Source organism: Bacillus sp. FSL P2-0099, assembly GCF_038007445.1.
In the GTDB taxonomy this organism is placed as follows: Bacteria; Bacillota; Bacilli; order Bacillales; family Bacillaceae_G; genus Bacillus_A; species Bacillus_A mycoides.
In genome coordinates this window covers 147,197-252,500 of sequence record NZ_JBBOXE010000001.1, presented here as the reverse complement: position 1 = coordinate 252,500, position 105,304 = coordinate 147,197, and the positions used below count along the sequence as shown (strand labels likewise).

The following is a 105,304-nucleotide window of genomic DNA, read 5'->3' as shown; positions in this document are numbered from 1 at the left end:
CTCTTCTTTTCCATATACTTCGTAATATCGATAATTCAATTCTATATTATGATTCTTCAATAGATAGCGCCCACCAGTTGTACGTAACCTACTATTAAACATCGCTTTATGTAAAAACGGCATTCCAAAGCATTGTAACGATACCTCTTCCACTAACCGCTGAATTTCTTGCTCATCCATTCTCATTCCTCCTAAACTAAAAAATATTTCCACACTTTTCTCCCTTCTTATACATATAGTAAATAGTACATATACCCATCCTCATTCAAGAAGCGTGATTTCTAAAAATGCAGCATTGCTAGAAATCCACTCACCAACCTCTCATCAAAGTTACTTTAACTAAAAGGAGCTACTTTTTTTGAGAGCAGGATTAAACAAGGAGGGATTCCTATGCCCACGTGGCTAAAGAAACAAATGCAACGTGCATATTTCGAGAAAAACCGGTATCAAATCAAGTTACTAAATGAATGCTGGTTTTATTATAGTAAAATACATCAAAGCTCATAATCAATTAAACTTTCCAGTTCATAAAAAGAGAGCAGTTTCATCTGCTCTCTTTTCTTACTATTCAATCGGTAACATTGATAATGCAACACGACCTTTTTTCGTATCAATATCATCTACCCATACCTTTACAATTTGTCCCACGGATACAATATCTAATGGATGCTTTACAAATTGTTTGCTTAGTTTAGAAATATGTACTAAACCATCTTGCTTCACACCAATATCAACAAAGGCACCGAAATCAACAACATTGCGGATCGTTCCCTCTAATTCCATACCACGCTTTAAATCTTCTAATTTTAAAATCCCCTTTTTCAAAAGTGGCTTTGGCAACTCATCCCTCATATCTCGCTCCGGGCTAATTAAAGCATCCATAATATCAACTAATGTCGGCTCACCAATCTCCGTCTCTTGAGATAATTTAGAAATATCTACTCCTTCGAAACTCTTTTGCAAGTTTGGTTTCCCCACATCATTCTTTGATAACCCTAAGCTCTTCAATAGCAATTCAACATTTTTATATTGTTCTGGATGAATCCCTGTGCGATCTAACGGATTCGCTCCTTCTAATATACGTAAAAACCCGATACATTGTTCATATGTTTTTGCACCTAAACGTGGGATTTTCTTTAATTCAGTACGCTTCGTGAATTTCCCATCTTCCTCACGCTTAGCTACAATGTTTTTCGCAACTGTTTTTGATAATCCCGAAACATATTGCAACAATGCAACTGAAGCTGTATTTACATTAACACCAACTCGGTTAACTGCTGTCTCTACTACAAATGTTAATGATTCATTTAATCTCTTTTGAGATACATCATGTTGATATTGTCCCACCCCAACAGATTTAGGGTCAATTTTCACAAGTTCTGCAAGTGGATCTTGTAGACGTCTCCCAATTGAAACAGCACTTCTTTCTTCAACCTGTAAATTTGGAAACTCCTCGCGAGCTACATCAGATGCTGAGTACACACTAGCACCCGCTTCATTTACAATAATGTAAAATACATCTCGCTCTACATTTTGTAATACATCTACTATAAATTCTTCCGTTTCCCTCGAAGCTGTACCATTTCCAATCGCTATCATTTCAACTTCATATTTATCTATAATTGAAATGATTTTCGTTTTTGCATCCTCATATTTACGAGCAGGCGGATGCGGATAAATAACATCTATGTGAAGAACTTTTCCTGTATCATCTACTACAGCTAATTTACAACCGGTTCTATATGCTGGATCTACCGCTAACACAACTTTCCCTTTCATCGGAGGTTGTAATAATAAATTACGTAAATTCTCAGAGAAAATATGAATCGCTTGTTCTTCGGCCGTTTCCATTAATTCTTTACGAATTTCTCTTTCTATTGAAGGTTGAATTAATCGCTTATATCCATCTTCCATCGCTAATTGTACATAATGCGCACTTTTAGAAGCTTCATCAAGAATCATTTTTTTATGTAAAAACTGAAGAATTTCTTCAATTGGCGTGATAACAGAAATTCTTAATACGTCTTCCTTTTCACCACGATTCATAGCTAGTACACGATGCGGCACTACTTTTTGCAACGGTTCTTCATAGCCATAATACATTTCATATATATTCTTTTCATCTTTTTCTTTATCTTTTACAGATGAAGACATAATCCCTTTTCGGAAAGTAGTATTGCGAATCCAACTACGATATGCCGCATTATCCGAAACAAGTTCCGCAATAATATCTTGCGCACCTTGCAACGCATCTTCTGCAGACGCCACTTCCTTTTCTGCATTAACAAATTCCATAGCCTTCTCTGCTGGATTTTCTTTTTTATATAATAATAGCCACTCAGCTAACGGTTCTAATCCCTTTTCTTTAGCAATTGTAGCTTTCGTTCTTCTTTTTTCTTTATATGGACGATATAAGTCTTCTACTTCTTGAAGTTTTGTTGCAGCAACAATATGACGACGCAACTCTTCGGTTAGTTTACCCTTTTCACCAATAAGACGAAGAACCTCTTCTTTCCTATCTTCTAGTTGCATCATATATTGCCATCTTTCTAAGATTGCACGAATTTGCACCTCATCAAGAGACCCTGTCCATTCTTTTCGGTAACGAGCGATAAATGGAACTGTGTTACCTTCTTCTGTTAATTGAATAACATGACGAACTTGCTTTTCTGTAAAGCCTAATTCTTTCACTAACATTTTCATTAACCCTTGTCGATTATCTACCATTTCCATATCCAACCGTAACCTCCTCTATAATAAAAAAAAGTTGCCCTGTAAAGAGAGCAACTTAAACTGCCGATTTAAAAATCTATTAGTCCTAAACTAATTTGTAACGCTTCATCTACACGACTCATCATCACTTCATCCAAATGAGTGATTTTGTCCGTTAAGCGTTGCTTATCGATTGTTCGAATCTGCTCAAGTAAAATAACAGAATCCCTCTCAAAACCGTACTTTTTCGCATCAATTTCCACATGAGTGGGTAATTTCGCTTTTTGAATCTGTGCAGTAATAGCCGCTACAATCACAGTCGGACTAAAACGATTTCCGATGTCATTTTGAATGACAAGAACCGGACGAACGCCTCCTTGCTCAGAACCAACAACTGGGGAAAGGTCTGCAAAATACACGTCGCCGCGTTTTACAATCAAAATATTACCCCCCGCTAACTAAGCGTTCTACTGTATGAGCTGCTTCATACTCTGCTAAGAAAGCTTCAGATGCAATACCAAGATTAATTTTTCCCATTTCAATGTACCCACGTCGCATTGATTCATGTTGGTAGCGTTTCTTCGTCTTATGTTGACGCAATAACAGTTGTGTTGCCTGGCAAATTAGTTCATGGCGATTCTTATTCTCTTGTTTTCCAATTCCGTCCAATTCCGTTACCATTTGCTTTGGCAACCGAACCACGATTTCAGTAGTTACACTTGATTCGGACACAAAAATACACCTCCACCGTCAACTACACACCCAAATATATATATGACACCTATTGTAATAATACCATTGTATGGAGCCTGTTGCAAAGACTTCCTTATTCCTTGCTTATGTTTTCCAATTCATAAATAAAACATTCATCTTCTTTTACTTTTTATCTCTTTCAAACAAGAAATAAAGCAATCCTTCAGTAATATTTCATTGCAACTTATATTAATAACAAGTATAAAAAGAAGCTCCCCAGCGAAAAAGAGCCTATTCTTTATTAGTGAAACTCCTCCAAATGACGAGGTGCTGAGTAATAATACCTTCTTCTATATATCGTTCAAATAATTGATTACTTCTACAACTTTACCGTGTCGTATAAATATTCTCGGTACACGGAAGCTTATCGTTGCAATAATTTCATAATTAATAGTCCCGGAATATTCAGCAACCTCGGTAGCACTAATATACTCATCACCTTGTCTCCCAATGAGTGTAACTTTCGTACCAAGTGGCACTTCACAAGGAAGATGTATCATGAATTGATCCATTGTCACTCGCCCTACAATCGGTACTCTTTCACCGTTTACAAGTACCTTAAACCCTTGCAATCTTCTAAGCCAGCCATCTGCATACCCAATCGCAACTGTCGCAATCCATTCTTCGGTTCTCGTTCGGTATGTGACATTATAACTAATCCCATCCCCTTTAATCACTTGCTTAATATGAGCAACTTTCGTATGAAGTGACAACGCCGGTTCCAATTTAAACGGTAAAAAAGGACGTATTTCTACAGATGGGGATAGTCCATACATCGCAATACCAATTCGCACTGCATTAAATGTAATCCCTTGAAATCTTAACGTTGCAGCACTATTGGCTGTATGGACAAATTTAGGGTTCACTCCAAATTCTTTCAACCAACGTAACTGCTGCAAGAACGTATTATATTGCTTATCAAAGTAAGAAGTCTCAACCTCATCGGATGTTGCAAAATGTGTATATACTCCTTCTAACTCTAAAAATGGCGCGCCTTCTAAACTCTTTAAGAACCCCTTTAATTCTTTGCGTTCGCGTATTCCAATTCTCCCCATACCACTATCAAAATTAATATGGAATTTCATTATTGATGAACCATCCCAGAGCTTTATCGCGTCTTCTACCCATTCTTTTTGAAAAACAGTTAATACTACATCATTTTCAGCAGCAACATTTACATCACGAGGAGGGGAAGGACCTAATACTAAAATCGGTGCAGTAATACCAGCCCTCCGAAGCACTAAAGCTTCATCTAAAAAAGCAACTGCTAATCTTGTTGCCCCTGCTTCTAATGCGGTTTTAGCCACTGGTACATAATCGTGCCCATATGCATTCGCTTTAACTACAGCAAAAATTTCTACATCACTTGGAATGAACTCTTTAATATGCGTAACATTGTTATAGATCGCATCTAAATCCACTTCCACCCACGTGTCACGGTAAAACGGTGCTTCTTCCATAAATACACTTCCTTATACACGATATGCGAAGCTTATTCTTTTATATGCTTCTTTTATGAAATCCACCTTCAAACTAAGAAAAGACGTGGTGCACATATATCACCACGTCTAAGAAGTTTACTTCACCTGCTTCGCTGTAACCGAACGAGCAACCATCAACAACTCATTCGTCTCTAAACCTTTAGACACGAGCATATATTCTACTCCGTTATGTGACCACGTTACAGAGTCTTTCGTCAATGCACCAATCGTGAAACCAAGATCAACCGGCTCTCCACTTACACTTACCGCCGATGAGGCCTCTGCAACTTTTGACTTTTCTTGTATTAAAGTGAAGGATTTCTTACTTCCAGTGTATGTGAGTATTGCACGCTTGCCACTGTCTGTCTTCAACTCTTCTTCCTCTTTCAAAGTCATACCTTGCGGTGTATCACGTGGATACAAAATAGCAAACGGTTTGTCTTCTTTCGCTGCCGTCTGAACATCCACTTGTGCTCTAGACATATTTTGTTTCGTATCAAATGCACCTTTATCAAACTTTGCATCAAACTTTACTTTAGTGAAATCTACTTTTACAAGGACATTTTGATCATTATCCATCAGTTTCACAGAAACTGGTGTTAAATCACTTTTATTCAGCTTAATTTCTTGTTTCGGCAACATATTTTGATGTTGATAATTTGTTTTTGTTTTAAACACATAATACTTATCTGTTTTCTCGAAAGAGAGATTTTTCTTATCTTGCAAAATATCTCTTACAAGTGATTCATATAAATAAGCCTGGCTACTATTTTGCGGCCAATCACTTTGAAAACGGAAACTCTTATTAAGTGCCGGTGTTAATACAAATACACCTTCATCATTCCTTAAAATAATTTGACTCTGATCCTTTTTCGCATTCTGCAAATTCACACGATAATACGAAGGTTCTTTATGCCAAATTTCTACATTGTACTCTTGAGGTTCATTTCCTGTTTTAATAGATAATTTCGCTTCAGCTTGATAACTCTTCATACTTTTAACTTTCGTTTCTAAATCTCTCACAACATCTTCCTGTTTCTTTTCCATACAACCCGCCAACACAAAAACGGTCAATAAACCGACAAGAACTAAAAACAGACGCCTTTTCATCACTTCAGCCCCTTTGCCCCTATAAATGAATGGAAGATATGCCTTCCTTATCGCTACCTCAAATATATGAGACAAAGATATAAAATATGCAGACTAGCGTGACGAGCTTTCCAAAACAACTTGAGCAACGGCAAATTCTTTACTATGACTAATTGATAAATGAACAATATGCTCTGTATTTGTAATGATAATCGGCTTACCTCTATCATCATTCCTTACTTCAATATCTAAAAAACTCACTTCTTTCCCGATACCGGTCCCTACCGCTTTAGAATACGCCTCTTTTGCTGCAAATCTTCCAGCTACAAATTCTGTAAGACGACTTCCTTTCAGCCCCTCGGCAACACCACGTTCTCTTTCAGTTAAAATACGTTCCATAAATTTAAGCTTTCCATCTAGCATTTTTTCAATTCGATTTAACTCAATAATATCGATTCCAATCCCTACAATCATTTCAAAATCCCCTTCTTCTATTTAGCTTTCTTCATTCATATTGTAAGAATAACAGGAATCTTTCTGATGCAAAAGGAGTGATACTAACAACATGCTAATACCATCCACTCGCATTTCCTTACAACCGATTATCATTTCTTTACTTCTTATACAATTAGTCATGATTATATTGAGCGACTTTTCCCTCTTTCACCTGGCAGCCTACAATGAATATATCGCTAAAGGAGAATGGTGGCGTGTCATAACTTCCTTACTTGTACACGTAGACTTACAACATTTCCTTTCTAATAGTATTTGTTTATTCGTATTTGGTTCTTCCATCGAAAAACAACTAGGACACTTTTCTTTCATCATTATTTTTTTCCTTTCTGGCATTCTCGGGAATATTTCTTCTTATATTATTATGCCTCTTGAATATATTCACGCCGGAGCATCTGGTGGTATTTTCGGATTACTAGGCGCCCAATTATTTTTATTGTATAGTCGATATCGTTCTTCAAAACCAAGAGACATCGCTATTTTTTCAATAATGATACTTATATTACTACTATTTACTTTCTTTAATCCCTCTGCCAATCCTATAAGCCATTTAACAGGACTGATCATCGGCGGCATGTGCACCCCTTTTTTAACAAAAAAAAACGATGGCGCAGAGCTTATTTAATATAGAAGCTCGCACCATCGATAATTTCCACATCTGTTTGTTTACTTAACTCTCTCATTAGTTGAAATAAAGACTCGTCCTTTTTCTTCGCCTCAATCATACAATCAATTCGCGGAACACTCCCCTTTATCTTTTTCAAAAAAGATAAGAAAGTATCTACATCAATAAAATCCGCATGTGCTCTCGGGTTTTTTCCATCTCTAGGACTGGAGATGTGCATTTTAACCGGTAACAAAGACGATTCCCACGTATGTACAACACGCGCCCAATCTTCATGCCAATCTTCCTGGTCATTATTCATCATATGATGGTGCAAATCAAACACGACTGGAATGTCTAATTTCTCACCTAAATACAATGTTTCTTCTAAAGAAAAGGTCGTGTCATCATTTTCTAATATAATCATCTCTTGAATACCTCTTGGAACAGTTGACCAATTTTCTATAAAGCGTTCTAATGCAAGCTCCTTATCTTTATAACCTCCTCCCACATGTAATACACATCGTTGCTTATGTTCAATTCCCATACCCTTTAACAATTTTTTGTGCATCTGCAATGTCTTTACAGATTGTTTGAAAATACTCTCCTCAAGTGAATTTAGTACAACAAAGTGATCTGGATGGAAGTCAATTCGCATATTCATACGAATTGCATATTCACCTAATTCTTTCAGATTTTCTTTTAACGGACGAATATAGTTCCAATCTAACAACTCCTCATGATTCGCTAAAGGAATAAGCTTGGAACTAAGTCGAAAGAAAGATATATCATGCCCTTTATTATGTTTTAATAACCGTAAGCAATTTTCCAAATTCGAATTAGCGATTCTTTCAAGTTTACGAATCGCAGCCTCTCGATCATCAATCCGCTGAAACTGTGCATACGTCATCGTTTGAGATGGAGAAGCATTCTTCAAATGTACACTCATCGCAACATACCCAAGTCTTACAAGCATATAGCACCTCATTCCTATACGAGTTACTATGTAGTATGCACAATTACAGAAATAAAAAAAGAGAATGCCGGCAAAAGGCATTCTCTTTTTTATTAAGCTTGTGGACGGCTATGATGTTTTCTTTCGCCGCGTCCATTTGAAGATCCAGGGCGACCTTCACCTTTACGACCACGGTTGCCATCACGGCTACCAGCATCACGGCTACCGCCATCACGATTACGATCACGGTTACGACCATCGCCACTTCCGCTTCCACGTCCATCACGATTGCGATCACGGTTACGACCATCGCCACCGCCGCGTCCATCACGACTACGATTACGGTTACCATCACGGTATCCACTTCCGTTACCACCGCGTTTTTTAGAACCGCCACCGCCACCTCTTGAAACAACTGGTGGTTCTGATGTTAAAGCGATCGGAGTTGTATCCGGCTCTTTTGTCATCATTTTTAAAGCAGCAGCTACTACTGTTACAGAATCATTCTCTTCTAACATTTCTTCTGCAATACGCTTGTAGTATGATAAGTTATCATTTTCAATTGTGCTTTGAAGTTTTTCAGCGATTAAACGTTGTTGGCCTTCTAACGCCTCGTCAAGTGTCGGTGCGTCCATACGATCAACTTTACGTTTTGTTGTACGCTCGATATTTTTTAATTGTCCTGATTCACGTGGTGTTACAAATAACATTGCAATACCTTTTTTACCGGCACGGCCAGTACGACCGATACGGTGAACGTATGATTCTGGATCTTGTGGGATATCGAAGTTGTATACGTGTGTTACGCCTGAAATATCAAGACCACGTGCAGCAACGTCTGTTGCAACAAGAACTTCAATAGTACCTTCTTTAAATTTACGTAATACAGACATACGCTTCGCTTGTGTTAAGTCACCGTGAATACCTTCTGCTGCATAACCACGTAAGTTTAATGCTTCTGATAATTCATCAACACGACGCTTTGTACGACCGAATATGATTGCAAGCTCTGGAGATTGAATATCTAGTAAGCGTGTTAAAACGTCAAACTTTTTCTTTTCTTGCACTTCTAAATAGAACTGCTGAATGTTTGGCATTGTTACTTCTTTTGCTTTTACTTTAATGTGTTGAGGCTCAGTCATGAAACGCTCAGCAATACGACGGATTGGATCTGGCATTGTCGCTGAGAATAATAATGTTTGATGTGTTTCTGGCACATCTGTTAAAATCGCTTCAATATCTTCAATGAAGCCCATGTTTAACATTTCATCCGCTTCGTCAAGAACAACAGTCTCTACGTTTTGTAAGCGAAGTGTTTTACGGTTGATATGATCTAAAATACGACCCGGCGTACCTACAATAATGTGTGGGTGTTTTTTTAGAGCACGAATTTGGCGGTTAATATCTTGACCACCATAAATTGGTAGAATACGAACACGTTTATGTTTACCAATTTTATATAGCTCTTCTCCAACTTGAATTGCTAATTCACGCGTTGGCGCGATAACAATACCTTGAACTGCTTCTTTATTTGTATCCACTTTATCTAATAGTGGTAATCCGAATGCTGCTGTTTTCCCTGTACCTGTTTGCGCTTGCCCAATAATATCCTTACCTTGCAATGCATGTGGAATTGTTTCAGCTTGAATCGGCGTAGCCTCTTCAAAGCCCATACTTTCAACAGATTGTAGTAAAGACTCACTTAATCCTAGTTCTCGAAATGTTGTCAATGTTACTTCTCCTTTTCTATCCTATACTTATCATTTAAAAAAAGGCGTTTTCCGAACTTGCGGAAAAGCCATTTTCCTGAATACTTACGTATATAACCGGGCGTATATTCTTCACGAAAATACTTCTAAACGTTATTACACTTTATCAATTATAAGTTTTGTAGGTGTAAAAAGCAAACCCCAACTGTTACCTTATTTCATATTCAGAGCTTTTTTCTTTACTTTTATTTTTTTATCGTTTACTGTAAGCGCTTATTATAAGTTTCCACTATTTTCGTGGCTATCATCCCTATTTATATACACCAATTATTTCAACATCGTAATTACTTCTTCTAATTTCATGCCGCGAGATGCTTTTACTAATACAACATCTTTCGTACCGACTACTGCTTGCAACTCTTTTATTAACTCTTCTTTACTATCATACGCTTTTACACGGTCTTTAGGGAAATTAATTTTTGCACCTTCAGCAATTTGAGCCCCTAATTTACCATATGTGAATACATATGCAATTTTTGCCGGATCAATTAATTTACCTACTTCATAATGAAATTGCACTTCTTGATTTCCAAGTTCTAGCATATCACCAAGCACAACAATTTTTTTAGCAAATCCATCTAAACCATTCATTAGGTGGAACGCAGCTTCCATAGCTGTTGGACTAGCATTATAAGCATCATTGATAATTGTTAAACCACTATCTGTTTTTACAATTTCCATACGCATACCTGTCATTTGAAGTGTTACTAAACCTTGTTTCATTTCTTCCCACGTTACACCAAAATGTTTTGCAATTGCCATTGAAGCAAGCGTATTATATACATTATGCTTTCCTAGTACTGGCAAATAGAATGACAAAGTTTCATCCCTGTTCATCTTAAAGTGTGTCCCAGTAGCCTGCAATTTTACAGTAGTTGGATAGTAATCATTTGCTCTCGCATCACCAAATGTAACTGTTTCAGCTGCTAAATTCATTTCTGGAACACGATTCGTTAATAGCGGCTCATCTCCATTATATACGAACACGCCACCCTTTTGTAAACCTGTAACAATTTCTAACTTCGCTTCAGCAATCGCCTCACGAGAGCCTAAATCCATTAAGTGCGCCTCACCAATGTTCGTAATAATAGCTGCATTAGGACGAGCTAACTTAGATAGAAATTCAATTTCTCCGCGGCTTGACATGCCCATTTCTAATACAGCTACTTCTGTATTTTCCTCTAAATTTAAAATAGTAAGAGGTAAACCGATGTGGTTGTTGAAATTACCTTCTGTTTTTTGAACTTTAAATTTAGTCGCAAGAATACTTGTTACAATATCTTTCGTAGATGTTTTACCATTACTACCCGTTACACCAACAACTTTTACATCCAATTGATCACGATAGTTTTTCGCTAACATTTGCAATGCTGCTAGTGTATCTTCTACAAAAATAACCGGAAGATTTTCAGGTGGGTTTTCTACATCTTTCATCCATAATGTAGCAATCGCCCCATTTTCAACAGCTTTGTCTACAAAAGCATGTCCATCGAAACGTTCACCTTGAATTGGAACATATAAATTTCCATTTTCAATTTTCCTCGTATCAATAGACACTCCTTGTATAGTAATTCCCTCATACTGCTCTGCTAATCCAGTACCATTTATCATCTGCTCTACTTGTTTTAACGTTCGATTTATCATGAAAACACTCCTTACATAGAGGAAGCACTATTCCTTCGAATAGTGCTTCCTCCTTTTTTGTTAGATTGTATATTTAATTTTTTGTTTTTCTTCGTGACGCTCAATCGCTAAGCGAATTAGCTCTTCAATTAATTCCGGATACGGTAACCCTGTATGTTGCCATAATAGAGGGAACATACTAAACGGCGTGAATCCTGGCATTGTGTTTACTTCGTTAATATATACTTCTCCATCTTTCGTTAAGAAGAAATCAGCTCGTGTTAAGCCCGAACCATCTAATGATTGGAATGCTATAATTGCATCTCGCTTAATTACATTAGACTCTTCTTCTGTCATTTCAGCTGGAATAATTAACGCTGTATCACCATCGATGTATTTCGATTTATAATCATAAAAATCTTTTTTCGGTACAATTTCACCTACAACTGAACATTTCGGCTCATCATTACCTAATACACCAACTTCTACTTCACGACCTATAATATTTTCTTCTACAATAATTTTACGGTCAAATTGGAATGCCTCTTCGAATGCATTCTCAAGCTCTTCACGATCATTACACTTATTAATACCAACACTTGAACCAAGGTTTGCTGGTTTTACGAAGCAAGGATATCCTAATACTTCTTCTACTTTTTCATACGCTGTTTCACGATCTTTTTCCCATGCGCTACGAATGAAAGATGCATATTTCGCTTGTTTCAATCCAGCTTCTGCAAAGATATTTTTCATAACAACTTTATCCATACCAGCAGATGATGCTAATACACCGTTACCTACATATGGAATGTTTAGTAATTCTAATAACCCTTGTACTGTTCCATCTTCGCCATTCGGTCCATGCAATAATGGGAAAATAACATCAATTGCATCTTCTTGTTTAGAAGTTGCCGTTGGGATAATTTCTGTACTTAATGATACAGGAGAAATTGTATTCTCTTCCCCACTCATTTGTAATGCCTCAACATTTGTTACTTCGCCTTCAATACGCTCTCCACGCATCCATTGGCCTTGTTCTGTAATATAAATTGGATGAATCTCGAATTTATCTTGATTTAATGCTTTAATAGCAGCAAGAGCCGTTTGTAACGAAACTTGATGCTCAGCTGATTTTCCACCGTATAATAAACCTAATTTAATTTTTGTCACTGAAATCACCCTAACCAATTGTTTTCATTTTTCTATTTTAGCACTTTTTATAAAAATAGGTAGTTCCTATTTGAAATAAAATGTAACTTCCACAAATAATTAAAAGACACCACTTATTGGTTTTCTACACTTTTTCCCTTTAATTTCTACACAGCTAAACAAAATTAAACTTTAGAGCAAAATTGCTATCTAATCTAGTTATGTACCTAAAATATGTAGAAATCCACTTTGTGTGTATGTCATCTATATTACCTTACCATTTGTGGAGAATGAAAAAACACTGATTAAAGTTTCATTTTATTAAGAAGACTGTTTTGTAGGCGTATCTTTTTGCCTCTGCTCAACAAGACGATCTAAAGAAACATATACAAAGCCTGCAACTACACACCCTACACTTAAAATTGTAAATAAGTAGTGACCAAGCAAACGATCCAATAAAAAACCACCAAGAAGTGGACCGAATGCACTTCCTGTAATCCACTGCAAACTCGCCGCCCCCATATAGGTTCCTCTCAAATGCTCAGGGGCCAAATTCGCTACAAACGTCATCTGTACAGGCGACATAATCATCTCGCCTAACGTATATATGGCATAAACAAACATTAACGTCATTAAAATAATTGTAGCATTTGTATCATATTCTCCAAACCACTTCGGTAACCATCCTATAAAAAACAAACCAATTCCGAACAGACACGCACCGTATAACATCGTCTTTCCAACAGGTTTATCTGTCGCCCATTTTGAAATTTGAAATTGAAATAAAACAACTAATAGACCATTTAATGCCATTAAATATGGGTATGGATTGTTGACTCCAAAAATATCCTTCATTTCGTTATCAAAGTGAAGCGGTAACATGCCTTCTGTTTGAGAAAACCCCATAGAAATAATGATCCCCGCTAGCAAATAAATCATTAACGCCTTATCTCTCATTAAAATTTTCCAAACTACTCCGGATTCCTGCTCTTTACTTTTTTCCGTCATATCCGTAATTTTTGGCATTGTTTCTTTAATAAGTACTAACACTAGTAGCGCATAGAACAACATAGCGGATGAAGCAATAATAAACACGAGGTTCTTTGATAAAACAACTACTGATGCTCCCATTATCGGTCCAATTGCAGCACCAATATTGTGTCCCATTCGCAATAAACCATATGCTTCTGTTCTTTTTTCTGGCGCCGTCACATCTGCAACCATCGCTGATGCTGCTGGATGAAATAAAGAATTACTTAACCCTAAAAAAATAGATAAAATAGCGTATGGAATAAATCCTTCGATAAATAAAAAACCGAGCATTAATAACGCATTACTCGCCATTGAAAATATCATAATTGGCTTTCTTCCATATATATCAGCTATTCTTCCGCCTATAAGCGAGCCAAAGCTTGCAGCAATTGGAGAAAGCGCCATAATAATCCCAACTTGTAATAAAGAATCTACCTTATCTTTTAAATATAGTGCAAAAAAAGGCATTAACATCATCATCGCAATTCCGTTCAAAGTCTCACCGATAAATCGAATCCATACGTTACGATCCATCTCTCTTAGCTCACGCCATGTATTTTTCACATTTTCCCCCCTTTAGTTCGCCAACAATTATCTTATAATACATTCAGAAAAATGTAAATTTTCAAAATAAAAATCCATCCTAACAGAATTAGAATGGATTTTTCCATTTATAAATTTGCTACATCTTCTTCTTTTTTACTATTATTTAAAACACTACGCTTTCTACTATAGGCGAAATAAACTACTATACCGATAACCATCCAAACACCAAAACTAATCCAAGCTGTCGCTGATAATTGAAGCATCAAATATAAGCAAAAGATAACTGTTAATGCTGGTAAAAATGGTACGAGCGGCGCCTTAAACGCCCTTGGTAAATCAGGATGAGTTCGTCTCATCACAATGACAGCTACAGCTACAAGTGCAAATGCTGACAAAGTTCCCATATTTACAAGATGTGCTAAAACATTTAAATCTATTAATCCTGAAATAAGTGCTGCAATAATACCTGTTGCCCATGTATTTAAAAATGGCGTTTTAAATTTCGGATGAACTTTAGCAAGACGCTTCGGTAACAATCCATCTCTGCTCATTGCATATGAAACACGAACTTGCCCATACATCATAACTAGCATTACAGTTGTAATTCCTGTAATTGCTCCTACTGATATCACTCCCGCCAAACTATCTTGTCCAATAAATTGAAGTGCGAAAGCAACTGGATCTGATATATTCAACTGACCGTATGGAACAATCCCTGTCAAAATAAGTGAAACAACAATGTACAGAACCGTACAAACTAGTAACGATGCAATAATTCCAATCGGCAAATCGCGTTGTGGGCGCTTCACTTCTTCTGCGGCTGTTGATACAGCATCAAATCCAATGAATGCGAAGAAAACTGTAGCTGCTCCAGCCATTACACCATCTAACCCAAATGGCATAAAAGGTGTCCAATTTTCAGGTTTTACATAATTAAATCCAGCGAAGATAAAAATGAGAACAACTGCTAGTTTAATAAATACCATTATATTATTTACACGTGCACTTTCACGAACACCTCTAGATAAAAGAACCGTCATAACTAGAATAATTAGAACTGCAGGTAAATCAATTATTCCACCCTTTCCAGTACCAGGGGCCGAGGAGAGAATGGTCGGAATATGAATCCCAAATCCCTTTAATAACGATTGAAAATACGCTGACCATCCATTGGCTACAGCAGATGTGGCTAATAAATACTCGAGCATTAAATCCCATCCAATTAAGAATGCAAATACTTCTCCCATCGTCGCATACGTGTACGTGTAAACACTCCCTGAGACAGGAACTGAAGAAGCAAATTCAGCGTAACAAAATGCAGCAAAGGCACAAGCTAATGCAGCTATAGCAAATGATAATATAATAGCTGGTCCAGAATGTTTCGCTGCTACAACGCCAGTAAGAACAAAAATACCAGTTCCAACAATTGCTCCGATTCCAAGCATTGTTAAATCAAGTGCCCCTAACGTTCTCGATAATGTCTTTTGTTTACTTTCTTGCAGTAACGTTGAAATCGGCTTCTTTTGAAAAATTTGCTTCATACTGTGCTCCTCCATGATTTTAGTTTTCTGAAAATTTAATTTACTTTCCTCATTTTACCCACGGCATGTTTTTTAGTCAATACTTTTGTCGAAATAAACAGAAAACTATCGAGATACATACTATACTCTTATCATCCTTTCGATAAAAAGATTCAGACAATCATATCTATATATATTTCCATAACTTTTTTGGTATTATTATACATGTCGATTCCATAAAAGAGGCATGCTCCCGTAGTGAGCATGCCTCTTTTTACTTATTTCACAGTATATGAACCCTCTTCAATCCAGCTATACATATATTTTTCATCTTCCGTCTCATGTGCTTGTTTTACAATACGAAGCGGACGGAATGTATCTATCATAACAGCCAGTTCAAGTGTCTCTTTCTTCCCTATACTCGCTTCTGTTTTCCCTGGATGTGGCCCATGCGGGATCCCGCTTGGATGAAGCGTAATAGAACCTTCTTCTACACCTTTTCGGCTCATAAAGTTACCTTCTACATAGTACAGTACTTCATCACTATTCACATTACTATGATAATATGGTGCCGGAATAGATTCTGGATGATAATCGTATAAACGCGGTACGAAAGAGCAAATGACGAAATTATGCCCTTCGAATGTTTGATGTACTGGTGGTGGCTGATGAATACGACCTGTAATTGGCTCAAAATCCTCCACATTAAAGACCCACGGATATAAATAACCATCCCACCCAACAACATCTAACGGATGGTGCCCTAACACATGCTTGTGCATATAACCTCTCGACTTTGTCATTACGACAAACTCACCTTTATCATCATATGTCTCCAATTTTTCCGGGCCACGAATATCCCTTTCACAAAACGGACTATGTTCTAACAATTGCCCATATTCATTGCGATAGCGACTTGGTGTTGTAATTTGGCTATTTGCCTCTACAACAAGAAACTTAGTCTCTCCCTCATCTGGAATAACACGATAAATCGTTCCAATTGGAATTGTTACATAATCACCTTTTCTATAGTGAATCGTTCCAAACATCGTTTCAATTTTTCCTGTTCCATAATGAACAAATAACATTTCATCGCCATCACCATTACGGTAAAAATAATCCATTTTTTCTGTTGGACTCACTACTCCAATTAATAAATCCTCATTCCCAAGCATAAAGTTTCTTCCGCTTACTGCATCACCAGTTTTTTTATTTTCTTTCGTACGGAAGTGGCGATGAGCAAGAAGGGCATCCTCTTCATACTGTAACTGACAAGAATGTGATAATGCCGCGTGCCCTACTTCTGTTGGCATATAATGATGATACAAAATAGACTGGGTACCAGAGAAACCTTTTGTCCCCATTACCTGCTCACGATAAAGCGATCCATCTTTTTTACGAAATTGTACATGTCGTTTATGAGGTAGCTCCCCCATGTGACGATAAAACATGCCCATCACCTGCTTTCATGTCTTTTTTGACCGTATTACGTAACGTACCTAAACCAGTAATCGACAACTCTACAACATCTCCATCTTGTAGCCACTCTTCTGTACCAAGTTCTAAAATACATCCTGTTCCTACTGTCCCAGAACCAATCACATCTCCTGGATATAACGTAACGTCTTCCGAAGCACGTTCAATCATTTCAGCAAATGTATAGTAAATATCTTGGAAGTTTCCCTTTGATAATATCTTTCCATTTACATGAGCAGTCATCTCTAAATCATAACGATCACCGTTACGATAAACGTCTAATTCCTCTTTCGTAACGAGATACGCTCCTAATGAAGTTGCAAAATCTTTTCCTTTCGCTGGACCGAGTCCCACTTTCATTTCTGTTGCTTGTAAGTCCCTTGCACTCCAGTCGTTCATAATACAGTAACCAAAAATATATTCCTCTGCTTGTTCACGAGAAATGTTTCGTCCTTCTTTCCCAATTACGCAAGCAATCTCTAACTCATAATCAAGCTTTTTAGACTTCTTCGGACCAATAACAAAATCATCTGGACCAATAACAGCACGGTGGTTCGTAAAATAAAAAACCGGGATATCATACCATTCAGGTACAACCTCTAGCCCTCTTCGTCCGCGAGCTGTTTTTACATGCTGCTCAAATGCATAAAAATCTCGAATGCTACTCGGATTAGGAATTGCCGCTGCTAATTGAACTTCCTCTAAGGAATATATACCATTTTCAGGATTCTTAATATTACGCAATACTTCTACATACTCATCTGCTTTCTCTAAAAAGGCGAACATAGAAGAAGGTAATTGTCCATTACTCGCAAGATTCATATCGATTACTTTGTCACCTTCAAGCCATCCAGCTCGCATTTCTTTCGATGGGAGACGAAATGTAACAAATTTCATCGTGATTCCTCCCTATGAAAATGAAATTTCCACCAACAAAGGAACTCTTGCTGGTGGATACAAATTTTATAAATTTCCGCGACGCTCTTGTTCTCTTTCAATTGATTCGAATAACGCTTTAAAGTTCCCTTCGCCAAATCCACGAGAACCTTTACGTTGGATGATTTCAATAAATAGAGTTGGACGATCTACAATTGGTTTCGTAAAGATTTGTAATAAATAACCTTCTTCGTCACGGTCTACTAGAATCTTCAATTCTTTTAATCTATCAATTTCTTCATCAATTTTCCCCACTCGTGCAGTTAACTCATCGTAATACGTATCTGGCGTATCTAAAAACTCCACGCCATTCGCACGAAGCACCTCAATTGTTTTTACAATGTCACTTGTTAATAAAGCAAGATGCTGTACACCCGCTCCGTTATAGAACTCTAGATATTCTTGAATTTGTGACTTTCTTTTTCCGTCTGCTGGTTCATTAATTGGAAACTTAATACGGCTTCCATTTGTCATAACTTTTGACATTAATGCCGAATACTCTGTGCTAATATCGTCATCGTCGAAATGGATCATTTGTTTAAAGCCCATAACATTCTCGTAATAACTAACCCACTCTTCCATTTTCTCAACGTTACCAACGACATGGTCTACAGCAATTAAACCAGACTCTTCAAATGGAATATTAAACTCAACCTTTTGGAATCCTGGCATAAATGTTCCTTTATAATTTTTACGCTCTACAAGCGTGTGAATTGTATCACCATACGTACCAATAACCGCTTTTTTCAATGTACCGTCCTCATCTGTTAACTCCTCAGGTGGAGCAATCGCAACAGCGCCACGCTTCACCGCTTCAGAGTAGGCTTTATCAACGTCATCTACAAGTAAAGCCACATCTTTCACTCCATCACCATGAGTCTTTACAAACTCTGCAATACGACTATCGCTACTTAAAGCTCCAGACACAACAAAACGCATATTTTTTTGCACAAGAACATAAGATACCTTTTCACGGTTTCCTGTTTCTAATCCAGAATAAGCTACAATTTTGAATCCAAACGCTCTCGCAAGATAATAACTTGATTGCTTTGCATTCCCTACGTAAAATTCCAAATGGTCTACATCACGTACCGGAAAAAAGTCCTCCATTTGTGCAGCTAGCGTATCCATAGATTTTTGTTTCATAATATCTTCATCCCCCTGTAAATAGATTAAATGGTCCATACTTAAAACCAACCGAAAACGCTTCCAACATCAATTAATAGAAATTAGTTAGCAAGCTAACAAATTCTGACCTTTAAAATTTTCTATCTTTTCTGTCAAATTCCTCTTTTTTTCTTACATATAAAATTCGACTTTTTTCTCTTTAAAATAAAGTGAAACTTTAATCGGTGGGGGTTTCGTTCATTCTCCACTGATTATTAGCCCGACTCCTACCTAACTCCTTTTTTTGAGGTAGGAGTCTTACTGTCCGCAAATAGCGAGATAAGGGGATATTATTAATACTTGAGGGTTTATATGAGAGGAAAATAAAAAAGACCCCGACATATTAACTACTTACTAATATGCTAGAGTCTTTATTTTTTTTGAATGATGGTACGTATGGTGTATAAAGATTTGTTGTCATCAAAATTTATCATACTAATACATTTGTAAGGAATACAATAAACGCTGTTAATACCGCTGCTCCACTTGCCGATCCTAAAATGTCCATTTTTGTTACTTGTAATACTTGTTCCTTGTTCATATTCCTCATTCTCCCTTCTTTTTTTATTACAAAACTTTTATTATACTAATACACTTGAAAGAAATACGATTAATGCTGTTAATACTACCGCTCCGCTTGCTGATCCTAAGAAGTCACCTTTTGTTACGTTTAATACTTGCTCGTTGTTCATAATTTTCATTCTCCCTTCTCTTATTTTTGTTACAAAACTTCTATTATACTAATACGCTTGAAAGAAATACGATTAATGCTGTTAATACTACCGCTCCACTTGCTGATCCTAAGAAGTCACCTTTTGTTACGTTTAATACTTGCTCATTGTTCATAATTTCCATTCTCCCTTCTCTTATTTTTGTTACAAAACTTCTATTATACTAATACGCTTGAAAGAAATACGATTAATGCTGTTAATACTACTGCTCCACTTGCTGATCCTAAGAAGTCACCTTTTGTTACGTTTAATACTTTCTCGTTGTTCATATCATTCATTCTCCTTTTTTATAAGTTATCTATATGTAATTACTAAGAAATGATTAGTTCATAGTTTTCATGTTAACGTTACATTGAAATTAATTACGTAACGTTTGTAACAATAATGTAACATAACTATTATTACGTTGCAATATAATTACGTAAATTTTATTACACTTTTTTTACGTTTTTTTAAATAAACACTCAAAAACCTTGTTTTAATGCGTTTTCTACTACAATCACATTTGTAACACTAGTGTAACATTAAGGTCATAAAGCGAAATATAATATTATTCATCTCTATTTTGTTAAAAACCAAAGTGAAACTTTAATCAACGAGAGTTCCATTCCCTACTAATTATCCCCCTCACCAATCGCACTTTTACTAGAAATTAATGCGGGATAAAATACTATCTTTCCAAGATAAGTTTATATGTTTCCTCTATATAACTATGTATAATGGAAACAAAGAGGTGGTCATTTTGAAATTAATCGCACTAGATATGGATGGTACACTACTATCATCTAATCTTGAAATCTCCAAAGAGAACTTACAAGCTATCCAAACCGCAAAAGAGGCTGGTCATATTGTAATGATTTGTTCTGGCCGCGCGAAAGAGGATGCTTTGAAATTATTGGAAGAATATAAACTATCTCTTCCAGTTGGAGCAAGCAATGGGGCAATTGTTTATGTGGACGGAAAAGTAATTAACTCGCGTTGTTTACAAAATGATAAAGTATACAAGCTTGCAAAATTACTAGAATCTGAAGGTTTTCCATATAAGTTGTACACAAATAAAGGGGTTTATTCTCCTTATACATGGCAAGGTCAAGTTATGCAGGCATTCGAAGAAAATAAACATACACTAGATGTTACACTTGAGGAACTTGAAAGAATTACAGAAAAACAAAAGAAATCTAACTTAATTACCGATTTCCAAAAAATAGAAGATGTCGTAAATAATCCAGAATTAGAAATATCTAAATTCTTCATTTTAACATTTAATGCTGCTCATCGTTCACAGCTATTACAAACTTTACAAGAAGATACGGACATTTCAGTTACGGCATCAGCTCCTACTAATGTAGAAATTATGGATAAGCATGGCCATAAAGGCAATGGTTTGCAAGAAATGGCAGCTTATTTCAATATACCAATTGAAGATACTGTTGCAATCGGTGACAACTTTAATGATGTGCCAATGCTACAAGTAGCCGGCTTATCAGTTGCAATGGGAAATGCTGAAGAAGACGTAAAAAAATTATGTGACGTTGTTACATTAACAAATAATGAAAACGGTGTTGCTCATGCAATTGAGCAATTTGTATTAAAACAAACTTCATCTAGTAAATAAAGTGAAACTTTAATCAGAGGTGGGGTTCCTCTGATTATTAGTTGAACCAATCGGGCTTTTACGGGCAGTTAATGCGGGGTAAAAAAAGGACTCTTTCACATTTTGAAAGAGTCCTTTTCTTTTACACATGATGACAAGCAACAAAATGATCTTCACCCACATTACGGAATTCTGGTACATTCGTTTTACAAATATCTGTAGCAACGGGGCAACGTGTATGAAAACGGCAACCTGATGGTGGATTTGCAGGACTTGGAATATCCCCTTCTAGAATAATCCGTTCTCGCTTAACCGTTGGATCCGGTATTGGCACTGCTGATAACAATGCTTTTGTATATGGATGAAGCGGATTCGCAAATAACTCATCACGTGGTGCTGTTTCCACAATAGTTCCTAAATACATAATTCCAATTTTCGTACATAAGTGCTCCACAACACTTAAATCATGTGAAATGAATAAATAGGATAATCCCCTTTTCTCCTGTAATTCACTAAACAAATTAATGATTTGCGCTTGAATAGATACATCTAATGCCGCAACAGGCTCATCAGCTACAATAAATTCTGGATCTAATACCATCGCCCTTGCAATAACGATACGTTGACGTTGCCCACCGGAAAACTCATGAGGGTACCGGTCAATATGATACGGCGCTAAACCACATAACTCCAATACTTCTATCACCTTTGCACGGACATTTTCTTTCGTCGCTAGTCCGTGAGCCAACATTGGCTCACCAAGCGCTTCTCCAATTCTCATTCTTGGATTTAATGAGCTAAATGGATCTTGAAAGACGAGCTGCATATTAGGACGATGCTTTCTCAGCTCTTCTTTTGATAAAGCATGAACATCTTGACCTTTAAATTTCACTTCACCTTCTGTTTTTTGAACGAGACGGAGAATTGTTTTTCCTATCGTCGTTTTCCCACTTCCAGACTCTCCTACAAGGCCAAACACTTCTCCTTTATCAATTGTAAAGCTTACCCCATCTACCGCTTTCACATGTCCAATCGTTCTACTAAATACGCCGCCCTTAATCGGAAAATACGTTTTTAAGTTCTTCACTTCTAATAATGGTTCACTCATTGCCCAGCACGCTCCTCATATAACCAACAAGCTACTTTATGATCCTCGTCATGCACATTAAGATTTGGCGCTTCATTTTTGCATATTTCCATGCAATGTTCACAGCGACCACTAAAGTAGCAAAACTCATCTAAGCCAACTAAATTCGGAACTTGCCCTGGAATAGAATAAAGTTTATCTGTTCGTTTCCCCATTACTGGTTTTGATTTTAGCAACCCTTGCGTATATGGATGTTTCGGATTTTGAAATATTTCTAGTACCGGTGCCTCTTCAATAACTTTTCCACCATACATAACGACAACATAATCGGCCATTTCCGCTACAACACCTAGATCATGTGTAATTAATAAAATGGACGTTTTAAATTCCTCTTTTACTTGTCTTAGTAAGTCTAATATTTGCGCTTGAATCGTAACGTCTAGAGCTGTTGTCGGTTCATCTGCAATTAATAACTTTGGATTACAACTAAGTGCAATAGCAATCATAATACGTTGTAACATACCACCGCTTAATTCGTGCGGATAAGAATGGACAATTTCATCAGCACGAGCAATACCAACTTTACGAATTAATTCAATTGCTTTTTTGTATGCTTCGTTTTTGCTAAGTAGTTCATGCTCTCTTAACGTCTCAACAATTTGCTCTCCAACAGTAAAGACCGGATTAAGCGATGTCATCGGTTCCTGGAAAATCATCGCGATATCATTTCCTCTTAAACTACGAAGTTCTTTCTCTTTCATTCCTAAAAGACTTTTTCCTTCATAAAGAATATCACCACCAACGATGCCGCCAGATTCAGCAATAAGTCCCATAATAGATAAAGCCGTTACACTTTTCCCGCAACCTGATTCGCCTACTACACAAACTGTTTCACCTTCTCGAACTGAAAAGCTAACATGATTGACAGCCTTTACTGTACCTTCTTCCGTCTGAAAGTGTGTTTGTAAATCCTTTAGCTCTACTACTGCTCTACTCATGCTTTCTCACCTACCGCTTCATCTTTGGATCTAATGCATCACGAAGTGCATCGCCAAGTATATTAATTGATACAACTGTTATAAAGATTGCAAAACCAGGCGGGATCCATAACCACGGACGCTTTTGGAAATCGATTAATGAGTTTGCTGCACTAATCATATTTCCCCACGATGGTGTAGGCGGGACAACGCCAAGTCCTAGGTAACTTAGTGCAGACTCTCCTAAAATAGAACCTGCAACACCTAATGTGGATACAACAATTAATATCGGCAGAACATTTGGGATTAAATGATATACAATTTTCCGGTAATCGTTTATCCCGAGTACATCAGCAGCTTGCATAAACGATTGTTCTCGCAGCGATAAAATTTGACCTCGTACGAGGCGTGCAAGTCCTGGCCAACCTACTAAACTTAAAATGATCATAATGACATAAAGACGATAATCAGATGGTACTTTCCATTCTGATAAAATAGCTCCCATTATAATAAGTAACGGTAATCCTGGCATCGACATTAAAATATCTGCAAGACGCATTATAATATTATCGACGATACCACGGTAGAAACCTGCAATCGCTCCTAATAAAGCACCTAGTATAACGGATAACACCATTGAGGATAAGCCAATTGTTAATGAAATCCGTCCTGCTTGCATAAGCCTCGTTAAAATGTCTCTTCCTAATTGATCTGTGCCAAGCCAATGAGAAAAACTAGGTGGTTTGTTAATTAACGTAACTTGTATTTTTCCTGATGCATACGGTGAAAAGAATGGACCAATAAAACAAAATAAAAACATAAAAACTAATGCGTAAAATCCTATAAGTGCCATTTTATTTTTCTTTATCCTTTTAAAAGCTTGCCTCCACGGCGATGATTCATTCCTTCTTTTCTTTTTTTCTTTTTTTTCCGTAGTTGCTGTAACAGTTTCCATCTCTTTCCCCCCCTTACTTCAACCGAATACGTGGATCAACAACTGCATATACAATATCCGCTAAAAAGTTTGAAACAATTGTCAAACACGAAAGAAACATCGTAAATGCCATTAATACCGTATAATCACGAAAATTTAGTGCTTCTAATTGAATATTACCGATACCTGGCCAGTTGAAAATTTGTTCTATAATAATTGCCCCTGAAAACAACCCTGGTAATTCAAATGCAAGCAATGTAATAGCCGGCAAAATTGCATTTTTTAATGCATGTTTATAAATAACGGTCTTCTCCTTTAAACCTTTTGCTCTAGCCGTTCGAATGTAATCTTGCCGTACAACCTCTAACATACTCGTTCTAAAATAACGAGTTAATGAGCCAACTCCAAGAAGAGTTAAAATAAATACGGGTAAAACCATATGCTTTGCAACTTCTATTCCGTAAGCAAGCCCAGTTGAATTACTCCCAACATCAATCATCCCGCCTATCGGTAACAGCTTAAAGTCAACCGCAAACACTTTAATTAAAAACAAACCGATAAAGAATGAAGGAAATGACATCGCTGCAAATACACCAATTGTTACAAGCTTATCGAATAAAGAATGTTGCTTTGTCGCTGAAAATACACCGATAATAAGTGCAATTAGCCAAATAAAGAACAATGCAATAATCGCAACAATAAACGAATTCCATATAAATTTATTTAATAATGACGTTACAGATTCTTGATATTGAAGAGAAAAACCAAAGTCCCCCTGCAATGCATTACCTAGCCAGTGAAAATATCGCTCAACAATTGGTTTATTCAATCCATACAATTCCCTAAGTTCAGCTGCTCTTTCCGGTGTAATCTTCGGGTTTGAATCAATATAATCTCCTGGAAGAAGTGCGAACAGGAAGAAGATAATAATCGATGTCCCCAACAGTGTAGGAATCATTTGTAACAGCCTACGAATGATATATGTTTTCACCCTTTTTCTCTCCAATCTTATGCTTAAAATAGAAGAACATTTTTTCAAAGCGGCACACTACTTGCCGAATGAAAAAATGTCTTCTACTTATACATTCTTCTCGTTATTTTTCGATAGATAGAGCTGGTAAGTTTGCACTAATACTATTGTATTTTTCAGGGTCAATTCCTTTTATATTCCCGTTATAACCAGTAATTGTTCTACGATAGTTTAATAGAATTACTGGTGGATCATCACTTAATTCTTTATACAGTTCTTTATAGATTGGTTTACGTTTTTCAATATCTACCGTTTCAATACCCTTTTGAATTAACTCATCTACTTTTGCATTTTTATAACCAAGACTCTTCTCATTGACACCCGACAAATATTCACCAGCTGTTTCACTCGGATCACTTGTAATTGGTGTCGAAACAGAAGCTAAATCATAATCACCTTTGTTTACCTTCGAAAGCATAGTATTAAAGTCCATAAATTCAGGGTTAAATTCTACACCTATTTCTTTATAATTCTCTTTTGCAATCGGAATTAATAAATCGCTATCTTTAGCCGAACTTGGGCCGAAATAAGAAAGCTTTAATTTTTGACCATCTTTTTCACGAATTCCATCCGAACCAACTTTCCATCCTGCTTCATCTAATAATTTTTTCGCTTTTTCTTTGTCGTATTCATATTTATTAACTCCTTCTTCCGTATAAGCCCAAGAAGTTGGATGAATTGGTACATTAGCTACCGTACCGTATCCTTTCAATGCTGTATCAACATATTTTTTACGATCTAATCCGTAAATAAGTGCTTGACGAACCTTTTTATCCTTTAAGTACGGCTTATTATTATTCATATAAATATAGCTAAATGACGCTGCTGTTTCGATTTGGATATTTGCAAATTCTAAAGCCTTAGCCTGTTCAAGAACTTCGTCACCAGTACCTAGGCCAGTGTAGTCAACCTCACCTGTTTGGAATAATTGAAGCTTCGTATCACCAGAAGTAATTTTATAAATGAAGTTTGGAATTTTTGGTTTACCCGCATAATAATTTTCATTTGCTACAAATCGCACTTCTTGCCCTGGGATATACTTTTCAAATTTATATGGACCCGCAGCTATCGGTTTTTCATATAACGCTTTTAAGTAATCTAAGCTTGTATTTTGTTTGTAATCTTTTCCATAATAAGCTTTTGATAATACCTCTCCACCTAAGGCTGTTAGTGCCTGTGAATTAACTTTTTCAGTTGTAATTTTAATTGTCTGTGGATCAACAACTTGAATTCCTTCAATAGAAGTTGCTTTTCCTTCTTTATATTCTTTACCACCTTTAACAGCATATTGAGAAATGTCTTTGTCACCCTCATATGCCTTATCATGTAAAAGCGTCAATGTGAACGCTACATCATCTGCTGTTAATGGTGAACCATCGCTAAATTTCAAATCTTTACGTAAATGGAATGTATATGTTAACTGATCAGAGGAAATATCCCACTTCTCAGCTAATTCTGGAGTTGGTTTTCCTTGTTTATCTGTAGATACAAGGGATGCAAAAATAACTGAAGTGACGTTTCCATCCCAACCATTTTGTTGGAAATATGGTAAAAATACGCCTCCTGGTTTACTAATGCCAACTACTAACGTATCTTTTCTATTCTTCGCTTTATCTGGTACTTTCGTCTTATCTGTCGCAGCAATATTTTCAACTTTTATATTTTTTAAATCTTGCTGTTTTACTGGTTCTGTAGAAGCCGTATCCTCCTGTCCCCCACAAGCAGATAACACAAGCGAACTACTCAGTAATACCGAAAATACACCAGCCCATTTTTTTGTCTTTTTCTTCATTGTCCCCACCCTAACTTTTTTTTAATAATTACACCTTATGAACTGCTTGCCTAATGTATGCCTCCCACAGCAACATTTTATAGCCAATCGGAAAAGTCGGTTTTGGTTATAAAAAAATAGTTGTTTTTGAGGGGTAACAATCTTATTCCGACTTTTCCGGTAGACTTTATGGTTATTAGCTTATATCTTTCAGTATATTTTGTCAATTATTTCTATATAAATATTTCGATAATTCCCCAAAAATTATTGAGCAATATTCAATTTAGGTAAACTTAACAAAATACCATTATAATTATCTTCTTGTAATCCTTGAATTCGTGCATTATGTGCAGACACGACTTTACTATTGTTTAAGAAAATAACAGGTGGATCTTCACTTAACTCTTGATATAGTTTTTTATAGATTTCTTTTCGTTTTTCAATATCCAATGTTTCTAATGCCTGCTTAGCTAATTCATCTACTTTCGGATTATGATATCCATCATAATTACGCTTACTTGTCGAAACAAACTCCTCAATTGTTCCGCTCGGATCATCAATCATCGGTGTGGAGACCATCGCTAAATCATAATCTCCTTTAATTACCTTGGAAATCATCGTATTAAAGTCCATGTATTCAGGATTGAAATCTACCCCCATCTTTTTATAATCCTCCTTCATAACGGGGATCATCACATCATTGATTTTACTTGCAGAAGAAGCAAAATAACTTACCTTCAATTTTTGGCCATCTTTTTCACGAATACCATCTGATCCAGCTTTCCACCCAGCTTCATCGAGCAATTTCTTCGCCTTTTCTAAATTATATTCGTATTTATTGATTCCTTCTTCTGTATACGCCCACGAAACTGGTGTAATTGGTACATTAACGAGTGAAGCGTATCCTTGGAAATATGTATCAATGACCTTTTGACGCTCTAATCCATAAATAAACGCTTGGCGTACACGTTTATCTTTAAAGTATGACTTCTTATAATTCATTTTAATGTAACCGTATGAACTTCCCGTATACACATTAACATTAGCAAAGCCTAACTCTTTTAATTGTTCAATCGTCTCCGCATTTGTCGTGAAGCCATCATAATCTACTTCGCCCGCTTGAAATTGTTGCAGCTTCGTATCACCTTTTGTAATTTTATAAATAAAGTGCTCAATCTTCGGTTTACCTTCAAAATAATTTTCATTTGCTACAAAACGAACTTCTTGACCTGGAATATATTTATCTAGTTTATAAGCTCCTGCTCCCATCGGTTTTCCATATAACTCTTTTAAATACTCTAAATTCCCTTGCTTATATTCTTTACCGTAATAAGCTTTTGATATAACTTCTCCACCAATTAACGATAATGTTTGGGCATTTACCTTTTCAGTTGTAATCGTAATTGTTTTCGGATCGATGACTTGAATCCCCTCAATAGATGTAGCCTTTCCTTCTTTATATGCTTGCCCACCCTTTATTGCTGTTTGGCTTATGTCCGTTGCACCACTATAAGTTGGATCATGTAGTAAAGTTAATGTAAATGCTACGTCATCCGCTGTTAACGGTGAACTATCACTAAACTTTAAATCATCTTTCAAATGAAACGTATATGTAAGCTGATCCTCCGAAATATCCCATTTCTTCGCTAGAATTGGAATTGGTTTCCCCTCCTTATCCAATCCAATGAGAGGAGCAAAGATAGCTTGTGTTATATTACCATCCCACCCATTTTCCATAAAATGCGGAAGGAATATCCCGCCAGGGCTCGGCATTCCCACTACAAAGGTATCTTTTCTTTCTTTTGCCTTTGCTGGACTTTTTGCTTTGTCACTCGCTTTAATAAACTCATCTTTTACTTTCGGCATCTTTGTTGCTTCATTTGTACTTGTCTCTTCTTGAGCACATCCTGCTAATAAAACCGATGTACTAAGAAACGTAACAAGTAACCCTTTAAAAACCTTTCGCATAATTCTCACCCTTACTTTCCTGTTTTTTTATTAAGTGGTAACATAACGCCAATTCTGTAACTATCTTTACTTTACCTATAAAAATAGTATGAATTAATTTCAAGATTATTCCTTTTCACTAGTTATGTCAATCCTTGCTAATTGATGTCTTTCAAAAAATAAAAAACACCTTCTATTACCTAATAGTCCCGCATAGAATAATAACAATTAACTACCAAGAAGGGGGCGAAAATATGGACAACCTATTCCAATATGTCCTGCACTATGTATTATTAACAATCATAATAGTCGGGGCCTTATTACTATTCCCTTTCTTCCCAAAGTTCGTCCTCTTTTTAGCTTTTTTTATTATGCTCGGGATCGCTATTATAATTTCAACAAGGGAAGATACCACACAAAAAGAAAGCAGAGTTCAGCGCGTAAAGCTGTAACTCTGCTTTCTTTTTTCAGTCATAACGTATTCTTGTTAAACCAATTACGAAAAATACTCCTGCAAATAAAATGAGTATACCAATATATCCTCCTATATCAGCTAATGTACCTCCCCTTACAATTAACTCAGTAAAGCCACGCACCGCCCACGTTTGCGGAACAAAATTTGCCGCCGCTTGCATCCATGAAGGCTCAATTTCAATTGGCCAATAAAGACCACCAATCATACACGTTGAAATTACAACGATATTCCCTAGTGCGGACTGCTGTTCTGTTGTTTTCACGATACTTGCCAATAATAAAGCTAGACCAATAACCGCTAATAGCAATACTGAAACGAGTGTAATAACCCCTAATAAATTTCCCCACTGCACATCAAATAATGAATGCGTTAATATCATTAAAACACCAAATTGAATCCACCCTATTAAAAAGAAGGAAAGGATATATCCTGCTAGTATTTGAACTTTTGAAACTGGTGCCCCTAATAAACGAGACCAAACACCAAGTTGTCTAGCTTTCAAAATAGTTCCCGTCGCACTTAACATGACAATCATGACGAATAGAATTGAAAAACCTGCCGCTCGCCCTGTAACGTTATTTAATTTTTGATCATCGTGTAAAATCAATTCTTTTTGAATCGAAACAGGATCTATTTTTGTATAAATTGTTTCATACATCGTTTCCCACGAAGTGTTACTTTTCTTCTCAAAATCTCTTGCTGCACTAACTTCTATCTCCATCTTTTTTAATGCACTTGCTAATACTTGCTCTACAGAAGTTCCACCCGTAAAATCAGCACTGGCTTGAAATTGAATATTTTCTACTTTTCCATCTAGCATACTCTTTTGAAAATCTTTCGGAATGATGATTATACCAGATGCTTTCTTATCTTCGATCCTCTGTATCCCTTCCCTATACGTTACCTTTTCTATAGAAATTAAATCACTTTTCTTTATTTCCTCATAATACTTGCCAGATAATACAGAACCATCTTTATCTACTAAACTAACATTTACTTTCTCATTCCCACTTCCGCCTAAAAGTCCACCGAAAATGAGTGTAAAAATAATAGGCATTCCAAACATGAGTATATAACTTTGTGGCTTAATTAAAATTTGTTTTAATTCTAGCCAACAAAGCGCCCAAACTTTCTTCATCATTTCCCCTCCTATCTCGTACGTAAACGTAACGTTCCAATCATAACGGAGATAATTCCTGCACTACATAAACTTAAAATGACAGGGAATAGCACATCCCAAGATGTTCCCGACATAATATTTAAGAAGCTCGTAAGTGCCCATTTATTCGGAGCAATATTCGCAACTGTTTGAAGTGTATCGGGAAATACGTAAATCGGTAACATTGATCCTCCTAATATAGCTAGTATTTGAATACCGATTCCCCCCATTAAATCTGCCGTTTTTTCCTCACGAATAAAAGCGGCGATTAACATAGATAAACCAGAAACACAAATTGCATAAGAAATTCCCAACACTACTATTTGAGACACATCTGCGCCCCATTCCACATGAAACATAAAGTGTGTAGCAACTATAAATATTCCAAATTGTATACAGGCAAATAGTAATGTACCTAAAAACTTCCCGAATAAAATTGAAAATGAGCTCGTCGGTGTACTGAACAAACGTGCCAACGTTTCAGTTCGTTGCTCTGTTACAACTGACTTTGCACCTACTGTTATGTTATATAGTAAAAACATGACTAACATTGCTGCTGCATAATATTGCATCGCTGCAACTGTTTTTTTGCCTACCGTTCCTTTTTGGATGTTACCCACACTTGCAGTTGCTATCGTCTGTAGACTTCCACTTACCTCTTTTGCAACTTGTGCTACATCACTCTGCTGAGATTTTGCTAATTCTGTTACAACACTTTTAGTAGATACTGCGACTGTTTGAACACGTTCTGAAAAAGAGCGGATCATTGATTCAGCAATTTTTGCTTGTATATCTTTTGATGGGTCTATAAGCACCTTTGGTTCTTTTAATTTTCCATCTTGTACTTGTTCGCTCCATTTATTTGGGATGACAATTCCTACATCGATTTCCTTTCCCTTTAACATATCTTCAAGCTCTTCCTGAGAATTAACTACCTTTACTTTCACATCATCTTTTATTTCTTTAGATTGCAATACATCTTTTTGAAAGACATCTGCAAACTCATCCGTTCCCTCTTGATAATAGCCAATTACTGTTTTCGGTAGTCCACCACTCTCAAATACATTACTTAATGCTGAACCTAAAATGGCCGTTAATACAAGTGGCATAATTAACATCATCATAAATCCGCGCCGATCAATTAAACGGATTTTTAAATCTTTCCATGCAATAATGAAACTTCTCATCTCGTACTAACCCCCTTAATCACGAAGTGAACGTCCTGTTAATTGTAAAAAAAGTGCCTCTAAATTCGGTTCTTTTACTTCCAGTTTTAAAATTTGAGCTTTGTTTTCAACAACTTCTGAAACAACTATGCCAATTGCCTCGCCACCATTTAGTCCAATATCAATCGTGCTACTATCTTCGTCAAAAATAATCCGCTCAACAACAGGTAGTGCCTTCAACTTTTGTAGCAGTTCCGTACTGTAGCGATTTAATTGCAATTTCACCATAAACCCATCTGTTAGACGATTACATAGCTCTCTTTTCGTTCCTAGTGCAATTACCTTTCCATGATCAACGATGGCAATTCGCTCACATAAATACTCAACTTCTTCCATGTAATGACTCGTATAAATGACCGTCATACCTTTTTCATTTAACTTTTTAACAGTCTCTAAAATATGATTTCTCGATTGCGGATCAATCCCGACTGTCGGTTCATCCATAATTAATAACTCTGGTTCGTGCATAAGTGCTGCACCAATATTAATACGCCTTTTCATTCCACCTGAAAATGTTTCAATTTTATCTTTTCCCCGATCCTGTAAACCGACGTAAGCTAACACTTCCTCTGCCCGCTCTTTTGCAACTTTTCCATTTAAACCGTACATCTTTCCCCAGAAGATTAAATTTTCCTTTGCTGAAAGTGTCGGATACAGCGCAATGTCTTGCGGGACAATACCGATTTTCTTTTTCGCTTCTAATGGATACTCTTTTACAGATTTCCCACCAACTTTTATATCACCACTATCGTATGGAATTAACCCGCAAATCATTGATATCGTCGTTGATTTCCCCGCTCCGTTTGGTCCAAGCAACCCAAATGTTTCACCTTTTTTCACTTCAAAAGAAACATTCTTTACGATTTCCTTCTTGCCAAATGATTTCGTAATATGATCTATGACTAACATATTGATTCAGCCCCTTTGTATTCATCTACACTTTCATTGTAGAAAAATTTCTTTTCTTCTCCATCAGCCTTAAGATAGAAATACAAAATAAAAAAGCAGCAAATTCCGCTGCTTTTTCACACTTATATATGCCAAAAGTCATGTGTACATCGTGACGCCATACCTTACTGCGTATATCGCAGCTTGTGTTCGATCTCTCAGTTCTAGCTTACTAATCAAATTAGAAACATGATTCTTAACAGTTCCCTCGGTAATAAATAGCTTTTCGGCAATCTCTTTATTATTTAACCCCAGTCCAATTGCTCTTAAAACATCTACTTCTCGCTCAGTTAATTGTTTTAGTTGTTCTGGTGGGTTACACTCTACTGCCACTTTCGTCTTTTTTAATTCCTCTATAATTTGCGCTGTTATATCCTGAGGAAGCACAACCCCGCCACTATGCACCGTTAAAATTGCTTGCGCGATTGCATCTGTCTCCATATCCTTCAATAAATAACCACTCGCTCCTTGCTCCAATGCTTCAAAAATAAGCTCACTATCATTGAATGTCGTCAACATAAGAACCTTTATATGAGGGAACTGTTCTCTAACTAAACGTGTTCCTTCAACACCATTCATACGAGGCATCCGAATATCCATCAAAATAATTTCAGGATGTAGCTCTTTCACTTTTTGTATCACTTCGTCTCCATCCGTAGCCGTTCCCACTACTTCAAGTTCTGGGCGTAAATTTAATAACATCGCTAAACCATCGCGAATGAGTGATTGATCATCAACAATCATAATGCGAATCATACCGTTCCCCCTATTACCCATGTTTTCTCCTGAAGCGGAAATTCAATCTGTAACTGGAAGCCTTTTTCTATCTCACTCTCAAATTGAATAGTTCCACCTTGTTCCTCTACACGTTCTTTCATATTAAGTAAACCAAAACCTGGACTTACCTCGTTGACTCCCACACCATTATCCGAAATACAGAGTTTAACTTGTTTCATTGAACAAGTTAAACTCACTTCACATAAACTCGCTTTCCCGTGACGTTTTGCATTTGTTAAAGACTCTTGCATAATACGAAGTAATGTAGGATGTAGCGACAATGGAATTGTAACAGGATCTCCTTGCAATCGAAAAGATGCTTGTACTTTCGTCATTTTAGAATATTCATTCAACATTCCACGCATATTTTCTACTATGTTTCCTAGTTTGCTTTCCTCTTTTAAAGCATGAACAGAAGCTCTTACTTCTTGAAGTGACTTTCTAGCCAGTTCATAACATGTATGTAAAACCTTTTCTGTCGTATCTGAGTTTTGCTTCCATAGCGCTTCCGCTAGTTGCAACTGCACAAGCAAAGCTGTCATATTATGACCCACAGTATCATGAATTTCTCGGGCAATATCATTTCGCTCCCGAACCGCTGTCAATTCCTCTACCTCTTTGGCATATAGCCTTAATTGTTCATGTGCTTCTTTTAAAGCTGTATGAGATAATGCTAATTCCTCATATTGCTCATCTACCATTTTCCGCGCAGCTGTAAGTTTTTTTATTAAGTTTCCAGCTAAAGCACTGAAAATGATAAACATAAAGTTAATTGCATTACTCTCCAATTCCAGACTCTCTGTATGTTGATACGTATGTAGTATATTTATAAACCAACAAAGAAAGAAAAAAGCGATAAAAAAATAAGTCATCCTTTTACGCCAATCATGAATAAATAATCCTACCGCATCAATTCCAAATATAATTAAATACAAACATGTCTCGGGAAATAAAAACCCTAATAACGCTGTGACAATACCGTTTGTGAGCAAGGTATAAAAAACAAGTTTCCTACTCCCTTTTGCTTTTACAAGCAAAATATGATTCACAATATAAATAAAAAGTGCAATACCGACAAAAATTTGTAAATTTTCTGTTTCACGTGAAACATGATTTGCGTAAACTAAGCAAATCATGACGATTGTAGCAATCCGCGCATATCCTAACATAAAATTCTCCCCCACGTTTTAGTGACCTAAAGTTCATTCTATTATCACAGCAGCAAGAAAATTATACCAATTTTTCTGCTTTCATTATACTAAAAAGAGCAAGCCCTCCCCAAAAATATGAGGAAACAACTTGCTCTTTTTCATTCTATTTTCTTTACTCCACAATATTCTCTAACTCATTATATAACTCCGCTCGTAAAAACTCTTTTTTCGTTTTTTCTTCATATAATTGTTCAAGCATTTCAACATCAACTACATGTTCCATTTTACATTCGAGTGCATATATATCTTCTTCTATATGCATTAACTCGTTTTCAACTGCCTCTAAATCCCTAGACTTCTTCTTTTTTATAGGCATTACTTCTAACGCTTTATTCCCTTGCTGTTGCTGCTTCTGTTTTACTACTTGTTTCTCAATTCTTTCTTCCCACTTTTGACGAGCCCATGCATAGTTCCCTGCAAACTCAAATAATTTGTGCTCATCAATCCAATATGTCTTTTCAAACAATTTATTTAAGAAATAACGATCATGTGAAACAGCTAAAATCGTCCCATTATATTGTTCAAGGGCCTCCTCTAAAACTTCCCTTGATTCAATATCAAGATGATTCGTCGGTTCATCTAAAATAAGAAAGTTAACATCTTGATACATAAGTTGCGCGAGCCTTAACCTCATTTTTTCTCCACCGCTAAGTTGTGTTACTTTCTTAAAAACAGCTGGACCATAAAATAAGAAACGAGCTAATATATGTCTTGCTTCTCCCTCTGTTACAGCCACGCAATCTCTGAAAGCTTCCAATACATTGTTCTTCATATTCCCGTACGCATGTTGCGATAAATAACCGATTTTCACACTACTACCAATCCGAATTTCACCAGTATCTTGCTTCATTTCTTCTAGTAGTAATTTTAATAACGTAGTCTTTCCTGTACCGTTACGTCCAACGATAGCTGCGCGCTCCTGAAAACGAATATGCAAATTTACTTTCTCGAATAAAGATCTGTCAGCAAATCCTTTACTCACTTCTTTCATTACAACAACATCTTTCCCACTTCTCTCTTGCCCGTCAAACTGAAGTCCCATCTGTTTTCTATCCAAAATGGGTCTCTTTAGTTTCTCTATGCGCTCTAATGCACGTTCCATATTTCTCGCTCTCTTATGCAATCCTTCACTCGGCGGATTCGCTTGATTTGCCCATTCGCGTAGACGCTTAATCGCTTCTTTCATTTTCTTTATTTTCTTTTGCTGTTCTTGATACGCTTGAAATTCTTGAAGCAATCTTTCTTCCTTTTCCTCAACAAACTGTGAATAGTTCGTATGATATACGTGAATTTCTCCATCTTCTAAATCAAAAATTTTCGTTACAACTTCATCAAGGAAATAGCGATCATGTGAAATGACCATAACTGTTCCTGTATACTCTTTTAGAAATTGCTCTAACCACTCGACTGCAAATAAGTCCAAATGATTTGTTGGTTCATCTAATAGAAGTAAATCTGGTTTCTGCAATAGCATATACGCAAGGCTTACTTTTGTTTGTTCTCCACCACTTAACTCCATAAATGATCTTGAAAATAGTTCCGTCACCTGTAGACCATTTGCTACCTTCATAATATTCGCTTCTATTTCATAACCACCGAGAAACGCGTACCTTTCTTGAATTACTCCGTATCTCTCCATCAATTTTTGTAAAGCAGATGATTCCTGTTCTTCTGCCATATTTTTTTCTAAAGCATGCATTTCTATCTCCAACTCTTTTTCCTTTTTAAAAGCGGAGCTTAATACATCATATACATTCATTTCATTATTAAATTTTGGAATTTGTGCTACATGACCAATGCGCGTACCTTTCTTCACATGAATAGCCCCTGCATCCAAACCCTCAATTCCTGTTAAAAGCTGAAAGATGGTTGTCTTCCCACTACCGTTACGACCAACTAATCCAATACGTTCTCCATTCTTTATTTCAAGCGATATATTTTCAAATATGATGTTTCCACCAAAAGATTTCTTTACATTATTTACACTACAAATTGTCATTTTCCGTACTCCTTTCAATATAAAAAACCATGGGAAAGAAACATTCCCCATGGTTTTTGTCATAGAAAAAGGAAGCCAAATAGCTCCCTTTTCACACGTTTATCAAAAATGGGTGAAGAGACTTCTATCGTTCAATAGCTACTATGCAATTGTTAAAAAAGGGCATACGTATCCCGTTAACAACTACATCATGAAAAATCGCACGACAAATATAGATATAATCTAAAAATTTTGCGCGCGTAGCTAAAGAACATTTCATCTCATTCACTCCTTTCGTACGGAATTTAATACTTACTTCTTTATTATACTTCCCCGATTTATGTTTGAATAGTCATTTTTCTGAAAATAATAAAGATAGACTAAACATTTCAATAAGTGACATCAAATCTTACAAAACTGTTATGTTCACGTAATGGAAAGCGATAGTACGAAAAGATACCTCCCTATACAATAAAGATGTAAACAAGAGAGACAAAAACAAGGAGGAAATAATCATGATGAAAGAAATCGTAAAAGCAATCTTTGAGGTATTAGTGAACGGACAAGCAGTTGTAAAAGAACTAAACGAACTATAAAAGGGAGGAAAGAACTATGATGAACATGGTAAAAATGATCTTACATGCTTTAGTTGATGCGAAAGCAGTTAGCCAAGAATTAAACCAACAATAAAAAGGGGTATATGAATATGAAGAAAGCCATTATTGTAATCGCAAGTACAGCAATTGCCTTATACACAATAAAAAATAGAAAAAAGAAACAAAATGAAAATGCTCTATATTATCCATACACACTATTAAAGAAAAAATAAAAGACAAGGTACCCTATTGCAATGAGGATATCTTGTCTTTTATTTTTCCCTATTCCCTTTAAAGGATTTCCTTCTCCTTTTCCCGAATGTATTAAGCGGGATTTTACATATATTTTAAAGGGGCATAAATAAAAATGGATACACAACAACTATATTTTTCAAACGATATCGGTAAACAAAAACCAGAAAGTATTCGGAACAGAAACACTGCATGTCCTTTTTGTGACAGAGAAAATTTAACGGATATTTTAGCAACTGAGGGCTCTATTATTTGGTTAAAAAATAAATTCCCTACATTACAGGATACCTTTCAAACCGTGCTAATCGAAACAGATAATTGCGAAGACCATATCGCAACATATACAGAAGAACATATGAGAAAACTAATTCGCTTCTCTATTCTCCATTGGTTAAACTTACAGGAAAATGAAGAATTCACTTCTGTGATTTTATACAAAAATCATGGTCCATTTTCAGGCGGAAGTTTGCATCATGCACATATGCAAATTATCGGAATGAAACATGTAGACTATCTTGAAAATATTGAGGAAGCAAATTTCCAAGGGGTAATTGTTCAAAAAAATGAACGCATTGAACTCAATATTTCAGAGCGTCCTATTATCGGCTTTACTGAATTTAATATCATCATTGAAGATATTGCATTTATAGATGAAATGGCCAATTATATTCAGCAAACTGTACGTTACATACTGACAGATTTCCATAAAGGATGTAGTAGTTATAACTTATTCTTCTATCATCTAAATGGAAAAATCATTTGTAAAGTTGTTCCTAGGTTTGTCGTTTCACCGTTGTATGTAGGATATAAAATACCACAAGTTTCTACAAAACTAGAAGAGGTGAAAATACAACTAGCGCAGTATTTCATGAAGCACGAAGACAAAATTATTCACAAAAAAACAGAGTAGGTATAGAAAACCTACTCTTTGATTACACCTTTATTTCGATAGTATACATCCTCTAATCCGATGTTATACTTCATATTGTTATCCGTCCACTCTGGTCCTAAATTCCCTGGCCATCCAGATGTATTCGCTATATATTTCAGTAATGCAAAATCAGTCAAACCTTTTTGCACCCCGCGCTTATAACCTTTCATTAAATGCGGCATTGCAATTTGCGCATTTGTACGTGGATCTTTCAGCTCTTCATCAGTTAAATGATCTGGCGCAAGCCCACCACCGCGGTGTAATTGAAACAATCCGAATGAAGTTCCGTTATCTCCAACACTTCTTGGATTTAACCTACTTTCGTGTTCGGCAATTGTAAGAGGTATCCATTCCGGAAGGTTTACTTTCTTTGCTTCCTCTATAATGATTTGTTTCATCTGTTTTGCTTCTTCTGAATCAACATAGCTTGTTTCATTCATTAGCTTACCCATTCCTTCAGACTTTCCTTGGAAATATAAATACACTCCAAGAACAACTAAAAATCCTACAAAGAATTTCTTCACTACCTCTACCTCTTTCTCCGCTGAAATTTGTCCCCTTTCAGCCTTTCTTTTACAATTACCAACACTCTATCATTCTCTTACCTTTCAATCATAGCAAATTACTATACATATTATCATCATGCTTTAGACCGATTTTGCGAAAAAACATATGGTAAATACGTACAAAAATGTAACTTACATAGACTATAACTTATTTTTTGTATATAATTGTAAATTGAATTCTACATAGACTAGGAGCATATATAAATGAAAAAATTCCTACTACTCTTTTTTAGCATTTTACTACTTATTCCTATACACACATCTGCGCAAACATCATCCAAGCCAAAAGTACTTATTTTGTATAGTACAGAAGACAATAAAATTACAAACAATGTACAAATCCTTAATACTCAGTTAGGACATTTCACAAATGATATAACAGTAAAAAGTTTAAAAGAGGTAAATGAAACTACTAACTCATCTTCTTATACACATATTGTTTATATCGGAGAGAAAAAAGAAGATTTTTCTACTGAAGTAAAACAATTTCTAGAAAACTTCTCAGGTCCCATATTAGTTTTAGGACAAAATTTTGAACAATTATCTAATCGTTTTTCTTTCATTACCTCGAAAGAAACCGATATACGAATTCACACTATAGGATATCCGACTAACCAGTTAAAAAATGAATTACATGAAGAACGCTTAATGAAGAAAATTGAAACAAAAGGAACAACTCTTGCTTACGCCTTGAGTGCTGATGGAACTCATCCGTTAATCATTCAACAAGGAACATCCTATTATGTCGCGACTCCAAACCTTTTTGATTGGATGTCTCATTACGTCGGTGAAATGCTATTTTCTTACTTCGAACAAAAGCCTATGACAGATAAAAATTCAGCTTATTTACGTCTTGAAGACGTTCATCCAGCTGTAGATGTAAAGCAATTAAAAGAAATCGCTGAATTACTAAAAGAGGAAAAGCTCCCTTATATGATTACCGTTATCCCTGTTTACAAAGATCCAGACACAGGAAAAACAGTACATTTAAAGGATAACTCTGAATTAATCGATGTTTTACACTTTATGCAAGATAATGGTGGCTCTATCGTTATGCATGGTTACACACATCAGTTTTATGATAGTGAAACTGGCGAAGGTTTTGAATTTTGGGATGTAAAAACAGATCAACCAATTCGCCAACCAAACCATGAAAAATCAAAAACAAAAAAAGATTTTCAGTCTACAGAAGACTATAATAAATACGTAAAAAACGGGAAAGCCTTCGAAGAAAAATATATTAAAGATCATATTGAAAAAGGGATTACAGAGCTTGTAGAAGCTAAATTATATCCAGTTGCCTTTGAAGCTCCGCACTATACAATGTCTCAAAAAGGATATGAAATACTATCACAATATTTTTCAACTTATGTAGGACAAATACAACTTAACGATACAACTTGGAAATCAATGCACTCACCAGCTTATATAAGTACACCGTCATTTTTGCATGGGATGAAATTAATTCCTGAAACTGTTGGCTTTATTGAAGAAGGGAAGCCACAAGCTATAGCAAAAATGAAAGAACGTGCTTTATCTATCACTAAACTATCTGATGGAATTATCGGTGCATTTTATCATCCTTACTTGGGCGTTGAACCATTAAAAGAAGTATTAAAAGAACTAGAAAGTATTCCAAACATAGAGTGGATTGATTTACAAAAAGACATGAATGAAGTAAAAATGAAAGATATTCATATTACTACTAATAAAGAAGGCATTCACGTTGAAAAACCAACAAGTGCGAATGACATAATTGATTATATAAAACAATATGGGTTCTTCCTTATAATTGGGTTCATTATAATTGTCTTTCTTTTATTATTAAGACGTGCGAAAAAATTAGAGTCATAAAAAAACACCAAGCGAGATGCTTGGTGTTTTTTTATGACTCACTAACTTTATAAAATCGCACCGTATTCGCATATATTTGCTCAGTAACTTTCTCTACTGATATTTTTTTTATTATACTAATTTCTTGTAATACATCTTTTATCATATAAGGATGTGTCATCGTATCCTTCTGAAATTCCCACGGCCCATCTGTTTCTACCATCATATATTCAAGCGGATAATACGAAACTATTTTTCTAATTTTCTCCTTATGTAAAACATCCGGTGTGATAGAAATATAATAACCGTTCCTCATCATCCGTTTCATTGTCTCTTCACTTCCTTTAAACCAATGAAAGTGTGCACGCGAAACTTTATATTCTTCAAGTAAACCACATACAGTGTCAGTATCTTCATAAACCGCATGCAATATAATTGGTAAATCGTATTTACTAGCTAGTTCCACAAACTTTTTTAACACCGCTATGTATGGATCAATAGCAATATTTTCATCTTCTTTCCTTAAATAATATGGGAGTCCCACTTCACCAATCGCAACAATTTCATCTACATGATCTTCAATTAATTTATAAATTTTCTCACATTCCTCTTTATGAATCGGCTGCTCCGGATGAAAACCTATTGCTGGATGTACAAAAGGATATCGCTTTGCTAAAGATAAAGTTTCTAGACATGATTGATAATTCATAGATACTGCAATAAGCCCTTGTATCTCTTTACTGTTTTCCACATCTATAAATAATCTACTTTTCTCTTCATTCTCATATTGATCAACATGTATATGGCTATCAATCAATTTCATCTTTATGCCCCCATAAAAAAAACAAGAAAGGGTCTTCCTTCTTGTTTTATCATCTATATTAGTTAACAATTAAATTTGTTATTATATCAAATAATCCAATACATACTACGGCAACAGTAAAGTAGCTACAGAAATCTTTAATTGGAAACTTCACTACTTCTTCTTTACGCATCCCAGTTTTCTCCCTTCTTAATATATCCCTAATTATTTTTTATCTATTTGTATCTATTATGCAAAAAATATGACAAATTTACTATCGAATTAACTTACGTAAACCTTACAATGTTGTAAGGTTTGAAAAAAGGCCTCATCTTAAGCTAAGATGAGGCCTATTCAAAGTTAGTTGGTTTTTCGTTCTTCATTAACATTGCGAATCAGAAAGTAATAAAATGAGACTTTCTAGTTACACTATATTAAATTTACTATCTTTTAACTATCGAATTGCATTACAGGAGTCTTACATGTTTGTAAGCTATGTGTAATGTAATTCGATAGTTCCCCTTACCTATACTTTGTACAATAAGGTTAGAAAGTAAGCCAAATAAGAAGAATACTCACATAACCAAATTACATTGCTAGTAGCCGACTCTTCTTATACCTTTCACTCATGCTACTACAATGTACCCCCTTCCCCCTTATATAATAAGAAAAGCCTTAGTCCATATGGACTAAGGCTTTTTCACGGATCTAAAATACCCCTACCTAGTATTTTTATTTTCGACAAAAAATAGGCGGGGGTATAATTCGCTATCTCATCGTTAAAAGTTTACTCTTCGCATTAATAGGAATATTTCCAGCTTCAATTTCTTCAATTGCCTCGCCGTAGCGTCCTTTTGCGTACACCTTTAATGCTTCATCTCTCTTTAACATATGCTTAACAGTCTTCTTTATTTTTTGTTCTCTTCCACGTTCATCAAATGCAATAAATTCATATTCATACCATTCATCACCGACATGCTGACCAATCGCATCCACAATTGTATAGTATTCTTTCGTCGTATAAAGCGGATTATATTTATCAATAACCGGTCCAAGTTTCGTAGGTAGTAATACTACTACTATCACTACCATGGCTATTACAGTAGTAATTATTTTTTTCTTCATAATACTGATCTTCCTCCTCTGCAGGATACTTATACATCCATTCTAAAGAGCAGGAATTTAATCTACCATTCAATCCCATTACATTACCCTTACATTTTTGTAAGAATAAAAAAAGATGAACGAATTTTCTCGTTCACCTTTTAGCTTGCTTTAAAGCCACCGCCAAGTACATCACGCACATCGTGAATGACAACGAAGGCATCTTCATCAACTCTACTAATAACTTGCTTTAACTTAACAAGCTCTTGTTTATTAATAACGATATATAAAACTTCTTTATTTTTACCAGTATATCCGCCGCGTCCCTCTAATACAGTGACACCGCGTGTCATGTTTTTTGTAATAGTTTCACGTATTAAATCCGGTTGATTTGAAATGATTGTAACAGCTGTTTTTGTATCCATACCTTCCACGATGAAATCAATTACTTTCGCTCCGACAAATACAGCTACAAGTGTATACATTGCCTTTTCTTGTCCTATTATAAATACAGAACCCGCAATTACAACGATATCAATAATAAGTACGCCTTTACCAACGCTCCAACCTAAATATTGATTTGCTAGTCGAGCTAAAATTGCCGATCCTCCTGATGTACCTCCAGCTTTGAACATACAGCCTAATCCGATACCTACAAATACACCAGCAAATAAAGCTGCTAGTAACGTATCACTATTTACTTGATATTCGATATGTTCTGTAACATATAAAAACAAAGAGGTTTCCACAATACCTATAATTGTGTAAACCATCGTTTTCTTATCAAAAAATTTATAACCTACAGCTAATAAAATTGCATTCAAACCAAAATTCACAATTCCTGGTGACCAATCAAATAAATAGTACGTAACAACCGTTAAACCAATAATTCCACCCTCTGATAAACGGTTTGGAATTGCAAAGTAATTAATACCAATTGCGAATAATAATGAACCAATTGTAATTAGTGTTATTTCCTTTATACGTTGATTAACCATAGTTCATACCTCCCCCCATTTGACATTGTATCACTATCTCCTAGAGGTTTAGAAGTTGTTTTTATTCCGCATTTTCCCTCACAAAGACCAAGATATTATGTTTAAACAAAGGGGTGATTAATTATTCATATTAGCTCTAACTGTACGGACAAAGCGCTCCACATTCCCACTCTGAATATACTTAGCTCTAATGGTTTCACGATTACAAGTACATTCGAAATATGGACGGAAATCTATGTCATCTATATGCAAATATGAATACTCTTCAAATATCGCAGGATAGCACGAAAATTTCCCGTAAAATAGAAGACGTCTAGTAGTGGCAACAAAAATCCCATGTTGATAACATAAAGTAAAGTCATCCTTTTCAAATATCCCTACGACAAACGCTAAAATCTTTTCGTCATCCTCTACATATTTTTTCATACTTAATAAAAGTTCATTCATGCATATTCCTCCAAATTCTATTCATTGTTTTAGCACTTGAAAAGAATCCATGGATTATTACAGACCGGTGTAACTCTTTTATAAAGTATGAAACGCGTTTCCTGTCAAAGACATTTCAAAAAATAATCCGTTATGTGATTATACACATAACGGATAAATACTAAACCGTCGAGCGTTCCACAAGTTTATACGGAATTTCCATCTTTTCTTGTTTAGAACCCTCATCACTTACTTGCCTATAAAACATTTCAAAAGCCGTCTTACCTATTCCCTTTAAATTTTGGTCAATGGTTGTCAGTTGTAAAACTTGAGAAATCGGTTGATTATCAAAACCAATAATCGCTAAATCCTCAGGAACTTCAATACCTAATTTTTCAACTTCTGTCATGATCCCAATAGCAACTTCATCTCCTGCCACTATTAATGCTTCAGGAGGATTCTCCATCTCCTTGAATTGATGTGCAACTCTTACACCATCTTCTAACGTAAAGCATTCTGTGAAAATCCGATCTTCCATCACTTCTTCATCTATTAATTGTAGCTGTTGTTTATAAGCATCAAAACGTTTCTTACTACTTGGCCCTAACTTTCTTCCCGTACAATATCCAATCTTCTTATAACCTTTTTCAATAAGGTAACTCATCCCTAATTGAAAGGCATTAAAATGATCTGTATATACACTCGATATGCTTTCAATATCATTATCCTCACAAGCAATAACCGCCCCATACGCTGCATAAGGCTCTATAGTTTCCCACTCATTAGCACGAGAACAAATGATAAGACCGTCTAGTTGCTTTGTTTTCAACATATGTAAACTTTTCATTTCTTCTTTTTTATTGTAGTTCGTTTGACAAAGAAGCACCCTGTAATTATGAGCTAACGCAACTTCCATCATTCCACCCACCATCGCATCAAAAGACGGATGATTAATATAAGGTAAAATCACGCCAACAATATTCGTCTTCCCTTTTGATAAATGAACAGCATTTGCATTTTGCGAGTAATTCAATTTCTCAACTATTTCTAAAACAACTTTCCTTTTTTCTTCACTTACATATGGATGATCATTTAATACCCTCGAAACAGTCGTAACTGAAACCCCAGCCATCTTTGCAATATCTTTAATATTAGCCATACACTCACCTCTACTTTTAACTTAATGAATCACATGAACATATGTCAAATCTTCTCATCATGACACTTTCATTCGTTTTTCTTACAAAAGTGTAATTTTCCTGTAAGCTAATTCGATAGTGACTCTCCGCAACATTTCATATAATTAAGTCAGAAACAGGGCAACAACCATTTGAAAAGGAGCGGATCTATATGATGAACAAAATGAAAACGAACAATTTCTTAAATACAATGAGCTTGGTATTTTCCGCTCTTATCGATGCAAAAGCTGTTGCTTCTACATTAAACAAGTAAGGAGAATGCATTATGAACAAAATCACTTTTAATAAATTAGATTTTTTAGGACTAGCTAGCGGCACGGTTCTTCTTACTGCTTTCATTTACGCTGCTACACTATAACTTCGTGTCCCCTTTCCCCTTTATATAAATAATAATAGAAAAGACGACCGTCTATGCACGATCGTCTTTTCTTATTTTTGATTCGGCTGCAAAACTTCCTTTAGTTCTTCAAACTTTGCATTTAATTCATCTGTCATCATTTTCATAGCCGTTTTTCGGTCTATTTGTTCTTCAGCATCGATTTGAATTGGGTCTCCAAAAACTAATCGCGCTTTTTTTCCTTTTATCAATTCTTTTATACTTGATGGACCAACATAAGCTGCCGGTATTAACGGAACGTTAGAACGCATTGCAATCGTAACAGCCCCAGCTTTTAGTGAAACGTCTTCTGATGACCTCGTCCCACTCGGAAAAATCCCTACTACTTTTCCTTCTTTTAATAAACGTGATGGAATTTTTAATGTGCTTGGCCCTGGATTCGCACGGTCTACAGGGAATGCATTTACATTTTTAAAAAACCAATTTTTAAATTTCCCTTCAAACAATTCTTTTTTTGCCATGTAATGAATTTGGGTTGGGTACATTCCTGCCGCTAACATTAAAACATCCATAAAACTTGTATGTGTACACGCAACAACGTAAGGGCCACCTTCCGGTAATTTCTCTCTCCCTTGTACTTCTACCTTCCCAGCCATTTTAAATATATATTTCAACGAAAATGTAATTGGTTTATACATTTGTTTCGTTCCTTTCTGAATATCCGAAGTATAATCATTTTCTTACAACGATTATAACACTAAGTTTTAGGAGTTGGTAATAAAAATAAGTATTTATTGTTAAATTTCAATTCTTACAAAAGTGTAATTTTCTTGTAAGCTAATTCGATAGCGGCTCCCTCCACTATCTTATACAATTAAGTCAGAAAGTAACAACAACCATTTGAAAAGGAGCGGATCTATATGATGAACAAAATGAAAACGAACAATTTCTTAAATACAATATGCATGGTATTCTCCGCTCTTATCGATGCAAAAGCTGTTGTTTCTACATTAAACAAGTAAGGAGAATTTATAATGAATAACATGACTTTTAATAAATTAGATTTTTTAGGACTAGCTAGCGGCTCGATTCTTCTTACTGCTTTCATTTACGCTGCTACGCTTATATAACTTTGTGTCCCCTTTCCCCTTTATATAAATAATAATAGAAAAGACGACCGTCTATGCCCGGTCGTCTTTTTAATTTTTCTTTCCTTCAAGTCTTTTAAAAGCTGTATCAATTCAGCTTGTTGTTTTATATTTTTACGACCGTTTCGATTAATTGCTGCAAGCTCGCAGGCAACTCCAGCAGCAAAGAAAAACAATAAACTTTCTAACATATAAAATCCTCCAGTTGCCTATTAAACAGCTTGACGCAATTGCTTTTCTTGCAAAATTTGTTTATTTATATTTTCTTCTTTTCTCTGACAAACATTATTACGAATAAGCGCTGCAATAACAAATAATGTTCCTACAATATCAAATGTTGTTATTTTATACCCTTGCATCATCATAATAACTAAAGTAGTAATTGGCACAAAGTTAATAAATAAAATACCATTAATGGATGATAAGATTTTCACACCGTAGTTCCAAGCAAGTAGTGCTACGATACCTGGTAATGTCATCATAAATAACAAATCATACTTCACAATAGAAATCGTTTCCATACTTGGAACAGATACATATCCAAGCACTGTAATGACCACAGTTATAATCCCTGTGACAGTTGTACCCAATACACATGTCAAAGTAGAATAGCGTAATGTTGACCAATCGCTACACGTTTGACCACCCATCGTATAAATAACCCATCCTACAACACCAACAAATATAAATGCTAGCGAAAACATGTTATCTTTCAATGTTAAAAAGAAACTCATATCACCTTTCGTAATAACAAATACAGCCCCTACAAACGCAATAATCATGCTCGTTATCATATATTTCTTCGGCTTTATATTTTTATATCCCCATAAAATACAAATTGAAATCATTGGCATAAGCGCCTCCATAATAGAAGCTACCATTACACCTGATTTTCCCATTAACATTTGTCCTAGAAAAATTAATACATTATATACGGTAAAAGCCATTGTTCCAAAAAAGACGAGTAACTTCCCTCTTCCTTCTAAGCGAAATGCCTTCTTTCCTTCTTTCATTAGCAATAATACAATCAATACAATTGCTACCGCACCATAACGAATAAACGAAAAATAAAATGGATCTATGTATTCTAGAGCATGATCAGCAACCGGAAACATCGCTCCCCATGACATACTTGCAATTAAACATGCCAAAGCACCTATTATCATTTGACCTTTTCTCACCACAATCCCCCGCTTCTTTCTATTTGCACAAAGAGAATTGTAAAAGAAAAAATATATCACGTAAAATGATTCAAAATGATGTTAACTATCATTTATAATGATAGTTAACATCAAGGAGGAGCATAAAATGGAATTACGAGACTTACAAATCTTCCAGAGCGTTGCCGACCGCGGTAGTGTAAGCGGCGCAGCAAAGGAATTAAATTACGTACAATCAAATGTAACCGCACGTATTAAACAATTAGAAAACGAGCTGAAAACACCTCTCTTTTACCGTCATAAGCGAGGCATGACTTTAACAGCTGAAGGAAGAAAAATGCTCGTTTACGTTCATAAAATTTTGCAAGATGTTGAAGAGCTAAAACAAGTGTTTTTAGATAGTGAAACACCATCTGGCATATTAAAAATCGGTACAGTCGAAACAGTCAGTACATTGCCTACCATTTTGTCTTCTTACTACAAAAGCTATCCAAATGTCGATTTATCATTACAAGCTGGTCTAACGGAAGAGCTTATTAGAGAAGTACTCGATCACCAATTAGATGGCGCCTTTATATCAGGTCCTATTAAACATCCACTAATTGAACAATACGATGTTAGTACTGAGAAATTAATGCTTGTTACACAAAATAAAGCTTTTCATATAGAAGAATTTACTACGACGCCCCTACTCGTTTTTAATCAAGGATGTGGATACCGTTCCAAGCTTGAACGATGGCTTAAAGATGAAGGTTTGCTACCAAAAAGAATTATGGAGTTTAACATATTAGAAACTATATTAAATAGCGTAGCGCTCGGTCTTGGGATTACACTCGTCCCCCAGTCTGCGGTGCAGCACCTTTCTACAGCAGGTAAAGTACACTGTCATCCAATTCCGGAGAAATATGGTAGTATTTCAACTGTTTTCATACGCCGTAAAGATAGTTACATGACCAATTCGATGCGAAGCTTTTTAAAAACAATTGAAGCACATCATCATATCAATATGCTTTAAAAGTGTAAGTCTTACGTAAGCCAATTCGATAGTTGCAGGCTGCTATATTTCATATAATTAAGACAGAAAGCAGGGCAACAACAATTCGAAAAGGAGCGGATACGCATGATGAACAAAATGAAATCAAACAAATTTTTCAATACAATGGGCATGGTGCTATCCGCACTTATCGATGCAAAAGCAGTTGCAACTACATTAAACAAATAAGGAGAGATTATAATGAACAACATTACTTTCAACAAATCAGACTTTATCGGACTTGCAAGTGGAGCTAATCTTCTTACTGCATTCATTTATGCACTTGCTCAAAGTCTTATTTAACACTTTGTTTCCCCCAACCCCTTTATATATAGAAAAGGCTGCTCGTCTTATAGACAAGCAGCCTTTTAGTTTGTTTCATATATAATTTGGCCTGTTTTGCTTATATCATATCCACCAATTGCTTTTAATTCATTGTGAAACTCTTCAGATTGCAAAACCTCTTTTATAACCTCAATAAGTTCCTCATTTTCTTTATTCTTCAGAAGTACTAAATCATACTGTTCTTTCATTATTGGAATAAAGTCTACGTTCACAATTTGGGAAAACTTTTCTGATCCTACCCCAATATCAGCTTTTCCATTCGCGACTTGCGAGGCAACGCCAAGGTGATTCGATTCTTCCCATTCATACCCGTTAATATCTTCTTTACTTAATTTTTGAATTCGCAATTGCTCATCCACTAACACCCTAATACCAGAACCTTTTTCTCGATTTACAAATCGTATAGATGACTGAGCTAAATCAGCCCATGTTTTTATATTTTGTGGATTCCCTTTTTGCACATAAAACCCAACATTTCTTGCTAATAAATTCATCATAATATATGGTTGTCCAACTAAAATACGTTTTACGTAAGGAACATTATATGTACCCGTTTCACCATCAAATAAGTGTAAACTAACGACGCTTCCTTCTCCTTGGTACATCTTCACTAAACTCGTTAAACTACCTTGATACGCTCTCAATATATTAGAATTTGGCAATCGATTTTCTATATGCTTTGCCAACATATCTAACGTTAGTTCTTGACCACTAATGATGCGTGTATTCGAACTACTAATTTCGTCCTTCTTTACAGGAGTAAATTGTACCTTCCCTGTTTTCATTTGCTTTATATATTGTTCTAAATCAGCTGCATCAATGCGCATCTGTCTACCAACTCTATAAGAAGGCAGTTCTCCTTTTTTAATTAAGTCGTATACAGTTAGTTTTGATACTTTTAATCGCTTTGCTACTTCTTCCGTTGTGTAGGAATGATGATCCATAGACGATTCCTCACTTTCTTCCTTCATTGTAACAAAGAAAAGAATATTTCTCCTAGTTTTTAAAAACAACTATATCGTTCAAATTATATTCAATTATAACTAGTTATATTTAGTTATAATTAGTTATAATTGGTTTAGTAAACGAAGGGGGATTTTTTATGAACAAATTTACATTACGATCCATTGGGGTACTTATACTTTCTTTTCTTCTTATATTCAGTGCAGCTTGTTCAAGCGAAGAAAAGTCAGCTGCTAAAGAGGGAAAATCAGTGGAGCTGACTATATCAGCGGCTGCAAGTTTACAAGATTCACTAAAAGAAATTGAAAAACAATATAAAGAGAAAGAACCAAACATTAAACTTTCTTTTAACTTCGGTGCTTCTGGTGCACTTCAACAACAAATCGAACAAGGTGCACCTGCTGATTTATTCTTCTCTGCAGCAGAAGATAAATTTCAAACCCTTGTTAAAAAAGGATTCATTAATGAAAAAGAAGGGAAAAACCTTCTTGGAAATGAACTAGTTCTAGTCGTTCCAAAAGATAGTTCTCTTACAAAATTTCAAGATTTAAAGGATGCGAAAATCAAGAAAATCGCACTTGGTACACCCGAATCTGTACCTGCAGGAAAATATGCAAAAGCTTCTCTCACACATGAAAATCTTTGGAATGACGTTCAAAATAAAATCGTATTTACAAAAGATGTTCGCCAAGTGTTAACATATGTAGAAACAGGTAATGTTGATGCTGGTATTGTATATAAAACAGACGCTCTCGTTTCAGACAAGGTGAAAATTGTAGAGGCGGTAGCGGCTAATTCTCATGAGCCAATCCACTATCCTTTAGGTGTTATAAAGGAATCTAAGCATAAGAAAGAGGCGACTTCATTCTATGAGTATTTGCAATCAAAAGATGCACAATCTATCTTTAAGAAATATGGATTTACAATCCTGCCATAATTGCTATGAGCTTTGATACAATTTTGTCACCTGTCTTTCTATCCTTGCGAGTAGCTGCATGCGCCACCATTATCGTTACGATCTTAGGAACGATTATTGGACGAGCATTAGCGCGCTCCTCGTGGCGATATAAAGTACTACTAGAAACTATTTTCTTATTACCAATGGTGCTTCCACCAACTGTTATCGGCTTTTTTCTAATTATCATTTTTGGAAATAACAGTCCCATTGGAAAGTGGATTGAATCATTATTTCAGCAGTCCATTATGTTTACATCTACTGCTGCTATCATTGCTTCTACAGTCGTTGCATTTCCGCTCATGTATCAATCAGCAAAAACAGGATTTTCCATCGCGAATGTGCAAATTGAAGATGGTGCGCGCGACCTTGGTGCGAGTGAATATCAAGTTTTTCTACACGTTACACTCCCACTTGCATTCCCCGCGCTACTTAGCGGTATGATTTTAAGCTTCGTTCGCGCACTCGGGGAATTTGGTGCTACTTTAATGTTTGCAGGAAATATACCTGGCAAAACACAAACGATTCCAACTGCAATTTATATGGCTATTGATGCAAGTAATATGCAACTCGCTTGGACTCTTGTCATCATAACAATTAGCATGTCATTACTATTTTTATTATGTATTCAAATCATTAACAAGCGAATTACCACTTCCTAAAGCAGTTTTCGACAAAAGCTGCTTTTTTTATTTCCCGAAAAATAAAATGACCTAACTAATGACTGAATTTTATTTCTTATTTAAATATACATTTTATTTGAATTCACTTTCTAAAATAGGTAATTTCCTGTTATTATATGAAAGTGTTTCAAAAAGTGAAGAAATGAAAACGCATTTATATCGTAAGTTCTTCATCCTGTTTTAGCGATCGGTAATCTTCTACTCTATTAGTGGGGCATTACCGATCGTTAGAACGATATGTAATTATATTGGTATAGAAAACCGAAGGGAGTCTTGTAATGGACATTTTATTAGCGCTTCTTCCTGCAATCGCATGGGGAAACATCTTATTAGTAAGCGTAAAAATGGGCGGTGGTGCATATAGCCAAACGGTAGGTATGACAATCGGTGCTCTATTCTTCGCAACAGTTATGTATGTATTTACTCAACCAGCTTTAACAATGACAGTCTTGATTGTTGGTTTTATTTCAGGTTTATTCTGGGCTTTAGGACAAGTAAACCAATTAAAAACAGTTGAAAAACTAGGTGTTTCAACTACTGTAACGATTTCTACTGGTATGCAACTTGTTGCAACTTCTATCTTTGGGGTTATCGCTTTCCGTGAGTGGACTACTACAACAACGATTGTTCTGGGAACGATTGCAATCCTATTAATCGTAGTTGGTGTTGTATTCACATCACTAGATGATAAAGAAAATGCACAGCCACCAGGACAATTGAAAAAGGGACTTCTTACTTTAATTGTTTCTACTTTCGGTTATCTTGTATATGTAATTATTATTCGTTGGTATAACATTGATGGTTGGTCTGCTATTTTACCACAGGCAGTTGGTATGTTCGTTGGTGCGGTTGTACTGACGTCTAAACATAAACCATTTAACAAATATGCAATGCGTAATGCTTTATCTGGTTTACTATGGGGAACAGGAAACTTATTCTTACTTCTTTCATTACCACGTGTCGGAGTAGCGACAAGCTTCCCGTTATCTCAAACTGGAATCGTTATCTCAACATTCGGTGCGATTGTCTTCTTAGGTGAAAAGAAAACAAAACGTCAATTGATCTTTATTGCACTAGGTAGTGTTTTAATTATTGGCGGCGCTGTATTGCTTGGTATGACAAAAGCATAAATTCACACTATATTTACCCCCCCTGAAACGTATATGCTTCAGGGGGGTTTTTGATTACAATTATTTTCTAAATATAATTATTTACACGTTCTCGCTCTTTATGGTTTTTCTTCCATTCTAGCAAGCCATCGATACATAAAAATAGATTAATAATAGCTAATACTAACATGACGTATAAGCCCGTTGAAATATAAATCACAATGCTAACTATGTTATACAAAATCCATAAATGCCAATTTTCTAAGATTTTTCGGCTCAGCATAAATTGAGCTACTAATCCTAATACAGCGTTTAAAGCATCTAAATATGGACTTGTCGATTCTAAATAACGGACTTGATAATATCCCCAACCAATCCAAGCAACTAAAATAAAAAGTATATAAATAATCCATCCTTTCAAATCTAAGCGAACTGTCGGCTTTACCTTCTCCTCTCCACTACGCGCAATCCAGTAATACCAACCGTACACATTAAATATAAATTGGAAGGCTGCTAATACTGCCATTGCGTATAAGCCTTGTGTAGTGAAAATATACAGAAATACCGCAACTGTAATCATCCCAAATAAAAAGTTTGATACCTTTTCCCTTGCAAGTAACCAAACATTAATAATCCCCATAACCGATGCGAAAATTTCAATATAACTTGATCGGATATAGAATCCAACTAATATGCAAATAATACTAGAAATGAGTAAAAAAAGTGGACTTCTAACCATATTTATCTCTCCCCAGATATGTAATAAACTCCCTATCAACAGTATAAGAAATAACTCTTATACTTACTATAAATTTTCTCCTGTAACCCCCCCCACTCATCTATTCCACTTACGATAAGCCGTTTCTTTTTACAAAATTCTCTTAAAAATGGTATCGTTTTTTATAACATATTCTCATCAGAAAGGAATAAAGGATATGCCTAATAAACATCGAATTTTATTTATTGGTGCCGGTCGTATGGCAGAAGCTATATTTACTGGACTACTTACAACAAGTAAAGAATACATCGAAGAAATTATTGTTTCCAACCGAAGTAACATAGAAAAACTAACGCAATTACAAACTCAATATGATCTATCGATTACAACAGATTGGAAACAGCATATTAAATCTGTAGATACAATCGTTTTAGCAATGCCGCCTGTCGCACATGAACAGCTATTAGCGGATCTATCCCCTCTTCTAACTAATCAATTTGTCGTGACAGTTGCTGCCGGAATCGGACCATCTTATCTAGAAGAAAGACTTCCCCAAGGGACACCTGTTGCTTGGATTATGCCAAATACAGCTGCTGGGATTGGAAAGTCTATCTCCTTATATACGACGGGACATTCTGTAGATGAAACACATCAAGAAACGTTACAACTTCTTTTAAAAGGTATCGGTACCTCACAGTTTTGTACCGAAGAGGAAGTTCACCAACTTACCGCAGTTACTGGTAGTGCACCCGCTTTTCTCTATCACTTTGCTGAAGGTTTAATTGAAGCAACGAAAAGCTATGGGATTGATGAGGAAACAGCAAAACACCTTGTCATTCAAATGATTGCTGGCTCTGCCGCTATGCTCCTGCAAAATCAGGATCCAGCTATGCTCCGCGAACAAGTAACAACACCAGGAGGTTCAACGGCTGAAGGCTTAAAAGTTCTATATGAAAATAATTTTTCAGAAGTCATTCAACAAGCAGTTGAAGCGACCAATAAAAAAGCTAGGGGGAATTAATATGACTTTAACAAGTTTAAACGACTATACAACATTACATAACGGCGTGAAAATGCCTTGGTTCGGCTTGGGTGTTTTTAAAGTTGAAGATGGTACAGAAGTAATTGATTCTGTAAAAGCAGCTATAAAAAATGGATACCGTAGTATCGATACTGCTGCGATATATAAAAACGAAGAAGGCGTTGGACAGGCAATTCAAGAATCTGGTATTCCTCGTGAAGAGTTATTCATCACTTCAAAAGTGTGGAATAGTGATCAAGGTTACGAGTCAACACTACAAGCATTTGAAACTACATTAGAAAAATTAGGTCTAGAATATTTAGATCTATATTTAGTACATTGGCCTGTAAAAGGAAAATACACTGAATCATGGAAAGCCTTAGAGCAGCTTTATAAAGATGGTCGTGTTCGTGCTATCGGTGTGAGTAATTTCCATATTCACCATTTGCAAGACGTATTTGAAATTGCAGAAATTAAACCAATGGTTAACCAAGTGGAATACCACCCACGTTTAGCACAAGAAGAATTACATGCCTTCTGTAAAGAACATAACATCCAGCTTGAAGCTTGGTCACCATTAATGCAGGGGCAGCTACTTAATCACCCAACATTACAAGAAATCGCTACGAAATATAATAAATCGACTGCACAAGTTATTTTACGTTGGGATCTACAAAATGAAGTTGTAACAATCCCTAAGTCTATTAAAGAACACCGCATTATTGAAAATGCAAACATCTTTGACTTTGAATTAAGCTCAGATGATATGAAAGCAATTCAAGCTTTAAATGAAAATCATCGCGTTGGTCCAGATCCAGATAACTTTAACTTCTAGTAGGGAAACCACTGCCATATGCAGTGGTTTTTTCAAAAAAATAAAACTGAAAATTTAAACTATATTCCATTTGATTGACACTTCATTATCTAAGGTGTAAGATTTTGAATTATCAAAGAAACACAAAAATTAATAAAATTTATTTGTTTACTCATTGTATCAAGAGAGGTGGAGGGACTGGCCCTTTGAAACCTCGGCAGCAGGTTCATTTTGAATACTGTGCCACTTCCTGCAAGCTTTGTGCTTGAAAGATAGAATGAGGGACTTCGTTTATATACGGGTGCATAACTTGTACGTAAAAATCCCTCTTTCTCAATACGAAAAGAGGGATTTTTTGTTTTTCATTTCCCTCATCATCATCCAATCTTATTAACTATTTAGGAGGAAAATCAAATGAAAAAGAAGTTTGTACCCGGTATTGCATCAGTTGTAGGAGTAAGTATTTTATTATCTGGTTGCGGTAGTTATAAAAACGAAGCGAGCGGAGCAAATGCAAAAGATGAGGCACCTAGTAAGCAAGTTTTAAACTTATCTTCTCCTACTGAGATTCGAACAATGGATACGGCTCGTGCTACAGATACTGATTCTGGTCAAGTAATGAGAAACGTATTTGAAGGTTTATACAATCTTGGTGAAGGTAATAAACCTGTTCCTGGCGTTGCGAAATCTCATGAAGTAAGTGCTGATAAAACGAAATACACATTCCATTTACGAGATTCAAAATGGTCGAACGGCACACCTGTAACAGCGAAAGATTTTGTCTTCGCTTGGCAAAGAGCTGCCGATCCAGCAACAGCTTCTGAATATGCTTTTTTATTCCTGGATATTAAAAACGCTAAAAAAATTAATAGCAAAGAACTCCCATCCGATCAACTTGGTATAAAAGCAGTTGATGACCATACGTTTGAAGTAGAATTAGAGCGCCCTGTTCCGTATTTTATTAGCTTAACGGCGTTCCCAACATTTCTACCAATCAACGAGGAATTCTTTAAAGCACAAGGTGATAAGTACGCTTTAGAAGATAACAAAATCTTGTACAACGGAGCTTTTACACTAAGCGATTGGAAGCATGAACAAAGCTTTAAATTTAAGAAAAACCCTAACTATTGGGATAAAGATAATGTCAAACTCGAAGAAATCAATTTCAACGTTGTGAAAGAGAAATCAACAGAAGTAAATTTATTCGAATCCAAACAATTAGACCGTATAAAACTAACATCTGACTTCGTTGATAAATATAAAAAGGATGCTAACTTTAAAGAACGTCCGAACGTAGGGGTACAGTTTTTACGTATGAATCAGCAAAACAAAGTACTTCAAAACGTTTCTGCACGCCAAGCAATCGATCAAACAATTGATCGAAAATCTTTTGTAAATACGTTATTAAATGATGGCTCTACACCAACCTTTAGTCTCGTGCCGAAAAACTTTGCAAAAGGGCCTGATGGAAAAGACTTCCGTACTGCAAACGGCGATTTAACAAAAGTTGATACAACATCTGCACAAGAATTATGGAAGAAAGCAAAAAAAGAACTTGGTTCTGAAAAGATAACATTAGAATTATTAACAAGTGATGGTGACCTTGAGAAGAAAACTGGTGAGTTCCTAAAAGGACAACTAGAAAAGAATTTAGATGGCTTAACGGTAAATATAAAACCGCAACCACGTAAACAACAAGTTTCACTCTTATTAAAAGGTGACTACGAGATTGGAATTGACGGTTGGAGCCCTGACTTTGCTGATCCAATTACATTCCTTGAACTATTTACGACGAATAACCCTTACAATTTAGATCATTACTCTAATAAAGAGTTTGATGAGACAATTGAAAAAGTTAAAACTACTTTGGCTGGTGATGAAAAAGCTCGCTGGGAAGCGTTACTAGCATCAGAAAAAATCTTATTTAAGGACTCTGTTATCGCTCCTCTTTACCAAAAAGGAGAATCTTATTTAGAGCGTTCTTATGTGAAAGGCATTGTGCAAGTAGACTTTGCAGGTCAATTAAACTTCAAATGGGCAAAAATTGAAAAATAAAGTGAAACTTTAATCAGCCCTCACCAATCGGGCTTTTACGGGCAGTTGATCCCCCCTAACTTCTTTGCTTTCACTGAATTTTGAGGCGAGGATCTTACTGCCCATTAATGCGGGATAAAATGCAACTTAGATCATCGTGTTCTCACCCACCCCCATTGTTTTTTTAGCAAAATATATTAAAAGCAGATTCCCTAATATGAGGAAATCTGCTTTTTCAATATATTATTCCAAGAAATTAACACTCCACTTTTTATTATTGACATATAGTTCTTTCCAGTGTTAATATTCTAAATAATCAAAGAAACAAAATATTTTATCATCAAAATGTAATGTCTACTAAGTTGAAACATATAACGATAGATTATAGTTCAACATGTATATACATATAGAATACCTGATTACCTATATACACATATTTATAATAGGTTTTCTCTCCTTCTATAGCTACACTTCAAGACATGGACATTATGACGTTACGAACAACACATTTAGGGAGGAAAGAACAATGAAGAAAAAAGTTGTACCTGTTGTTGCATCTGTTTTAGGGGCAAGTCTACTACTAACTGCTTGCGGGGGAAATAAAGATAATGCAGGCGGAGCAAAAGCGAACGATAAAGCACCTGATAAACAAGCGATTAACTTATCATTTGCTTCAGAAATTCCAACAATGGATGTTGCAAAAGCGACGGATGGGGAATCCATGAATGTAATGAGAAATGTTTTTGAAGGTTTATATGCTATAGGAGAAGATAATAAACCGATCCCTGGTGTTGCTGAATCGGTTGACATTAGTCCGGATAAAACAAAGTATACTTTCCATCTTCGTGATTCAAAATGGTCAAACGGTACTCCTGTTACAGCAAAAGATTTTATTTTCGCTTGGCAACGTGCCGTTAACCCTGAAACAGCTGCTGAATATGCATTCTTATTCTTTGATATAAAAAATGCGAAACAAATAAACCAAAAAGAAGTAGCAATCGATCAATTAGGCGTTAAAGCTCTTGACGATAAAACTTTAGAAGTACAACTGGACCGCCCTGTTCCCTACTTCTTAAGCTTAACGACATTTGCAACATTCTTACCAATCAATGAAGAGTATTTAAAATCTCAAGGCGATAAATACGGTTTAGAAACAAATCATTTAATTTACAATGGTGCTTTCACATTAGATAACTGGAAACATGAACAAAGCTTCCAATTGAAGAAGAACCCTAACTATTGGGATGCTAAAACTGTAAAACTAGAAGAAATCAACTTCAATGTCGTTAAAGATAAATCTACAGAAGTTAACTTATATGATTCAGGACAAATTGATCGTGTTGCTTTAACTGCGGAGTTTGTTGATAAGTATAAGAACGATACCAACTTCAAGGAACGCGCTGAAGTCGGTATCCAATTCTTACGACTAAATCAGAAAAATGCAGTATTAAAAAATCAACATGCACGCCTCGCTATTAACGAAGCAATGAATAAAAAAGCGTACGTAGAAACAATTTTAAATAACGGTGCAATCCCAGCAGAAGGAATGGTTCCTGCGAAATTCGCAAAAAGTCCAAACGGTAATGACTTCCGTAAAGAGAATGGAAATCTAGTCAAAGATGATGTGAAATCTGCAAAAGAAAACTGGAAAAAAGCGAAACAAGAACTTGCTACTGACAAAGTAACAATTGAACTATTAACAAGTGATAATGCTTTAGCTAAGAAAACTGGTGAATATTTAAAAGGTGAATTAGAAAAGAATCTAGATGGATTAACAGTGAATTTAAAACCTCAACCACGTAAACAACAGTTAAAACTACTATTAAGTGGTGATTACGAAATTGGAATCGATGGCTGGGGCCCTGACTTCGCGGATCCTATTACATTCTTAGATCTATTCACAACAGATAGTGCTTATAACTTCGATAAATACTCTAACAAAGAGTACGACGAGCTTATTCGTAAAGTAAAAACTGATTTAGCTGGTGATGAAAAAGGTCGCTGGGAAGCAATGAAGCAAGCTGAAAAAATCTTATTACAAGATGGTGCTGTCGCTCCTTTATACCAACAAGGTCGCTCTTACTTACAACGCTCTTTCATTAAAGGACTTGTAACAACTGACTTCGGCGGTGAATTTAACTACAAGTGGACAGAAGTTGCAAAATAATAAACACTAGTAAAAAAGGTATCCCACGAAGGATACCTTTTTTACTTTATGCTTCTTTAACTACAGAACTTCCCCTCTTTACTATCACTTTTATACCTATAGTGATTCCCGCTACCAATTGTGTAACTAGTATAATAAGTAATAATGAAATAATATTTTCCGCTAAATTAACTCCACCAAATATTATTGTGTAATAACCATTCGCTGCATATGTTGCGGGAAATAATCCCGAACGGCAAACCTGTTTTTCCAATGCAGTGATAAATACATATGTATTAATACTAAGAAGACTAAAAGGACGATTATCAACTCTCTTCATAGCTCTCTTTTTGTATTGAACCAAAACTCATCATAAATATAACCATAAATATCAAATATGTTCTCCACGTCAAAGAAGGTATATGCCCTGACCAAAGATAACTAATTAAATAGTTGATTCCCATAATACACGATGATACTACTAAACTAATACTTATCAATTTCACATATTTGAGCATATCTTTTCTCCTTACTTTTTAATTTTCTATTTCTTCAAATTGCAGATTCACCGGCTCTTCTAGGAGTGTTTCATAAAAATTTTCTGCCAAATCTGTTGAAGGAATTTTTTCATCCACTTCATCAAAACGAATACTATCTAGCCAGACACAGCCTTCTCCTGATAATAAAACACCAAATGCAATACCAAGTGCTTCTTCTTTTATATCTAGTACAACCGAGTATGATTGCCAGTTATTCGTATTTTTAATTGGACGATTTTGCATGTTATCCATAGCAATAGGCTCTGTATCTTTTCCGTCTACTCGCATCCACAATCCTGCCCAGTCTTTTACATTTTCACTCTTAATAAATGCTGTTAAACGCAACCTCTTACCTACATATTTATCCGCTCGGAACATTTGCATTAATGTTGAAAACCCTCCGTGTGTAACGTTCTCTTTTCCTTTTATATATGCAGATACTTTTCCTTGATGAACAACTTCGTAATCTAAACCCATCTCATATTCAGCAGGATGACTTCCACTTAATACCCATCCTTTCGGTATACCTTTTTCCATTGAAACGCCCTCTCTTTCTATATAAAATGACTGGAAATATTTCCGATATTTTTTTGGTGGTAATTGAAACATTCTTTTAAAAGCTCTAGTAAATGCCTCTTGTGAGGAAAAGCCATTTTGCACTGCAATATCAATGACTGCTCTTTCAGTCGATACTAAAGCCTGTGCAGCATGAGTTAATCTTCTCTTACGAACATAATCCGTTACACTCATCCCAATATAACTTTGAAAAATACGATGAAAATGGTACATCGATACTGCCCCGTGAAATGCCACTCTTTCTGTTGTAAGCTCTTCATGTAAATGATTCTCTATATATTCGATTGCTTTTTTTATCATCTCTTTATATTCTTCATGCATTTCAGTACCTCCTTACAACTTCAATTTACCATATACATACAAATCATTTTTGATTTAAATTGCGGATTAATTCTTAAAGCTATAAGTAAATAATTTATTTTCAACACATACATAATTACATGAAATTGGGAAAAACTTGTATAGAACAAATTTACATAAGGAGGAATTTATAATGAGAATTTTACTATCAATTTTATTAGCTCTTATGCTAGTACCTGCATTAACAGGATGTAAAGCTCCTGCAAAAGAAGACACAACTTCTAATAAAAAGACTACAGAAGAGGCAAAAAACGAAGCTCCTGCTGATTTAAAGCTAAATTTCAATGAATTTGATTTAAAAGCGGACTATCAGGATACAAAGAAAGACTACGAAGCTGATTATAAAAATGTAGCAGCCGATAAAAAAATGGAAGCAAAAGTTGAAGACCATAAAGCAGATGTAAAATTAACAGGTGATGAAGCTATTACAAAATTAAGCCCTCTTCTACAAGAATTAAAATTCGATAAAAACACACCAGATCAAGAAGTAATCGATCAAGTAGTAAATGTATTCAAACTTGATAAAGACTATCAAAAATTCGCTTTAGAAGTTGTCTTCTCTGACGGAACGAAAAAAGAATATAAAAGAGAAATAAAATAAAGAAGTAGGCGGTTGCCTACTTCTTTATTTTTTAATTTTTACGTATCTTAGTTCTGGACTAGAACCGATAATGAATTGGACGCCAGATACTGATGATTTTTGTAAATACGAAGAGCTTGGGAAAATAATTGGGATTAATGGTGTATCATCAAACATAATATCTTCTGCTTTATGCAATAGGTCAAAGCGCTTATCTTCGTTTTGTTCAACTTCTGCTTCTTTTACTAAAGCGTCAAATTCTTTATTATGCCATTTTGCATAGTTGTTTGGACCATCACCTGCATATAAATCTAGTTTAGTAATTGGATCTAATAGAGAGCCGCCCCATCCCATATAAGCTAATTGGAAATCACTTTGCTTGTATGTGTCGATGTAACTCTTCCACTCCTTATTCTCTAATTTAATATCTACACCAAGATTTTTCTTAAACATTTCTTGCATTGCTTCTGCTACTTTTTTATGTTGTGTATCTGTAGTGAATTTTAATGTTACTTCAGGTAATGTAGACCAACCTTGCTCTTTCATGCCCTCTTCTAATAATTTTTCCGCTTCTGCTGAATCGAATTTTACGTAATCGCCTTTTTCTTTACGGAAATCACGACCACCTTGTGTTTTTGCTCCTTCTGGAACGAATGCATATGCTTCTTGTGCATTATTTTTATACAATTTTTCAACGATAAACTTACGATCAACCGCTAATGAAAATGCCTTACGTACTTTCGCATTTGTAAACGGCTCTTTTTCTACGTTAAACGAATAAATATAAGATGAAAATCCTGCAACACGTTTATATTCTTTATTTTCTTTTTCTTTCTCAATCATCTCTTGTGGTAAACCACTTAGTAAATCTAATTCTTTTGATTTAAATAATTGATACGCTGTTTTAGAGTCTGGAATAATACGAAACTCAATTTCTTTTAATGTTACCTTTTTATCATAGTATTCTTTATTTTTTTGTACTGTAATTGCTTGGTTATGCTTCCATTCTTTTAACGTGAATGGTCCGTTCGTAATTAACTCTTTTGGATCTGTTTTTAATTTATTATTATCATCAATTGATTTTTTAGATAATGGAATAAATAATGAACTTGCTAATTTTTGTTTAATAGAAGCAACTGGGTGCTCAAGTGTTACCTTTAATGTTTGAGGATCAACGACTTGAATACCAACTTGTCCTTCTTCACCTTTTCCAGTATTATATGCCTCTGCTCCTTTAATAAAGTACATTTCTGTCGCATTCATAGAACCTGTTTTCGGGTTTAATAATCGCTTCCATGCGAACTCAAAATCATTTGCTGTAATAGAAGAGCCATCTGACCATTTAATATCTTTCTTTAAATGAATTGTATATTCAGTTCCATCCGCATTTACTTCTTCTTTCTCTGCCAATTCATTTTGATATTTCCCATCACTATCTTGCGTATATAAACTTGAAAACAACTGTCCAATTACATAACCTGACGTGCTATCTGTCGCAATAGCAGAATCAAGGGTATACGGATCACTGCTAATATTCGTTACTAATCGATCCCCTTCTCCCTTACCAGCACTCGCCTTTTGCGTCTCTTTCTTACCACAAGCAACAGAAGTTATTGCTAAAACAGTCATAATGACAAATAATAAAAACTTCTTCATCCTACATTCTCCTTTAACCTGAAATTTTTGGTGTTGATGCTAATAATGTTTTTGTATAAGAATGTTGTGGATTACGGAATACTTCGTCCGTATTTCCAAATTCAACAAGTTCTCCTTTGTATAAGACAGCCACTTTTTCACATAAATAGTGAACCATCGGTAAATCATGTGCGATAAATAAATATGTATAGCCTTGTTCCTTTTGAATCTTTTGCAGCAAATGTACAATTTGGATTTGCAGTGAAACATCTAATGCTGAAATTGGTTCATCAAGGATTAATACTTCTGGCTCACATAATAGCGCTCTTGCAATGGCAATACGTTGACGTTGTCCACCGCTAAATTCGTGGGGATAACGATCAATATATCGTCTATCTAATCCAACACGCTCTAGTGCATCACCTGCGACCTTATCTTTCAATCCTTTATCGCCTAAACCGAATGAAATATAGCCTTCTGTTACAATATCGCGTACTTTCCAGCGCGGATTTAATGCAGCTGTGGAATCTTGAAAAATGAACTGTACTTTCTGCAAGAAATCCCGCTTATGAGCTGACTTCAGCTTGTGAACAACTTGACCGTTATAATCAATTTCACCAGACGTTGGACGCTCGATCCCAGCTATGAGCTTACCAAGTGTTGTCTTTCCAGAACCACTTTCTCCAATAATGCCAAGCGTTGTTCGTTTTGGGATAGAAAGTGATATACCTTTTAACGCTGCGATTTCTTTATTTTTACTTCCATACGTTTTCGTTACTTGCTTTACAGTAATTAAATCTGTCGTCATGAGGCATTCACCTTCTCTTTTGATTTCGCTTTATTATGCTCCAGAATATGTTGCCAGCAATGTGAGCTATGCTCCTCAGAATATGTCGTTCTCTCTGGGAAGCGATGAATACATTCTTTTATCGCTACTGGGCAACGATTTACAAAAGGACAACCAAAGCTATTTAATGTTTCAATGGAAGGTGTCGTTCCTTCTATAGCACGTAATACTTTTTCGGAATCATCCATATTCGGAATTGCTTGTAATAAACTTTTCGTATATGGATGCTTAGGTGAACCTATTACTTCTTGTATCGTCCCTTTTTCAACGACACGTCCTCCGTACATTACCACTACTCGATCAGCTACTTCACGTACAAGTGCCAAATCATGTGTAATTAATAAAATACTCGTATTTTGTTTTTCTTTTCTTGCTTTTAACAACTCCATAATTTGCTTTTGAATCGTTACATCTAATGCTGTTGTAGGTTCATCTGCAATAACAAGCTTTGGGTGACAAGCAAACGCAATTGCTAAACAAATACGCTGCCTCATCCCCCCACTTAATTGATACGGGTATTGTTCAAAGCGTTTCTCTGCTTCATGTATCCCTAAATCATTTAGTAAGTTAATTGCAATTTCTTTTGCCTCTTTTTTCGATTTCTTTTCATGCTGCACAATTACTTCTGCAATTTGTTTGCCTACCTTCATCGTTGGGTTTAAAGATGAAAGCGGATCTTGAAAGATAAAGGAAATATCTTTCCCGCGAATTTGATTCCATTCTGATTCTTGTAAATCCGTTAATTCCTTTGATTTGAAAGATACATTTCCATCATCAATATGAATTGATTCTTGATTTAAGCCGATAATAGATTGTGCTGTAACACTTTTCCCTGAACCACTTTCTCCGACAAGTGCAACTATTTCACCTTCGTTAATAGAAAAGGAAACATGCTTCACAATCGCTTGCTTACTATTCTCTTTTTCAACGGCCAACGTTACGTTTTCTAAAGATAAGATTTGTGCCATGTTTTTTCTCCTTTCGATTACGTTTTACGATTTTCGGATCAATTGCATCTTGCAAACCATCACCAATCGCATTAAATGCGAACATGATGAATGCAATCATGATTGCCGGGAAGAATAGTTGCCACCATTCTCCGCTTAGTAACGTCCCAAGTGCATCGTTCGTCATCGTGCCCCAGCTTGCCGCCGGTGATTGTACTCCAAGTCCGATAAAGCTTAAAAATGATTCTGAGAAAATAGCTGCTGGAATGGTAAATGATAAATTTACGATAATAATCCCTGTTAAGTTTGGAATTAAATGCCCATATATAATTTTCATATGAGGTGTACCTAATCGCTCTGCTGCAATAACAAATTCTCTTTGTTTCAATGAAAGTACTTGCGCCCGAATGAGACGTGCCATGCCAATCCATCCCGTTAACGCAAGAGCTATAATAATTGTAAAAAGTCCTGGTTTCATAATGATTAATAGTAAAATAACAATCAGTAAATATGGGATACCGTATAACACTTCAATCCCTCTTATAATCCACTCATCAATTAACGTTCCAAGACGATTACGTCCTCTCACATATCCACTAAAGCCACCGATAAGTACACCAAGCCCTATATCAAGAGCTGCTGCTACCAATCCAACTGTTAATGAAATTTTCCCACCAGCCCAAGTACGAGCCCAAATATCTCTCCCTAAATCGTCTGTTCCGAACCAATGCTCACTACTAGGCGGTAAATTAGTTGCTTCTTTTACTTGTTCACTCGCAGTAAATGGTGTTAAACTTTCGCCAATAAGCGAGAAAACAATAATTAGTAATAACGTCACTGCCCCTAAAACTGCTATAGGGTTTGATATAAACTTGCGAAACACTTCCTTTTTCCGGCTAATCGTTTGCTGATCTTTATTTATCGTTAATTCTTTTTTCTCTTCATTCGTTAATAACTGGTCATTAATTTCATAAGCCCCCATTTAAACATCACCCTCCTTACGTAATAGAACGAATGCGCGGATCAACAATACGATGAATGATATCTGTAATAAAAATACATACAATTAATAGCGCACTATAGAAAATGGTTGTTCCCATAATCACCGGATAATCTCGGTTGAAAATACTGTCTACAAAATATTTTCCTAAACCAGGAATTGAAAAGATTTTTTCAATAACGAAAGTCCCTGTTAAAAGTCCAGCCATTAATGGGCCAACAAATGTAAGTACCGGAACAATCGCATTTCGAAGAGCATGTCTTATAATGATTTTCTTAATTGGTATACCTTTCGCTCTCGCTAGCTTAATATAATCACTCTGCAACACTTCAATCATATTAGAGCGAACAAATCTTGTAATAACTGCGATTGGTCCTAACGCTAATGCGAAGGAGGGTAATACAGTATGCTCAAATGTTCCCCAAGACGCCACTGGTAGTAATTCAAATTGTATGGCGAATACTTGTATAAATAGTGGTGCTAAAATAAAACTAGGAATAGAAATACCGAGAATCGCAAGCAAGCTCACACTATAATCAATCACTTTTCCATGATATAGCGCGGCAAATGTACCTGCGGCAATTCCGACTAACAATGAAATAACAAGTGCTTGTAAACCAATAATTGCCGATGGTCCAAAACCAGTTGTTATAATTTCCGATACCCCTTGACCTGTCGATTGAACAGATTCGCCAAAATCAAAATGAACTACCCCATCCAAATAAGCAACATACTGATTCCATAACGGTTCATCAAGGTGATACTTCGCTCTCATGTTTTGTATTACTTCTTCAGGAAAGATTTTCGCATCTGATGAAAACGGATCACCTGGAATAATATGCATAATTAAAAATGTTACTGTCGTAATGACCCATAGCGTGAATACCATAACCGATAGTTTTTTAATAACATACACTTCAATAACCCCCTAAACAAATGAATTTACTTTGTTTTATTGACATATTTGTTGCCATTACTCCTTCTCTACTTCTTAAAACACAAAAAGCCTTGATCTTAAAAAATAAGATCAAGGCTTAATAAACGAAGGCCCATCACTTATCTTTCAAGACTTGCTTGCTGGAATTAGCACGGTGTTCCTGTTACAGAACCCGCTGCTGAGGTGTCATAGGGCCAGTCCCTCTACCTCTCTGGATAAGTAAATTGCTATATTATTATTTGGTTCAAATTGTATATTTCGAATTATAATTCTGAAAAAATGAAAAGTCAATCAATTTGGATATATTTAGAAAAATCAGTTTTTACATGCGGTCATTTATCTAAATCGCAGTTTTTTGTTTATAATAAAAAGAAATGATATTAAAGGAGTTATACGATGGATCCATTACTTCTTGCTACTATAGGATTACCATTAAAATTGTTATACTTGTTATCATTGGATTTTATAAAGTGAAACTTTAATCAGTGGGGGTTTTGTTCATCCCCCACTGATTATTAGTTGAACCAATCGGGCTTTTACGGGCAGTTGATCCCCTACCTAACTTCTTTGCTTTCACTGAAATTTGAGGTGGGGGTCTTACTGCCCGTTAATGCGGGATAAACTTTTCATTAAGAAGAAAAGCATTACTTCTTTTTACACACCCTTCGATAATATTACCGGACAAACTATTTCCGAATTTCACGAAGAGCAGAAAGTGTTAGTATGCGAAGATGACGATGGTAAAAAGAAAAAATAACCTTGCACACGCAAGGTTATTTTTTCGCTTCTGTTTGAAAACGTTTATAGTATGTCGATGCTGTTGCAAAATTAATTTCTATATCACGAATTAATGATGAATCTTCTTCTTTAGCTAACTTCTGTAATTTTTTCATCGCTTGTTCCGATTCATTCAAGAAACCAACATATACCTCATGTTCTTGCTCTTTCGACTTTGGAACACGAATTTCTTTACGTATATTATCAATATCTTCTAACATGCTCGTTGTTACCTTTTGCACATCTTCTTTATATGTAGCATTCGTTATTTCCTTACCGCCCTTTTCTTTTGCCACTTCAAATAACTGTAACGCCTTATTAATTTCTTTATTTATTTTCGCATCATATTTTTCATGTACTGCGCTGTATTCTTTCATTTCTTCTGTTTGCTCAGTGGATTGCTCTACCTTTTCTTTCGGTTCTTTCGTATCTTTATTTCCATTACATCCTGCTAGAAGGATCATACTTCCCATTACAGCAATACCCAAAACCTTCTTCATCTCGAATTCTCCTTTTATCTACAGCTACTACTAATTATAGTTTCTTTTATCTCCACTTGTTATTATACCGAGAACGCCCCACTTTTTACACTTAAGACGATATCTTAATATACATACCAACATTTTTGTCACAGTATCGTCACTTTATGCAAATAACTTTTGCATCACTTTACTACATCACCTTACAAAACTGTAAGCACACATAGAGAACAAACCATGCTAGACTTACATATGCATAAAGTAAGCGTAGTTCAGTTTGTAAGGAGAATCATCAATGTACAATACAATACCCTTTATGGGCGAAGATATTCGCGTCCTTATTCGCGAAAAGTCACTTCATATTGAAAATACAGAGAGCCTTCGCCGCGTATTAAAGAAGAAGCATGCTCCATTTAAGCTGGCCCAATATTTAAAGAAACAACATATAAATCAATTTCATACTGTGCTAAATATATCCGATAAATCTTTAACAATCGAGATTATCGGTCATGTCTACATTGGAAATTTTGCAGATGTCTTAAAAGAAATTCCACGCATACCGAAGATTGCTCCTATTATCGTTGAGAGGGCATATAGAATTACAGATCATACTGATATTATTGATTGCGGGGAGAAAGAGGTCGACAGTAACCGCTGGGTATGGGATAAACTCGCTTTCTTATATGATGCGATCATGAATAATATGTATGAGTTATTTCAAAGAAATGAAAAAAGGAGCTGATTCAAAGAAATGTTTGAATCAGCTCTTTTGTATTAAGCCTCTAACTTTTTATTTTGTTGCAGTTCAAACTGCTTCTCACTTCTTCTAGCCATAAATAGATAACATAATACAGCACCAATTTCACAAAGAGCTATAACAATACCCATAGGAAGTGCTGTATTGCTTCCACCAATACCTACTAGCGGTGCTACAAGTGCTCCTGAAATGAACTGTAATAAACCTAGTAAAGCTGATGCTGTTCCTGCTGCTTGTTTTTGATTTCTCATCGCTAACGAGAAGCCGGTTGTTGATACAACCCCAACACTTGATACAACAAGAAATAGCGAGCATAAAACACCGATTATCCCTATTCCAAGTGCGATTGTAAGTAGTAATGATAGACCGCCAACAGCCGCAATAATAATACCAGCAACAAATAAAGTTTTCTCATTAACTTTCCCTGCTAAGCGGCCAGTAACTTGGCTAGCAATAATAATACCAATACCGTTAATCGCAAAGAACAAACTAAACTGTTGTGGTGATGCCCCGTATATATTTTGCAACACGAACGGTGAACCAGAAATATAAGCAAACATTGCAGCTGTTACTAATCCTTGCGACAATGCATACCCCATAAATAAACGATCTTTCAGAAGCTTTCCGTATGTTGCAAGCGTTCCTGATAATCCACCTGTCTCTCTTTCTTCAGGAGGTAATGTTTCACGTAATACGAAAGTAGCTGATATTAGCATGAATACACTAATTGCTCCAAGAACGATAAAAACGCCGCGCCATGATGTGAACTGTAATAATTGCCCTCCAATAATCGGTGCCAAAATAGGCGCTGCTCCGTTTACTAACATAAGCAGTGAGAAAAACTTCGTCATTTCAGAACCTGAATACATATCACGTACCATTGCACGTGATATAACGATACCAGCAGATCCTGAAGCACCTTGTAAGAAACGTAAAAGCACTAAACTCCAAATCGATGGTGCAACAGCACAAAGTAAAGAAGAAGCAACATAAATAATAAGAGCGATAATAAGAGGTTTGCGTCTTCCGTAAATGTCACTAATTGAACCAATAAATAACTGCCCTACTGAAAGCCCAAGCAGACAAGCAGTTAATGTAAGCTGCGCGAGGGATGCACCCGTTTGTAAATCATCCGTTAACTTTGGTAAAGAAGGCAAATACATATCAATAGATAATGGCCCAATTGCCGTAAGTGTCCCTAATACAAGAATCATCCATAACCTGTTTGTCTTTACAGGTTTATATATTTCGTGATTAACTCCATTCACTTTTTCCATTCACCCTTTCATATAAACACTTAATCGTAACAATTATAGTTACAACATGAATATACGTCAAGTATACCGTATTTTCCTGTTTAATAATGTAAAAAAAGCGATAGAATCTCTATCGCTTTACTTTTTCAAATTACTATTTGTAAATTTAGATACAGATGCCATCATTTCTCCTGTGTCTAAATATGTGATTTGAATTGGATCTCCTACTTCTGTAAACATTGCATATGGGAATTTCTTCGCCGGTACCATGAATACTTTTTGCTCGTTTTCTAATAGTACGTACACAATCGTATTTTCACCTGATTTTTCTTTATACACACGTTGTACAGTACCTTCTTTTTGCGCTTCTTTCCCATTTGAAGTCGGTCTAAATGAATCACCACTTCCGCTCAGCGCATTTTTATAATTCTCAAGTGCTTCTTTTTGCGTTGAACCTGTTGCAAACACTTTTGCATTAGAAGCATATATGACAGTATGAGCACGTACTAATCCTCCGTCATCAATAACAGGTACAATCCAAGAAGGTTTACCGTACACGTTATAAATAACCGGCATCGTTCCGTGCCATTTCTCTCTCTTAAAGGAATTATCCACTACTTCTGTAGCAGCCGAACCATCCATAATTCCCTTTACTTCTTTTCCATTATAGTAATACAACTTACCTGTACGCGCATCAATAAGCGAATAGCCTAGTGCAGAATCTACTCCTTCTTTCGGAGAGGTGAAATCAGTAAAATAATATAACGTTCCATCCTTTCCGAAGATTGGCGTAACGCCTTCCTTCGTCCCCCACTCAGTCGGCATCTTCATGTCAGTTTGTGAAAATTTCGTATTCCAAAATCCGTGAATATATTTTCCGAAGTACGTATTTAACGTAGATGCTGTTTCATGATTTAATACACCATCAACGAATTTAGGTGCATTCCCTTTATCGTATCGTTTCACATCACCTGTTTGTGCATCAACAACGACAACGCCTTCTACTTCAAACCCTGATCTTCCTGAAATAAACTCGCCGTATGTCATTGTATAATACGGTTTTCCTTTATCATCAACTTCAAATTTTGGTTTCCCTTTAAAAACTAAATCTGGCTCTGCTTTTCGAACGACACGTTCTAATTTATTACCGAAAAACATGCTTGGTACATACTTCATTTTATATCCAAGATGTAATTTCGCTTCCGCATCAGGATTTGTACCTGACATTGTTACGTAACCTGGAATTGTTTCCGCTTTACGTGCTTTAAAAAATCCTGAAACTTCTATCGGTGCTACATATAAAGCCTCACCATTTACCATTTGTGGCGTTAATTCTCCTAGCTCAAAATAAGCTACTTTCGGAATATCACCAAATACCTTTTTCATTTTATTCTCCGCTGTCTTTGGCGGAACTGTAAACGGTTGGTCATTTTCAGTAAATGGCTCTGAAATATCTTTCTCTACCTTCACGACCGAATCATATTTCTTTTGCGAGATTACTATATCGTGCAAATAACCAAAATAGCCGTAACTTGCGAGTAAAAGGAACATTAGAAGTCCTTTTAACGTACCTTCTAATTTCCCTACCTGCTCTTGTGAGAATAAAACAAGCCCAATTAAAATTGCTACTGCAACAGAATAATGAGTAAGAATAGAATCTGCTCGATCATCAATTAGCCAGAAATATTCATAGATTGCAATACCTATCCAAAATAAAACAGGAATAACTAAAATAGATGATTTCTTACCCTTTACAACTTTCTCATTTCCTCCTTTATCCACCGCGCGAATTTTATTACCGCTTCTAGTCCATGGAATCAAAAACAAAGTGAGAATAGCTAAAACTATAAATTTCATCAAAGGCAATGTCCCCTTTTCTTTTGTCTTCTCCATAAGTATAACAAATAAAGGGTAATCAGGTAAAAATGGGAATGGAAATACTTTTAATTACTTATCACCGCGGCTTAATACAAATCCACTAACTACATATAAAACTGAAGCAATGTAAAAAATAGTCCCTATCGTAAAGAAATCCACTAGGTAACCAGTTGCAATTATAGCTACTCCGCCCCCAATTGATGTCCATACATGGTATTTTCCAATTTCGTAACCAGCTTCCTTATGCGCTACCTTTCGTGCTAACGATGTCTTCTCCGTATTACGCTGCACAGCACCTAAAATACCCATTAAAATTTGGAGAATGTATACATGCCAAACTTCTGTTGCAATAGGGAAAAAAAGCATTAATATAGCCATGGACCATGCGTATATAATTAATAACTTTCTATCACCTACCCTATCAGAGATTCTTCCAACTAACGGATATACTAGAGCTGAAGTTAAGGCAAATAAGCCGTACGCCCAGCCAAATTGCGAGAAACTATTTCCTACATTTCGAAGCAATAGTATATAAAAAGGAAATACCATACTACCCGCCATCATAATAATGCTTTGTGAGGCTACAAATCTTCTATATGTCATTTGCTATACTCCTTATAAAATAAATTCACAAACCTTTCCTCTGGGTCTACTTCCTTCTTCTTCTGAAGGAATTCTTCTATGCGAGGATACGCTTTCTTTAGTTGCTCCTTTTCCGGATAAGAATAATACGGTAAATAATAACTTCCATTATGCTTTAACGTAACATCAATCATCTTTTGAATGACCACTTTTGTTTTCTTTATTTCATCTTCAGAACGCCCTTGATTAATTAGAAGCACAAGCGCAAACATATCATCTTTCGCATAAGATAGCACCGCATTCTCATTCTTTTCTACATAGCGGATTGTAATGTTAAGAAGGTTTAATTCCTCTTCATTTAAAACGCTTCGCAAATCATCTATATACGCTGCAAAACCATCTATCGGTACAAAGTACTCTTGTAAAACTTCGGTCAAGTTTGGATTATCGTATTCCATAAAAGCACTATCAGATCTCATTACGTTATTTCGAGTTTCGTACTTACCATCTGTACGTTCAAAATAACTTCTTTGTATATCCCAAAATGCGCCCTTTCCCCAGTCACTATAACGTGATAACCCAAGTAAAAATTTCGGTGCAGCTATAATATTTTCTTCTTTTAATTTGCTGTACTCTCCCAGCTTCTGTTGATCTTCTGCCAGTACATAATCTGTTACATACATTTCTTTTAAAAATGAATTTGGGGCAACAGAAATACGTGCTAAATGCATACGTATATTCTCATCCCTTCGCACTTTATTCTTAAAGTATGAAGAGTATTCTTTATAATCTAGTACTTTCGTATGCGTTTCATACAATTCATCGTTTGTTAACTGTAGCGTCACATCTAAAATTACACCAAACAATCCATATCCCCCAATTACATATGGAAACAAGTCAGCATTTTCTTCTCTATTTACATTACGCACCGTACCATCTGCCATTAACAATCTGAACGACTCTACTGTATCAATCAATGCTTCATGACGAATATCACGCCCATGTACATTTACACTTAATGAACCACCAACAGTAAAAATATTTTGAGATTGCATCACTTGAACTGCAAGACCATATGGATTGATTTTCTTTTGAATGTCATTCCATGTGACACCGCTTTGCACCCTAATCCTCTTCTTCTCCGGATCGAATTCTAATATTTCATTATATCCTTTCATATCAAGCATCGTACCGTTCGGATAATACGTCTGTCCGCCTTGGCTATGTTGCATACCTGCAATAGAAATCTTCTCTCCAGAAACATTTGCATCTTGCACTAACTGTTTTAATGAACGTTCATCATCAGCATTTTCAACACGTTTAATTTTCGTTGGAAGCAACTTTCCTACATCGCTCATAATAGGATGTTCTAGTTGCTCTTTATATGTATTTATAGATGTCGCAAGCAACACTGTATAAACTACAATGACCACCGCTATCTTTCTTTTTTTCAAATGACACTCTCCTCTTCCACAGTTTTCCCTCTTCATATTGTACCTATTTTCCTAAGAAGAAAGTATAAAAAAGAGAGGGCACCTTATTTTAGGTCCCCCCTGATCAAAACTGTTACTTTGCTGCCGGCAATTGTATTGGGTCAAACTTTTCGTACGATGTATATTTTGCATTCGTAATAATGTGTGCCTTATCCTTACCATTACTACTCATAATCATATCTATCTTCGCTGATTCATATTTAAAATCTTTTGTAATGATATATTCTGCATCCACTTCTTCTATCTTCGCATTTTGTGCTTGTAACATTTTCTTCTGCGTTTCATCCATGCTAGTTAACATACTTTCTGTTTCTTGCCCTTTTAATGTAAATTTCAGTTTATATTTATCTCCGCTTTTCTCCATCTTCATTTTATCTAAAACTACTGCTGGTACTTCTAAATTATCTATAATATCTTGAGTCGCTTTCATTCCACCAGCGTTTAATTGCTCCTCTGGTACGGTTATAACTTCTCCTGTATTAGGGTTTTTCACCTCACCAGCAACTTTACCATCCACAGTATACACTACAACATCTGTACCAGAAATATTCATTTCAGAACGAGAATTCTTTGTCTTTGGCTCTAATTGCATCTTAGCCTTTAATATATCCATCTCTGTTCCCTCAGCTTTTATCCCTACATCATATGTCATCGTTACATTTTCTTCATTTTTAAAAGCTTCGTTCGTTTTCTTGAAAACATCCTTCGCTGCTAATTCCTTTTCTTTTTGCATGGCTTCTTTTTTCGGTTCATCAGTCTTTGTTGTTTTCTCATTGCTACACCCTACCCCCAGACTGATTGCAAGCACTAAACTTGAAATAAAAATAGTTTTTTTCATAATGTCGCCCCCTTTCTCAAAATAATATCACCTCTTTTCCTACGAAATCTATATAATTTTTAATCTTTATTCGCTATATAGCGACATGTTTAATGAAGGTTTTAAATATGATGTAAATAACAACAACTCATTTCAGGAGGTCATTATGAAGGCGATCATTTGCACACAGTATGGACCACCTAACGTTCTTCAGCTTCAAAATATAGAGAAACCTACACCTAAAAAGAACGAAGTATTAATTAAAATTCACGCAACAAGTGTAACGACTGGAGATTGTAGAATACGCGGCTTTAATACCCCCCTCTTATTTTGGATTCCTATGCGGATCATATTAGGTTTCAGAAAACCGAGAAAACCTGTACTCGGCGTAGAGTTATCCGGTGAAATCGAGGAAGTAGGAACAGATGTAACTCAATTTAAAAAAGGTGATCCAATTTTTGCATTAACAGAACTAAACCTCGGTGGTTATGCCGAGTACACATGCGTACATGAAAGTGGATTAATAACATTAAAACCTACCAATGTGACGTATGAAGAAGCGGCAGTTATTCCTTTTGGTGGAACTTCAGCATTACATTTCCTGAGAAAGGGCCGTATAAAAAAAGGGCAACAAGTGCTCATATATGGTGCCTCCGGATCAGTAGGAACAGCTGCTGTACAACTTGCTAAATATTTCGGCGCGACCGTTACGGCTGTTTGTAGTAATTCAAATTTTGAACTCGTGCAATCTTTAGGAGCTGATAAAGTAATTGATTATACGAAAGAAGATTTTACTAAGCAAGGCAAATGCTACGATATTATATTTGATGCAGTTGGGAAGTATAAAAAATCCCTTTGTACAAATACATTAACACCCAATGGAAAATATGTATCTGTTAATGGAATGATGGCCAAGGTAAGTAAAGAGGATATGATTCTATTAAAAAAACTAGTCGAAACGGAAAAACTAAAGCCCGTTATTGATAGAACTTACCGATTAGAAGAAATTGCTGAAGCTCATATGTATGTGGAAAAGGGACATAAAAAAGGGAACGTTTCGATTACCTTAAAATAAAATATATTCAGAAAATAATATTGACAATTCTTTTTGTAAGATTTACTATTAGTACCATATTTAAAAACTACATACACATACTCTTATCAAGAGTGGCGGAGGGACTGGCCCGATGATGCCCGGCAACCGAGCTTAGAACGTATAAGCTAAGGTGCTAATTCCTGCAGAACGATTTTCGTTTTGGAAGATAAGAGAGGAACCCATTTCGTCTATTCGACACCTCTCTTATTTTTGAGAGGTGCTTTTTATTTTGGAACGTATATTAAGGGGGAATTATAGATGAAAAAGGTATTATTAAGTATTGTAAGCGGAGCTGTATTATTGTTAGGTGCGTGTGGTGCTAATTCTGATAAAGAGGTAAAAGCATTAGATGAGAAAAAGATTACTGTCGGTGTAACAGGCGGACCGCATGAACAAATTTTTGAAAAGGTAAAAGAAGTGGCAGCAAAAGATGGTCTCGAAATTGATGTAAAGGTATTTAATGATTATGTAGCACCAAACGTATCTTTAGATGAAAAAAGCCTCGATGTAAATAGCTATCAAACTAAATCTTATTTAGACGTATTTAAAGCTGAACGCAACATGAAATTAACTGAAGTATTTTCCACAGTAACATTCCCTATGGGTGTATATTCTAAAAGCTTAAAAGATGTAAAAGAATTAAAAGAGGGCGATGCAATCGCTGTCCCAAATGATCCAACAAATGAGCTTCGTGCTTTAAAGCTATTTGAAAAAGCAGGTGTTTTAAAGGTTGATCCAAAAGCTACAGAAAAAGCGACTGCAAAAGATGTAATTGAAAACCCGAAAAATTTAAAGATTGTTGAATTAGAGGCATCTCAATTACCAACACAACTAAGTGAAGTAAAGGCAGCTGCAATTAATACAAACTTTGCATTAGGTGCAAAATTAAGCCCAGCGAAAGATTCTATTTTCCGCGAAGGAAAAGATTCACCATATGTGAATTGGGTCGTTGTTCGTACTGAAAATAAAGATGATGCTGTTGTTAATAAATTAAAAAAAGCTTATCAATCTAAAGAAGTAAAAGATTTCATTGAGAAAAAATTCGATGGTTCTGTTTTACCGTCTTGGTAGGAGCTGACTATAATGATTGAATTAAAAAATGTCTCCAAAGTATTTACAACAAAAAAAGGGAATGTTGAGGCTCTTAAATCAACTTCCCTTAAAGTAAAAAAGGGCGAAGTATTTGGAATCATCGGATATAGTGGCGCTGGTAAAAGTACATTAATCCGTTGTGTAAATTTATTAGAAAAACCAACGACAGGAGATATCATTGTAAATGAACAAGAGTTAACAACCTTATCGACAAAAGAACTCGCAAAGGCGAGAAAAAAGATCGGCATGATTTTTCAAGGATTCAATTTACTTAAAACCGTTACCGTTTATGAAAATATCGCACTACCCTTACGTCTATCTGGTCTTCCCAAAAATGAAATTGAAAAAAGGGTAGAAAAGTATTTACGCATTGTTGATCTCTTTAATAAAAAAGATGCCTACCCAAGTGAATTATCTGGTGGTCAAAAACAACGTGTAGCGATCGCTCGCGCACTATCTCATGAGCCTGAAGTTTTATTAAGTGATGAAGCAACGAGCGCATTAGATCCGGAAACGACCGATTCTATTCTTGATTTATTATTAAAGATCAACGAAGAAATCGGAATTACGATTTTGCTAATTACACACGAAATGAATGTCATCCAGCGTATTTGTGACCAAGTTGCTGTAATGGAACATGGGGCGGTAGTCGAAAGTGGAACCGTAAAAGATATTTTCACAAACCCACAACATGTAACAACGAAGAAATTTGTAAATAGCGCGTTTGCAGCTAAAATTCCAGAAGATGTGCAGAAAGAACTACAAAGCACCGGAGAAATCGTAACACTTTCATTTATAGGAACCGCTTCAGGAGAACCAGCGTTAGCTATCGCTACAAAACGTTTCCACGTATATCCGAATATTTTATCAGGCAATATTACGCAGTTAAAACATGAGGTATATGGGAAACTGACCGTTCATATGCAAGGTGAAAAAAGTGAAGTACACCGTGCCTTATCATTTTTACAAGAACAAGGGATCATCGTAGAAGGAGGTAGAACAGATTATGGGAAACAAGTCCTTTTTGGATGAGTGGGGTAACGTAATATGGGAAGCAACAATTCAAACATTTCAAATGACATCTATTTCACTACTTATCTCTATTCTTATTGCATTACCACTCGGCGTCACACTTGTTTTAACGAGACCTGGTGGACAGCGAGAAAATAAAATTATCTATCCTATTCTTAATACAGTTATTAATATCATTCGTTCTCTTCCATTTATCATTCTATTATTCTTCATTTTGCCTTTTACAAAGTTTCTAATGGGAACGTCCATTGGCGTGCAAGGTGTTATCGTACCACTTGTTGTCTTCACAGCCCCTTACATTGCCCGTTTAATGGAAACTGCTTTATTAGAAGTGGATCGCGGTGTCATTGAAGCATATCAAGCAATGGGAGTCTCTACTTTAAAAATCATTTGGCACGTTATGGTTAAAGAAGCTCGCCCGTCTCTCGTACTTGGATTAACAATCGCAACGATCGGCTTAATCGGTGCAACAGCAATGGCTGGACTTGTCGGTGCTGGCGGCCTTGGTGATTTAGCATATCGATTCGGACATTTACGCTACGAACCTGAAGTAATGTATGCAACGGTCTTTATTTTGATTATCCTCGTTCAAGGATTACAGTCTTTAGGGAATGGTGTTGCACGAAGATTGAAGAAAGATTAAAAAGAAGGTATCTCATTGAAATGAGATACCTTCTTTTTAATTATAAAATCATCTCTTAAATCCACCTTCTGAATGAATAACTTGCCCTGTAATCCATTCGGCTTCTTCGCTCACTAAAAACTTAATAAGTCTTGCTGCATCCTTTGGCTCACCAATTCTGCCGAAAGGAAACATCGGTCTTAATCCTTGCTTTATCTCCTCAGTCATCCATCCTGTACTAGTTGGACCTGGATTAATTGCATTCACTGTTATCCCTAAATGGGCCACTTCCGCTGACAACGTACTAGTAAGAGCGTCAATTGCTCCCTTCGTTGTTGCATACGCTAATTCTCCTGCCATAGGTCCTTTAAATTGTCCCGACGTCATATTCACAATTCTACCACCAGATTTCTTATCAAAACCTTGGGCAAATTGACTACTTAACAATGTAGTCGCACGAACATTTACCATGTAGTGCTTATCTAGTTCTTCAGCAGTCAAATTAGAGAAATCATTATTTGTAGAATATGCTGCATTATTAATTAATATATGCGGGTACCCTAATTGTTCAGTAACTTTATTTATAAGCTGATTTGATGCATCATTCTGAGTTAGATCTAACTCCATGCTCGATACTTTGACACCGTTTTGTATCAACTTTTCTTTTAATTGTATTTGTTCATTTTTATCAACGCCCCAAGGCATCTCTTTATCGTATTCTGTCCAATACGTAAAAAATATATCGTATCCAGCCTCTGCTAACTCCGTGCAAATAGCTGCTCCTATACCGTCTAGACGACTAACACCTGTAACAACAGCTACTTTATTTTTCAATTGATTCATCATATACTCCTCCAAGTTTAAAGGACGCATATTTTATATAAGAGATATAAATTTCCCCACATAGGCATCTACCCTTACAAAGGGGATGTACAAGCTAAATATGCAGTCCTTGAATGATTTACAGATAGCTAAATAAACCCTCACTTATGAGAGAAAAATTCATCTATCTAATTTCTAATCATTACAAGTTCATCCACATATCGAGTCTTTGTCCCCTTTCAATATATCTCTATTATTTACTCTAACAAAAAGATTCAATATTTAAAATAGAAAAGATAATCTTCTCTCTCTTTTGGCGGAAAAATATTGTAATTACCTATATAAGCTTTAACTATGTTTCTATTAAAAATAACCATTAAGATATCAAAATAATAAAAACAATCAGAAAAACACTGGTAAATACTGGTTCACTTTCTTATAATAAAACGTGGGGCTAATGTGAGAGATATAAAGGGTCTGATTATACAGACCCAACTGGTTTTAAACAAATAGGGGGAAGAAACATGTCAAAAAAATTACTTTCTTTATTTTCTACACTAATCGTAGCAGCTTTTGTAATAACTGGCTGTGGTCAAAGCGATACGACAAATAAAGAACAAAAAGAAGATGTAACGCAAGAAAACAAAACAGAAAAAACGGATACAACGAAAGAAAATAAACCTGAAGAAAAAAAATCCGAAGATAAAAAAGCTGAAGATAAAAAGCCTGAAAATACAGCTACTAGCTCAAGCGATTACTCTAAGCTGATTTCCTATATGGAAAAAGAAACAGGTGGTAAAACAAAAGTTCTTTTTGAAAATAAGGAACCACAAGTCTATAAAGCTGAAGATGTTTCAGTAACAATGAATGGTTATACATTAGTTGAATTAAATGGATTCCATACAAACTTCGACATTCCGTTTAATCGTCAAACAGAGGGCGGAGTTATTCTTGTGAACTACAGCGTAAAAAATAGTTCAGCTAAAGATATTTATTATATGCCAGCATTGGACATGTCATTTACTGGTGCTCAGAAAGCATATAGTAACTATAGAGATTTAATTCCAACAGAAGATCAGCTACCAACTAAGCTTGCTCCAACGAATGATTACTTAGTAAAAGCAGGAGAAACTATTTCTGGTTATATCGCTTATCCATTCGGAAAAGATGATCTAGCGAAAATTTCAAATCTCTCAACGGTCTCAGTCACAGTCCCAACTGCACAAGCTAATAAAGGAAAATTTGATGCTCCAATCGGAAGTCCTGGAAGCTTTTCATTAAGTTTAAACAAACAAGGTGCTGAAAAGGTTGCAACAGATAACACTTTCTACCAAGATAAAGCTACAGCTAATAACATGGGCGATAAAAAAATGTTAAAAGAGAAATCAAGTATTAATAACAGCCAAGAATTAGGCGCTGTTAATGTTACATTAGACGGATACCAATTCACTCAATTCACACCAAATTCCGTCGAAGCTCCACGCTTTGCAAATTTTAAAAACGGTCTTGTTCTGTTAACAGTAAAATTCAAGCTTGATAACAAAGATGCTCAAGACGTTTCACTATCTCCTATAAGCTCTACATTAAGAGTGAATGATGGTACACAATATACGATTAATGAAGGTATGCTATTAAATTACGACTATAACGCTTCAGTCAAAACAGGAACATCTGGAGAGTTACTGCAAGTATATATTTTAGACCAAGAGCAGTATGAAAAGATTTTGAAAGACAAAAGCTTCGAGATTGAGTTAGGACCTATGAGAAATAAAGAAGCAAAAGATATTTCACAGGGTAAAAAAGCTAAATTTACATTACCTAAATAGATTACTAAACATATAATAGAAAAGGCATATAACATATGATTGTTATATGCCTTTTCTATTTGTATAAAGAACAAAATTTTAATTTAAGTGTATACATTTATCATTACCTATCCGTTGTATAAGTGTAGGGAGGAAAAGTGATGGGAAAAGAAAATATATTGACCTCCTATCTTATCAATTTAGGAGAGGAAGTGTTCAAACTACTATTAGCGAAAGGGGCTATAAAAGAAGATGCAGAAGACATCATCCAAAATACCTTCTATAAAGTATACACATTGCTAGATGATCTAACCGAGAGTAACATACGTCCATGGTTTTTCAGAGTCGCACTAAACGAATACATTGACTTAAAGAGAAAAAAAGAACAGCAAAACATCTACTTAACTGAGGAGATTTATTCAAAACTACAATATACAGACCGTGAATTGGATGTCGTTTTAAATAAAGATGAGATTTTCTATTTATTAAAAGATATAAAACTAGAATATAAAGAGGCCTTCTTTTTAAAATATTATTACGATTTTACATATGAAGAAATCGCTCTAATACTAGATATTCAAGTAAACAGCGTCAAACAAAAATTACATCGCGCACGTAAGAAAATTCATTCTAAAGTAGGAGGACAATCTTAATGGATACTTCTTTAAAAGATGCATTAAAAAAAGCTAAAAGAAAACAGTTATTTAAAAATATTATTACCTCTATTATCGTTGTAATCATACTTATCCCTATATTTTATAAAGTTGGCAATTACTTCGCAGCAAAAAGCTCTACGAAGCTTCACGAAAAACTCTTTTTACATAACGCAATTGCAGAACCGAATATACAAATTGATTCTCAAGTAACGAGTAGTTCATCTATGTTTGGCGGCAATATCACATCCAATCGTTCTAAAAACATTAATGGTTACGTAGTGCGATGGAATACACTGACAAGCCCTTACGATTGGTTTCGCTCTAACATCGATTACAATGAGTTAATACCAGGAACTCATTGGGGTAGATCTAATAAAGAGTCTTATAATTACGATAAACAAACGAAAAATAAAGTTGCTACATTTTATAATCCGGCCATCAAGGAATATTACGATGGAGTCAAAAATGAATTAAGTGCAGTTTCCAAAATGGAAAACTATGTTGCGGAAGTCGCTATCTCTTTCGATCAACCTTATACATTAAAAGAAATTCAAACAAAAATACCGGATAGCTTAAATATCGTATGGCTATATATGGTCTCACCTATTAGAGATGAGAGCGGAGGCCCTGCTGGTATGCCAGTTTACGGATTTGAGCCAGGAACCCCTCCCGAAGAATCGTACAAAAGGTTCTTTGATTCCCTTAAACAATATAATGATGGGTATGACAAGGACATTCAAAAATTTTTAAAATCAAACGAAAACAAACCATTCGATCAAGTGAAAATCTTAGGGGTTATGCTAACAGGAAAAACGGAAAACTTTAAGGAATTAGAAAACCAAGACTTTATTCGCGGTGCTTCTGTAGGGGCTACTGCACAAGTTGTTCCTTATATAAAACCAGAGAAATAATAAGGAAAAGACAAGATAAACTAATAGTAGCTAGTTAAAAGAACGTACATGAATCAGTTTACTATGGGAGCAACCTATTTTAGTGGAGAGCTCCCTTCATGTATTATTCATCCTCCAAACAATATATTTCCAAATACTTTATGTACAAATGAAAAATCATAATTTTTGTTCACACTTTATCCATTGTGAATTTATTCACAATGGATATATAATAAACATGTAAATACAATACATTGGAGGGATTTCAATGGTTATCAATTTTTTAAGAACTGATAAACGCGCTACTTTCATATTATTATTTTTACGACTTTACATAGGATATGCATGGCTCGCTGCTGGAATAGGAAAAGTTTTTGGACAGTCTTTTGATGCAAGTGGTTTTCTAAAAGGAGCTATCGCTCAAGCATCAGGTGACCACCCTGCAGTACAAGGTTGGTGGGCAGATTTTCTTCAACATTTTGTTCTTCCAAACGCAGACCTATTTAGCTTTTTAGTTCAATGGGGAGAAATTTTAGTAGGTCTAGGTTTGATTTTAGGTGGATTAACAAAAACAGCTGCATTTTTCGGCATCATAATGAACCTTTCATTTTTATTAAGCGGAACTGTTAGTGTAAACCCAAACCTACTTATTTTAACTATGTTCATTTTAGTTGCAGGACATAATGCTGGACGTATTGGATTAGATGGTTATGTTTTCCCAAAACTTTTCAAAAAAAATAACCGTGAAGCATATAAATTAAGTAAAACTGCATAAGAATAGTTCATCTTTTAAATATAAATAAGGAAAGAGCCTACATTCAGGCTCTTTTCTCATTTACACCAAAATATTTCACAGTTTGCCTTATCCGAGATGTTAAACTCAATCATATATAACCGGATAAATGTGTACGACTTTATTTCAAGCACCTAAAAAGCTTAAAGACTAAAACAAGCCATTATAAAACCCTAAAACCTTTCATACTTTCTCCAAGAATATAGTGTGAAAACCACATCAAATTCTGCTTCATAATAGCCACATTAATTCCTGGCTGATCAGAACTATATGCCATTCCTTTAAAAATAATTAATTCTGTATCAACTTCCATATCCCTTAACCCTTGATATAGCTCATATGCATTGGAAGTTGGAATCCTTGCATCCTTTTCGCCATGTTGGATTAAGGTAGGCGTACAGGCTGATTTAATATACGTCATTGGTGATGTTTTCGTATATATCTCTGGATCATTCCATAGAGTATTTCCTAAATACATTCTAATAAAGTAAGGTATATCTGTATTCACATAATGGGTACTCCAGTTAGTAATTCCACCTCCAACTGAAATAGCCTTAAATCTATTACTAAATGTAGAACAGAAAGCTGATATATATCCCCCGTTGCTCCATCCCATAACCCCTACTCTATCTTTATCTGCAATCCCTTGCTCAACTAGTTTATCCACTCCAGATATAACATCCTCGTAGTCAGCAATTCCCTGTTTTCTATAGTTGGCTTTTAAGAACTCATTACCATAGCCAGAACTTCCTCTATAGTTTGGCTCTAAAACTATAAAGCCTTTTTCGATAAACTGCTCAATCGGATATTTCTCATTAAAACAGTCTGAGAATATCGGAAAAGATGCCCAAGCTGGTCCACCATGGATTACTACTAATAAAGGATATTTCTTGTTGGCATCAAAATCTACTGGGGTTGATAAAACACCCTCTATTTCAAGACCATCACTACTTTGCCATGAGATTATTTCCCTGTTACTTTTCAGCTTCCCTTTAAAAAAACTATTTTCATCCGTTATTTTTTTATCGTCTAAATAGATTTCAAAGGTTTCATTTGTTATAGCCTTACTATAGGATATATGATTTCCATCCCTTGTTATAGAAGCATCCATTATAAAGCCATCTACTTTGTCACTTAACATTTCCACAGTGCCATCCTCACATAGCAATCCAATACGATAGTTAGTTTTATCCTGCCATTTAATTAAAATCCCCTTATCTGTCCACTGTAATGGCATAACCGTACTATCAAAGTTTGTTAGAGGCTGAGTTACCTCTCCAGTATTCATATCATATATCTCTAATATACTTTCTTGTATATGATTTCTATAGTAATCCTTCTCTCTTACGCTTGCTGAGTAGCATATTTTGCTGCCTTCAGGAGAAAAGCAAACGCTCCCTCCCAACAACTTATCTATATTCATCTTTTGTAGTTCTCCAGCTTCAATATCTAATATGTATAGATCACCATTCATATAATCTCCCATATTTGAGCTTGGTGTAGCCATAAACACAGCCTTTTTCCCATCATTTGAAATATCAAATTCATGGATATGAAAATCCTTACCATCAGTTAATTGATAAACACCGCTAATCTCGCGTTCCCCTTTATCATTTTGTATCACTTTTTCTATTTCAATGTAATATAAACAATTATTCTGATGTTCCTTACCTATATGTTGAAAATCCCCATATAGTTCCTTACGTTTCTTTATTTCCTCACATTCTTTTGACTGTGCAACATAATAAAAACCTTTACCAGTAGGCTCCCATTTGAATGTACTGACCCCTTCTTTCTCATCAGTAATTTGTAACTCACTATAACCATCTATTGACTTAACAAAGATTTGATTTTTCTTATTATCTCCGTCACCAACTGGGCTAAGGTATGCGATATCCCTAGAATCTGGGGACCATAATGGGTGTATACTATCTATATCCCCAGTTGTTAATAGGTAACTCTGCTTCTTATCTTTTTCATATATCCATACATGATTCCTATATGTATTGTCTTTCCAGTTAGCTGTCTTCTTAACAAATGCTACGTTTTTGCCGTCATCACTTATATTTGCACCTGATAAGGTTGGTAATGAAATAATCTCTTCTATACTTAAATATGTTTTTTCTTTCACCTTCATTAATAAACCCCCTTGTAATGTCTAGTAATCTAATTTGTTCAATAAAGTGAAACTTTAATCAGTGTTTTTTTCCATCAACGAATATCTGAAATAACAACAGAAAATTCAGTTAAATAAAAGTAGTTCCGTCCCAAATCCGATAAAACCTCATGCTGTCTGCCGGTTTTTATACTTTTCAAATCCCACTGACCGATCTAATGAGGGATCATCTTGAATTTCAAGACAAGGCTGATAATCTCTCCCACTGCCAGTTCCTTGCCCCTCTTTAATCCACTTATCGATTTTAGATGTTCTTTTTTTCGACACAAAAATGCCCCTTTAGATAATCATATCCAAAGGGGCAAAGCTTCACAACTTTTTTATAAACGTCGTGACTTTATTTTAAATTTACAATAATCTAGTTACTCTACCAATCTCCTACTCAACAGTAACAGACTTAGCTAAGTTACGTGGCTTATCAACGTCACATTCGCGGTGAAGCGCTGCGTAGTATGAGATAAGTTGGAATGGAATAACTGCTACTAGCGGTGCTAGTGCTTCGTGTACAGCTGGTAATACGAAGCTGTCACCTTCCATTTCTAAGCCTTTCATTGAGATGATACATGGGTTAGCTCCGCGTGCTACTACTTCTTTCACGTTACCACGAATTCCAAGGTTTACGTGCTCTTGTGTAGCAAGTGCGATAACTGGTGTACCGTTTTCGATTAAGGCAATTGTACCGTGTTTTAATTCTCCTCCAGCAAATCCTTCTGCCTGGATGTAAGAGATTTCTTTTAGTTTTAACGCACCTTCTAAACCTACGAAGAAGTCTACGCTACGTCCGATGAAGAAGCAGTTACGCGTTGTTGCTAAAAATTGTTTTGCTAATGCGTCCATCTCTTCTTTTTGATCACAAAGTACTACCATTGCATTTGCTACAAGTCCTAATTCATGTGTTAAATCGAAATCAAGAACCTCACCTTTTGCTTTTGCAATGTCAGCCGCTAAGATTGAAAGTACTGCAAGCTGTGCTGTGTATGCTTTCGTCGATGCAACTGCGATTTCTGGTCCCGCATATAACGGAAGTGTATAATCAGCTTCACGAGAAAGCGTAGAACCAGGTACGTTTGTAATTGTTAATGCTTTATGACCCATTTCATTTGTTTGCACAAGTACTGCACGGCTATCAGCTGTTTCACCACTTTGTGAAATGTAAATGAAGAATGGTCTTTCTGTTAATAATGGCATGTTGTAAGAGAATTCACTTGCTACATGTACTTCAACTGGTACTTTCGCAAATTTCTCAATGAATTGCTTTCCAACAAGACCTGCATGATAACTTGTTCCACATGCAATGATGTAAATGCGATCGCTATCTAAAATTGCGTTACGGATATCTTGATCTAATTCAATTTCCCCATTTTCATCTTGGTACTTTTGAATAATATTACGGATTACAAGTGGTTGCTCGTCGATTTCTTTTAGCATGAAATGAGGATACGTTCCTTTTTCAATATCACTTGCGTCTAATTCCGCTGTAAACGGTGCACGTTCAATCGTTTCACCTTGTAAGTTTTTAATTGTAATGCTTTCTTTTGTTACGATTACCATTTCTTTATCCATTAACTCGATAAATTGATCTGTAACTTGTAACATCGCCATAGCGTCGCTTGCAATAACATTAAAGTTATCACCAGCACCTACTAATAGCGGGCTTTTGTTTTTAGCAACATAAATCATGTTTGGATTTTCAGCATCAAGTAATCCGATTGCATAAGAGCCATGTAAAAGAGATAGCGTATTACGGAACGCTTCTTCTACACTTAGTCCTGTGCTCACTTGTTGTTCCATAAGTTGCACGATAATTTCTGTATCTGTTTCACTTACGAACGTTACATCTTGTAAATATTCCTTTTTCACTAACTCATAGTTTTCAATTACACCGTTATGAACTAGTGTAAAGCGTTTTGATGTACTTTGATGCGGATGCGCGTTTAGTTTGCTTGGAACACCGTGTGTAGCCCAGCGTGTGTGACCGATTCCCACGCTTGCTGCTACGTTCTCTTCTACGACTTCGCGAAGTTTTGCAATACGGCCTTTTTCTTTGTATACAACAACACCGTTCTCTGCTTGTACTGCAATACCTGCTGAATCATATCCGCGATATTCTAGCTTTTCTAAACCTTTTAATAAAATTTCCTTTGCATCTTGCTCTCCAATAAATCCTACGATTCCACACATGTTTAGTCGCCGTTACAAATGCTTACACTGCTTTGCGAACATGTAACGACATAGTCCGATACCATTTATTTATATTAAAAAAACGGATTACATATTGCTAGCCCTGTAAGCTTGTAACGGCTTTCACCTTCCTCTCGATTGGGTTAAAGTCCGTATATACTTATACAGCTAGTATTCATCCGTTCCTTTTCTCTCATCACACTTTCACCTTTGTCCACTAAGTCACCTTAATGTTTTAAGTAAAAGATTGCGGTTGTGATGAACAACCGGGAGTCATCCGCCGAAATCTCGATAAACTCCACCTCGTCAACTACACTACTTGTAGTTCTGGCGCTTTTATAATTTACAATATTTCCTTTGAGAAAAAGAACAAGACCATCGTATAACAAACAATATAAATCGTCAATGAAATTTTTTTCATTGTCTATAAAACATATGAAAAAGGAGCACTTTTTGTGCTCCTTTTAAATAAAACCAGCTAATTATTCAACGCCAACTTCAGCTTTCACAACTTCTACAATACGATGTACATACCCATCACAAATTTCTTGTGTCGGTGCTTCTGCCATTACACGAATAAGTGGTTCTGTTCCAGATGGACGAACAAGAATACGACCGTCTCCATTCATTTCTTCCTCTACAACACGAATAATTTCTTTAATTTTCTCATTTTCTAATGCTAGTTTTTTATCTGTTACACGAACGTTTACTAGTAATTGTGGGAATTTTGTCATCTCACCTGCAAGCTCAGATAATGGCTTTTTCGTCATTTTCATGATGTTTACAAGTTGAAGTGCACTTAACATTCCATCACCAGTTGTAATGTAATCAAGTAAGATAATATGACCTGATTGTTCTCCGCCCAGGTTATATCCACCACGTTTCATCTCTTCCATTACGTAGCGATCACCAACTGCTGTTTTATCACTTGTAATACCGTTTGCTTCAAGCGCTTTGTAGAAACCTAAGTTACTCATAACTGTTGAAACAACTGTATTATGTTTCAATTGACCAGTTTCTTTCATATACTTCGCGCAAATAAACATAATTTGATCGCCATCAACGATGTTTCCTTTTTCGTCTACTGCGATTAAACGGTCTCCGTCACCATCAAAAGCAAGACCAATGTCAGCACCTTTTTCTTTTACTAATTCAGCTAACACTTCTGGATGCGTAGAACCTACTCCAGCGTTAATATTCATACCGTTCGGTGAAGTTCCCATTGTTGAAATATCAGCTTCTAAATCTGCAAATAAATATGGAGCTAAAGAAGATGTAGCACCATGTGCACAATCTAAAGCAATATGTAAACCAGAGAAATCTTCCTCTACAGTTTGTTTAATGTATTGTAAATATTTTTGTCCACCTTCAAAGTAATCACTCACTTGTCCAAGGTTAGTACCTGTTGGACGTGGTAGCTCATCAACTTCTTTGTCTAATAACGCTTCAATTTCTGCTTCTTGCTCATCTGTTAATTTAAATCCATCTGAACCGAAGAACTTAATTCCATTATCTTGTACTGGGTTATGAGATGCAGAGATCATAACACCTGCTTGCGCCCCTAAAGCTTTTGTTAAATAAGCCACACCTGGTGTAGAAATAACACCAAGGCGCATTACTTCCGCTCCAGTTGATAATAGGCCTGCTACTAAAGCTCCTTCTAGCATATGTCCAGATACACGTGTATCACGGCCAATAATTACTTTTGGACGATCTGTATCTTTTGTTAATACATAGCCGCCAAAACGTCCTATTTTAAAAGCTAATTCAGGTGTTAATTCCTTATTTGCAACCCCACGTACTCCGTCTGTACCAAAATATTTACCCATTATTATTCGCTCCTTTTTCGTGCTCTTTTTGATTATCTACTGTTGGTTCTTGGCTTGGTTCTTGGCCATTTTCTTTTTCTTTGTCTTTGTCTTTTTCTTTGTCTTTGTCTTTTTCTTTGTCTTTGTCTTTTTCTTTATCTTTTTCCTGATCCTTTTCTGGATCTGGTTCAGGATTTTTTGGTTTTTCAGTTTGATTTTCTTGATTGTTTTTTGAATCTGGTTGTTCAATATTACCCTGTACTTCTTTATCCGGCTTTTCTTTCTTCACAATTGTGACTTTAGCACTTTTTTGTTTTGCTTCTATCGAAATATTACCAGGACCACTCACTTGAATAGAAACATCTTTCGTCCCCGGAGATACATTTTGCAGATTAATCGCCGCTGTTATTTGAGCAGCTGTTATTTTATCTACTATACTTGCTTCTCCTGAAATATCAACGCTTATCTTTCCATCTTGTGGCGAAAGTAGCTGCGCAGTAACATCATTCGGAATTCCACTTTTTTGAATCGGGATACCATCAATAGTTTTACTTTTCGTTTGTTTTACCTTTTGTACCCCTACGGAAACCTTCACTTGATTTGGTTTTGCACTTGTTACACCTTTTGGCAATAAAACAGAGGCATCGAATGTTGTAGAATCCGTCAATTGACTAAAATCTACCTCGACCCCCTCTATAGATTGTATATTATCCAAAATGTCTTTTGGACCTGCTATCGTTACTTCTCTTGGCTCAACGCTAATATTTGTAACAGTCAATCCTTCTGGCAAACTCCCCTTTTTCGTATACGTCACAGGAACAGTTTTTTCAGTATTATTGGCCGTAGCTTGCGTCGCCACATTCAATGTTACACTAATTTTAGATGGACTCGTTCTTACATTTAAACGTTTTCCTTCTTTATTGTATAATGTAACTTCGGCTGTTTTTGTAACAGTTTTATTAACACCTTTTAAATCAATATACGCCTTAGCAGATGAAATACTTTCAATTTCTTCTTTCGTCCCAACTACCTCAACAGTATCAGGTTTAATGTTTGATTTTTCGAGAGTAGAACCCGCTGGCATTTGATCCTCATTTGATAATTTTAAGTCTACATGAACGTATTTTCTCGCTTTTTCATGTAGAGTAATTTTAATTGTTGATGGCTGAACTGTTCCTTTCACATCATCTGGAAGCCCATTCGTTTTCAAAGAAACTTCATAAGTCCCTTTTTCGCTATCTCTCAAATCAACTGGTATATCAAATTGTTTTTTTGCTTTTGCTGTAGCAACTGCTGATTTTGGACCTTCCAACTTCACCTTGACTCCACCTGATGGAATACCACTTACAATATATTTCTCTTCATCATACTTCAGGGTAATAGGATAATCAGTTAATGTTTCTTTCGTTTCATTTACGAAAGGTAATATACTCGATGTCGTATTTTTTTCAGTTAAAGTTGCTGACATGAAAAGCATACACGCCAATAGTAATGAGATTCCTTTTAAAAACCAATGATTCTCCATTAACTTATCCATGACGCTTTCTCCTCCAATTCCATAAAGACGAAGAAGTCGTTTTTTCATTCCCACTAAATTCTGCTAACAACATGTCCTTCAGCTGTTCTGTCTTCAAATCACGATGTAACTTCCCGTTTTTCGTTAAAGAAATTTGGCCTGTTTCTTCCGACACAACTACTGTAATACTATCAGTGACTTCACTAACTCCCATTGCAGCGCGATGCCTAGTTCCTAACTCCTTAGAAATAAATGGGCTTTCTGATAACGGAAGGTAACATGCTGCTGCTTTAATTGTACTTCCCTGCATAATTACTGCTCCATCATGAAGAGGGGTATTAGGGATAAAAATATTAATGAGTAATTCCGATGACACATTTGCATTTAGCGGAATACCCGTTTCTACATAATCATCCACCCCAGTCTCTTTTGACAAAGTAATTAGTGCACCAATTCTACGTTTTCCCATATATTCCGTTGCTTTCGCTATCGCTGTTGCAACAATTTCAGGTTCATCGTCCTCGTGAGTTCCCATACGCGAAAATAAGCTACCCCGTCCTAGCTGCTCAAGTGCTCTTCTCAATTCTGGCTGGAAGATAATAATAACGGCTAAAAATCCCCACGTTAATACTTGTTCCGTTAGCCAATATAGCGTATGCAATTCAAGTAAAATACTAATCATCCGGACGACAATAATAACTGTAATACCTTTTAAAAGTTGCACAGCCTTCGTGCCCCGAATTATAAGAATTAGCTTATATATAATAAACCATACAACAGCAATATCTAATGCCGTACTAAGATATTTCAAAATGGTCGTATCTTCAAAAGGCATGCTAACCCTTCCTCCTACTTACGAGCAATTCTATCCATATATTGAAATATTATTTTATGCTCTATCTGTATGTATTTCCAACAACTAGTTAATTATACCATACATGAACCAAACGACAATTACAAACGCCCCCCCTTTAGCTTAAATTGGTAAGATGTCAAACTTTCTTATCCTACAGTATAATATAAGTCATTATTATACGCCTATTTTCAAATAAAAAAAGCAACTTCTCAGTTGCTTTTCTTACATTTATTTTAGTTTTTCACCGAATAAAGAACCCATTAAAGCAACCGCTGTTGTTGCTGTTCTATTTCTCTCATCTAAAATCGTATTTACTTCAACAAATTCAGCAGATGTAACAATATCAGCTTCTGCTAACATTTCCATCGCTAGGTGGCTTTCACGATACGATAAACCACCAATTACAGGCGTCCCAACTCCTGGTGCATCATGAGGATCAAGACCATCTAAATCTAATGATAAATGAACACCGTCAGTATGAGATAAGTAAGCAATTGTTTCTTCCATAACAGCCGTCATACCCATACGATCAATTTCATGCATTGAAAATACTTTAATGCCTTCATTACGAATAAAGTCTTTTTCCCCTTCATCTAATGCACGTGCACCTATAATTACAACGTTCTCTTTTTTTACTTTCGGGTATGCCCCGTATAAATCTACAAGTGAAGAATGTCCATAACCTAAACTTGCAGCAAGTGACATACCGTGAATATTTCCAGATGGTGATGTTTCTTCTGTATTTAAATCACCGTGTGCATCATACCAAATAACACCTAAATTTTTATAATGTTTCGCCACACCAGCTAGCGTACCAATAGCAATACTATGATCACCGCCTAATACAAGTGGAAAACGGCCTTCTTCTATAATATGATCAACCTTAGTCGCTAGTTCATTACATACAGTTGCAACTTGAGTAAGGTTTCGTAACTTTGTATTTTCATCTACTTCTTTTTCTCTCTCTATACATATATCTCCCATATCTTTTACGTCATATCCAATTTGTTCAATTCTTTCAACTACCCCTGCATAACGGATCGCGCTTGGTCCCATATCAACCCCGCGACGCATCTGTCCTAAATCCATTGGAACTCCAATAACTGAGATTTCTTTTTTCATAGATAGTATCCCCCTTTTATGCCTTCACTAAATATTTTAAATCTTTTATATAGTCTGACTCAACTCGACATTTTTCTGCATGGATATACATTTTATTCACTTATATTTACGTTGGATTCCCGATTTTAAACTATTCTATGTATAAAGTTAACTTAATGAACCAACTAACTTTTCTATCAGCTAATATTTTTATCCGTGCCTTTCTCCATCAATACCTAGAATTACACAAAATATCCTCAAATAACTGAATTTAAAAAACACTTCTACACTTAGAAGCGTTTTTCTGATGCTAGTTTCCACACTGCTGCAATATTTTTTGCTGTCATTTCGATATTCTCTTCTGCCGCTTTATATGCTTCTTCTAATGTCATTGGGCTAGCCGTAATACTAAACACTGCATCAATTCCCTTTTCGTAAACAGTCGTATAATTCGAGGATACAGATCCACCAATAGCAATTACAGGAATATGACGACATTTCGCCCGCTTCGCGACACCAACAGGAGCTTTTCCATAAGCTGTTTGTTCATCTATCCTTCCCTCACCAGTTACAATAAGATCGGCACCCTCTATACACTTATCAAAATTTGTATAATCTAATACAATTTCAATCCCTTTTCTTAGCTGTCCCTTTAATACTGCAACGACAGCGGCTCCCATTCCTCCAGCTGCCCCTGCACCAGGTATTAGGGACACATCAAAAGATACGTACTGTTTAAGTATATTAGCATAATGTTTTAAATTCCCGTCTAGCTCTTTCATCATCTCTACATTCGCACCCTTTTGTCTCCCAAATACAAAAGATGCTCCCTTTGGTCCAACTAATGGATTGTCGACATCACATGCTGCTTCTAGCTTTATATCCTTCAAACGTGTATCCATACGAGAAAGGTTAAGAGCAGTAATCAAATGTAATGTTCCTCCAGAGGGCTCAATTACTTCACCTTTCCTATTAATAAACTCTACGCCTAAAGCAGACAACATACCTGCCCCACCATCATTTGTAGCACTTCCTCCAAGCCCTAAAATAATTTGTTTAGCTCCTTGATCTAATGCATGTAATATCAGTTCACCTGTCCCTTTTGTCGTTGTAATAAGTGGGTTTCTCTTTTCAATTGGAACGTGTTGTAATCCTGATGCTGCCGCCATTTCAATAAATGCTGTCTCCTTATCCTTAGACATACCATAATAGGCTTGCACACTCTCCCCAAGCGGCCCTGTCACATTAAGTGATATAATTCCCCCCATTGTAGCACCAACAAGAGATTCGACCGTTCCTTCACCTCCATCTCCAATTGGTACTTTAACGTACTCTGCTTTAGGAAAAACTGCTGCAAAGCCCCTTTCAATAGCTTCACATACCTCTATAGCTTTCAGGCTTTCTTTATATGAATCCGATGCAATGACAACTTTCATAATTATCCCCCCTTATTCAATCCCTTTTTTCATTTTAAACGATATACGGAAAAGTTTCCTTTTTGAGTGGAATTTAAACACAAAAAAAGCTTACATCATTTGATGTAAGCTTTTCCTATTTATATGGAGCCTAGCGGGATCGAACCGCTGACCTCCTGCGTGCAAGGCAGGCGCTCTCCCAGCTGAGCTAAGGCCCCTTAGTAATTAAGCGGAAGACGGGATTCGAACCCGCGACCCCAACCTTGGCAAGGTTGTATTCTACCACTGAACTACTTCCGCGAAAATGGTGAGCCATGAAGGATTCGAACCTTCGACCCTCTGATTAAAAGTCAGATGCTCTACCAACTGAGCTAATGGCTCGTAAATGGCTGGGCTAGCTGGATTCGAACCAGCGCATGACGGAGTCAAAGTCCGTTGCCTTACCGCTTGGCTATAGCCCATTAATATTTACTAGTATGGTTATCTTTTCAAAAAAATAAACCCTCTCAGGTTATTTTAAAGAAAATGGTGGAGGGGGGCAGATTCGAACTGCCGAACCCAAAGGAGCGGATTTACAGTCCGCCGCGTTTAGCCACTTCGCTACCCCTCCGACATTTAAAAATATATGGTGGAGGATGACGGGATCGAACCGCCGACCCCCTGCTTGTAAGGCAGGTGCTCTCCCAGCTGAGCTAATCCTCCAAAAGTGGTGACCCGTACGGGATTCGAACCCGTGTTACCGCCGTGAAAGGGCGGTGTCTTAACCACTTGACCAACGGGCCAAAAAAAAACAAAACTTTTCCCAAGCTTCCAACCGGGCTTGAACCGGTGACCTCTTCCTTACCATGGAAGTACTCTACCAGCTGAGCTATGGAAGCATAATGGCTCCGCAGGTAGGAATCGAACCTACGACCGATCGGTTAACAGCCGATAGCTCTACCGCTGAGCTACTGCGGAATAATATAAGCCTGGCAACGTCCTACTCTCACAGGGACAAGGTCCCAACTACCATCGGCGCTAGAGAGCTTAACTTCCGTGTTCGGTATGGGAACGGGTGTGACCTCTCTGCCATCATTACCAGACTTTTATCATTATACACATTCTTTTGAGAATGTCCAAAGGAATTTTAAATATATATTCCTTCAAAACTAGATAACATTAGCTTCATATTATATGGTTAAGTCCTCGATCTATTAGTATTCGTCAGCTCCACATGTCACCATGCTTCCACCTCGAACCTATCAACCTGATCATCTTTCAGGGATCTTACTAGCTTACGCTATGGGAAATCTCATCTTGAGGGGGGCTTCATGCTTAGATGCTTTCAGCACTTATCCCTTCCGCACATAGCTACCCAGCTATGCCCTTGGCAGAACAACTGGTACACCAGCGGTGCGTCCATCCCGGTCCTCTCGTACTAAGGACAGCTCCTCTCAAATTTCCTGCGCCCACGACGGATAGGGACCGAACTGTCTCACGACGTTCTGAACCCAGCTCGCGTACCGCTTTAATGGGCGAACAGCCCAACCCTTGGGACCGACTACAGCCCCAGGATGCGATGAGCCGACATCGAGGTGCCAAACCTCCCCGTCGATGTGGACTCTTGGGGGAGATAAGCCTGTTATCCCCGGGGTAGCTTTTATCCGTTGAGCGATGGCCCTTCCATGCGGAACCACCGGATCACTAAGCCCGACTTTCGTCCCTGCTCGACTTGTAGGTCTCGCAGTCAAGCTCCCTTATGCCTTTGCACTCTACGAATGATTTCCAACCATTCTGAGGGAACCTTTGGGCGCCTCCGTTACACTTTAGGAGGCGACCGCCCCAGTCAAACTGCCCACCTGACACTGTCTCCCGGGTCGATAAGACCCGTAGGTTAGAATTTCAATACAGTCAGGGCGGTATCCCACCAGCGCCTCCACCGAAGCTAGCGCTCCGGTTTCAATGGCTCCCGCCTATCCTGTACAAACTGTACCAAAATTCAATATCAGGCTACAGTAAAGCTCCACGGGGTCTTTCCGTCCTGTCGCGGGTAACCTGCATCTTCACAGGTACTATAATTTCACCGAGTCTCTGGTTGAGACAGTGCCCAAATCGTTACACCTTTCGTGCGGGTCGGAACTTACCCGACAAGGAATTTCGCTACCTTAGGACCGTTATAGTTACGGCCGCCGTTTACTGGGGCTTCAGTTCAGAGCTTCGCTTACGCTAACCCCTCTCCTTAACCTTCCAGCACCGGGCAGGTGTCAGCCCCTATACTTCGCCTTACGGCTTCGCAGAGACCTGTGTTTTTGCTAAACAGTCGCTTGGGCCTATTCACTGCGGCTTTCCGTTAAGAAAGCACCCCTTCTCCCGAAGTTACGGGGTCATTTTGCCGAGTTCCTTAACCAGAGTTCTCTCGCACACCTTAGGATTCTCTCCTCGCCTACCTGTGTCGGTTTGCGGTACAGGCACCTTTTATCTCGCTAGAAGCTTTTCTTGGCAGCGGGGAATCAAAGACTTCGCTCCATAAGGAGCTTCCCCATCACAGCTCAGCCTTCACGATAAGCGGATTTGCCTACTTATCAGCCTAACTGCTTGGACGTGCACAACCAATCGCACGCTTCTTCTATCCTTCTGCGTCCCTCCATTGCTCAAACGATAAAGAGGTGGTACAGGAATATCAACCTGTTGTCCATCGCCTACGCCTGTCGGCCTCGGCTTAGGTCCTGACTAACCCTGAGCGGACGAGCCTTCCTCAGGAAACCTTAGGCATTCGGTGGACGGGATTCTCACCCGTCTTTCGCTACTCATACCGGCATTCTCACTTCTAAGCGCTCCACCAGTCCTTCCGGTCTGACTTCACTGCACTTAGAACGCTCCCCTACCACTGATACCATTGGTATCAATTCGCAGCTTCGGTGGTGTATTTAGCCCCGGTACATTTTCGGCGCAGAGTCACTCGACTAGTGAGCTATTACGCACTCTTTAAATGGTGGCTGCTTCTGAGCCAACATCCTAGTTGTCTAAGCAACTCCACATCCTTTTCCACTTAATACACACTTTGGGACCTTAGCTGGCGATCTGGGCTGTTTCCCTCTTGACTACGGATCTTATCACTCGCAGTCTGACTCCTAAGGATAAGTCATTGGCATTCGGAGTTTGACTGAATTCGGTAATCCGATGAGGACCCCTAGTTCAATCAGTGCTCTACCTCCAAGACTCTTACACTTAAGGCTAGCCCTAAAGCTATTTCGGGGAGAACCAGCTATCTCCAGGTTCGATTGGAATTTCTCCGCTACCCACACCTCATCCCCGCACTTTTCAACGTGCGTGGGTTCGGGCCTCCATTCAGTGTTACCTGAACTTCACCCTGGACATGGGTAGATCACCTGGTTTCGGGTCTACGACCACGTACTAAACGCCCTATTCAGACTCGCTTTCGCTGCGGCTCCGCCTCTTCAGCTTAACCTCGCACGGGATCGTAACTCGCCGGTTCATTCTACAAAAGGCACGCCATCACCCATTAACGGGCTCTGACTATTTGTAGGCACACGGTTTCAGGATCTCTTTCACTCCCCTTCCGGGGTGCTTTTCACCTTTCCCTCACGGTACTGGTTCACTATCGATCACTAGGGAGTATTTAGCCTTGGGAGATGGTCCTCCCAGATTCCGACGGAATTTCACGTGTTCCGCCGTACTCAGGATACATTCAAGAGAGAACGAAGTTTCGACTACGGGGTTATTACCCTCTGTGACGGACCTTTCCAGGTCGCTTCGTCTACCTCGTTCCTTTGTAACTCCGTATAGAATGTCCTACAACCCCAAGAGGCAAGCCTCTTGGTTTGGGCTAGATTCCGTTTCGCTCGCCGCTACTCAGGAAATCGCATTTGCTTTCTCTTCCTCCAGGTACTTAGATGTTTCAGTTCCCTGGGTCTGTCTTCCATACCCTATGTATTCAGGTAAGGATACCATACCATTACGTATAGTGGGTTTCCCCATTCGGAAATCTTCGGATCAAAGCTTACTTACAGCTCCCCGAAGCATATCGGCGTTAGTCCCGTCCTTCATCGACTCCTAGTGTCAAGGCATCCACCGTGCGCCCTTTCTAACTTAACCAAACTAAAATTAAAAAATATGAGCTACACTGTTATCTAGTTTTCAAAGAACATACATTTAAACTTGAGAGATAGTTCTCTCAAAACTGAACGAAACAAAACAAGTCAACGTTTATTGATGAACTGCGTTCATCAATTCTCCATAGAAAGGAGGTGATCCAGCCGCACCTTCCGATACGGCTACCTTGTTACGACTTCACCCCAATCATCTGTCCCACCTTAGGCGGCTGGCTCCATAAAGGTTACCCCACCGACTTCGGGTGTTACAAACTCTCGTGGTGTGACGGGCGGTGTGTACAAGGCCCGGGAACGTATTCACCGCGGCATGCTGATCCGCGATTACTAGCGATTCCAGCTTCATGTAGGCGAGTTGCAGCCTACAATCCGAACTGAGAACGGTTTTATGAGATTAGCTCCACCTCGCGGTCTTGCAGCTCTTTGTACCGTCCATTGTAGCACGTGTGTAGCCCAGGTCATAAGGGGCATGATGATTTGACGTCATCCCCACCTTCCTCCGGTTTGTCACCGGCAGTCACCTTAGAGTGCCCAACTTAATGATGGCAACTAAGATCAAGGGTTGCGCTCGTTGCGGGACTTAACCCAACATCTCACGACACGAGCTGACGACAACCATGCACCACCTGTCACTCTGCTCCCGAAGGAGAAGCTCTATCTCTAGAGTTTTCAGAGGATGTCAAGACCTGGTAAGGTTCTTCGCGTTGCTTCGAATTAAACCACATGCTCCACCGCTTGTGCGGGCCCCCGTCAATTCCTTTGAGTTTCAGCCTTGCGGCCGTACTCCCCAGGCGGAGTGCTTAATGCGTTAACTTCAGCACTAAAGGGCGGAAACCCTCTAACACTTAGCACTCATCGTTTACGGCGTGGACTACCAGGGTATCTAATCCTGTTTGCTCCCCACGCTTTCGCGCCTCAGTGTCAGTTACAGACCAGAAAGTCGCCTTCGCCACTGGTGTTCCTCCATATCTCTACGCATTTCACCGCTACACATGGAATTCCACTTTCCTCTTCTGCACTCAAGTCTCCCAGTTTCCAATGACCCTCCACGGTTGAGCCGTGGGCTTTCACATCAGACTTAAGAAACCACCTGCGCGCGCTTTACGCCCAATAATTCCGGATAACGCTTGCCACCTACGTATTACCGCGGCTGCTGGCACGTAGTTAGCCGTGGCTTTCTGGTTAGGTACCGTCAAGGTGCCAGCTTATTCAACTAGCACTTGTTCTTCCCTAACAACAGAGTTTTACGACCCGAAAGCCTTCATCACTCACGCGGCGTTGCTCCGTCAGACTTTCGTCCATTGCGGAAGATTCCCTACTGCTGCCTCCCGTAGGAGTCTGGGCCGTGTCTCAGTCCCAGTGTGGCCGATCACCCTCTCAGGTCGGCTACGCATCGTCGCCTTGGTGAGCCGTTACCTCACCAACTAGCTAATGCGACGCGGGTCCATCCATAAGTGACAGCCGAAGCCGCCTTTCAATTTCGAACTATGCAGTTCAAAATATTATCCGGTATTAGCCCCGGTTTCCCGGAGTTATCCCAGTCTTATGGGTAGGTTACCCACGTGTTACTCACCCGTCCGCCGCTAACTTCATAAGAGCAAGCTCTTAATCCATTCGCTCGACTTGCATGTATTAGGCACGCCGCCAGCGTTCATCCTGAGCCAGGATCAAACTCTCCAATAAAGTTAGTTTGTCTAGCATCTAAAAATAAAAATTGACGTTCACGTTGTTTGTTTCGTTCAGTTTTCAAAGAACTACTTAGTCGCTCATTTGCGACTTCCTTATGTTAACATCTTCATTTTTCGATGTCAACTAAGTTTTTTAATTTATTTTTTGTCGTTTTCTGCGTTTCTGCATCAGCGACGTTTATTAATTTATCATATCCTTACTCTTAGCGTCAACACTTTTTAATAAAAAATTCTTTTTCTTACATAACGAATACATTCTTCCCTATTAGCAACTCTCCGAAATAAACAAAAAATGATTTTATACCTTTCTTCCATCGCCTTTTTTACAACGCTATGTATACGCTCATCTTCAAAATCAAATAAAAGTTCCTCTAACTCTCTCTTCAGTATGTATTCAATTTCTTTTCTCTCTTCCTTCGTCAACATAATCCCAAGCAAATTATCACCCCAATAACGCCTTACGTGTACCGATAAACGCCCCACTCATTTTCAATTATCAATACTGTATCATCAAAAAACAAAATTCTATCACTCATTATATCCACCACTTACGATATTAATCCCTTGTTCTCTTTTTTTAATTTAAAGCATATATGTAACTGAAAAGGATTGGACAAAGGGGCGTAATATTATGTTTTTCTTTTTTATTACGAGTAAAAGAACATTTAAACACATTAGCTTAATAGTCGTACTTTCCTTATTTACAGCATGGCTACTCTTTTTAAAAACATATTCACATGAATCTGCTTTTTCAACTGCTACTGGCCCTAAAGTGATTTACAAAGGGGACACTGCAAAAAAACAAGTTGCATTCACGTTTGACATTAGCTGGGGGGACAAAAAAGCTATTCCAATCCTTAATACACTCAAAGAAAGAGAAATTAAGAATGCAACCTTCTTTCTCTCTGCTGCATGGGCTGAAAGACACCCTGATATTGTCGAACGCATCATGAAAGATGGACATGAGATTGGTAGTATGGGCTATAATTACACATCCTACACTTCACTAGAAGCAAATGAAATACGACGAGATCTTTTGCGGGCACAAGATGTTTTTACGAAACTTGGCGTAAAACAAGTCAAGCTATTACGTCCACCTAGTGGCGATTTTAACAAAACAACTCTTAAAATAGCGGAATCACTCGGATACACCATCGTTCATTGGAGTAACAATTCAAATGACTGGAAAAATCCCGGCGTAAATAAAATCATTTCCACAGTCTCTAGCAATTTAAAGGGTGGAGATATCGTCTTATTACATGCTTCTGATTCTGCCCTTCAAACAAATAAGGCTTTACCATTACTCTTACAAAAATTAAAGAGCGACGGATATGAACAAACCTCTGTATCACAACTTATTTCCAACACAAGTACAAAAAGTGAAGATATTAAGTAGTTCCTTTCTACACGGTCCTTCACACATAAAAAGCTCTGCTATCTTTTGTTAAGATAGCAGAGCTTTTTTATCCTAGCATTTACAGACGATAAGAATCTGGATAATTAAAAATCCACTCTCCTCATTAAGCTGACTTACTCTTTTGTCCAATTAAACGATGCAATACAAGTAACTGATATGAATTACATAATAAAAGTGGTATCACCATTAAATATAACCAATCTGTATCATTAATCCGGAGCGCTGGTACCCATTCAAGAATTGTTACAACAACCATAAAGAACAGAGCGGGAACAAATGCTTTTTTATTCGTTTCTTTACTCTTTATATAAGCGACAATTGCCCCAAACACAAATAACATCCCAGCAACAAGTATGTTATTCCCTAATGAAACTTCCCCATTTGCAACAAGTACTGACCTTAAATAAACGAAATCAAATAATACGAACGCAATAAAGAACAGTTGCACTGTATTCCATAAAGAAGATGACCGAAACATCCCTAATCCAAAACGATGGATCGTTAAATACGCAAAGAACCCCATTTGACTTATAACACTAAAAATAAATCCTACGCCCATCAACCAAAAGGAAATTGCTAAAATCTCTTTTCCGTCGAAATTTTGAAAAAATTTAGCGTACTTGTCCCACTCTAAAACAAAACCAATAAAGACTGTGCTAATCCCACCAAGAAACAACGTCGTAAAAAACAGTCGTACCCACTTGCGGCTATTCACAACACATCCCCCATTATTCTTATATTTCTAATTAAATTGTAACAATGACAATTTCAAAAAGCTAGCCATGTTAATGTATAAATTCCTTAAAGAGATTTATATTAAAAAAAGAGAACTTTGCTGAAAGGAGCTCCAACTTATGAAACGGATGCTGCTCGTTTTGATTTCTTCTTTTCTATTTATAGCACTAGCGGCATGTGCACAAGAAAAAGAAGCAAAATCCGAACTTGATTATGATCAAACAAAAAAAATGATTGTTGATATTTTAAAAACCGATCAAGGAAAAAAAGCGATCCAAGATGTATTAACTGATGAAAAAATGAAACAAGCACTCATACTAGATGAAACAGTAGTAAAAAAAACGATTGAAGATGCACTGGTATCTGAAAAAGGGCAACAATTCTGGGAAAAGCTCTTTAAAGACCCTGAGTTCTCATCGAAATTTGCTAAAAGTATGGGAAAAGAACAAACAAACTTAATGAAAACTTTACTAAAAGATCCTGAATACCAATCAGGTGTTATAGAGATTATGAAAAATCCTGAAGTAGAGAAAATTATGTTACAAACAATGAAGAGTAAAGAATATCGTCAATATTTACAGCAAGTACTAACTGAAACTGCCGAAAGTCCTCTCTTCCAAGCTAAGATGATTGACATCATTAGTAAAGGTGTACAAAAAGCCGAAAAAGGTGGGTCTGATAAGAAAGGCGCAGGTGGTGAAGGCGGTTCTCAAGATGGGAACAAAGAACAATAATAAAAATTATAGCACTGAGTGGACAATGTATATATTGTCCACTCATTACTACTTTAGTTTTGCGTGACAGCTGTTTTATCAATAACTGTCTCAGCTATCGTACGATAAATGAGACCCGTTGTATGTGTATCTTCATATACTGACGGCGCAAAGTCCTCTTTATTCCAATCAGGTTGTTGAAGTGGAATTCGGCCAAGTATATCCGTTTGGAGTTCCGTAGCCAATTTATCTCCTCCACCTCTTCCAAACACATACTCTTTTTCACCAGTTGCTTTACTTTCAAAATACGCCATATTTTCAACAACACCAAGAATGCTATGTTCTGTACGTAAAGCCATGGCTCCAGCGCGCGCTGCTACAAATGCCGCTGTTGGATGCGGCGTTGTTACAATAATCTCTTTACAAGCCGGCAACATCGAATGTACATCTAAAGCAACATCACCCGTACCTGGTGGTAGGTCCAATACTAAGTAATCTAAATCACCCCACTCTACTTCTGTGAAAAAGTGATTTAACATTTTCCCAAGCATCGGTCCTCTCCAAATAACAGGTGCGTTATCTTCTACAAAGAATCCCATTGAGATTACTTTCACGCCTAGACGCTCCACTGGTATTATCTTATCACCTCTTACGATTGGACGTTTTTCTATACCCATCATATCCGGTACACTAAAACCGTAAATATCCGCGTCAATGATACCAACCTTTTTGCCTAAACGAGCTAAAGCAATTGCAAGGTTAACAGAAACAGTTGATTTCCCTACTCCACCTTTTCCACTTGCCACTGCTAAAAATGTTGTATTTGAGTTCGGTGATAATAAGGATTCACTTTTCTCTTCCTCTTGCGGTGGTGCAAACTGAGCTAATTCCTCTTCTGTAAATTCTGCAAAACGAAGTCCAACTGTTGTTGCTCCAAGTTCTTTTACTAACTTTACAATTCCAGACTGCAACTGCATT

The 105,304-nt window shown here is 36.6% G+C and carries 100 protein-coding genes, 9 tRNA genes, 3 rRNA genes, 1 pseudogene and 3 riboswitches (2 of these 116 cut by a window edge); of the genes and pseudogenes, 31 read left to right on the top strand and 82 right to left on the bottom strand.

The window, feature by feature from the left end:
- Positions 1 to 180: the 5' end (the start) of a SprT family protein gene (locus tag MKY90_RS01410; protein WP_341090141.1), read on the bottom strand. Its footprint begins 276 nt before the window's first position; 180 of the gene's 456 nt are visible here — the first part of the coding sequence; the start codon lies at positions 178 to 180; its stop codon lies off the left edge, out of view.
- A 210-nt stretch (positions 181 to 390) separates the two neighbouring features.
- On the opposite strand from MKY90_RS01410, the gene cmpA reads away from it, so the two are divergent.
- The gene (gene cmpA, locus MKY90_RS01405; protein ID WP_001143642.1) at positions 391 to 507 is read left to right on the top strand and encodes a cortex morphogenetic protein CmpA; all 117 of its coding nucleotides are present in this window, start codon (positions 391 to 393) and stop codon (positions 505 to 507) included.
- Between the two features lie 57 nt (positions 508 to 564).
- On the opposite strand, the gene MKY90_RS01400 is transcribed toward cmpA, so the two are convergent.
- From MKY90_RS01400 to acpS, 6 genes are all read right to left on the bottom strand, one after another.
- Entirely contained in the window at positions 565 to 2,733 is a 2,169-nt protein-coding gene (locus MKY90_RS01400) for a Tex family protein (RefSeq protein ID WP_002124824.1), read from the bottom strand.
- A 68-nt stretch (positions 2,734 to 2,801) separates the two neighbouring features.
- Positions 2,802 to 3,152, bottom strand: coding sequence for a type II toxin-antitoxin system endoribonuclease NdoA (ndoA, locus tag MKY90_RS01395; protein WP_000635965.1), 351 nt, complete (start codon positions 3,150 to 3,152; stop codon positions 2,802 to 2,804).
- Positions 3,153 to 3,156: 4 nt separating this feature from the next.
- On the bottom strand, positions 3,157 to 3,444 hold the full coding sequence (locus tag MKY90_RS01390) for an antitoxin EndoAI (protein ID WP_000004570.1): 288 nt from the start codon (positions 3,442 to 3,444) through the stop codon (positions 3,157 to 3,159).
- 311 nt (positions 3,445 to 3,755) lie between these two features.
- Positions 3,756 to 4,925: an alanine racemase gene (gene alr / locus MKY90_RS01385; protein WP_098168589.1), complete on the bottom strand. Its 1,170-nt coding sequence runs from the start codon at positions 4,923 to 4,925 to the stop codon at positions 3,756 to 3,758.
- A gap of 117 nt (positions 4,926 to 5,042) precedes the next feature.
- Positions 5,043 to 5,993 carry a LolA family protein gene (locus tag MKY90_RS01380; protein WP_002124820.1) on the bottom strand — a complete coding sequence of 317 codons (951 nt, stop codon included), beginning with the start codon at positions 5,991 to 5,993 and terminating at the stop codon, positions 5,043 to 5,045.
- Between the two features lie 156 nt (positions 5,994 to 6,149).
- Positions 6,150 to 6,509 (bottom strand): holo-ACP synthase, encoded by a 360-nt coding sequence (gene acpS, locus MKY90_RS01375; protein WP_002009969.1) that lies wholly within the window; start codon positions 6,507 to 6,509, stop codon positions 6,150 to 6,152.
- Between the two features lie 91 nt (positions 6,510 to 6,600).
- On the opposite strand from acpS, the gene MKY90_RS01370 reads away from it, so the two are divergent.
- The gene (locus MKY90_RS01370) at positions 6,601 to 7,173 is read left to right on the top strand and encodes a rhomboid family intramembrane serine protease (RefSeq protein WP_002167128.1); all 573 of its coding nucleotides are present in this window, start codon (positions 6,601 to 6,603) and stop codon (positions 7,171 to 7,173) included.
- On the opposite strand, the gene uvsE is transcribed toward MKY90_RS01370, so the two are convergent.
- The 13 genes from uvsE to MKY90_RS01305 form a co-directional block, all read right to left on the bottom strand.
- Positions 7,166 to 8,128, bottom strand: a complete 963-nt coding sequence (uvsE, locus tag MKY90_RS01365) for a UV DNA damage repair endonuclease UvsE (protein WP_063218184.1) — start codon at positions 8,126 to 8,128, stop codon at positions 7,166 to 7,168. The genes MKY90_RS01370 and uvsE overlap by 8 nt on opposite strands.
- Positions 8,129 to 8,220: 92 nt before the next feature.
- The gene (locus MKY90_RS01360) at positions 8,221 to 9,837 is read right to left on the bottom strand and encodes a DEAD/DEAH box helicase (protein ID WP_002063522.1); all 1,617 of its coding nucleotides are present in this window, start codon (positions 9,835 to 9,837) and stop codon (positions 8,221 to 8,223) included.
- Between the two features lie 306 nt (positions 9,838 to 10,143).
- Positions 10,144 to 11,520 carry a UDP-N-acetylmuramoyl-tripeptide--D-alanyl-D-alanine ligase gene (gene murF, locus MKY90_RS01355; protein WP_078185473.1) on the bottom strand — a complete coding sequence of 459 codons (1,377 nt, stop codon included), beginning with the start codon at positions 11,518 to 11,520 and terminating at the stop codon, positions 10,144 to 10,146.
- Between the two features lie 60 nt (positions 11,521 to 11,580).
- A complete protein-coding gene (locus MKY90_RS01350; protein ID WP_002029433.1) occupies positions 11,581 to 12,669 on the bottom strand; it encodes a D-alanine--D-alanine ligase in 1,089 nt (362 codons plus the stop codon).
- Between the two features lie 300 nt (positions 12,670 to 12,969).
- Positions 12,970 to 14,244 (bottom strand): MDR family MFS transporter, encoded by a 1,275-nt coding sequence (locus MKY90_RS01345; RefSeq protein WP_063218187.1) that lies wholly within the window; start codon positions 14,242 to 14,244, stop codon positions 12,970 to 12,972.
- A 107-nt stretch (positions 14,245 to 14,351) separates the two neighbouring features.
- Positions 14,352 to 15,767, bottom strand: a complete 1,416-nt coding sequence (locus MKY90_RS01340) for an amino acid permease (RefSeq protein WP_063218188.1) — start codon at positions 15,765 to 15,767, stop codon at positions 14,352 to 14,354.
- Positions 15,768 to 16,024: 257 nt separating this feature from the next.
- Positions 16,025 to 17,197 carry a homogentisate 1,2-dioxygenase gene (locus MKY90_RS01335; protein ID WP_002169298.1) on the bottom strand — a complete coding sequence of 391 codons (1,173 nt, stop codon included), beginning with the start codon at positions 17,195 to 17,197 and terminating at the stop codon, positions 16,025 to 16,027.
- Positions 17,163 to 18,119, bottom strand: a complete 957-nt coding sequence (locus MKY90_RS01330; RefSeq protein ID WP_098168587.1) for a fumarylacetoacetate hydrolase family protein — start codon at positions 18,117 to 18,119, stop codon at positions 17,163 to 17,165. The genes MKY90_RS01335 and MKY90_RS01330 overlap by 35 nt, the downstream gene beginning before the upstream one ends.
- A gap of 66 nt (positions 18,120 to 18,185) precedes the next feature.
- On the bottom strand, positions 18,186 to 19,304 hold the full coding sequence (gene hppD / locus MKY90_RS01325) for a 4-hydroxyphenylpyruvate dioxygenase (protein ID WP_000810917.1): 1,119 nt from the start codon (positions 19,302 to 19,304) through the stop codon (positions 18,186 to 18,188).
- Between the two features lie 451 nt (positions 19,305 to 19,755).
- The gene (locus tag MKY90_RS01320) at positions 19,756 to 19,866 is read right to left on the bottom strand and encodes a DUF3948 family protein (protein ID WP_002091388.1); all 111 of its coding nucleotides are present in this window, start codon (positions 19,864 to 19,866) and stop codon (positions 19,756 to 19,758) included.
- 40 nt (positions 19,867 to 19,906) lie between these two features.
- Positions 19,907 to 20,017 (bottom strand): DUF3948 family protein, encoded by a 111-nt coding sequence (locus MKY90_RS01315; protein WP_001058532.1) that lies wholly within the window; start codon positions 20,015 to 20,017, stop codon positions 19,907 to 19,909.
- Positions 20,018 to 20,060: 43 nt separating this feature from the next.
- Positions 20,061 to 20,171 carry a DUF3948 family protein gene (locus tag MKY90_RS01310; RefSeq protein ID WP_001058532.1) on the bottom strand — a complete coding sequence of 37 codons (111 nt, stop codon included), beginning with the start codon at positions 20,169 to 20,171 and terminating at the stop codon, positions 20,061 to 20,063.
- A 43-nt stretch (positions 20,172 to 20,214) separates the two neighbouring features.
- Complete coding sequence (locus MKY90_RS01305; protein WP_176127011.1) at positions 20,215 to 20,334, bottom strand: DUF3948 family protein; 120 nt, start codon at positions 20,332 to 20,334, stop codon at positions 20,215 to 20,217.
- Positions 20,335 to 20,798: 464 nt separating this feature from the next.
- Between MKY90_RS01305 and MKY90_RS01300 the strand changes: the two genes are divergently transcribed.
- Positions 20,799 to 21,671 (top strand): Cof-type HAD-IIB family hydrolase, encoded by an 873-nt coding sequence (locus MKY90_RS01300; RefSeq protein ID WP_002187510.1) that lies wholly within the window; start codon positions 20,799 to 20,801, stop codon positions 21,669 to 21,671.
- A 121-nt stretch (positions 21,672 to 21,792) separates the two neighbouring features.
- On the opposite strand, the gene MKY90_RS01295 is transcribed toward MKY90_RS01300, so the two are convergent.
- The 6 genes from MKY90_RS01295 to MKY90_RS01270 all read right to left on the bottom strand — a co-directional run bounded on the left by MKY90_RS01295 (position 21,793) and on the right by MKY90_RS01270 (position 29,417).
- Positions 21,793 to 22,758, bottom strand: coding sequence for an ABC transporter ATP-binding protein (locus MKY90_RS01295; protein WP_078185470.1), 966 nt, complete (start codon positions 22,756 to 22,758; stop codon positions 21,793 to 21,795).
- Complete coding sequence (locus MKY90_RS01290) at positions 22,755 to 23,735, bottom strand: ABC transporter ATP-binding protein (protein WP_002091396.1); 981 nt, start codon at positions 23,733 to 23,735, stop codon at positions 22,755 to 22,757. Before MKY90_RS01290 ends, MKY90_RS01295 begins: the two co-directional genes overlap by 4 nt.
- Before the next feature lie 10 nt (positions 23,736 to 23,745).
- Entirely contained in the window at positions 23,746 to 24,669 is a 924-nt protein-coding gene (gene opp4C, locus MKY90_RS01285) for an oligopeptide ABC transporter permease (RefSeq protein WP_341090131.1), read from the bottom strand.
- Positions 24,670 to 24,682: 13 nt separating this feature from the next.
- Positions 24,683 to 25,639 (bottom strand): ABC transporter permease, encoded by a 957-nt coding sequence (locus MKY90_RS01280; RefSeq protein WP_002091399.1) that lies wholly within the window; start codon positions 25,637 to 25,639, stop codon positions 24,683 to 24,685.
- Between the two features lie 103 nt (positions 25,640 to 25,742).
- Positions 25,743 to 27,470, bottom strand: a complete 1,728-nt coding sequence (locus tag MKY90_RS01275) for an ABC transporter substrate-binding protein (protein WP_000730686.1) — start codon at positions 27,468 to 27,470, stop codon at positions 25,743 to 25,745.
- 243 nt (positions 27,471 to 27,713) lie between these two features.
- On the bottom strand, positions 27,714 to 29,417 hold the full coding sequence (locus tag MKY90_RS01270) for an ABC transporter substrate-binding protein (protein WP_063218193.1): 1,704 nt from the start codon (positions 29,415 to 29,417) through the stop codon (positions 27,714 to 27,716).
- Positions 29,418 to 29,650: 233 nt separating this feature from the next.
- Here MKY90_RS01270 and MKY90_RS01265 point away from each other — a divergent pair, with 233 nt between their 5' ends.
- Positions 29,651 to 29,848, top strand: coding sequence for a hypothetical protein (locus MKY90_RS01265; protein WP_002115459.1), 198 nt, complete (start codon positions 29,651 to 29,653; stop codon positions 29,846 to 29,848).
- A 15-nt stretch (positions 29,849 to 29,863) separates the two neighbouring features.
- Here the strand turns inward: MKY90_RS01265 and MKY90_RS01260 are convergent, their stop codons facing one another.
- The 7 genes from MKY90_RS01260 to MKY90_RS01230 form a co-directional block, all read right to left on the bottom strand.
- Positions 29,864 to 31,009, bottom strand: a complete 1,146-nt coding sequence (locus MKY90_RS01260) for an ABC transporter permease (protein ID WP_098168772.1) — start codon at positions 31,007 to 31,009, stop codon at positions 29,864 to 29,866.
- Between the two features lie 11 nt (positions 31,010 to 31,020).
- On the bottom strand, positions 31,021 to 32,217 hold the full coding sequence (locus MKY90_RS01255) for an ABC transporter permease (protein WP_078185468.1): 1,197 nt from the start codon (positions 32,215 to 32,217) through the stop codon (positions 31,021 to 31,023).
- 15 nt (positions 32,218 to 32,232) lie between these two features.
- The gene (locus MKY90_RS01250; RefSeq protein WP_000960163.1) at positions 32,233 to 33,165 is read right to left on the bottom strand and encodes an ABC transporter ATP-binding protein; all 933 of its coding nucleotides are present in this window, start codon (positions 33,163 to 33,165) and stop codon (positions 32,233 to 32,235) included.
- Between the two features lie 138 nt (positions 33,166 to 33,303).
- Positions 33,304 to 33,960, bottom strand: a complete 657-nt coding sequence (locus MKY90_RS01245) for a response regulator (RefSeq protein ID WP_063218196.1) — start codon at positions 33,958 to 33,960, stop codon at positions 33,304 to 33,306.
- Positions 33,957 to 35,150: a sensor histidine kinase gene (locus MKY90_RS01240; protein ID WP_098168771.1), complete on the bottom strand. Its 1,194-nt coding sequence runs from the start codon at positions 35,148 to 35,150 to the stop codon at positions 33,957 to 33,959. The genes MKY90_RS01245 and MKY90_RS01240 overlap by 4 nt, the downstream gene beginning before the upstream one ends.
- Before the next feature lie 154 nt (positions 35,151 to 35,304).
- Positions 35,305 to 37,191, bottom strand: a complete 1,887-nt coding sequence (abc-f, locus tag MKY90_RS01235; protein ID WP_063218198.1) for a ribosomal protection-like ABC-F family protein — start codon at positions 37,189 to 37,191, stop codon at positions 35,305 to 35,307.
- A gap of 124 nt (positions 37,192 to 37,315) precedes the next feature.
- The gene (locus tag MKY90_RS01230; protein ID WP_002139888.1) at positions 37,316 to 37,450 is read right to left on the bottom strand and encodes an RAxF-45 family protein; all 135 of its coding nucleotides are present in this window, start codon (positions 37,448 to 37,450) and stop codon (positions 37,316 to 37,318) included.
- 420 nt (positions 37,451 to 37,870) lie between these two features.
- Between MKY90_RS01230 and MKY90_RS01225 the strand changes: the two genes are divergently transcribed.
- Both MKY90_RS01225 and MKY90_RS01220 read left to right on the top strand, forming a co-directional pair.
- Positions 37,871 to 37,999 carry a hypothetical protein gene (locus MKY90_RS01225; RefSeq protein ID WP_002029408.1) on the top strand — a complete coding sequence of 43 codons (129 nt, stop codon included), beginning with the start codon at positions 37,871 to 37,873 and terminating at the stop codon, positions 37,997 to 37,999.
- A 134-nt stretch (positions 38,000 to 38,133) separates the two neighbouring features.
- Positions 38,134 to 38,928, top strand: coding sequence for a DUF4931 domain-containing protein (locus tag MKY90_RS01220; RefSeq protein WP_098168770.1), 795 nt, complete (start codon positions 38,134 to 38,136; stop codon positions 38,926 to 38,928).
- Positions 38,929 to 38,939: 11 nt separating this feature from the next.
- On the opposite strand, the gene MKY90_RS01215 is transcribed toward MKY90_RS01220, so the two are convergent.
- A complete protein-coding gene (locus MKY90_RS01215; protein WP_000713256.1) occupies positions 38,940 to 39,473 on the bottom strand; it encodes a transglycosylase SLT domain-containing protein in 534 nt (177 codons plus the stop codon).
- Positions 39,474 to 39,719: 246 nt separating this feature from the next.
- Here MKY90_RS01215 and MKY90_RS01210 point away from each other — a divergent pair, with 246 nt between their 5' ends.
- Positions 39,720 to 41,369 (top strand): DUF2334 domain-containing protein, encoded by a 1,650-nt coding sequence (locus MKY90_RS01210; protein WP_215599098.1) that lies wholly within the window; start codon positions 39,720 to 39,722, stop codon positions 41,367 to 41,369.
- A 31-nt stretch (positions 41,370 to 41,400) separates the two neighbouring features.
- On the opposite strand, the gene MKY90_RS01205 is transcribed toward MKY90_RS01210, so the two are convergent.
- From MKY90_RS01205 to MKY90_RS01185, 5 genes are all read right to left on the bottom strand, one after another.
- Positions 41,401 to 42,171, bottom strand: coding sequence for a TatD family hydrolase (locus MKY90_RS01205; protein WP_002009903.1), 771 nt, complete (start codon positions 42,169 to 42,171; stop codon positions 41,401 to 41,403).
- 747 nt (positions 42,172 to 42,918) lie between these two features.
- Positions 42,919 to 43,275: a YxeA family protein gene (locus MKY90_RS01200; RefSeq protein ID WP_002009906.1), complete on the bottom strand. Its 357-nt coding sequence runs from the start codon at positions 43,273 to 43,275 to the stop codon at positions 42,919 to 42,921.
- A 140-nt stretch (positions 43,276 to 43,415) separates the two neighbouring features.
- Entirely contained in the window at positions 43,416 to 44,252 is an 837-nt protein-coding gene (locus MKY90_RS01195) for a YitT family protein (protein WP_002009911.1), read from the bottom strand.
- 117 nt (positions 44,253 to 44,369) lie between these two features.
- Positions 44,370 to 44,699 (bottom strand): PH domain-containing protein, encoded by a 330-nt coding sequence (locus MKY90_RS01190; RefSeq protein WP_002091410.1) that lies wholly within the window; start codon positions 44,697 to 44,699, stop codon positions 44,370 to 44,372.
- Positions 44,700 to 44,859: 160 nt separating this feature from the next.
- The gene (locus tag MKY90_RS01185) at positions 44,860 to 45,837 is read right to left on the bottom strand and encodes a LacI family DNA-binding transcriptional regulator (protein ID WP_002124775.1); all 978 of its coding nucleotides are present in this window, start codon (positions 45,835 to 45,837) and stop codon (positions 44,860 to 44,862) included.
- A 305-nt stretch (positions 45,838 to 46,142) separates the two neighbouring features.
- Here MKY90_RS01185 and MKY90_RS01180 point away from each other — a divergent pair, with 305 nt between their 5' ends.
- Entirely contained in the window at positions 46,143 to 46,235 is a 93-nt protein-coding gene (locus MKY90_RS01180; RefSeq protein WP_141507006.1) for a DUF3948 family protein, read from the top strand.
- A gap of 71 nt (positions 46,236 to 46,306) precedes the next feature.
- Here the strand turns inward: MKY90_RS01180 and MKY90_RS01175 are convergent, their stop codons facing one another.
- The gene (locus tag MKY90_RS01175; RefSeq protein ID WP_002124771.1) at positions 46,307 to 46,912 is read right to left on the bottom strand and encodes a lysophospholipid acyltransferase family protein; all 606 of its coding nucleotides are present in this window, start codon (positions 46,910 to 46,912) and stop codon (positions 46,307 to 46,309) included.
- Positions 46,913 to 47,248: 336 nt separating this feature from the next.
- On the opposite strand from MKY90_RS01175, the gene MKY90_RS01170 reads away from it, so the two are divergent.
- Positions 47,249 to 47,344 (top strand): DUF3948 family protein, encoded by a 96-nt coding sequence (locus MKY90_RS01170; RefSeq protein WP_002124767.1) that lies wholly within the window; start codon positions 47,249 to 47,251, stop codon positions 47,342 to 47,344.
- Between the two features lie 20 nt (positions 47,345 to 47,364).
- On the opposite strand, the gene MKY90_RS01165 is transcribed toward MKY90_RS01170, so the two are convergent.
- The gene (locus MKY90_RS01165; protein WP_341090125.1) at positions 47,365 to 47,553 is read right to left on the bottom strand and encodes a YrzO family protein; all 189 of its coding nucleotides are present in this window, start codon (positions 47,551 to 47,553) and stop codon (positions 47,365 to 47,367) included.
- Between the two features lie 21 nt (positions 47,554 to 47,574).
- Positions 47,575 to 48,543 (bottom strand): DMT family transporter, encoded by a 969-nt coding sequence (locus MKY90_RS01160; protein ID WP_002124765.1) that lies wholly within the window; start codon positions 48,541 to 48,543, stop codon positions 47,575 to 47,577.
- A gap of 127 nt (positions 48,544 to 48,670) precedes the next feature.
- Here MKY90_RS01160 and MKY90_RS01155 point away from each other — a divergent pair, with 127 nt between their 5' ends.
- Both MKY90_RS01155 and MKY90_RS01150 read left to right on the top strand, forming a co-directional pair.
- A complete protein-coding gene (locus MKY90_RS01155) occupies positions 48,671 to 49,537 on the top strand; it encodes a LysR family transcriptional regulator (RefSeq protein WP_002029391.1) in 867 nt (288 codons plus the stop codon).
- Positions 49,538 to 49,756: 219 nt separating this feature from the next.
- Positions 49,757 to 49,858 carry a DUF3948 family protein gene (locus MKY90_RS01150; protein ID WP_098168422.1) on the top strand — a complete coding sequence of 34 codons (102 nt, stop codon included), beginning with the start codon at positions 49,757 to 49,759 and terminating at the stop codon, positions 49,856 to 49,858.
- A 65-nt stretch (positions 49,859 to 49,923) separates the two neighbouring features.
- Here MKY90_RS01150 and MKY90_RS01145 read toward each other — a convergent pair whose 3' ends face one another.
- Positions 49,924 to 50,871 (bottom strand): helix-turn-helix transcriptional regulator, encoded by a 948-nt coding sequence (locus tag MKY90_RS01145; protein WP_033708172.1) that lies wholly within the window; start codon positions 50,869 to 50,871, stop codon positions 49,924 to 49,926.
- A 131-nt stretch (positions 50,872 to 51,002) separates the two neighbouring features.
- On the opposite strand from MKY90_RS01145, the gene modA reads away from it, so the two are divergent.
- The 3 genes from modA (at position 51,003) to MKY90_RS01130 (ending at position 53,631) form a co-directional block, all read left to right on the top strand.
- Entirely contained in the window at positions 51,003 to 51,800 is a 798-nt protein-coding gene (gene modA, locus MKY90_RS01140; RefSeq protein WP_002169309.1) for a molybdate ABC transporter substrate-binding protein, read from the top strand.
- Positions 51,801 to 51,805: 5 nt separating this feature from the next.
- Complete coding sequence (modB, locus tag MKY90_RS01135; RefSeq protein ID WP_002169310.1) at positions 51,806 to 52,480, top strand: molybdate ABC transporter permease subunit; 675 nt, start codon at positions 51,806 to 51,808, stop codon at positions 52,478 to 52,480.
- Between the two features lie 299 nt (positions 52,481 to 52,779).
- The gene (locus tag MKY90_RS01130; RefSeq protein ID WP_000353554.1) at positions 52,780 to 53,631 is read left to right on the top strand and encodes a GRP family sugar transporter; all 852 of its coding nucleotides are present in this window, start codon (positions 52,780 to 52,782) and stop codon (positions 53,629 to 53,631) included.
- Positions 53,632 to 53,698: 67 nt separating this feature from the next.
- On the opposite strand, the gene pnuC is transcribed toward MKY90_RS01130, so the two are convergent.
- Positions 53,699 to 54,349, bottom strand: a complete 651-nt coding sequence (gene pnuC / locus MKY90_RS01125) for a nicotinamide riboside transporter PnuC (RefSeq protein ID WP_002091429.1) — start codon at positions 54,347 to 54,349, stop codon at positions 53,699 to 53,701.
- A gap of 196 nt (positions 54,350 to 54,545) precedes the next feature.
- Between pnuC and proC the strand changes: the two genes are divergently transcribed.
- The 4 genes from proC to MKY90_RS01105 all read left to right on the top strand — a co-directional run bounded on the left by proC (position 54,546) and on the right by MKY90_RS01105 (position 60,364).
- On the top strand, positions 54,546 to 55,349 hold the full coding sequence (gene proC / locus MKY90_RS01120; protein WP_341090121.1) for a pyrroline-5-carboxylate reductase: 804 nt from the start codon (positions 54,546 to 54,548) through the stop codon (positions 55,347 to 55,349).
- Between the two features lies 1 nt (position 55,350).
- Entirely contained in the window at positions 55,351 to 56,184 is an 834-nt protein-coding gene (locus MKY90_RS01115) for an aldo/keto reductase (RefSeq protein WP_002063472.1), read from the top strand.
- Between the two features lie 153 nt (positions 56,185 to 56,337).
- A riboswitch (SAM riboswitch) is annotated at positions 56,338 to 56,442 on the top strand.
- A 135-nt stretch (positions 56,443 to 56,577) separates the two neighbouring features.
- Positions 56,578 to 58,218: a peptide ABC transporter substrate-binding protein gene (locus MKY90_RS01110; protein WP_098168421.1), complete on the top strand. Its 1,641-nt coding sequence runs from the start codon at positions 56,578 to 56,580 to the stop codon at positions 58,216 to 58,218.
- Between the two features lie 505 nt (positions 58,219 to 58,723).
- Positions 58,724 to 60,364 (top strand): peptide ABC transporter substrate-binding protein, encoded by a 1,641-nt coding sequence (locus MKY90_RS01105; protein ID WP_341090118.1) that lies wholly within the window; start codon positions 58,724 to 58,726, stop codon positions 60,362 to 60,364.
- 46 nt (positions 60,365 to 60,410) lie between these two features.
- On the opposite strand, the gene MKY90_RS01100 is transcribed toward MKY90_RS01105, so the two are convergent.
- From MKY90_RS01100 to MKY90_RS01090, 3 genes are read right to left on the bottom strand one after another with little or no spacing between them, the layout of a single operon-like run.
- The gene (locus MKY90_RS01100; protein WP_002091435.1) at positions 60,411 to 60,683 is read right to left on the bottom strand and encodes a hypothetical protein; all 273 of its coding nucleotides are present in this window, start codon (positions 60,681 to 60,683) and stop codon (positions 60,411 to 60,413) included.
- Positions 60,670 to 60,861 (bottom strand): hypothetical protein, encoded by a 192-nt coding sequence (locus tag MKY90_RS01095; protein ID WP_002124741.1) that lies wholly within the window; start codon positions 60,859 to 60,861, stop codon positions 60,670 to 60,672. The genes MKY90_RS01100 and MKY90_RS01095 overlap by 14 nt, the downstream gene beginning before the upstream one ends.
- 18 nt (positions 60,862 to 60,879) lie before the next feature.
- The gene (locus tag MKY90_RS01090; RefSeq protein ID WP_002124740.1) at positions 60,880 to 61,779 is read right to left on the bottom strand and encodes a helix-turn-helix domain-containing protein; all 900 of its coding nucleotides are present in this window, start codon (positions 61,777 to 61,779) and stop codon (positions 60,880 to 60,882) included.
- 172 nt (positions 61,780 to 61,951) lie between these two features.
- Here MKY90_RS01090 and MKY90_RS01085 point away from each other — a divergent pair, with 172 nt between their 5' ends.
- Entirely contained in the window at positions 61,952 to 62,419 is a 468-nt protein-coding gene (locus MKY90_RS01085) for a YusW family protein (RefSeq protein WP_002187526.1), read from the top strand.
- Positions 62,420 to 62,443: 24 nt separating this feature from the next.
- On the opposite strand, the gene MKY90_RS01080 is transcribed toward MKY90_RS01085, so the two are convergent.
- The 5 genes from MKY90_RS01080 to MKY90_RS01060 are packed head-to-tail and all read right to left on the bottom strand — an operon-like array spanning position 62,444 to position 67,743.
- Positions 62,444 to 64,054 (bottom strand): peptide ABC transporter substrate-binding protein, encoded by a 1,611-nt coding sequence (locus MKY90_RS01080; protein WP_341090116.1) that lies wholly within the window; start codon positions 64,052 to 64,054, stop codon positions 62,444 to 62,446.
- 13 nt (positions 64,055 to 64,067) lie between these two features.
- Entirely contained in the window at positions 64,068 to 64,841 is a 774-nt protein-coding gene (locus MKY90_RS01075) for an ABC transporter ATP-binding protein (RefSeq protein ID WP_341090114.1), read from the bottom strand.
- Positions 64,838 to 65,848 carry an ABC transporter ATP-binding protein gene (locus MKY90_RS01070; protein ID WP_098168418.1) on the bottom strand — a complete coding sequence of 337 codons (1,011 nt, stop codon included), beginning with the start codon at positions 65,846 to 65,848 and terminating at the stop codon, positions 64,838 to 64,840. The genes MKY90_RS01075 and MKY90_RS01070 overlap by 4 nt, the downstream gene beginning before the upstream one ends.
- On the bottom strand, positions 65,805 to 66,809 hold the full coding sequence (locus MKY90_RS01065; RefSeq protein WP_098168417.1) for an ABC transporter permease: 1,005 nt from the start codon (positions 66,807 to 66,809) through the stop codon (positions 65,805 to 65,807). The genes MKY90_RS01070 and MKY90_RS01065 overlap by 44 nt, the downstream gene beginning before the upstream one ends.
- Positions 66,810 to 66,825: 16 nt before the next feature.
- Positions 66,826 to 67,743, bottom strand: a complete 918-nt coding sequence (locus MKY90_RS01060; RefSeq protein ID WP_002140132.1) for an ABC transporter permease — start codon at positions 67,741 to 67,743, stop codon at positions 66,826 to 66,828.
- Between the two features lie 137 nt (positions 67,744 to 67,880).
- Positions 67,881 to 67,986, bottom strand: a riboswitch (SAM riboswitch).
- Positions 67,987 to 68,374: 388 nt separating this feature from the next.
- Here MKY90_RS01060 and MKY90_RS01055 point away from each other — a divergent pair.
- Positions 68,375 to 68,521 (top strand): DUF3951 domain-containing protein, encoded by a 147-nt coding sequence (locus MKY90_RS01055; protein ID WP_139359401.1) that lies wholly within the window; start codon positions 68,375 to 68,377, stop codon positions 68,519 to 68,521.
- Positions 68,522 to 68,537: 16 nt separating this feature from the next.
- On the opposite strand, the gene MKY90_RS01050 is transcribed toward MKY90_RS01055, so the two are convergent.
- Positions 68,538 to 69,041, bottom strand: a complete 504-nt coding sequence (locus MKY90_RS01050; protein ID WP_002139912.1) for a hypothetical protein — start codon at positions 69,039 to 69,041, stop codon at positions 68,538 to 68,540.
- A 274-nt stretch (positions 69,042 to 69,315) separates the two neighbouring features.
- Between MKY90_RS01050 and MKY90_RS01045 the strand changes: the two genes are divergently transcribed.
- A complete protein-coding gene (locus tag MKY90_RS01045; RefSeq protein ID WP_098168416.1) occupies positions 69,316 to 69,762 on the top strand; it encodes a hypothetical protein in 447 nt (148 codons plus the stop codon).
- Positions 69,763 to 69,794: 32 nt separating this feature from the next.
- Here MKY90_RS01045 and MKY90_RS01040 read toward each other — a convergent pair whose 3' ends face one another.
- The 5 genes from MKY90_RS01040 to MKY90_RS01020 all read right to left on the bottom strand — a co-directional run bounded on the left by MKY90_RS01040 (position 69,795) and on the right by MKY90_RS01020 (position 75,824).
- Positions 69,795 to 71,054, bottom strand: a complete 1,260-nt coding sequence (locus tag MKY90_RS01040) for a multidrug effflux MFS transporter (protein WP_098168415.1) — start codon at positions 71,052 to 71,054, stop codon at positions 69,795 to 69,797.
- 117 nt (positions 71,055 to 71,171) lie between these two features.
- Complete coding sequence (locus MKY90_RS01035; RefSeq protein WP_098168414.1) at positions 71,172 to 72,890, bottom strand: DUF3981 domain-containing protein; 1,719 nt, start codon at positions 72,888 to 72,890, stop codon at positions 71,172 to 71,174.
- 90 nt (positions 72,891 to 72,980) lie between these two features.
- Positions 72,981 to 73,514 (bottom strand): MFS transporter, encoded by a 534-nt coding sequence (locus MKY90_RS01030; protein WP_002091456.1) that lies wholly within the window; start codon positions 73,512 to 73,514, stop codon positions 72,981 to 72,983.
- The gene (locus MKY90_RS01025; protein ID WP_098168413.1) at positions 73,511 to 74,947 is read right to left on the bottom strand and encodes an FAD-binding oxidoreductase; all 1,437 of its coding nucleotides are present in this window, start codon (positions 74,945 to 74,947) and stop codon (positions 73,511 to 73,513) included. Before MKY90_RS01025 ends, MKY90_RS01030 begins: the two co-directional genes overlap by 4 nt.
- A 112-nt stretch (positions 74,948 to 75,059) precedes the next feature.
- Positions 75,060 to 75,824, bottom strand: coding sequence for a DUF6612 family protein (locus MKY90_RS01020; protein ID WP_098168412.1), 765 nt, complete (start codon positions 75,822 to 75,824; stop codon positions 75,060 to 75,062).
- Positions 75,825 to 75,969: 145 nt separating this feature from the next.
- On the opposite strand from MKY90_RS01020, the gene MKY90_RS01015 reads away from it, so the two are divergent.
- The 4 genes from MKY90_RS01015 (at position 75,970) to MKY90_RS01000 (ending at position 79,666) form a co-directional block, all read left to right on the top strand.
- Positions 75,970 to 76,878 (top strand): NAD(P)-dependent alcohol dehydrogenase, encoded by a 909-nt coding sequence (locus MKY90_RS01015; protein WP_098168411.1) that lies wholly within the window; start codon positions 75,970 to 75,972, stop codon positions 76,876 to 76,878.
- Positions 76,879 to 76,958: 80 nt separating this feature from the next.
- A riboswitch (SAM riboswitch) is annotated at positions 76,959 to 77,072 on the top strand.
- A gap of 85 nt (positions 77,073 to 77,157) precedes the next feature.
- Positions 77,158 to 77,970 carry a MetQ/NlpA family ABC transporter substrate-binding protein gene (locus MKY90_RS01010; RefSeq protein ID WP_000756967.1) on the top strand — a complete coding sequence of 271 codons (813 nt, stop codon included), beginning with the start codon at positions 77,158 to 77,160 and terminating at the stop codon, positions 77,968 to 77,970.
- Positions 77,971 to 77,982: 12 nt separating this feature from the next.
- Positions 77,983 to 79,023 carry a methionine ABC transporter ATP-binding protein gene (locus tag MKY90_RS01005; protein WP_098168410.1) on the top strand — a complete coding sequence of 347 codons (1,041 nt, stop codon included), beginning with the start codon at positions 77,983 to 77,985 and terminating at the stop codon, positions 79,021 to 79,023.
- Entirely contained in the window at positions 78,998 to 79,666 is a 669-nt protein-coding gene (locus tag MKY90_RS01000) for a methionine ABC transporter permease (protein WP_002124718.1), read from the top strand. The genes MKY90_RS01005 and MKY90_RS01000 overlap by 26 nt, the downstream gene beginning before the upstream one ends.
- Before the next feature lie 48 nt (positions 79,667 to 79,714).
- On the opposite strand, the gene MKY90_RS00995 is transcribed toward MKY90_RS01000, so the two are convergent.
- On the bottom strand, positions 79,715 to 80,491 hold the full coding sequence (locus tag MKY90_RS00995; RefSeq protein ID WP_002124715.1) for an SDR family oxidoreductase: 777 nt from the start codon (positions 80,489 to 80,491) through the stop codon (positions 79,715 to 79,717).
- A gap of 500 nt (positions 80,492 to 80,991) precedes the next feature.
- Between MKY90_RS00995 and MKY90_RS00990 the strand changes: the two genes are divergently transcribed.
- The 4 genes from MKY90_RS00990 (at position 80,992) to MKY90_RS00975 (ending at position 84,593) form a co-directional block, all read left to right on the top strand.
- Positions 80,992 to 82,293, top strand: coding sequence for a DUF5068 domain-containing protein (locus MKY90_RS00990; RefSeq protein WP_002029370.1), 1,302 nt, complete (start codon positions 80,992 to 80,994; stop codon positions 82,291 to 82,293).
- Between the two features lie 140 nt (positions 82,294 to 82,433).
- Positions 82,434 to 82,925 (top strand): RNA polymerase sigma factor, encoded by a 492-nt coding sequence (locus tag MKY90_RS00985; protein WP_098168408.1) that lies wholly within the window; start codon positions 82,434 to 82,436, stop codon positions 82,923 to 82,925.
- Positions 82,925 to 83,839 carry a sigma factor regulator N-terminal domain-containing protein gene (locus MKY90_RS00980; protein WP_063218215.1) on the top strand — a complete coding sequence of 305 codons (915 nt, stop codon included), beginning with the start codon at positions 82,925 to 82,927 and terminating at the stop codon, positions 83,837 to 83,839. Before MKY90_RS00985 ends, MKY90_RS00980 begins: the two co-directional genes overlap by 1 nt.
- 247 nt (positions 83,840 to 84,086) lie before the next feature.
- Positions 84,087 to 84,593 (top strand): DoxX family membrane protein, encoded by a 507-nt coding sequence (locus MKY90_RS00975; protein ID WP_002029373.1) that lies wholly within the window; start codon positions 84,087 to 84,089, stop codon positions 84,591 to 84,593.
- Between the two features lie 181 nt (positions 84,594 to 84,774).
- Here MKY90_RS00975 and MKY90_RS00970 read toward each other — a convergent pair whose 3' ends face one another.
- From MKY90_RS00970 to MKY90_RS00870, 21 genes and pseudogenes are all read right to left on the bottom strand, one after another.
- Positions 84,775 to 86,748, bottom strand: coding sequence for a S9 family peptidase (locus MKY90_RS00970; RefSeq protein WP_098168407.1), 1,974 nt, complete (start codon positions 86,746 to 86,748; stop codon positions 84,775 to 84,777).
- Positions 86,749 to 87,165: 417 nt separating this feature from the next.
- The gene (glmS, locus tag MKY90_RS00960) at positions 87,166 to 88,968 is read right to left on the bottom strand and encodes a glutamine--fructose-6-phosphate transaminase (isomerizing) (RefSeq protein ID WP_063218217.1); all 1,803 of its coding nucleotides are present in this window, start codon (positions 88,966 to 88,968) and stop codon (positions 87,166 to 87,168) included.
- Between the two features lie 12 nt (positions 88,969 to 88,980).
- A pseudogene (locus tag MKY90_RS30340) lies at positions 88,981 to 89,165 on the bottom strand (hypothetical protein).
- A 285-nt stretch (positions 89,166 to 89,450) separates the two neighbouring features.
- Complete coding sequence (gene glmM, locus MKY90_RS00955; RefSeq protein WP_002091472.1) at positions 89,451 to 90,797, bottom strand: phosphoglucosamine mutase; 1,347 nt, start codon at positions 90,795 to 90,797, stop codon at positions 89,451 to 89,453.
- Positions 90,790 to 92,313: a CdaR family protein gene (locus tag MKY90_RS00950; protein ID WP_341090090.1), complete on the bottom strand. Its 1,524-nt coding sequence runs from the start codon at positions 92,311 to 92,313 to the stop codon at positions 90,790 to 90,792. Before MKY90_RS00950 ends, glmM begins: the two co-directional genes overlap by 8 nt.
- A complete protein-coding gene (gene cdaA, locus MKY90_RS00945) occupies positions 92,306 to 93,127 on the bottom strand; it encodes a diadenylate cyclase CdaA (RefSeq protein ID WP_341090087.1) in 822 nt (273 codons plus the stop codon). Before cdaA ends, MKY90_RS00950 begins: the two co-directional genes overlap by 8 nt.
- Positions 93,128 to 93,376: 249 nt before the next feature.
- Positions 93,377 to 94,270 (bottom strand): arginase, encoded by an 894-nt coding sequence (gene rocF / locus MKY90_RS00940; protein ID WP_002009861.1) that lies wholly within the window; start codon positions 94,268 to 94,270, stop codon positions 93,377 to 93,379.
- A gap of 269 nt (positions 94,271 to 94,539) precedes the next feature.
- Positions 94,540 to 95,685 carry a glycerate kinase gene (locus MKY90_RS00935; protein ID WP_098168405.1) on the bottom strand — a complete coding sequence of 382 codons (1,146 nt, stop codon included), beginning with the start codon at positions 95,683 to 95,685 and terminating at the stop codon, positions 94,540 to 94,542.
- A gap of 124 nt (positions 95,686 to 95,809) precedes the next feature.
- Positions 95,810 to 95,882: transfer RNA gene (locus MKY90_RS00930), tRNA-Ala, on the bottom strand.
- Between the two features lie 10 nt (positions 95,883 to 95,892).
- Positions 95,893 to 95,964 (bottom strand) — tRNA-Gly (locus MKY90_RS00925).
- A gap of 5 nt (positions 95,965 to 95,969) precedes the next feature.
- A tRNA-Lys gene (locus MKY90_RS00920) sits at positions 95,970 to 96,045 on the bottom strand.
- A gap of 5 nt (positions 96,046 to 96,050) precedes the next feature.
- Positions 96,051 to 96,125 (bottom strand) — tRNA-Gln (locus MKY90_RS00915).
- Positions 96,126 to 96,190: 65 nt separating this feature from the next.
- Positions 96,191 to 96,274 (bottom strand) — tRNA-Tyr (locus MKY90_RS00910).
- 16 nt (positions 96,275 to 96,290) lie between these two features.
- Positions 96,291 to 96,366 (bottom strand) — tRNA-Val (locus MKY90_RS00905).
- A 5-nt stretch (positions 96,367 to 96,371) separates the two neighbouring features.
- Positions 96,372 to 96,446, bottom strand: a tRNA-Glu gene (locus MKY90_RS00900).
- 23 nt (positions 96,447 to 96,469) lie between these two features.
- Positions 96,470 to 96,542: transfer RNA gene (locus tag MKY90_RS00895), tRNA-Thr, on the bottom strand.
- A gap of 4 nt (positions 96,543 to 96,546) precedes the next feature.
- A tRNA-Asn gene (locus MKY90_RS00890) sits at positions 96,547 to 96,621 on the bottom strand.
- Between the two features lie 9 nt (positions 96,622 to 96,630).
- Positions 96,631 to 96,746 (bottom strand): 5S ribosomal RNA (gene rrf / locus MKY90_RS00885).
- A 91-nt stretch (positions 96,747 to 96,837) separates the two neighbouring features.
- Positions 96,838 to 99,759 (bottom strand): 23S ribosomal RNA (locus MKY90_RS00880).
- Positions 99,760 to 99,904: 145 nt separating this feature from the next.
- A 16S ribosomal RNA gene (locus tag MKY90_RS00875) occupies positions 99,905 to 101,456 on the bottom strand.
- The 16S, 23S and 5S rRNA genes sit together here with 9 tRNA genes alongside, the layout of an rRNA operon.
- Before the next feature lie 224 nt (positions 101,457 to 101,680).
- The gene (locus MKY90_RS00870; RefSeq protein WP_044441818.1) at positions 101,681 to 101,899 is read right to left on the bottom strand and encodes a hypothetical protein; all 219 of its coding nucleotides are present in this window, start codon (positions 101,897 to 101,899) and stop codon (positions 101,681 to 101,683) included.
- Positions 101,900 to 102,092: 193 nt separating this feature from the next.
- Here MKY90_RS00870 and pdaB point away from each other — a divergent pair, with 193 nt between their 5' ends.
- On the top strand, positions 102,093 to 102,857 hold the full coding sequence (pdaB, locus tag MKY90_RS00865) for a polysaccharide deacetylase family sporulation protein PdaB (RefSeq protein ID WP_002029332.1): 765 nt from the start codon (positions 102,093 to 102,095) through the stop codon (positions 102,855 to 102,857).
- A 124-nt stretch (positions 102,858 to 102,981) separates the two neighbouring features.
- Here the strand turns inward: pdaB and kbaA are convergent, their stop codons facing one another.
- Positions 102,982 to 103,593 carry a KinB signaling pathway activation protein KbaA gene (gene kbaA, locus MKY90_RS00860; RefSeq protein ID WP_002124701.1) on the bottom strand — a complete coding sequence of 204 codons (612 nt, stop codon included), beginning with the start codon at positions 103,591 to 103,593 and terminating at the stop codon, positions 102,982 to 102,984.
- Between the two features lie 139 nt (positions 103,594 to 103,732).
- On the opposite strand from kbaA, the gene gerD reads away from it, so the two are divergent.
- Positions 103,733 to 104,347: a spore germination lipoprotein GerD gene (gene gerD / locus MKY90_RS00855; protein ID WP_002009716.1), complete on the top strand. Its 615-nt coding sequence runs from the start codon at positions 103,733 to 103,735 to the stop codon at positions 104,345 to 104,347.
- 53 nt (positions 104,348 to 104,400) lie between these two features.
- On the opposite strand, the gene MKY90_RS00850 is transcribed toward gerD, so the two are convergent.
- Positions 104,401 to 105,304, bottom strand: partial view of an Mrp/NBP35 family ATP-binding protein gene (locus MKY90_RS00850; protein ID WP_063218464.1) — the 3' portion only. Its footprint extends 164 nt past the window's final position; the window shows 904 of its 1,068 coding nt (coding positions 165-1,068); its start codon lies off the right edge, out of view; its stop codon occupies positions 104,401 to 104,403.

Excerpts from the sequence above, each read along its gene's own strand:
- cmpA (WP_001143642.1), top strand. The coding sequence starts at position 391 with ATGCCCACGTGGCTAAAGAAACAAATGCAACGTGCATATTTCGAGAAA.
- MKY90_RS01400 (WP_002124824.1), bottom strand. The coding sequence starts at position 2,733 with ATGGAAATGGTAGATAATCGACAAGGGTTAATGAAAATGTTAGTGAAA.
- alr (WP_098168589.1), bottom strand. The coding sequence starts at position 4,925 with ATGGAAGAAGCACCGTTTTACCGTGACACGTGGGTGGAAGTGGATTTA.
- MKY90_RS01380 (WP_002124820.1), bottom strand. The coding sequence starts at position 5,993 with ATGGAAAAGAAACAGGAAGATGTTGTGAGAGATTTAGAAACGAAAGTT.
- acpS (WP_002009969.1), bottom strand. The coding sequence starts at position 6,509 with ATGATTGTAGGGATTGGAATCGATATTATTGAGTTAAATCGAATTGAA.
- MKY90_RS01370 (WP_002167128.1), top strand. The coding sequence starts at position 6,601 with ATGCTAATACCATCCACTCGCATTTCCTTACAACCGATTATCATTTCT.
- uvsE (WP_063218184.1), bottom strand. The coding sequence starts at position 8,128 with ATGCTTGTAAGACTTGGGTATGTTGCGATGAGTGTACATTTGAAGAAT.
- murF (WP_078185473.1), bottom strand. The coding sequence starts at position 11,520 with ATGATAAATCGAACGTTAAAACAAGTAGAGCAGATGATAAATGGTACT.
- MKY90_RS01340 (WP_063218188.1), bottom strand. The coding sequence starts at position 15,767 with ATGAAGCAAATTTTTCAAAAGAAGCCGATTTCAACGTTACTGCAAGAA.
- MKY90_RS01335 (WP_002169298.1), bottom strand. The coding sequence starts at position 17,197 with ATGTTTTATCGTCACATGGGGGAGCTACCTCATAAACGACATGTACAA.
- MKY90_RS01330 (WP_098168587.1), bottom strand. The coding sequence starts at position 18,119 with ATGAAATTTGTTACATTTCGTCTCCCATCGAAAGAAATGCGAGCTGGA.
- hppD (WP_000810917.1), bottom strand. The coding sequence starts at position 19,304 with ATGAAACAAAAATCTATGGATACGCTAGCTGCACAAATGGAGGACTTT.
- MKY90_RS01320 (WP_002091388.1), bottom strand. The coding sequence starts at position 19,866 with ATGAACAAGGAACAAGTATTACAAGTAACAAAAATGGACATTTTAGGA.
- MKY90_RS01315 (WP_001058532.1), bottom strand. The coding sequence starts at position 20,017 with ATGAACAACGAGCAAGTATTAAACGTAACAAAAGGTGACTTCTTAGGA.
- MKY90_RS01310 (WP_001058532.1), bottom strand. The coding sequence starts at position 20,171 with ATGAACAATGAGCAAGTATTAAACGTAACAAAAGGTGACTTCTTAGGA.
- MKY90_RS01305 (WP_176127011.1), bottom strand. The coding sequence starts at position 20,334 with ATGAATGATATGAACAACGAGAAAGTATTAAACGTAACAAAAGGTGAC.
- MKY90_RS01295 (WP_078185470.1), bottom strand. The coding sequence starts at position 22,758 with ATGAGTGAACCATTATTAGAAGTGAAGAACTTAAAAACGTATTTTCCG.
- MKY90_RS01290 (WP_002091396.1), bottom strand. The coding sequence starts at position 23,735 with ATGAGTAGAGCAGTAGTAGAGCTAAAGGATTTACAAACACACTTTCAG.
- opp4C (WP_341090131.1), bottom strand. The coding sequence starts at position 24,669 with ATGGAAACTGTTACAGCAACTACGGAAAAAAAAGAAAAAAAGAAAAGA.
- MKY90_RS01275 (WP_000730686.1), bottom strand. The coding sequence starts at position 27,470 with ATGAAGAAAAAGACAAAAAAATGGGCTGGTGTATTTTCGGTATTACTG.
- MKY90_RS01270 (WP_063218193.1), bottom strand. The coding sequence starts at position 29,417 with ATGCGAAAGGTTTTTAAAGGGTTACTTGTTACGTTTCTTAGTACATCG.
- MKY90_RS01265 (WP_002115459.1), top strand. The coding sequence starts at position 29,651 with ATGGACAACCTATTCCAATATGTCCTGCACTATGTATTATTAACAATC.
- MKY90_RS01260 (WP_098168772.1), bottom strand. The coding sequence starts at position 31,009 with ATGAAGAAAGTTTGGGCGCTTTGTTGGCTAGAATTAAAACAAATTTTA.
- MKY90_RS01255 (WP_078185468.1), bottom strand. The coding sequence starts at position 32,217 with ATGAGAAGTTTCATTATTGCATGGAAAGATTTAAAAATCCGTTTAATT.
- MKY90_RS01250 (WP_000960163.1), bottom strand. The coding sequence starts at position 33,165 with ATGTTAGTCATAGATCATATTACGAAATCATTTGGCAAGAAGGAAATC.
- MKY90_RS01245 (WP_063218196.1), bottom strand. The coding sequence starts at position 33,960 with ATGATTCGCATTATGATTGTTGATGATCAATCACTCATTCGCGATGGT.
- MKY90_RS01240 (WP_098168771.1), bottom strand. The coding sequence starts at position 35,150 with ATGTTAGGATATGCGCGGATTGCTACAATCGTCATGATTTGCTTAGTT.
- abc-f (WP_063218198.1), bottom strand. The coding sequence starts at position 37,191 with ATGACAATTTGTAGTGTAAATAATGTAAAGAAATCTTTTGGTGGAAAC.
- MKY90_RS01230 (WP_002139888.1), bottom strand. The coding sequence starts at position 37,450 with ATGAAATGTTCTTTAGCTACGCGCGCAAAATTTTTAGATTATATCTAT.
- MKY90_RS01225 (WP_002029408.1), top strand. The coding sequence starts at position 37,871 with ATGAATATGAAGAAAGCCATTATTGTAATCGCAAGTACAGCAATTGCC.
- MKY90_RS01220 (WP_098168770.1), top strand. The coding sequence starts at position 38,134 with ATGGATACACAACAACTATATTTTTCAAACGATATCGGTAAACAAAAA.
- MKY90_RS01210 (WP_215599098.1), top strand. The coding sequence starts at position 39,720 with ATGAAAAAATTCCTACTACTCTTTTTTAGCATTTTACTACTTATTCCT.
- MKY90_RS01205 (WP_002009903.1), bottom strand. The coding sequence starts at position 42,171 with ATGAAATTGATTGATAGCCATATACATGTTGATCAATATGAGAATGAA.
- MKY90_RS01200 (WP_002009906.1), bottom strand. The coding sequence starts at position 43,275 with ATGAAGAAAAAAATAATTACTACTGTAATAGCCATGGTAGTGATAGTA.
- MKY90_RS01195 (WP_002009911.1), bottom strand. The coding sequence starts at position 44,252 with ATGGTTAATCAACGTATAAAGGAAATAACACTAATTACAATTGGTTCA.
- MKY90_RS01190 (WP_002091410.1), bottom strand. The coding sequence starts at position 44,699 with ATGAATGAACTTTTATTAAGTATGAAAAAATATGTAGAGGATGACGAA.
- MKY90_RS01185 (WP_002124775.1), bottom strand. The coding sequence starts at position 45,837 with ATGGCTAATATTAAAGATATTGCAAAGATGGCTGGGGTTTCAGTTACG.
- MKY90_RS01180 (WP_141507006.1), top strand. The coding sequence starts at position 46,143 with ATGAACAAAATCACTTTTAATAAATTAGATTTTTTAGGACTAGCTAGC.
- MKY90_RS01175 (WP_002124771.1), bottom strand. The coding sequence starts at position 46,912 with ATGTATAAACCAATTACATTTTCGTTGAAATATATATTTAAAATGGCT.
- MKY90_RS01170 (WP_002124767.1), top strand. The coding sequence starts at position 47,249 with ATGAATAACATGACTTTTAATAAATTAGATTTTTTAGGACTAGCTAGC.
- MKY90_RS01165 (WP_341090125.1), bottom strand. The coding sequence starts at position 47,553 with ATGTTAGAAAGTTTATTGTTTTTCTTTGCTGCTGGAGTTGCCTGCGAG.
- MKY90_RS01155 (WP_002029391.1), top strand. The coding sequence starts at position 48,671 with ATGGAATTACGAGACTTACAAATCTTCCAGAGCGTTGCCGACCGCGGT.
- MKY90_RS01150 (WP_098168422.1), top strand. The coding sequence starts at position 49,757 with ATGAACAACATTACTTTCAACAAATCAGACTTTATCGGACTTGCAAGT.
- MKY90_RS01145 (WP_033708172.1), bottom strand. The coding sequence starts at position 50,871 with ATGAAGGAAGAAAGTGAGGAATCGTCTATGGATCATCATTCCTACACA.
- modA (WP_002169309.1), top strand. The coding sequence starts at position 51,003 with ATGAACAAATTTACATTACGATCCATTGGGGTACTTATACTTTCTTTT.
- modB (WP_002169310.1), top strand. The coding sequence starts at position 51,806 with ATGAGCTTTGATACAATTTTGTCACCTGTCTTTCTATCCTTGCGAGTA.
- MKY90_RS01130 (WP_000353554.1), top strand. The coding sequence starts at position 52,780 with ATGGACATTTTATTAGCGCTTCTTCCTGCAATCGCATGGGGAAACATC.
- pnuC (WP_002091429.1), bottom strand. The coding sequence starts at position 54,349 with ATGGTTAGAAGTCCACTTTTTTTACTCATTTCTAGTATTATTTGCATA.
- proC (WP_341090121.1), top strand. The coding sequence starts at position 54,546 with ATGCCTAATAAACATCGAATTTTATTTATTGGTGCCGGTCGTATGGCA.
- MKY90_RS01115 (WP_002063472.1), top strand. The coding sequence starts at position 55,351 with ATGACTTTAACAAGTTTAAACGACTATACAACATTACATAACGGCGTG.
- MKY90_RS01110 (WP_098168421.1), top strand. The coding sequence starts at position 56,578 with ATGAAAAAGAAGTTTGTACCCGGTATTGCATCAGTTGTAGGAGTAAGT.
- MKY90_RS01105 (WP_341090118.1), top strand. The coding sequence starts at position 58,724 with ATGAAGAAAAAAGTTGTACCTGTTGTTGCATCTGTTTTAGGGGCAAGT.
- MKY90_RS01100 (WP_002091435.1), bottom strand. The coding sequence starts at position 60,683 with ATGAAGAGAGTTGATAATCGTCCTTTTAGTCTTCTTAGTATTAATACA.
- MKY90_RS01095 (WP_002124741.1), bottom strand. The coding sequence starts at position 60,861 with ATGCTCAAATATGTGAAATTGATAAGTATTAGTTTAGTAGTATCATCG.
- MKY90_RS01090 (WP_002124740.1), bottom strand. The coding sequence starts at position 61,779 with ATGCATGAAGAATATAAAGAGATGATAAAAAAAGCAATCGAATATATA.
- MKY90_RS01085 (WP_002187526.1), top strand. The coding sequence starts at position 61,952 with ATGAGAATTTTACTATCAATTTTATTAGCTCTTATGCTAGTACCTGCA.
- MKY90_RS01080 (WP_341090116.1), bottom strand. The coding sequence starts at position 64,054 with ATGAAGAAGTTTTTATTATTTGTCATTATGACTGTTTTAGCAATAACT.
- MKY90_RS01075 (WP_341090114.1), bottom strand. The coding sequence starts at position 64,841 with ATGACGACAGATTTAATTACTGTAAAGCAAGTAACGAAAACGTATGGA.
- MKY90_RS01070 (WP_098168418.1), bottom strand. The coding sequence starts at position 65,848 with ATGGCACAAATCTTATCTTTAGAAAACGTAACGTTGGCCGTTGAAAAA.
- MKY90_RS01065 (WP_098168417.1), bottom strand. The coding sequence starts at position 66,809 with ATGGGGGCTTATGAAATTAATGACCAGTTATTAACGAATGAAGAGAAA.
- MKY90_RS01055 (WP_139359401.1), top strand. The coding sequence starts at position 68,375 with ATGCGGGATAAACTTTTCATTAAGAAGAAAAGCATTACTTCTTTTTAC.
- MKY90_RS01050 (WP_002139912.1), bottom strand. The coding sequence starts at position 69,041 with ATGAAGAAGGTTTTGGGTATTGCTGTAATGGGAAGTATGATCCTTCTA.
- MKY90_RS01045 (WP_098168416.1), top strand. The coding sequence starts at position 69,316 with ATGTACAATACAATACCCTTTATGGGCGAAGATATTCGCGTCCTTATT.
- MKY90_RS01040 (WP_098168415.1), bottom strand. The coding sequence starts at position 71,054 with ATGGAAAAAGTGAATGGAGTTAATCACGAAATATATAAACCTGTAAAG.
- MKY90_RS01035 (WP_098168414.1), bottom strand. The coding sequence starts at position 72,890 with ATGAAATTTATAGTTTTAGCTATTCTCACTTTGTTTTTGATTCCATGG.
- MKY90_RS01030 (WP_002091456.1), bottom strand. The coding sequence starts at position 73,514 with ATGACATATAGAAGATTTGTAGCCTCACAAAGCATTATTATGATGGCG.
- MKY90_RS01020 (WP_098168412.1), bottom strand. The coding sequence starts at position 75,824 with ATGAAAAAAACTATTTTTATTTCAAGTTTAGTGCTTGCAATCAGTCTG.
- MKY90_RS01015 (WP_098168411.1), top strand. The coding sequence starts at position 75,970 with ATGAAGGCGATCATTTGCACACAGTATGGACCACCTAACGTTCTTCAG.
- MKY90_RS01010 (WP_000756967.1), top strand. The coding sequence starts at position 77,158 with ATGAAAAAGGTATTATTAAGTATTGTAAGCGGAGCTGTATTATTGTTA.
- MKY90_RS01005 (WP_098168410.1), top strand. The coding sequence starts at position 77,983 with ATGATTGAATTAAAAAATGTCTCCAAAGTATTTACAACAAAAAAAGGG.
- MKY90_RS01000 (WP_002124718.1), top strand. The coding sequence starts at position 78,998 with ATGGGAAACAAGTCCTTTTTGGATGAGTGGGGTAACGTAATATGGGAA.
- MKY90_RS00995 (WP_002124715.1), bottom strand. The coding sequence starts at position 80,491 with ATGATGAATCAATTGAAAAATAAAGTAGCTGTTGTTACAGGTGTTAGT.
- MKY90_RS00990 (WP_002029370.1), top strand. The coding sequence starts at position 80,992 with ATGTCAAAAAAATTACTTTCTTTATTTTCTACACTAATCGTAGCAGCT.
- MKY90_RS00985 (WP_098168408.1), top strand. The coding sequence starts at position 82,434 with ATGGGAAAAGAAAATATATTGACCTCCTATCTTATCAATTTAGGAGAG.
- MKY90_RS00980 (WP_063218215.1), top strand. The coding sequence starts at position 82,925 with ATGGATACTTCTTTAAAAGATGCATTAAAAAAAGCTAAAAGAAAACAG.
- MKY90_RS00975 (WP_002029373.1), top strand. The coding sequence starts at position 84,087 with ATGGTTATCAATTTTTTAAGAACTGATAAACGCGCTACTTTCATATTA.
- MKY90_RS00970 (WP_098168407.1), bottom strand. The coding sequence starts at position 86,748 with ATGAAGGTGAAAGAAAAAACATATTTAAGTATAGAAGAGATTATTTCA.
- glmS (WP_063218217.1), bottom strand. The coding sequence starts at position 88,968 with ATGTGTGGAATCGTAGGATTTATTGGAGAGCAAGATGCAAAGGAAATT.
- glmM (WP_002091472.1), bottom strand. The coding sequence starts at position 90,797 with ATGGGTAAATATTTTGGTACAGACGGAGTACGTGGGGTTGCAAATAAG.
- MKY90_RS00950 (WP_341090090.1), bottom strand. The coding sequence starts at position 92,313 with ATGGATAAGTTAATGGAGAATCATTGGTTTTTAAAAGGAATCTCATTA.
- cdaA (WP_341090087.1), bottom strand. The coding sequence starts at position 93,127 with ATGCCTTTTGAAGATACGACCATTTTGAAATATCTTAGTACGGCATTA.
- rocF (WP_002009861.1), bottom strand. The coding sequence starts at position 94,270 with ATGAAAAAAGAAATCTCAGTTATTGGAGTTCCAATGGATTTAGGACAG.
- MKY90_RS00935 (WP_098168405.1), bottom strand. The coding sequence starts at position 95,685 with ATGAAAGTTGTCATTGCATCGGATTCATATAAAGAAAGCCTGAAAGCT.
- pdaB (WP_002029332.1), top strand. The coding sequence starts at position 102,093 with ATGTTTTTCTTTTTTATTACGAGTAAAAGAACATTTAAACACATTAGC.
- gerD (WP_002009716.1), top strand. The coding sequence starts at position 103,733 with ATGAAACGGATGCTGCTCGTTTTGATTTCTTCTTTTCTATTTATAGCA.